Below are 115,343 nucleotides of genomic sequence, written 5' to 3'. Positions count from 1 at the left end.
CCGGTCTCTGCGGGGAGCCTAACGGCATAAAGCCTACCGGCTGGATGTTATGAGCCACAAGATAATCGAATAATTCCTGCTGTTGGAAGCACACGTGAAGTTCCAGTTCGCATGCTGCCGGCATGATCTTCATGAGCGGCAGTACGGCTTCCAGTTTCGGGATCGTCATGTTGGAGATACCGATATGACGAACCAGTCCCTTTTCTACCAGTGACTCGCACTGTCTGTATGTACTCATAAATTCTTCTACGCTGAACGGTCTGGAATCAGGATTTCTGGAATCCACGTCACACCCTGGTGCATGATAGTTCGGGAACGGCCAGTGGATAAAGAACATATCGATATAATCGCACTGCAGGTCAACAATACTTTTTCTGCAGGATTCCTCTACTTTATCGTGCATGTCATTCCATACTTTTGTCATAATATAAAGCTCTTTACGCTCTACTACGCCTTCGTCAAATGCAGCTTTGAAAACCTCCCCGATCTGGTCTTCATTTCCATAGCATGCTGCACAGTCGAACATGCGGTATCCGCACCGGATTGCACCTGCTACCGCATCGGACACCTGCTGTGGTGTAAATCTGTCAGAACCGAATGTTCCCATTCCTACACATGGTACTTCTTCGCCTGTATAAAGTTTCACTTTTGGCACATCTGCCGGGTTAATAAATTCTCCCATTTTTTTGTCTCCTTCTTTCATTTATTATTTTCACCGCATAAGTATACGGGAATTTTTACAAAATGCTTATTGTATATGTAAACTCTTTTGTCTCTCCGGGTTCCGCAAAGCTGACATTGCGCTTATGCTCCAGCACATCGTCCTCGTCACTGCATGTGGAAAGGCCGCTCCATGGCTCCATGGCTACAAACGGGCCGTCATTTGCCGTGGACCAGAGTATGAGATATGGGAACTGTTCAAAGGCCAGTTCGATCCCCTTATCTTTCTCCTTATGGCAGAAACGCACTTTTCTGGACTCCAGTTCATCCAGTATGACAGCATCCTTGTGGAACAGGCTGTGCTCCAGACCGAGACATTTTTCTCTTTTTAATATGCAGGTCCTGTGCTCCATATCGATCAGGCCGGTCTCGGTCACAGGAGTGGGTATCGTACAATATTCTGCCTTTTCAAACACAATCTGATAATCCGAATAGTCTTCTCCCTCGTCCAGAGGACAGCGAAATCCCGGATGGCCGCCGATAAAGAACGGCATACGTGTATCTCCCGTATTTTCAACTGCATAGGTCACACGGACTGTATCTTCCTCCAGTCTGAACTTTGCATACAGCCTGAATGGGTAGGGAAACTGGTTAAGCATCTTTCCGGTATTTTCTATAGAAAAGATAATCTCATCCTGCGTGATACGTTCCATCATGAACTCTTCTTTTCTCACAATTCCGTGTCTTGGCATTGCAAGTTCCTTCCCGTCCAGGGTCTTTGCCCGATCATCCCGGATGCTTCCGCAGATCGGGAACAGCACCGGAGCCTGACCGGACCAGTACTTCGCATCCCCCTGCCAGAGATATTCGGTGCCCTTACAGTCTTTTATAGAAGTAAGGGTTCCGCCCTTCGTCGTAAACCGGACTTCCAGGCATTCATTTTTCAATGTATAATCCATATATTTCACCTATTTCATCTTTATAATCCGGATCTCCGGGAAAATGCGCTCCATATCTTCTTTTACAAAGAAGCCCGTCTCTTCTCTCAGAGCCGCCGCCGCTGAAATTGCACTTGCCTTTCTCAAAACACCTTCCATAGAAAGCCCCTCGCTCAGTCCCAGGGCAAACCCGGCAATCATAGAGTCGCCGCATCCCACAGTATTCACCGCATCAATCTTAGGAACCTCCGCACGGAAAATGCCTTCGCTGCAAACAACGAATGAGCCTTCGCCGCCAAGAGATACGGCTACAATCTCCACGCCATCGTTGTGGATCCGCTTAGCCGCCTCCACCATGTCATTAAAATTCTCACATTCTTTTCCTGTCAGCATCCGGATCTCATCCAGATTTGGCTTTATCATGGTTGGTTTTGCTTCTATCCCCATCTCCAGCAGCTTCCCGCTTGTATCCAGGATCACCTTTTTGCCGGCATCCCTGCAGACTCGAACCAGCTTCTGATATGCAGTTCCGTCCAGTCCTTTCGGAACACTCCCTGACATTGCCACAACATCTGCTTCGGCCGCCAGCCCCTTAAATTTCTCCAGAAATCCACTGAAATCTTCCTCAGACACGGTAAAACCCGGCTCCAGAAATTCTGTCTGCACATGGTTCACCTCATCCCAGATGTTGATACAGGATCTGCTTTCTGCGTCCATGTGGTAAAATGCACTTTCAATTCCGAATGGTTTCAGAGAATCTTCTATATAAGCTCCCGCATGCCCGCCGACAAATCCGGTTGCAATTACCTGTGCTCCCGCAATGGCAGCCGGCTTGGAAACGTTAAGGCCCTTGCCTCCCGGTGTATAGGCGCATTCCCTGACACGGTTTACCTCTCCTGTCTGAAATCCCTCCACTACATATCTCTTGTCAATTGCCGCATTTAATGTGACTGTAAGTATCATGTTTCCAGCCCTCCCAAGCTTTGCCTAATCGTATCTGTTCAAAACCATGAACAGTTATGATTAATCCTCATTCATCAACAGAACTTTTCCTTTTACCCTCCCCGGTGTCTTAAACATCTGGAATGCTTCCTGCGCCTGACTCATAGGCATCTTCTTATAAATAAATCCCGGATCAAATTTCAGCTGCCCTGTTGCAAAATAATGTGCCGTCAATTCCCACTCTTTCCCAGGGAATGGAGAACTGTAGGACATCCAGGAACCTGTCAGCTTGAATTCTTTGCGGTTCATATTCTCCCACATTGCGGGAGTGAAGGTCAGATCCACATGTGGGGTACCGATAAAGCATACGTGCGCCTTATTTGCCGCCAGTTCAAAGGCCATATACATTGTAGGCGCCTGTCCGGCAGTCTCATATACATATGTAAAACCCTTGCCGCCAGTCACTGCCATTGCTTCTTCCATAAAGTTCTCTCTTGTTGTATTGATCACTTCATCTGCGCCGAGACGTTTTGCAAGTTCCAGCCGCTCATCGCTGATATCGAATACAACTACTTTTTTAGAACCGAAGATCTTTGCCCACTGCATTGTGAACATTCCGATCGTTCCCCCACCCAGGATTGCCACATACTGTCCGCCCTGATAATCATTCTGAAGAAGGCCGTGCAGTGCAACTGTGGAAGGCTCAAACATTGCCCCCTGCTCATAGGAGATACTTGGATCGAATACAACCGCATTCTGTTCCGGTACGACAACAAAGTCTGCATTGCTGCCCTGCTGCCTGGATCCGATAAAGCTGTAATGCTTGCAGAGTGAGAAGTTGCCGTTCTGGCAGTCATCGCACTTCATGCACGGAAGAAGCGGCGCTCCGGAAACTCTGTCCCCAACCTTTACCTTTGTGACGCCTTCTCCTACTTCCACCACGTCTCCTGAGAACTCATGGCCCAGTACGATGGGATAGAAATGCACGCCGTTATGAAGTACTCTTGGAATATCAGAGCCGCAGATTCCGGAAGCCTTCACCCTGACCTTGACTTCGCCCGGACCTGCCTGCGGCTCCTCGTGATCCTGATACTGTACATCCTCGTTTGCACATACTACTGCTGCTTTCATTTTTACCTGCCTCCTGTTTTCTTCATTGTTTCTTTTAAATTATGATATAGTTCCAGATAGATCTGATAATTCTTTTCGTATACTTCTGCATTGTCCGGATTCGGTTCGTGGATCCGCTGGTTCTCCACCGTCAGAGCAACCGCCTCCTCAAAACTTTCATACATGCCAACGCCCACACCTGCCAGCATCACGGCGCCGAGTGTTGTCGCCGTATCCGAGGAAGGCACGATAATGGGTTTACCTGTAATATCAGACTTGATCTGTGTCCAGAGCAGTGAATTGGCCGAACCGCCCATCGCTCGAAGTACGCTGACTTTTGCTCCTGCTTCCTCCGCTACATCAAGGTTATGCTTCAGAGCGTATGCCACCCCCTCCATGGCAGACCTGATAAAGTGTGCCTTTGTCTTGCTGAAGTCCAGCCCGTAAAAAACCCCCTTTGCATCCGGATCCCAGATCGGGGAACGCTCACCCGACATGTACGGCAGAAATACCGTCCCGTCGCTTCCCGGGCGAACCTTCTCCGCCATCTCGTTGAATAGTGTAAGGGAGCTTTTCCCCTGTCTTTTTCCTTCTGCCCTCTCGTAGTCCCCAAACTGCTGTTCCAGCCATCTCATAACACCCCCGCCGCCAGTGGTGCCTCCCTGGAGAAGCCATTGTCCCGGAACCACATGATATCCAAGAATCAGCCTCGGGTCTGCCTGATATGTATCCGTACAGATGCTCATACCGCCTGCCTGGCCGCCCTGTTCCTGTGTCTCTCCAGGATGGATAACACCTGCTCCCAGGGTTCCGCATGCCGCATCCAGCCCTCCGGCCACAACCGGTGTCCCTGCAGCCAGTCCGCTTTCTGCCGCTGCCTTTTCTGTGACCTGCCCTATCACCTCATGGCACGGATGGATTTCAGGCAGAAGTTCTGCAGAAATACCAAGCTTTTCACACATGTCTGTATTCCATGTTCCTGTGTGCATATCAAAGCAGTGCAGGCCATATCCCTGGGAAAGATCCTGCGTCATCTCACCTGTCAGTTTATAGGCAATATAGCTGTTGGACTGCAGAATCTTATATGTACGTGCATAGACCTCCGGCAGATTTCTCTGATACCAGATAATCTTAGCTGTTGTGTATGACGGCTGCAGCGAATTTCCGGAAAGTCCGAATATCTTGTCTGCACCGATTTTTTTATTCAATTCCTCACAGATGTCCGCGGCTCTGGTGTCCATCCAGATCGGTGTATTGGTCAGTACATTTCCAGCCCGGTCCACAGCGATTGCCGACCAGCTCTGGCCGTCAATCCCCACACCGGCAATCTGTTCCGGCCGGATACTGCCTTTGGATAACACTTCCTTCACTGCCAGGCACACGGCCGCCCACCACTCTTCCGGATTCTGTTCTGCCCAGCCCGGATGAGGGTAATACACCTGATAATCACCGTTTGCAGCAGCGGTCACCTGTCCTTTTCGGTTAAACACGGCAATCTTACAGGCGCTGGTGCCTATATCAATTCCCAATAAATATTGTTCCATTTCTACCTCCCATACCAGTGCTACTCTTCACAGGCAAGCCGGTAAACCGCAACTTACCATTCGCTTTATCTAAAAGCGTGAATGAAATACCGCTCTTTATTTCGTAACGTTTCGGTTCTTATGTAAAGAAACTCTGTCACACGACAGATTTTCCTTCTACAAAACTCGTCTTTAACTTCACAGTCTCTTTTTCTTCCTCCGCCCCGGCCTTTTCCAGCCTTCTCAGCATCAGCTCAGTCACGCGGCCTGCAATCTCCTCTGTCGGCTGGGTCACAATACTCAGCTTTGGAATACTCGCCTTGGCAAACTCCACGTTGTCAAAACCGATAAAAGAGAGCTGCCCCGGTATCTCGATTCCCAGTTCGTTGACCTCTATAATCGCCCCCATGGTCATTTCATAGTTGGATACGAATACAGCGGACATATCCGGATTTCTCCTGACCAGTTCCTTCATGGCCGCCGCACCGCCCTCAATCGTATAGTCCCCCCGGACTACCAGGTTCTCATCCAGAGGAATCCCGGCATTCTCCATGGCTTTGCAGTAGCCATGGTACCTCTCTTCTGCTGTGTAGATCTCTTCCGGACCGGCTATCATGCCGACCTCCCTGTGCCCTGCCCCGAGCAGCCGCTCTACCGCATCCCTGGCAGCGCCTTCATTGTCCACCAGTACGCAGTCACATTCTATGCCCTTAATCTTTCGGTCAATCAGTACAACAGGTTTCCCCGCCCGGATAAACTTGTTCAGGTATTTCCCCTGTTTTCCGGAGGGCATAATGATCAGGCCGTCCACGCGCCTGTGAAACAGAAACTCCACTGCCTCCTCCTCGCGTCTCTCGTCCGTACGGCAGTCGCAGATCAGGGTTGCATATCCATGGCTTCTGAGCTGATCTTCTACCTCCGTTATAATCTCGGCACAGAAAATATTGTTCAACTCCGGGATAATAATCCCGATCATCTTCGTCTTATTTGTCTTCAGGCCTCTTGCCACTTCGTTGACCTCAAAATGAAGCTCTTCTATTGCTTCCTCTATCTTAATCCGGTTCTGTTCTCTTACATTCCCGCCATTTAAATAAGAAGAAATGGTTGCAAGGCCAAGTCCGGTTTTCTTTGCAATATCCTTGATCGTAGCTGCCATGGTCATCCCCGCCTTATCCGTCCCGATGCTGTACACAAAGGGAACTATTTTGTAACCATTCATGGTTCTGAACTGTTACACACTATCTTACTTTATGATCACATCCGCATACTTTCATGCGTTCCATTACCAGATTCTTCACTGCCTCCATACCTACAGTGCCAAGCTTCTTCGGATCAAATGTATCCGGCTTCTCTGCCAGAAGTTTTTTGCCTGCATCCGTATAAGCAACCCGCAGCTCTGTGGCAAAATTCACTTTGCACATACCGCGCTCCACGCATTCCCTGACATCCTCATCGCTGAGCCCGGATGCCCCGTGAAGAACAAGAGGAACCGAAACAACTTTTTTAATCTCGGAGACTCTTTCCTTATCCAGTACCGGTGTGCCTGCATAGAATCCGTGGGCCGTTCCAATTGCAATTGCAAGGGAAGAAACACCGGTCCTCTCTGCAAATTCTTTTGCTTCTGCAGGGTCTGTATTTGTATCCGCCTCTGCCTCCAGGTCATCTTCTTTGCCGCCGACTTTTCCAAGCTCCGCTTCCACCGGAATGCCACATGCTTTCGCTACATCTACAACTTTTTTGCTGACAGTAATATTGTCCTCAAAATTCTCGTGTGAACCATCGATCATGACAGAAGTATATCCTGCCTTGATTGCCTGAACCGCCAGTTCAAAACTGCTGCCGTGATCCAGGTGAAGGCATACGGGAACCGTGGCCTTTTTTGCCTCTGCTGCGACAATCCCAAAATAGGTATCCAGGGAACCGTACTTCACTGTGGATGGCGTTGTCTGCAGCATAACCGGTGCACACAGCTCCTCTGCAGCGGCAATAACTGCCTTCACCATCTCCATATTCTCCACATTAAAAGCACCTACGGCATAACCGCCCTTCTGAGCGTCCAGTAACATTTGTTCTGATGTAACTAATGGCATATGTATTATCCTCCTTTGGATGAAACCGAAACGTTTCGGCATTCTTTATGTCTTTATAATAAATCCGTTTCATATGAATGTCAATACCCAGTTTCTAAATCTTCGAAATTTAATAAAATAAATAAAATGTTGTTCTGTTTTTAATATGAATCCCAATTAAAATAAGTGTACCTGGATTATAGATAAAAAACAGGCAGCTCCGATTATGCTGCCTGTACTTTGTATCTATATCCACTTTTATCAGTCATTATATTTCTGGCAGCTACAGCAGAATCAGCATGATAATCAGCAGCGCCAGGAGCACAATCATTGGTATATTAAGGGATGACCGCTTATTGGATGGGATCACCAGCTCTGTCAAAAGACAGGGAACCATACCGCAGGCAACTCCAATTGCAATATTGGTTGTCAGCAGCGCCGCACCGGCTGTTACAACTGCCGGCAGCCATTCGCCCGCCTTTTTCCAGTTTATTTCTTTCAGGGTAGAAAGCATAAACAGGCCAGTACACAATAATACGGCATCTGCTACGGCAAAGCCTGCGCCCTGTACCAGATAAATAAAGCCGCCGTTTCCATATGCAAAATAATTCCATTCATTCATACTTGACACCGGATACGTTGTTGTTGCAAATAGTGCCGGGAATACTAAAATAAATAAGGAAATTAAAAATCCAATGCTGGCTACAATCGATGTAATTCCCGATTTCCCATTGTCATCCGCGGCTGCAACCGATGTTTTACTTATGGTTATACCGCCTGCTCCCAGAAAGGAACCGATCAGATTTGTACCTGCATTGCACAGTAACGCTTTCCGAATTCCATCCTGGCTGTCGAACTCTACTTTTCCTTCTTCTGATGCATCACAGTTCAGCCGCTTTTTCATTGCCAGCAGCGTTCCCTCTGCGGCATACAGGCCAGTGAATACATAACATAACACCCCGCCGGCCAGCAGGGAAATTGTGCTGCCGGTATAAGCTGAAAAATCCGTTCCTTCGGTAAATATATTCATCACGTTGGAAAATACGTTCTGCAGGCCAGAGCTGAAATAGGTCAGATAACTGTCTGCAAAAGGTGTCGTATTACTTGCCTGTGACCCCGCAATCATCCAGACACGGCCAAAATTAATAAATGATTCTGAGTTTGACGTATCAATGCCGCTCATCATCAGGCTGGCACATACAAACAGCAGCGTTCCACCTGTCATTGACCAGAATACCGGATGTTTGCGGTGTAATGCTTTTATTGCACAGTACAAAATGACTGCTCCGGCGGCGCCAATAAGACCGCATAATGTGAGTGTACGCATATCTGAAAATCCAAATCCGTCAATCATTGTAATATATTGGCTCCTGCCAGATCCCAGGGAGACTTTTTTCGCAGATACAATACCGCTCAGCTGCAAGGCACCATAAGCTAATATCAGTCCGCCTGCTGCCGGAAGTGCTTTCCTGACAGAAGATGGCAGCGCCCCGTACAGCCAATTACGAATCTTCGGCACGCCCGCCACTATACAGTAGACCAGAGCCGCCGCAAAATTAATAAAAAGCAGGTTATTATATGTAAGCCCTGTTTCCGTACCGACAAGGCAGAGCAGTGAACTTGCCATCCCCATCGCGGAAAGCTGTGTCAGAGGCAGTTTCGTGATAAGTCCAATCAGCAGACTGCCAAGTACGGCAATCAGAATAGACCCCACATAGATCTGTACATAGACCGAAGCCGCCTGTATACTCTTCGGGTCGGCAGGAGAATTGCTTAATTCCAGCGTCCCGTTTATTGTATTGCCAACGATCTGTACATTCATAAAAATTACACAGATCGAAATAAAGAACATGGTAATTCCGGCCAGCACCTCTCCTTTTAATGTGCCTCCGCGGTCAAGGTGATGAAAATACCGGTTTAATTTTTTAGAAAGACGGGTAGGCGCGCCTTTCTCTATGATCATAACTTCGTCCTCTTCAAGGATTTCGTCCTCTGCTGCTTCTTCTTTCATGAGTCCTCCTTCATTGATTTTTCTTGTGCCGCCGGGCCCTGCCCGGCTGTCTGCAGCATTAGAATGGTCCGGGGCCTGAAGACGCTGCTCCTGTAAATTCAAACCCCATCTCATTCAGTGCCAGACCGGTACCTGATAAGTAATAAACATCACCTGCTTCCTGTCCCCAGCCGCCTGCACTCTCGCCTTTTACTACTGTTAGTGTTTTTCCGTCAAGAACAGATGCTTCTGCTTCTGTTTCTGATGCAGTAAATTTAATTTCTGTATTTTCACCATAAACCTGCTTTTCAGACAGTTCCTGTATTTTCCCGTCTGTTGTGTAAGTCCCGTTTTCACGCAGAATTGCAGTACTGTTTACTGAGGCCGCCAGCTCATAAATATTATTTCCGGCCGCATCTGTTCCCAGTGTCAGAGTAATACTGTAGTCACCGCATTCTGCAGATGATGTAAGGTCATACTCGGATGCAAAATCCACTGCACTTAATTTTGACGCCATATACGCTTCAGCGGCCGCGGACTCAATTTCATCCCCATCGCCTTCTGCAGTTACCACCACGGTATATTCGGCAGACGAATCCAACTGTGTTGTCCCTGTTACTGTTTCATTATTAAACGTAAAATTCTTGGTCGGGCCATTTACTGTATTTGTGTAAGAAAAATCATCCATTTCAATTGTCTCTATAACGGATGAACCATCCGAAATCTCAAATATCATTTTCTCAGGCAGCCCGGTTGCCGTCAGACAGCTAAGATAATAACTGTTAGGAGCTGTAATTTCCATATAGCCTTCCTCATTCACCTGTGCCGTGAATCCGGCAGGTGTTTCCAAAGTACCTCCAACAGTAAATTCGTATGTTGCGGCCTCTGGATTTTCCAGTTCGCTGTTAGATGATGCTACCGCCTGGACAATATAATGTCCCACGCCCAATGCGCCGGCTTCCATAACTGCCCCAACCTCTGTTGCCGAAGAAGAATATTCCCTGAATACAACTGTCCCGTCTACAATCCCGTCGCCGTCGCTGTCAGCCAGCCCCGTATTCGATCCTGTCTGTTCCGACCAGATATACCCCTCACTTCCATCCTCCAGCGTAGTTGAAACAGCTCCATTTATGCCTAACAGAGCTTCTCCCGTAGAGTCATTCAATATTTTACTGACTCCCACCGTATAGGTTTCAGCATTCTCAACTGTTTTAAAACTAAAACTTCCATCCTCCGTACTGAAAGTAAAATCTTCCGGAGCCGTACTTTTGCTCCCGCATCCGGATAATCCAAATACAGACATTGCCAGCATACCCACAAGAGGCACTATTACTTTTTTTCTTTTCATGCTTTCCTCCTCAAAATATCCGGTCTGCTGCAGCTTATTTTGCAGCAGACCAGGCAGATTATTTATTTACTACTTTTACCTTTACTTTCTTCTTCCTTGGCAATGCGACTGCAAATAATATAATGAGTATCACTGCCAGCAGAACCACATCGCCTATTATGATAATCAACATGGGCACCTTTGTATTTGGAACCATTGTTGTTGTGGAGTTCAGCTTATCAATATTATGAGAATACTGATACAATGCATTTCGTGCAATTCTGTGCAGCATATGCTGTACATAGTTGGTTGCCCCGGTTCCATCTTCACTAATGGAGGCATAGGCCGTATTCGCAGACAGATCACCGCTTCCAAGGATTCCTCCCACGGCTCCGATCGTCCAGAAGGAATAGTTGTTGTAAACATTATTGGTGGAACCGTCGCCATCGGTAATCAGCATACCATTCCAGCCCCATTCATCGCGTGTTATTGTGGTATATAAACCTGAATGTGACCAGGCCATTCCAATACTGTTCAAAGAGCCCATAATTCCATCTGCATTAAAGTATTTGCATGCAATCTCAAAGGGCTTTGCATAAATTTCGCGGATCGACTGTTCATCTGCCCATGTATTCACACCGCCCCGGTTCGTATCAGAATCATTCAAAACATAGTGCTTAATAAACACATGCATCCCGGTTTCCTGAAGTCCCTGTACCACATTGCCGCCGATCACTCCGGCAATAAATCCATCCTCAGAATAGTATTCAAAGTCACGTCCGCCGAAAGGTGTCCTGTGCGTGTTCATGGCCGGTGCATAGCAGTATGGTGTATTGTTCAGAAGATCCTGATGACCGTATGCCGCGCCCTGTTCCTGTGCCAGTTCCGTGTTCCAGGTAGCTGCAATGATTACCGCGCATGGCCACCATGTGCAGTCCGCATTCTGCGCATTTCCTGCTTCACCCGGTCCGTCTACTGCCAATGCGAACTCTTTTCCAACAGACTCTGCCGCATATGTGTGCCATCCGTTTTCACCCATGAGATCATCTGCTTCTTTGAAGCTTAACATATTCGTCAGTTTGTCCCAGCGTGCATCGTCAGAAGGCACACCATACATATGATCCACCTGCAGTTTTGCTGCGGTTCCCTCTGCGGCTGCCGCTTCTTCTGTATCATAGATCTTTACATAACCGTCTGAATCTTTTACCGTTTCCTCTTCATTGTCAAGCGCAACGTAGTATACGGCACTCCATTCAATTTTCACATCCCGGTCTGAATTCAGATAAGATTCATCTGACTGAAGCAGTCCATCATTTGTATACATCATATTGATGTAGGTATCATTTCCGTAACCGTAAAGAACGGATGAAGTTTCTCCGTCTCCGAAGGATATACCGTCTGCCAGAATACTGCCGTAATCATAAACCATCCCTTCCGATACCCCATCTTTATTCTCCAGACTGGTCGGATCTGTCTCAATCGCTTCCTTTACCGCGTCTGCTGCTGTACGCTGTCCTGCCACATCGCCCGTCACTACTGCTGCCGCTGTACTGCCGTCCAAGGACCATACAGAACCGTTGCCGCTGTATTTTCCGGTCAGGTCATCGGACTGGTAAGACATGATCTCTGCCATACCGGAATAAAAATCACTTCTTGAGAGGTATCCCAGGCTGTACGTACCTGATGCGCCTCCGTTGATAAGCATTGTTCCGTCACCTGCTGTAACATCGTTTAATGCATTCTCTGCTGCTACAGATTCTGTTGATGATACGTCATTCATTTCTCCCGTACGGGCGCCAGCCCCGTCTTCATTGTAAATGATTGTTTCTGCAAGCGCTGCCGACGTACTGTCATAGTCACCGCCGTAAGCTTCCTCGCCTGCCCATCCATGAGCATTCTCGGAAATATGGAATACGTATTCACCCTTTTCTAACACATAGCAGCCCTGGCCGTATTCGTCATAGCCTGCCAGATCGTCTGTAGAAAATTCAATGACTACTTCCTGTGATTCTCCCGGTTCAATCTCCTCTGTTTTTCCAAACCCGGCCAGGACAACCTGTGCCTTTTCAAGGCCAACGCCTTCAAGCCCGAGAGAGGCGTCCTGATTATACGGCGCTTCCATATAAAGCTGGACTACACTCTTCCCCGCAGCATCACCTGTATTTGTGACCTTAACAGTCATCGAGTTCTGTCCATGTTCTTCCAGAGAAATATCTGAGCTGGTAATTTCCTGGCTAAATGTCGTATATGACAGTCCATAACCAAAGGGGAACTGTACCACTTCTTCATAACCCGCATATGTTGCCTGCGGCCCTGCCGCTCTTTGCTCTTCATAAGATCCGTTGACCGAAGCATCCGAGTAGTCTTTGCCTTCTGAAAGATTCCCCTTAAACTTCGTTTTCATAAAGTTCTCACTGTCAAAATAACCTTCTGCATCGGCAGTCTCGTAATATCGGTATCCGGTATAGATCCCTTCGTTGTACTGATAATACTTATTTTTGCTGGCCATCTCAATATTTGAGTAGGTCTGGTCATTTGCAGAATAGTAGGTCGGATTTGTACTCATATCATAGGTCCATGTATCTACAATATGTCCGGATGGATTCGCATCTCCGCTGAGGATGTTAGCCACACCATAAAGTCCTGCTTCTCCCGGATGTCCAATCCACAGAACGGCCTTCACATTGTATGCCGGATTTTCCGTAAATCCGCATTCAATCGGCACTGCTGAATTGACGAGCACAACCGTAGATTCAAAATGTTCATTACAGTATTCCAGCAGTGCTCTTTCATTGTCATCCAGTTCCAGATAGGTACGTCCCGTAGTCGTGTCTTCGTTGCCGTCGTAATCAAGGGAAGGGGACGCCCCTTCTGCTCCTGAACGGCTGAAAGTCACAATTGCAACGTCATCATAATCCCCAATCAGGTCATCTGTTACAAACTCCTCATATGTATCAATTGTAAATTCATGGATTTCCTGATAAGAAGTCCATTCAAATTCTGCCGCCGGGTCCCCCTTTGCTATATAATCCGCGTTGACCGTCCCGTTGTGCGTATCGCTCCCATTGCCCAGGGCATTATCGAGCCACGTCCATGCCTCTGTATTATATGAAATCCCGGCATTCTCAAAAGCTTTATCCATCATGGCTGTATTGGAGTCATCCCTGCCCCCGGCAGATCCTGTACCGCCCTGTACATAATTATGAGAGCCGGCTCCAAGTATTGTCACCTTGGTATCTTCACTCAAAGGAAGGGTGCTCTCTTCGTTATAAAGTAATGTTGCCCCTTCCTCTTCCAGCCTTGTGTTAACGTCCGTGCCCTCTGACAGCGTAGATGCACGGTCTACATTTTTTACTGTTGTTTTTCCGTTTGCTGCTGCAATTGAATCAAAATTAACTGCCATAATCCCGTTAAATGCAACGGCGGCGGCGCAAAGTACAGCAACTGCACTAAAGCCTGCTTTATTTTTCTTCTTCAGCACCAGCTTTGGTTTTTTTTCTTCCATCGTTTTCCCTCCTGGTTTTTTGTTTACTTTCTTACCCTGACTTTTCTGCTGCCCCTCCTCTCCCTGTAGACTATCCTTGAGTCATATGTTTCCTATGATCTCTTGTGTCCCCGCTGCAGCCTGTGCATTAAGAACAATCATTAATATATCATCAGGGGACTTTTTGTTTGTTTTTCTGTCATGATTGGTCGAAATAGTGTCATCATCCGTAAGATTGCACGCCGATGACAACATTTCTTTTTATCTTCGCCCGGTTTCTGTACATGTTTTACAGCTGCAGGCAATATTCTGTATGCCTTGTATTTTGCTCTAGAGCGTGTTTGAAAATTGCTTGTTGTAAGATGTTGTCCCAGTTTGCGGGGTATTTACTGCCAAATTCAGGAGGCGTAGTGGGCTACGTTGACTGGATTTGGCAGTAAATAGACCGTGAAGTGGGGCGGCATATTGCAGCAATGAATTTTCAAACACGCTCTAAAGCAGCTCTCTTTTAATTGTTCTTTAATTTCTTTTCATATTGTCTGTTTAATTTTCTGTTTCTAAAAAAACCTCCGATGACTTTTCTCATTCCCCTGAGGAAATGGCCGTTAACTACAATTAATACCCCCTCAGCCATCTCCATACTAACCATGCCGCCGGTCATTTTAGCGATGGCCCTGAAAGGTATATTGTATTGGAACAGCAGATTTAAATCCGGTTTTCCTTCTGCTTCGTTTTTTATCTTTTTATTTGTCAGAATCTTATAAACCAGCCGTGCAATCTTGCTTTTTGCATAATACATCTGACACACGGCGTCATTCATGCCCAGATTTCCCTTCCACTTTCCAGACGGTATGGGATGCCCCAGTAATTCTTCAAATTCTTCGTCTGATACCTGCTGGATAATCCCGGTATAATAATAGGGGAGCCTTGCCGGGTTGTAGGGATACTCCGTGGTTGTCCCCTTTCTTTCGACTTCGCCCTCTAATCTGATATCGGCCGCGCTTGCCCCCACCATGATGTGATAAATTCCCTTCTCTTCCTCCCATCGGTTTGTTTTTACATTCCAGTACCGGAAGGTCTTATCATCGAAAGGAATGTGAACCTCCCGGCTCTCTCCCGACTTTAGAAATATCTTCGCAAACCCCTTCAATTCCTTCGCCGGGCGGAACACAACAGCATTGGGCAGGCCCACATACATCTGTACCACTTCGGCTCCGTCTCTTCCTCCGGTATTTGTAATTCTTACTTTGATCCCCTGTTTTTCTATCGTTATGTCTGAATATGTAAACTCTGTATAGGACAGTCCATAACCAAATGGATACTGTACCTTAATCCTGCAGGTATCATAGTAGCGGTATCCTATATAAATGCTTTCCCGATACTCTGAATTTCTCTCTATTGACGGAAAATATTTATATGCCGGCGTATCCTCATACCGGACCGGGCAGCTTTCTGCCAGCCGGCCCGACGGGTTTACTGTTCCCGTCAAAATATCCAGCAGGGCGCTTGCGCCTGCCTGCCCGGAAAGATAGCCATGTAAAATTGCCTTGCAGCATGTATGCCATGGCATTTCCACCGCTGCCCCGCCACTTAATATTCCGATGATGTTTTCGTTTACCTGCACAATGGACTGCAGAATTTTAATCTGGTTCTGGGGGATTCTCATATGGCTCCGGTCCATGCCTTCCACTTCGCTGATTTCATCCAGCCCAAAACAATACAGCACTATATCTGCTTTCTTTGCAATGTCCAGCGCCTCCTTTTCCAGCTCCTTATCGTCTCCCCCAGTGCGCTTATATCCTTTGGCGATTCCGGCTGTCTGAACATCATAATTGCTGATACACTTCTCCATTGTCTCGAGGAACGTTGGCTTTACCATTGAGGAACCAGCTCCCTGATATCTTGGATTTACGGCAAAATCTCCGATTAATGCCACTTTCATTCCAGGCGGAATCGGCAGGATATTGTCCTTGTTTTTCAAAAGTACCGTACTTTTCTGTGCCGCTTCTCTTGCCAGATTGTGATGTGCCAATTGACTGAAACTGGATTTTTTCGCTTTCCTGTTTTTGCTCAATGTTAAAACCGCATGGAGCAGATCGTCCACACAGATATCCAATTCTTCCATGGTAAGACTGCCGTTCCCAAGGGCCGACAATATTTGTCTGGCAGAATCTAATCCCGGTGCCGGCATCTCAAGATCAGAGCGTGCCTTTATCCCTTCGATATGGTCATTAGAGCCGCCCCAGTCCGTAATCACAATCCCATCGAACCCCCATTCTTTTCTCAGTATATCCTGCAGTAAATGCCGGTTTTCATTGGCATAGGTACCGTTTACCTGATTGTAACTGGTCATGATGGCCTTTGCTTTTCCCTCTTTTACCGCTATCTCAAATCCCGTTAAGTAAATCTCCCTGAGCGTCCGCTCATCCAGAACCGCATTCATCGCCATGCGCCGAAGTTCCTGGCTGTTTACAGCAAAGTGCTTGGGGCAGGCATAAACGCCCTGACTCTGTATCCCCTTCACATAGGAGGCCGCCATTTTCCCGGCCAGATATGGATCCTCTGAAAAATACTCAAAGTTTCTTCCGCACAGAGGGCTTCTCTTGATATTCAGCCCTGGCCCTAAAAGCACATTTACCCCCTGCACAGCGGCCTCTTCTCCGAGTGCTTCCCCGATTGCCTTCCCCAGCTGTTCATCCCAGCTGTTAGCGACAGACGCTGCCGTCGGAAAACAGGTGGCCGGAAGCGATTCGTTCAATCCCAAATGGTCGCCCGTTCCGGCCTGCCTCCGAATCCCATGGGGGCCATCGGAACAAACGATGGAGGGGATCTCTAAACGCGGAATATCTCTTGTATCCCATTCCCCTTTTCCACTTAAAAAAGCGGCTTTCTCTTCAAGTGTCATTCTATTTACTAAATCAGCATGTCTCATTTCTTAGCCTCTCCTTCCGGGAATATAATCTTGAATACAAAAAAGAAAATAATCATCGAAACCCCGCCTGTAATAAACGTAACCAGTAAATTATAGACAGCCGGCGCCACATATACAGATGCGACCGGCATCCACAGATTATTGACGCCATTACAAATCAGTGAAATCACCACCCATGCAATAAAATACCACATGGCCTGATACCATGGATTTCCATGGCTTTTGAAGGTAATGTTTCTCTGCAGCGGAAAATTGATACACTGGGCAAGAAAGGATCCTGCTTCATAGCTGATAAAATAACCCAGACCGCCTCCAATCACCACAGCTCCCGCTGAATCATAAAGCACGTTATACCCCAGCAGACTCCATGTGAAATCTACGCCTAAAATATGCAGATCCGTCTGAGGCCACATAAATTCGGTTCCTGCCAGCCCGATCCCCAATAAGCCGGGCATAAAAGTAAATACAAGATACTGAAAAACCGTTACCATCATACTGAATACAAAGAAATAGAAGAGCTGATATGCCCATTTCGATAGTTTAGGATGTTTTTCTTCGAATCCATGCCATTTTTCCAGCCACCAATCATAAATTTGTTTCATTTTGTTTCTCCTCCTGCGCTTTCCATGAAATTTTCTTTTCACATTATTGTAAAGATTACCATACAGGTGATATTTTTTTTAATTGTGTCATAATCCGTCACCAGTCTGGCATAATTGGTTGGATTGTAACGACAAAAAACTGGAAGTAATCGGATTGCACATATCGTGTAATCCGATTACTTCCAGTTTTTAATTTTTTCTATGACCGGCTCATATATTTTTAATACTTATCTATGGATCGGGTTTTCTATGGAATCGGAAGAAGAATCTGGAGGACGAAGTAGCCGTCCGCCGCCTGGCAGACCACCCCGCCGCCATATTTTTCCGCGGTGTAGCGGATACTTTTCAGACCAAAGCCATGGTAGCCTCTGTCTTCCTTTCCGCTAACGGGAAACCCGTTTTTGAAAACAGGCTTTTCTTCGCAGTAATTTCTTACTCGAATCATCACTAACTTTTTTTCCTGGAACACAGCGACCTGAACCACCCTCTTTTCCACATCTATCTGATGCATTACGCTTTCTATCGCATTGTCCAGTGCATTGCCAAACATGGTATATAAATCAACTTTTTCTACAAAGTCCAGCTTTTCCCCATCGGCCATACAGGTCATATTAATATGGTTTGCCTCGCAATAAAGGCTTTTTTCGGTCAGGACAGTATCCAGTACGGGGTTTCCCGTCTTGATAACGGAATCATAAATCATAACCGCCTGTTCCATTTCCATCAACTGATCATTGATCTCCCTGCCATCCCCCAGCTTTCTTAAAGCCGCCATCTGATACTTCAGATCATGGCACTTTCTATTGATAAGGTCGATGTTCTCCTGGGAAATATGAAGCTGTTCCTGCTGCCGGTACCAAAGCTGCTGAAGCATATCAAGCTCCCGTTCTGTCATCTGTGATTTTTCAATACTGTTTTGCATATATAGGAAAATCAGACATGCAATATCTACAATAACCCGGAATACAGATATTATATTAGACTGGTTTCCCGGCTCACTTCCAAGCAGCCAGAAGATGAACTGATAATTGGCAAGAATTGTATACACCACCACAACCAATATAACGACAAGTATTTTCTCACGCCCCACTCGGTAATGATTATTAAACCGCAATTTACCGGACAGCCATTTTTTAACGAAGCAATATCCACACGCGGTTATGCATAAATAAACGGCCAGAAAAATGGCGGGACTGCTGATTCTCAGCCCGCTTAAAACGGACATTACGCTCTGTACGGCCAGCTCTGTAAGCAAATAGGCCCAACCGGTACAATACACCGCCGTCTTCCCATTCATCTCCATTCCGTATACTGCATAGGTGAATGCAGTAAGAAAACATAGCGGCGCCTGCAATGCCGTAGAGGCATTTGATGCATCAACTACGAAATAATCCACGGTATTTACCGTAATAAACAAAAATAATGCCAATGCAGTGCAAAACACCCGCCTGCCTTTTGTACTCTGTTTTTCTGTCATAAATGCAACAATTAAGGTGATCTCACAAAGTGACATAAAGAACATGGGACCATCGATTAATATTGTTTTAAGCATTGGTATTACCTCCAACATAGTCTGTAAGTGCCAGCACAAAGCTTTTACTCTTCTGCCTGCTCATCGGCACCCTTTCCTCTGCGACTACCACTGTATCTTTGTCTATCGACGAAACATGAGCCAAATTAACAAGGTAGCTTACATTACAACGCCGGAAGTATGCTGCATCCAGTCTATTTTCCATGTTCTTCATGCTCTCGCGTATCCGGATATTTCCCGTTCTGGTATGTACAATCATATAATGCTGCTGACTCTCCAGATAATAAATGTCATTTACGTTTACTTTTCTCAGAATATCATCGTCCTTCAGAAGCAGGGCATCCTCAACCTTCCGAGAAATGGTCCCAATAGCTTCCTGCAGCTCCAGGGCCAGGCTGTAATAATTCACTGGTTTCAGAATATAAGAACGGGCCCGAACCTGATATCCTTTGAGGGCATACTGTGCCATATTGGTAATAAAGATAATAATCACATCCTTATCATATTCCCTGATTTTTTCCGCCGCTGATATGCCGTCCAGCTTTGGCATCTCAATATCCATCAGTATAATGTCGTAGACCGGCTGATAATCAAAAACAATCTGATTTCCATCCCGGAAAACATCTACGCTGATGCTGTCGCCCTTTTCCTTCATATACCTTACGATATAATTTTTGATTATAGTGATATAATCTTCATCATCCTCTACAACTGCTATCCTGATCATCTGCAATTCCCCCTCCCGTTGCAAATCACTGTAACAGGTCGGGCTTGCCTGACCTGTTACGCATCCAGCCCATAGAAATTCGCCTGCAGCGAAGAGCTGGATGCCTGCAGCCTCCATGTTTTCATACGGTCTGCGCAGTAAATGCGCAGACCTGTCTGAACTGTTACAAATCACTACATTCCAGCAGGCATTCCGATCTTTTTGTTCTTTCCAAAGTTTAACATAGATTTTTCCATAATTCAATAAACTGGAAATGCACGGATTCTCTAAAAAAAGGAAAACCTGCGTGGGAATTGTGACTTGTGGCCGCAATTCTCACACAGATTTTCCTCATAGATCTAATACATATATACTGTATCGTAATCTTCCTCTCTAATCCAAATGAAACACCGGAAGAAGATCGGTAGAAACAGGGCTATTATCCGGATTGGTCTCCATGATATCAGCCATGAAGTCCCACCATTTGCGGCAGATCTCTGTGTCTGCGCTCTTGTCCCATTTTTCTGCATCTTCCAGTTCTATATAGCCATACAGAATACTGGTCTCTTCATCAAGGAAGATAGAATAGTTCGAACCGCCGTATTCGTGGATCATATCCCTCATCTCCGGCCACAGTGCGTTGTGGCGCTTTTCATACTCTTTTTCCATTCCCGGGTATAATTTCATTTTAAAACTTTTTCTGATCATGCTGTCTCCTTTCATGTCTCGGCATTCTTATGTACATGCCTTTTATACTGTTTCCAGAATATCACTTACGCCGGCTTCTGTCCAGTAAGATATCCTGCCTTTATCCTGAATCTTTTATGTAATTTTGTTCTCCTGCATTTCTTATGGAAATCAGGGGATTTGCGGTAGCATAAGTAATAAAAGCGGACCGTTCCAGTCCGCTTTTATTACTTATTTATGGAGTTGTAAAATTTTAGTAAACGTCTTTCCACTCGTCGATGTTTGAAGGATCGAATTTGAATGGTGCACCAAGGATAACTTCTGTTCCTCCGTCGGATGCTTCTACTACTGTGTAGTCTCCCATATCTCCTGCTGTGAATTCGTCTCCTGCTGCTCCTGTGATTGTTCCGTCAACTAAAGCGATTGATGTGTAAGCTCCGAGGCGTCCAACGTCGATCGGATTCCACAGATACATATACGGGCAGGAATGAGCGTCATCATCACCGATGTATTCAGCCATTTCTGAAGGTAATCCAAGTCCTGTCAGTTTTACGGAAGATTTCTCGTCCTGAAGAACCTTAGCAGCTGCGTTGATACCAACTGTTGTAGGTGCGCAGATTACTTTCAGGTCAGGGTATTTGGATAACAGAGCCTGTGTCTGGTCTGTAGATTTCTGCGGTTCGTCATCGCCGTAAGCTACTTCTACAAGTTCCAGTTTGGAGTATTTGTCTTCTTTCATGATCTCTTTCATAGCATCGATCCATGCATTCTGGTTCGTTGCCTGTGATGTAGCTGAAAGAATTGCCCACTGTCCTTCTCCGCCTGTGATGTCCAGAATGGCATCCATCAGAGCCTGGCCGATCTCTGTAGTACCAGCCTGGTTTACGAATGTCTGACGGCTGTCAGCATTTGCTTTGGAGTCAAGGCAGGATACTTTGATTCCTGCGTCCATTGCTTCTTCCAGTGCAGCCTGAAGAGCATTCTCATCGTTTGCAGCGATACAGATAGAATCCACACCCTGGGAAATCAGTGACTGGATAACGGATACCTGTGCGTCGGCTGTAGCAGCCTCAGGATGCTTTACGATACACTCTCCGCCTTCTGCTTCGATTACTTCCTGGAATCCTTCTGCTTCTTTTTCATTGTAAGGATTTCCTGCTGACTTTGTTACGATTGCATAAGTCTTCTTTCCTGAATCACTGCTGTCATCTTTTGCTGTGTCTTCTGTCTTTGTGTCAGAACCGCTGCCTTTGGTGCCCTCATCTTTTGATCCGCATCCTACAGCCAGTGTTGCTGCCATTGCTACACATAACAGTACGCTTAAAACTTTTTTCTTCATGCTTTTTTCCTCCCTATGGAATTTTGTTGTATACAAAGCACCTTTCCCGGTGCCTGGTATCAGGTTAATAAATACAGGTTATTTCACTGATGCAGCTTTTTTCTTTAACTTTAATTCTCCTCCGATATTCGGCAGTAATACGGCCAGAATCAGCAGAGCGCCTAATATAATCAGAATCAGCTGTGGGTTCATGTTGATCTGTCCAAGACCAATTCTCAGGCAGATGATGATGAAAGCGGAAATGATACCGCCCTGTAACTTGCCCTTCCCGCCGGCAGTTGAGATTCCTCCGAATACTGCCATCGCAATGGCATCCAGCTCGAAGCCGTTGCCTGTGGTGGTGTTGGCTCCGTAAAGTACCGAGGTAAGGAACAGAGCTGCGAGCCCTGCCATGAATCCCATGACCATGTAGATGATCAGGCGGATTTTCTGTACATGGATTCCGGAGTAGTAGGCTGCCAGCCTGTTGGAGCCGATTGCATATACGCTTCTTCCGAAGGTCGTCTTGCTCAGTACCACAGTAAAGATCACTGCAAATATAATGACCACGAAAAGAATATAAGGGATCATCCCGACTTTTCCTGCGATCATCCTAAATCCGTCTGCATTGCTTAAGGAAATGGATCCGCCGCTTCCAAGAGCAATTTCTGCAATTCCTCTGAATACGATCTGCGTTCCCAGTGTTACAATCATAGGAGGCAGTTCTGTAAATCTCGTAAGGATCAGACCATTCACCAGTCCGCAGACCGTTCCGACCAGCAGAGCCGTCAGAACAACTACAATAAACGGCATATCTTTGTTGCAGACCATACATGTCACAGTTGCCGACAGGCAGACTGTGGCGCCTACAGAAATATCAATTTCTCCAAGAATCAGTATATATGCCATCGGAAGCATCAAAAACACTTCTGTCAGATACTTTGGCATCTCTCTGAGTACATTGGACACCTGATAGCTCTGGGAGATACTTGCGCAAAAAATGTTGATTAAGATAAATAATACTACCAGCATGCCTTCCCAGCAAAGAAGTGTTTTCTTCCATGATTTTTCAGGCACATTGACAATGGTTCTTCCGGATTTTCCTGCCATGATTACATCTCCCTTCCTTTCAGATTATTTTTATCCATTACACGCTGTGTTACGACATTCAGAATAACAACGACTAATATGATAACACCCTTTACCGTATTCTGTGCAATAGAATCGATTCCTACAAGAGGAAGTGCTTTTGCGATAATCGCCAGGATCAGGGATCCAAGGAAGGCTCCCACAACGCTTCCGCGTCCGCCTGTCATACTTACACCACCTATGACACAAGCTGCAATGACATCCATTTCCTTTCCATACAGCATATTCGGCTGTGCAGAAGAGTAAACTGCAACCGCCAGGGCGCCGCACAGTCCGGCCAGAGTTCCCATTACCGTATAAACCATCAGTTCCACATTGGAAGTATTAATACCGGATATTGCCGCAGCTTCACGGTTACTTCCTACCGCATAGACTTTTCTTCCTACTTTTGTCCATTTCATAACAACGAAGAATATAATATAACATGCAAACATGATTAATACAACATTATTGATTCCGAGAACCTTGCCCAGAGCAAAGTTTTTAAAGTCTCCCAGGTTCTCTGCGCTTGCCCACTGGCTGTTTCCTATCATGTAGGCCATGCCACGGTATATGTACATGAATCCCATCGTTGCAATGATCGGCAGCACCTTTCCTTTTGCAATGACAAGCCCGACAACCAGCCCGCATAATGCCCCGATTCCAATTGCAATCACAAACAGCAGAAATGCGTTTTCTACAACGTTGTACTTCAGCAGCATTCCGACTGACATACCCGAAAATGCAAGTGTTGATGCGATAGATATATCGATGCCGCCCAACAGCAGCACGCCCAGCATTCCCAGTGTCATAATCATGATAACTGCGTTATTCTTAAGCATATCTGAAATAGATTTCAGCGTCATGAAGGACGGGCTTCTAAATGAAATGACCACACAGAGGATAATCAAAACGATCAGAAGGCTTGCTTCACGGGAGCCGGTGATTTTTTTCCAGATAGATTTTTTTTCTTTCATCTTTCCCATTTCCTCCTTATTTTGATTTTTCCATAGCCAGCTCAAGAATGCCCTCCTGAGTTGCTTCACCGCGGTTCAGTTCACCAGTTACTTTTCCGCTGCACATCACAACGATTCTGTCGCTCATACCGAGGATCTCCGGCATTTCAGAAGAGATCAGGATAATCGCATATCCGAGTTTGGCCAGATCGCCCATGATCTGATATATCTCTGCTTTTGCACCGACATCAACACCCTTTGTCGGCTCATCCATGATGACAACCTTCATCTCCTGTCCAAGTGCCTTTGCTACTACGACCTTCTGCTGATTTCCTCCAGAGAGTGATGTCGCGGGATCGAAGATCGTAACCGCTTTTGTATCTACATCTTCCAGAAGTTTCTTCGCGATTTCGCGTTCTTTCTTCTCATCGTTAAAGCCATGCTTTGCATATTTGCTCATGGTCGGGAGTGTTACGTTCCTGCCGAGGCCCCAACTCATAATCAGGCCTTCTTTCTGACGGTCTTCCGGAAGAAGGATGATCCCCTGCCTCATGGCATCTGACGGCTGTTTGATATGTGTTTCCTTACCTTCCAGAAATACTTTTCCGGAATCCGGTTTCGTAATACCGCAGACACTCTCCACGACCTCTGTACGCCCGGCACCAACCAGACCCGTCAGTCCAACAATCTCGCCTGCACGGACGCCAAAGGAGACATTCTTGAAATATCCCAGTCTGGAAAGACCTTCCACACGGAGTACTTCCGGCCCGATCTGCACTTCCGGTTTCGGGAACAGATCTTTGATCTCACGTCCAACCATCGCTTTTATCAGATCTGCGTTCGTGATTCCATCCACATCATAAGTGCCGATATACTGTGAATCACGGAACACGGTAACCGTGCTTGCCAGGCGGTACATATCTTCAAAGCGGTGGGAGATGAAGATAACGGAAACGCCGCTCTCTTTCAGCTTGTCGACGATTCGGTACAGCTCCTCTGATTCGTTCTTGGTCAGCGCTGCAGTAGGCTCATCGAGAATAATAATTCTGGCATTTGTAGAAAGCGCCTTTGCAATCTCCACCATCTGCTGCTGTGCCACGCTCAAAGCTCCCATCTCATCTGTGGGCTTAAAGTCTGCGTTCAGCTGCGCCAGAAGTTTTCCGGCCTCCTCGTTCATCTTCTTCCACTGAATCATTCCTCTGCTGATAATTTCGTGGCCCATGAAGATATTCTCTGCCACAGTCAGATCCGGATAAGATGTCGGATGCTGGTAAACCGCCGCAATGCCGGCCGCCTGTGCATCCCTGGGGCCTTTGAAGTCAACCTTCTTACCGTCCAGGAACATCTCGCCTTCTTCTGCTTTATGTACTCCGGTAATCACTTTGATGAATGTAGATTTGCCGGCCCCGTTCTCGCCCATTAATGCATGGACTTCACCTTTTCTGAGCTGGAAATGCACATTGTCCAAAGCCTTAACGCCAGGAAATATTTTTGTAATACCTTTTAATTCCAAAACATATTCAGACACCATGTTTCCCTCCTTTTCCTTTCTAAAATAAGTGTATCAGTTATAAAGTTTTTCTAAAACAGCAAAATTTTTCGATTATGGGTAAATTATTTTTGTGTTGCCTTGCATGATATTATTTATAGATTTTACGGATGGATTTTGTTAGAATAGAAACATGCAGTATTTATATATGAAACTTCCATATTCACGGAACCTGTTCCCAGGCCCGGTGCCAGCAGGATACATTACCCCGCAGCGCCTTGCAGCAGCAGGGCTGAAGGAACATTCTGAGTACGAAGGAGAACCGATATTATGAGATTATTGATTGTGGATGACGAAGAATTAACCCGTGAAGGACTCATTGCGTCTCTTGACTGGAGTTCCCTGGGGATTGAGCAGATATTCCAGGCTGATGATGGAGTGAATGCGCTGAACATAGCCCGCTCCCAGAAACCGGACATTATTCTGTGCGATGTCCGCATGCCCCGCATGGACGGAATCCAGATGGTTGAGCGTCTGGAGGAATTTCTTCCGGATACCAGCGTCATTTTTATGAGCGGCTATTCTGACAAAGAATACCTGAAAGCTGCCATCAAGCTGAAAGCCATTAATTATGTAGAAAAGCCGCTGAATCCCGAGGAAATCAAAGAGGCTGTACTGGAAGCCATCGAACGGCGGGAGAAAAATCTGCGCACGAGGCAGAATGAGAATCTATATTCCATGGAGACAGCATCCCATCTAGCCCTGCTTCTTACCAGACCTTATAAGGAAAATACAGAGCAAATCAGCCGACTGACCGAAGAACTTTCGCTCCGCCTGATGCCGGGGAGCACCTTTACTACATATATTGTCAGGCTTAAGGCATCCGAACCTGACGGCACACAGCTGCGCAATATAAGAGATGACCTGACCGGCTATCTTACTCATTATCACCTGCATGTATTTTACATCCAGATACATGCTGTATATCATGTGTTTCATGTCTTGGGAAACAGCACGCCTTCCCCGGTGGCCTTGTCCGCCGTGGAGAACTGTCTCAAAGAACAGTTTCTGCCGCTGGGAGATTTTTTTATCGGGCGGGGGGACACGGTAACCGGGATCAGCCGGGTATATCACTCTTATACCACAGCTGTTGTGATGCTCCAGAGCAGCTTCTTTTTCAGCCCGGGAACACTTCTGGCAGCATCAGACATGGAAAGGACGCCCGGAACAGAGCCAGGCGCCCAGGAACAGACGGAAAAGATTGCCGCGGATTTTAAGGAGGCCCTTCTTTCCAGGGACCAGAACGCCTGCACCGGGCTGCTGGATCAGCTGTATCTCTGCTATTCAGAGAACAGGATCTTTCTGCCCAATCAGGTAAAGGATATCTACTATAAACTTTTCATCAGTATCAATGACAGCCGCCGGGCACTGAAGCTAAGTCATGATCCATCGGTGAACAGTTCCAGGGAGAGCATCATCGACCACCTTGAACGCTGCTTTACCTACCAGGAACTCCACGAGATGCTGTGCTCTCGGACGGAGCAGTTTTTTACAGGCATCAGCACCTATGTACCCGAGGATTCTACGATCTTTCTGATCAAGGACTATATCAACAGGCATTATACCGATGATACACTCTCCATCAAGGAAATCAGCGATCATGTGTATCTCTCAGCCTCTTATGTCTGTACTTATTTTAAGAGCCAGACGGGTCAGACCCTGAATCAGTATCTGACGGAATACCGCATGGAAAAGGCGATGCAGCTCTTAAGTGACGCCCGCTATCAGATTACGGATATTTCATCCAGAGTCGGCTATAGCAACGGCAATTATTTTAGTAAAAGTTTTAAAAAATTCACGGGGCTGACACCATCAAAATACAGGGAGAAGATGCTGGGATGAGACTATTCACAAAAAGAAGAGGCAGTTTTTATAAGAAGCTGAAGCTGCAGACCAAGTTTACGCTTACCCATCTGGTGATCGCGACGATCCCCATGATTGTGCTTGCCGTCTTTTTCTACACTAAGCTCTATGACATGATCATCGCCGACAACATCCGCACAGAGCAGAATGCATCTACGCAGACTGCTCCTCTGATCGAGGATGCTGTCTCTGGCATACTCCAGTTCCATGACCAGCTGACGAGCGAAGAATTTTACCACCAGATCGTCAGCTCCGCCCGTACAGAAGCGCTGAATGACCTTGCAGATTCCGAGTCTGCAGATGTGTTTTTGAATACGATTAAAAATGCTGCTGATGATGTTCTTATTACAGATGTTAAACTGTATATGGATATCCCCAGAACAGACAGGATCTTTTCGAATTATCCGATGTGCAAAACGGTTCTGCCTATCAATAACGCATGGGGAACTTACTGGTACGGTATATTCAATGGAACACCCTCACTCCGTTCCCTCTTCTGCCCTTCGTTTTATCTCGGTTCTTATGAGATCAAACATAATGGAGATATGGCATACATAACAAAATCAAGTATCATTTATGAAGGCGAGCGGGTTCCCTGCTATCTTGCGATTTATTTTTCTCAGGATTACTTCGACCGCCTGCTCAAGGACAACCTGTCCTCCAGCAGTAATGTGGCTTACATCATCAATGACAGGGACAGTCTTGTCGCCACATCGGATCAGGCGCTGTCCGGTGCATATCATTTCGGATACGATGAAGTGCAGGAACATTTTATGTCCTCTAATAACTTTATTTTAAAGCGTGTTTTGGGTGAGGATGTATACGCCGGTTTTTACAGTATAAAAAACACGGACTGGTATATGGTGGTCGCCATGCCTTCCCAGCCTATGATCTCGAAAAGTATAAGCATTATGGCCGGCTTTATCCTGGTCTATGTGGCATGTATCCTGATTGCGTTTCTCATTGCCACACTGCTGTCCCACTCCATTACAAACCGACTGTCCGCAGTCATCAATCAGATGACAAAGTCCAGAATCGGTCCTCCTGTGGCGCTGCCCGATGCGGATACCCATGATGAGATTGGAGATCTGATCTCCACCTATAATTATATGACCCGCGTTATCAACCAGCTTATGGATGATCAGGCAAAGGCTGCCGAGGACCTGCGTGTAGCCGAGTTTAATTCTCTGCAGGCGCAGATCAATCCGCATTTTCTGTATAATACTATGGATATGATCAACTGGCTGTCCCAGCAGGGACGATCCCAGGATGTAACCTCAGCGATCCAGAAGCTGTCGCGTTTCTATAAGCTAACGTTGAGCAGAAAACAGAGCCTCAGTACAATAGCTGATGAACTGGAGCACGTATCCATCTATGTTCAGCTGCAGAATATGCGTTTTCATGACACCATTGATTTTCTTATTGACATCCCGGATAACCTGCAGGAATATTCCATACCAAAGCTGACATTCCAGCCTGTAATTGAGAACTGCGTCCTCCACGGCATCCTGGAAAAAGAGTCCAAGCAGGGCACCATCGTGCTTGCCGGATGGCTGGACGGGGAAGATATCGTGATTCTGATCTCCGACGACGGAGTGGGAATTGCAGAAGAAAAGCTGAATGACATACTGACCGGCCGCGGCACCTCCAAAGGAAAAGGCTCCAATATCGCAGTTTATAATACCCACCGCCGGCTGCAGCTGATGTACGGACTGGAATACGGACTGACCTATACCAGCACCTGCGGAAGCGGAACAGAGGTGGAGATTCGGCTGCCGGCCCGCTACCCCCAGGACGGACTAATCGACGTTAATGAAGAAAACAGCCCTGAAGATCTGCTGAAAGAGAGTCATTTTATCCAGGCTATGACTCTGCTGTCCCGCCCTGAGATAAATATTTACGAAATAGCCAGGGAGTGCGGTTACAGCGATCCCCAGCAGTTCTTTGCCGAATTCAAAGAACGGTTCGGCTACTCCCCCGAAGAATACAGGCGCCAGGTGCTCTGACCGCCAATAAGGCGTTTACAGGCAGGCCCCGCGCCTGATTCACTTTCCTGTTTCTTTATCTGTCCAGTACAACTGCCGGAATTTCAAGCAGATCTGCCACTTTCTCATATAGTGATGCATTATGCCCGATGCTCATTGCAAAATGATGGGTCGGCGCCTCTGCAAACCATTCATCCATATAGGAATCCGGATCCTTGCTGAACTTTACAGGGGTCTGAGTATTCCCTATGGTCATGATGTCACCGTCCGTTGATTCTGCCTCCGATATAATAAATTTCAACTTTCCATCTATGGTCTGGGAACACCCCAGGTTAGTAATGTCTCCGGTACGCACCTTGGCTTCTACAGACACCCCTGTTCCCTGTTTTCCGTGATACAGCCCCATCCCTCTCAGGATCGGCTTTCCTTTCGCGATCTCGAGATGGAACGGGCCGTCATGCCCCAGAAGTATTGTACCGTCTTCATAGTCTACAGTGACTATTTCACAGAAACTTCCGCCCTTTCCAAGGATATCGCATATCTTCATTGCAAGACAGGTCTTCAGATCACCCTCACCGGCGCAGGGGATTCCCTTTGCAGTCAGCAGAGAATGACCTACGATAAAGCCTCCCTGCAGTTCTTCGTAATGCCCTCCCGGAGCCCCGTGATAATAATAGGTTAACGCATCCAGGCCGAACTCTTCCACCAGTTTTTCCTGCGCCGCCGCCACTTTAGCCGACCAGTTCATCTGTTCATCCGTCGGCTTCTGCGCAAGTGGATCTGCCGCCGCATCTTCGCTTATGGTAAAGAATTCTTCGATTTCCTTTCTTTTTGCCGCTGTCTCTTCTTCCGTCACCCCCTGCAGGTGCCTGTCCAGGTCACACATCTCCAGTACCTGCAGATGTGCGCCGGTCTGTGCCTGAAACATGGTGAAATCACTGTACATATCCAGCATTCCGCTGTACGTATTTCCCAGGAATCCAAATCTGGCCCCTCTGAGATTGCATTTTACTTTGGCTGCCTGCACCCATTCTTCGATCTGCCGCCATGCCCTCTTCGCTTCAGGGCGCTGTGCGGTGGCTTCGTCAGCAAGAGAGATCCCAGGTGTATAGTCCAGCCCCAGAAGGCCATTCACGACCCGGTATTTGATCCCGGCACGGTTAAATGCATTGGACAGCTCGGGTACAGGGCATGCACCGCAGTGCGCCAGCCATTCGCCGGTCGTTGTCTTCTCATAGTTAATCCTTGCCGCAGGCTGCAGGTTCAGGATCACTGCCGGTGCGCTGCAGATCTGATGCAAAGGCAGAACCGATGCACTTGTCACATAAGTCGCTGAATGAGCCAGAATTAGATCCACATGGTTTTCATTAAAATATTCTCCCGCTTTTTTTCCTTCCTGCTCACAGTCCACTAATCCATAATAACAGGTTTCTGCGCCGAATTCCTGCACCTTTCCTGCGATAAATTCGCCGTATTCTATCAGACGTTCCCTCAGCCCCGGAAACTGCCCCCAGTAATGCTTAAGTCCCATGGAATAAATACCGATTCTTGGTTTTTTCACCTGTTTTCTTGCTTCCATTGTATCTCCTCCTGTTATAAAATAATAATTAAATATCGTGTCTGCTCATGTTTACAAACCTATTATATTCCTGTAATATAGAGATTGCATCCAAGCAAATTGTTTAAAAATAACAGAATGTTGTGGTGATATTATGAAGCAAAACACAAAGATTTTAGAGCGTGGCTCTCATACCTGGAGCGAAGACTCCATCCGGATGATACTCACTCCCAGCAGCACGGCACGATCCACCTATTTCTACACACAGGAGGTTGGCTATTTTAAGACCTTCTGCCCCTATTTTTCAGAGCGCCAGAATCTGGACTCTTTCCTGATCGTCTACACGGTATCAGGCAGAGGGTATCTGGAATATGAAGGGCAGACATATACCATCACAAAGGGACAGTGTTTTTTTATCAACTGTGAGCAGCACCATCTCTATCGCACTGCCCAGGATGAAAACTGGGAATTCCTGTGGATACACTTTAATGGGAACAGCGCACTGGGTTATTACAGGGAATTCACAAGAAATGGGTTTTGGATACTTAATGTGCGGGATGATTTTTTCATGGAGCGCACACTGTGGAGAATCATCGCCCTTTATCAGAAAAAGGATCTGACTACCGAACTGGTTACTTCCAATTTGATTAACGGAATGCTGACTGAACTGCTGCTTCAGACCGCCACAAACAATGCTGACACCTTTCTGATTCCGGGCTATATCAGAGAGATCGTCCGGAAGATAGATAAAGACTTCAAATCGGACCTCACACTCTCTTATTTTGAAGAATTTACTCACCGCAGCCGCTATCATATCTTAAAAGAATTTAAAAAATATATTGGAGTTACCATCCACGAATATATCATTACGGCCCGCATTTCCTATGCAAAGGAACTGTTGAAGTATTCTGATCTGCCCGTCAGTGAGATTGCTTTTGAGACGGGAATGAACAATGTTACACACTTTATTAATCTTTTTAAAGCCAGGGAAGGAACCACGCCGCTGGCATACAGAAAGGCATGGAGGGACTGAGCCTCCATGCCTTATTATTTTCTAAAACTCATACTTCTTATCCGGATATTTTAGGATCTGGGCATACTGTTCCGCCGCCATAGGCCTGGCACAGTAATACCCCTGTATATTATCTATGTGCATCCCTTTCAGGATGTCGTACTGTGCCTTATTCTCCACACCCTCCGCAGTCACACTGAGCTTCAGAGACTGGGCCAGTTTGATAATACTTTCTAATATCAGCCTTACTTTCTCATTATCTTCCACAGAATCGACCATACTTTTGTCAATCTTCAACGTATCTATGGGCATAGATTTCAGCATTGTAACCGAAGAATAACCGGAGCCGAAATCATCCATTAATATCCGGATTCCTTTGCTGCGTAGTTTTTCCAAGGTTTCTGAAAGAATATCTTCATTGGAAAACAACGCCGTCTCCGTCATTTCCAGCTGGATCAGCTCATGGGGGATCTGATACCGGTCTATAATTGTCAGATACTGTTCCACAAAATTCAGCCTGTATAAATGCAGCCGGGATACATTGACGGAAACAGGCAGGACCCCCAACCCTTCCCCAAGCCACTGCCTCATCTGTCTGCAGACCATCTCAAGCACATACTCGTCCAGCTCCACGATACCGCCGCTGTGTTCCAGAACCGGAATAAACTCTGCAGGGCTTACCACTCCGCTTTTAGGGTTATTCCATCTTACCAGAGCCTCAGCGCCGCACCAGCGCTTTTCTGCCACGCGGAATTTGGGCTGATAGCAAAGATAGAACTCCTGATTCTTAAGCGCTTCCGCAAAGCAATCTTCTATCTCTCTGTTTTTCAACATACGGCTGCGGATTGTCTCGTTATAAAAATTGCAGTGCTTAATTTCAGTATTATATTCCGACCGCACTGCCATAGATGCCCGATCCAGCATGGATTCCAGCATTTCCCCCGGCTGCTGTACCATATAGACGCCCGCTTTTACTTTTAATACATAGGGGGTATCTCCTATACGGTTATCAGCTTCGGACTCTATCTTCTCCAATATGGTGTCAAGGCGCTTTTCCAGTTTTTCCTGTTCCTGGTAAACCAGCAGTACAGCAAAATGATCGGACTGCATTCTTGCCGCACATTCATATGCACCAATCTCCACTCTCAGAGCCTTCATAAAGCGTCTCAGAGCCCGGTCTCCTTCTTCATAGCCATACAGGTCATTAATATACTGAAAACGTTTTATATTCAGCACAGCCAGTGCATACTTCTTGTCCGCATATGTATCCAGCATTCTCTGTGCATCCAGCATAAATTTTGCATAGGAGGCATCGCCGGTTACCTCATCTACATAGGCCGCCCGCTCCAGCATTTTCCTGCTGCCCTTCTGAACCTGATATACCCTGCAGACCAGATACAGGATTCCAAGTATACATACAAGCAGCATTGCATAAGCCAGTTGCATCGGCCCGTTAATATGAGTCTCCACCACCGTCGCCGGTATCACACTCAGCAGATACCAGTCATTTACATTCAACGGCTGATAGTATACATAGCGGCTGCCTTTTGCGGTATTAAAACTGACAAACCCGTCCCTGCTTTTCTCTATATCGCCCTGAAACTGCTGCAGCTTATTTTTGTTATTACCAGTTTCCTCCATAACATAATCATAAAAGTTTTCAAACGAGCTCCCGTTTTTATTCTCAGAATCAATAACACAGTCCCCGTTTCTCTTTATAATATAGCTGTAGCCTTCTCCCTGAAATGTAGATACAGAAAGAATCTCTTTATAATACTCAATAGCATATGTACCGAACAGCACATACCTTGTACCATCCGCCCAATTGATGGGAGTGCTGTAAAGCGTTACATCCTTACCGTCATCCAGATCCTGCAGGCGATCCGATACAACAGTATTCCCATTCATCGCAGCCTGAAACCGTTCCTGTATGCTCACCTTATCCGGAATAAATCCTTTCCCATCCGTAGACTTCCCCCAAAAATCATCCCGTATAATCCCCATCCGCTTAAAACCGTTCATCTTATCCACATTCACAAGCCGCTCTATCAGCATATCAATATCTTTCGTCTCCCCCTCACTGATATAAATTGCCAGGTTGGTCAAAAGCGTCTTATTCTTTTCAACCTCATCCTGAATCACATTCACACTCTGATTCGAAATCTCAGAAAGCGTATTCAAAACCTTAATTTCCGAAGACTGCTGAAACTTCCACGTAAAAAAGATTGCCAGCAAAACAGTCACGGCAATTACTACGATAATATCAATATACAATTTCCTTTGTCTTTTGTGTTCATTTTTCATAACCCAATTATACACACTCCCCCACCCACCGTCAATCGGAATTAAGGAGCAGATTTTGTGAGTGGATGGGGGGACGCCTGAGTGGAGCGGAAGAGGACGGAGACGGCGGGGAGGATGAGGCTGATTTTGGAAACCGGCCGCTTAGCTTAGAAGTGCTAACTGCGAAAAAGGCGCATCTTATGGAACCGAGCGTATTCACTTAGAAAGCCGATGCTTTCTAAGCTCAGACGCTCTGGAAAACTGATTCGGAGATCAGTTTTCCTCCATAAGATGCGCCTTTTTCGCAGTAAGCACTTCTACAGCACGCTAAAGGCTTCCAAAATCAGCCTCATCCTCCCCGCCGTCTCCGTCCCCTTCCGCTCCACTCAGGCTGCGTGCATCAAATCGGTAGAAAAGCTGCCCGGGGGAGAATTCCGTCGGGAGCAGTGGATCTCCCCGCCTACGCATTAATATACCTTCCCCAGCCCACAGCTTCACACCAGTACGATTTGATCCACCGCTCCCGTTCGAGGTCCCATCCGGGGACGAGGGTTTCTGCCGCCTGGATGCGCGTAGCTGAGTAAGAGGGGCGTCTGGTGCCTGCTGTGGCTTTACATGCCGTTGCTGCGGACTCAGAGTGCGGCTTAGAATATCTTACAGAAAAAATAAGGAAAAGTCAGGGCAGCATTTGATTCACAAAATCAAATGCTGTTGCCGCCGGCGGTGCGAATGCATCGGCATTCGCGCCAACTGCGGCATGTCCCTGACTTTTCCTTATTTTTTCTGTTAGATATTCTTGCTAAACGGCCGTCTGCAGCAACGGCATGTAAAGCCACAGCAGGCACCAGACGTCCCTCTTACTCAGCGCCCCTCCTGCCAACTCCCCATCCCCAGCCTCTACCAGAGGTTTTTATAGAGTTGTACTACATCTGCCTTCCTCGGCACGCGAGGATTCGTATCCGTACACCCATCCGCCATTGCAGCGTCTGCCATATGGTCTATTGCATTCATGTACTCTTCTTCGGAAATTGTTCCCATCTGTGATATGGAGAGTGGAATATCCATCTCTTTCAGCATGAACTGTACCCAGTTCACGAGTGATCTTACTGTCATGATTTTGTTGTAGCTGCTCAGACCCAGCAGCTGTGCTACTGTAGCGTATCTCTTAACAGCCGGCAGGTATTCTGTGCGGCTCTTGCTGTGCTTGTTGATATCACTGTTGAATTCAATGATATGCGGAAGCAGCATAGCATTGGCACGTCCGTGCGGGATGTGGAATATAGCACCAAGCTGGTGTGCCATTCCGTGGTTCAGTCCCAGCGATGCGGAATTGAATGCCAGGCCTGCCAGACAGGATGCAGAATGCATCTTCTGACGCGCATGGGTATCATTTCCATCCAGATATGCACGGAGCAGGAATACTCCGCAGATCTCAATTGCTTTTTCTGCAAGCGCCGTTGAAAAATCATTTTTGTTTGTACTAACACAGGCCTCAAGGGCATGTGTAAATACGTCCATACCAGTGTCCGCTGTGATCGCAGGCGGAACACTCTTTACAAGCTCTGCATCCAGAATCGCCTCGTCCGGCGTCAGATCTCTGGAAACCAGAGGATATTTCATCTGTTCTTTCGGATCGGAAACAACCGCAAAGGATGTAACCTCTGAACCAGTTCCACTCGTTGTCGGTATTGCGATCAGTCCGACTTTTCCGTAATTGTCTACACGAAGTGCGAACTCACGAATTGATTTGGAGGAGTCAATCGCTGATCCTCCGCCGACTGCGACAATCGCGTCCGGCTTATATTCCAGCATCTTTTTGACACCTTCGCTGATTTTTTCAATCGGAGGATCCGGCACAACATCCTTGAATATGTCAAATTCTATTTTCCCTTTTTTAAGAGGATCTGTAATCAGATTTATCATACTGCTCTGAGCCATAAATGGGTCAGTGATTACCAGTACTTTCCTGTAAGGGATTTCTGCCAGACGATCGAGTGCCTGATCGCCAAAATATACTTTCGTCTTAATCTCAAAGCTTTTCATAGTGTTTTTCCTTTATTCCGGGTAGATGCACTCTATCCCTAACTCTTCAAATGCCTGAAGCCATCTGGCCTCCGGTTTTTCATCAGTAACAACAGTCGTTATATCTTCCAGCGCTCCGATAGTCGTAAATGCTATTTTGTCAAATTTACTGCTGTCGATCGCAAGAATCTTCTGTTTTGCTGAATCCAGCATGGTTTTCTTGTTATTCGCGTGAAGCTCATCCGAATCTGTAAGGCCTGAAGCAAGATCAACTCCTTTACAGGAAATGATTGATTTCTCTACATGATAAGCACGAAGCATCTTGTCAGTCTGCGGTCCCACGAGTGCAAACGAACCTTCTCTGGATACACCTCCGGTTGACAGTACGCTCCAGTCCGGCACATCAAACAGTTCAATGATAATCTCAATGGAATTTGTGATCAGCGTCAGATTCTTTTTCTCTTTCAACGCCTTTGCGATATAAACCGCTGTAGAGCTGCCGTCCAGCATGAGGCTGTCTCCATCATGCACCATTTTGTTCACCAGATCCGCGATCCGCTGTTTTCCGACAACGTTGCGGTTTTTCCGAATATTAAATGGCAGATCAATATTTACATTCTCATTGATGACGGCACCTCCATAACTTTTAATGGCATAACCGTCATTTACCAGTTTTTCCAGGTCCCTTCGAATTGTCTCTTCAGACACATCATATATCTGGCTCAGCTCACTTACTACTACACGCCGTTCAGCCTGAAGCTTTTCTAATATTTCATTCCGTCTTTCTATTGCAAGCATCGCATTGCCTCCCGGTCATATTCCCCGGCAGCATTCTAAAAAGTACACTGCACCGGGCTATACAGCAAATCTTTGTTTCGAATCCTTATAATATTGCTTCGCGAATCTGAGCATCCGGGTGTGCGATAACGGAAGAATCCAGGTACATTCCCTGGTCTGCCACTGCAGCCTTCGCCCTTTCGATTGCGGCTTCCACAGCCGCCACATCACCTGTCAGCATCAGATAAGATTTTCCACACATACCTCTGGCAATTCTGAGTTCAATCAGATCAACAATTGCTGTCTTCGCAGCCTCATCCGCCGCTACAATGATAGAGGTTGCATCATAAGTCTCCATAATTCCGAGAGCAGATACATCTTCGATCTTGGTAGCTCCGTAGATTGCCGGGAAAATAGATTTGTGCGGGTTACCGAGTACAAAACTGTTGATCAGATGTCTCCCATGCAGAGTCTTGGATGTCTCGACCGCAGCATTCACTGCGCTCAAATCTCCTGAAATAATTACAATATATTTACCAGGACATACTGTCTGGGCTTCAATTATACTAACTTCAGAAGTCTTTACCATAGCATCTGCTGCTACAACACCTGCTGAAACAGTCTTATATTCTACCATTCCAATTGCCTTACTCATTGCCTGCACGTCCTTCCTGCGTTTCTATGATTACGTATTTCTCATTTACTTCACTTACCGTACCGTCAATACTTGCATGTATTCCTACACTCAATCCTTTGCCCGGTTCAGCAATCATCTGTCCCTGCGTTACTTTATCACCACGTTTTACAATCGCAGATGCAGGTGCGCCTATGTGCTGGCTTAACAGTATCTTCACTTTTCTGACAGGGACTGCCGACTCATCAAGCGGCGCTTCCTTATCATATTTTGTGAGGTCCAGCCTTGCCATAAGGCGTTCCATAGGTACCTTCCGGTACTCTCTCTCTTCTCCCACCGGTTTGGGCACTACACCCTGCGGCGGTTTGAGCCCGTTGGCACGTAAGCCCGCTTTATATTCTGCCATTAATGATCTCGGTGACAATCCCTGCATGCAGGAATACATTTCGCACAGACCACAGGAAGAACAAAACATGGTATTCACAAATATGTTTGGTTCCTGTAAATCTTTACAGGTTGCCGCACGCATAAACAAATGCGGCTCTATTGGATGTCCCAGTCTGTTTCTCGGACATAAATCTGTACACATTGTACACTGGCAGCAGCAAGCCGCTGCACGTTTTAAATCTATAGATGATTTTCTTCTTTTCTTCTGGATAATCAGGTGTTCCTCGGGCAGTACCAGTACGGCATTTGTCGTCTTGGTAACGGGCTGAGAGCCGCTGCCGATAAATCCCATCATCGGTCCCCCGATAAAATATACCGGATCTTTTGCTGTGACATTGCCGGCCAGCCTTACGGTCTCTTCAATCGTAGTTCCGATCGGCACCCGCACTGTGACTGGATGCTCCACTTCCGCTACGATAGATACCAGCTTATCCGTCACCGGTGCCTGCTGGTTAACCGCTCTGTATACATTGTATACCGTCTCGACATTGAACACGGCTACGCCGCTCTCAATCGGAATTCCGCCCGGTCTTACTACTTTGCCGGTCACTTCATAAATCAGCACGACTTCGTCTCCCGCCGGATATACTTCATCTAACAGTCCAAGCCGGACCTCCGGATACTCACCGATTACTTCTTCCAGTGCTTCGATCGTCTTTTTATAAGCTTTTTTAATCCCGATGACTACATCTTTCGCACCTACAGCCTGCCCCATCATATGGAAGGTCTCAACGATTTCCTGTGCATACTTCTCAAGCAGCTGCCGATGCAGCCTCAGAAGCGGTTCACACTCTGCACAATTCAGGATGATTGTTTCAGCACGTTCATCTAGTTTTGCATATGTTGGAAAACCTGCACCACCTGCACCAACTATACCGTTTAGCTGCAATATGCTGCTTAATTCTTTCATTTCCATCATCTCACTACTCCAGTCCTGTTCCATCGTCAATAATTCCAACAATTGCTGCATCAATAGGTGCATCAGGCATTCCGGAACCGATTCTCGCCGCACTGCCCTGTGCCACTAACACATACTCACCTATACCTGCACCAATCTTATCAATCGCAATGAGTTGTTTCGCGCCGTTCTGCATGTGCTCCAAAACATCGATGATCATAAACTTATTGCCGACCAGATTATCACATTTGCGTGTTGAGACAACACTTCCTTTAACTTTCCCTATCAGCATAACTTCCTCCTCTTGCGACTATAATCTTAAGTGTTCACTACCAGTGAAATACATTTACCCCGCACAGACGGCGCACCAGTGTCAGACTTGTCCGGCCCTGGAAGGCGCCTGCGGGGTATTCTACTTAATAATTCTTACTGTATCGCCCGTCGCAATTTTCGCTGCGTTCGCTTCATCTGTGTCGATATGCATCTCAAGAGTAAAGCTGTCATCTACACGGATCTGTACATGATTGAATACGGTTCCTCTTTCGTTGTCTGCTTTCACAGATACAATGTCTCCGTCATGGACACCGGCTGCCATTGCATCCTTTGGTGACATATGAATATGTCTTTTTGCAATGATACATCCTTCATCCAGATAAATCGCGCCTTTCGGCCCAACGACTGCAATCGGTGCTGAACCCGCGATGTTACCGGATTCTCTGATCGGTGCTTTTACCCCGAGACGGATGGAATCTGTTGCAGATACCTCCACCTGAGATTTACTTCTTACAGGACCTAAGATCCTGACATTTTCTATAGCTCTAAGCTTCAGGCCGACTATTGTAACCAGCTCGTTTGATGCGAACTGTCCGCCCATAAGCTCTTTTTTCTTCGTTAACTGATATCCTGGGCCAAACAGAGCCTCAACGTGCTCCTGTGTAAGATGGATATGTCTTGCGGACACTCCAATCGGCACCAAATATCCGGTATCATCGGAAGTTTTCTGTTTTTCAACAGCTTCCAGTACCATCTTGGTAATCAATGCTACGTTGTTATTATCCATATCAATTCTCCTCATTAAGTATTCACAGGCCTTACGCATCTTCCTGAGGAAGACACGTAAGGCCGCAAATCTCTAGCTGAAACTAATTATTTCACTGCCGGAAGAATTTTCTCTACATCGCTGTGTGGTCTTGGGATTACGTGTGTTGCTACTAATTCGCCAAGTCTTCCTGCTGCCTCTGCACCTGATTCAACTGCAGATTTAACAGCTCCAACATCTCCACGAACCATTACTGTTACAAGTCCGGAACCGATCTTCTCTGTTCCTACTAATACTACATTAGCAGCTTTGAGCATTGTATCTGCTGCTTCGATTGATGCTACTAAACCTCTTGTTTCAACCATTCCTAATGCTTCCTGTGACATTCTTTTTTCCTCCTTTAATTGAATCTTTTCTTCTGCCTGTTCTGCCTGCTGCGCCGTCTGTTTCACCCTCTGGATGGTCTTGGCCGGTGCTTTGGCAGTGGTCGTTTTTCTGGTGGATGCAGCTTTTGCAGTGCCGGTAGTCTTCTTCGCCGGGCTTTTTGCTGTGCCGGCTGACCTGGCTGTACTCTTTCTGGCTGCACCTGCCGGTTTGGAAGTATCTGGTGCCTTTTCCTCGCCGCTTGGTTTATTATCTTCTGCCATCTAACTGCCTCCTAACTTATCCGGTTCGCGCTGTTATTGATCAGCTTGAGTATCTCCTGGTGAGGATTTGCAATCACCACATGCGATACAGGTTTTTTAATTCCGTTTGCTGCAGCAGTTTCAATGGCCTGTGATACAGCTGCTACGTCTCCGCGGATAATAATTGTTACAAGTCTTCCACCTAACTTTTTCTCCCAGGTGACAAGCTGCACTTCTGCTGTCTTGCACATAATATCAATGGCAACTACCGCTGCCGTCACACTAGGGATTTCAAAAAATCCATACGCCTGTCCCATGAGACTGCTCCTTTACTATTCTTCTGACTACTCCCTGTTACAGTAACAGGGAGAATCGCAGTCGTCTGCAATTCCTATACAGTAGGAAGGATCTTCTCTACGTCGTTGTGTGGTCTTGGGATTACGTGTGTTGCTACTAATTCGCCAAGTCTTCCTGCTGCGTCAGCACCAGTCTCAACTGCAGCCTTAACAGCTCCAACATCTCCGCGAACCATAACTGTTACAAGTCCGGAACCGATCTTCTCTGTTCCTACCAGTGTTACCTCTGCTGCTTTTGTCATTGCATCTGCAGCCTCGATTGCTGCTGTAAGTCCTCTTGTTTCTACCATTCCTAATGCCAGTTGTGCCATTTTAATTTCCTCCTAGACTTCTTCTACATAAATTTTATTTGGTTTGCCTTTATCTAAACCGCTCAGCTTCAGCATCTTTTCTGTATCCTGTGTTGGTCTTGCAATCTCGTATTCAGCTACAACTCCTGCAAGTTCTTCTGCTTTCATTTTCGCTGCGTCTAATGCTGCCTGAACATCGGATACGCTTCCGCGAAACTTGATCATAACAATCAGCGGTACAGGTAATTCATCTGCGTTTGCCGGTTTATTCTTGTCAAAAGTCTCCAGACTTACATCGCCTGCTTTACACCCGGCATCCGCCGCTGCAAACGCTGTTGCCAGTCCGAATACTTCCAACATGCCTACTGCTTCTCCCATATCAATTCTCCTTCTTGGGATTGCTGCTATTTATTAACAATAGCGATCTTCAGACCTTCCATCTTCAGGTTTGTCTGATGAGCTTCGTTGATCTGATCCAGCGGGAATTCGTGAGTGATCAGGTCATCCATTGGAAGTCCGATTCCTTTTGCTCTCTTCAGGAAATCGAATGTTGTAGCGTAATCTCTTAATGTATATACCCAGGAACCAACTAATGTGATTTCCTTTGAGCACAGATCAAAGTGCGGATTGATTGTAGCGTCTCCGCCGTTGATGAAGAATCCCAGCTCGCAAAGTCCGCCGCCGTTGCGGATGAACTTGTAAATGTTGGCATGTGCAACAGGTGATCCTGTACACTGGAACGCAAAGTCTGCCGGATGTCCGTCAAATGCTGCCTTTACGCCGTCTGCCAGAGCTTCAATTCCCTTGAAATCCTTAAAGTTTACAGAGCGCTCGGCTCCCATCTTCTTGGCAAAGTCAAGTCTCTTCTGCTCTCCGTCTACAGCTACAATGTTCTCGATACCCATGGTACGGAGCACTGCGATACAGATCAGACCGATCGGTCCGCATCCCTGTACAACAACTCTGCTGTTGAATCTCAGGATTCCTGTTGTCTTAGCTCTCTCTACTGCATGGATAAGTACTGCACATGGTTCGATCAGTATTCTGGACTTCAGATCCAGGTCGCTTACATTGAATATTGTAGAGCCTTCGCGAACCACGATGTAATCTGAGAACCATCCGTTCAGATGAATGTCATCATCCGGAAGAAGTCCGTATACATCAGCTCCGCCTACATTCTGCTTATTCAGATCGTACATTGTGATGTCCGGATCGTCCTTGAAGATCATACAGGTAACAACCTTATCTCCGACCTTCAGATCTTTTCCTGCACTGTCGATCTTTACGTTCTTGCCCATCTTTACGATCTCTCCGGTTCCTTCATGTCCGAGAACAACCGGGATCAGGCTGAATGGGTCTCTCTTGAATTCATGAGCGTCAGTACCGCATACGCCGCATCCTTCAACCTTTACAAGAATATCTCCGTCTCCCAGTTCCGGGATCGGGAATTCTTTGATGTCATAGTGTTCCAGTTCTGTCAGCATAGCCACACGTGCAGTTTTCGGAACTGCCTGGCTTCCTGCTGCTGTATTTGCTGCAGGAGCAGTTTTTTTGTCCAGCATACTTTCCAGTACCTGTTTTACGACTGCTTCTACATTAGCAGAATTCATTTCCATTTTATTTCCTCCTGTCTTAACGTATGCATAAACTGTCTGACATTACACAGCGTCTTCTCTTTGTAAATGTGCTTGCGCTTGTAAGGCCTTCCCCTGTCCTGCTGGCAATTGTAAATGTGCAGAAGCCTTCGCCCCCGAATCCAATTGCAGCATATGACGGGCCGTTCTTTACAAGAATTGCAGTGTCAATCGCTTTTGCATATTTGGTGATGTTGTCTACGTTCTTGGAATGTATATGTGCGGAATGTCTGTTGCCGTGTTCCAGCCATACAGACTGCTCAACCGCATCATCAAAATCTTTTGCTCTGACTACGCCCAGGATCGGCATCATCAGCTCTGTTGCGATCAATGGATGTTCCTTCGGTCCCTCAAATGTGATACATCTGATATTGTCCGGAACACTCACGCCGATCATTCCCAGAAGTGTCTTAGCATCCCTTCCCACACAGTTTCTGTTCAGCCTGCCGTCTTTGAGAACAACTGCTGTCAGGGCCTCCTGCTCTTCTTTGGAAGCCAGGTAGCATCCCTGTTCGCTGACCATGTAGTGCATTAATTCGTCTGCGACAGAATCCACGGCTACGATTTCCTTCTCAGCGATACATGGCAGGTTATTGTCGAATGTACATCCGTTTACAATATCCTCTGCCGCTTTGCGGATATCTGCTGTCTCGTCTACAAGTGCCGGCGGGTTGCCTGCCCCTGCTCCGATTCCCCTCTTGCCTGAAGAAAGGACGGCTGTTACAACTCCAGGTCCGCCTGTTGCTGCAATCAGATGAATTGCTTTGTGCTTCATCATAATGTTGCTTGATTCCAGGGTCGGCTTCTCTACCGTACATGCGATGTTGTCCGGTCCGCCTGCTTCAAGTGAAGCTTCGTTGATCATGTTGATCGCAAAGATGGATGTCTTGATCGCTCCCGGATGCGGGTTAAATACGACTGTATTGCCGCCCGCCAGCATACCGATTGTATTGCAGAGTACTGTCTCACTCGGGTTTGTACATGGTGTAATCGCACCGATCACGCCGAATGGTCCCATCTCTATCAGTGTCAGTCCTCTGTCTCCTGACCATGCAGTCGTTGTGATGTCTTCCGTTCCCGGTGTCTTCTCTGCAACTAACTGATGTTTTAAAATCTTATGTCCGACATTGCCCATGCCTGTCTCCTGTACGCCCATGCGTGCAAGTATCTCTGCATTCTCAACTGTCTTTTTTCTGATATTGGATATTATCTTTTCTCTTTGATCCATGGACATTCTGCCCACGATCTTCTGCGCTTTTTTCGCAGCTTCAATTGCTTCATTCATATCAGCAAATATGCCGTGGTTGTCTGATACTTCGGAAGCAATCTGCATTTTTGCCATGACTTCTGATACGATGTCCTGGATCATCTGTTCATTTACAGACACGCTAATACCTCCTCGAAAACTTCTCTGCCATAAGCGGCTATTGCGGTGTCTTCTTCAGCAGTGCCGCCGCTCACCCCCAAGGCCCCGATTATTTTTCCATCTGCTTCCAGCGGCTCTCCGCCGCCAAATATTACGATTTTCCCTTCATTCGTGAACTGAATTCCGTACAAAGGCTGTCCCGGCTGGCTTAGATGGCTAAGCGCTTCCGTGGACATCTTGAGGCTCGCTGAAGTAAATGTTTTATTTAACGCAATATCAAAACTTGCTATGTAGGCACCATCCATACTCTGGACTGCAACAGGCCTTCCCGCCTGATCTGACACGGCAGCCACCACATTGACGCCCATCTCAGCAGCTTTTGCAGTTACTTTCTCAATCAGTGCATTGGCAGCCTTCAATGTCATCTTATGCTTATGACACCTGCATACATGTCCTTTTTCGTGATGGGAACCACTTTCCTTCATCTGGCCCAACACTGCTTTCACAGCATTGGTAATATCCTGTTCATTCATAGCAGTCTCCTAAACATGATTTAACTCTGCCCGCCGGGTATGCATTGTGCAAAACCCTTTGGACATATATTCCTACAGTCCCAGCTGATCCATAACTTTCTTTGTAATAGATGCAACTAAATCAGCATCTGCGCCTGCAGCTTCCGGTGCAGCAGAGCTGCATGAACCACCGCAGCTGTGACAGCTTGGCTTGCCAGCTTTTGCGTTCGGGCATACGTTTGCAGGATGTTTTCCTGGAAGTCCCATTTTTCTTCTGATTTCATACAGCTTGTCCATCTGCTCTTTGTTGAATTCCTGTGGCTCGCCGAGCATCTTTGACTGATACAGAAGCTGTGCGTAGAATTCCAGAGATTCCATCTTGTGGTATGCGCTCAGAAGGCTGTCTGAGTATGCAAGAGCTCCGTGGTTCTCAAGCAGAACTGCATCAAAGTACTGTAAGTGCTCAGAAACAGCATCCGGAATCTCCATTGTAGAAGGTGTGCCGTATTTTGCGATCGGTACGCATCCCAGAGCGATAACAGCTTCAGGCATGATCGGCTGTGTAAGAGGAATTCCGCAGATAGCAAATGTTGTAGCGTACAGAGGGTGAGCATGTACAACTGAGTTTACGTCTGGTCTTTCTTTATATACACGCATGTGCATCTTTATCTCTGAAGAAGGTCTGAACCCTTTGTTTGCCTGCAGTACATTACCTTCAGCGTCTACTTTACAGATATATTCCGGTGTCATGAATCCTTTGCTGACACCTGTAGGTGTACATAAAAATTCATTGTCATTCAGTTTTACAGAGAAGTTACCGTCATTTGCAGCAACCATCCCGCGATTGTACACTCTTTTACCGATTTCACACATTTCTTTTTTGATTTCGTATTCGTTTTGCATCCTTATTTTCCTCCTTGGACTCTTAAAACAAAACTAAACATTTGTTTTTTGTTGTTTCTAACTCGATATTACCACACAATCCCACATTAGTCAACTTATTATTGTGTTGGATTTGTTGTTTTCTCAGTCTTTTTTTCGGCCTCCTCAGTCTCCCACGGAAGCACATCGCCTTCTTCTTTTAAGTACTCCAGAATTTCCGGAATTCCCTCGTAATTTTTCGAGTCAACAAAGAAGATCTTTTTGCACCCCGCAAGCCTGAGCCACCTCTCTGCACGTTCCGCATTGGCATTCCTGTCGTGTATCTTGGTCACGATGCCGATGACCTCCCGGTTGCACATTGCTGTGCAGCACGGCGGGTAGAGAGAATAGGGTTCTGTTGCCGAAACCAGGAGTCCTACAACATCCGCCTCATAGGAATATAAGGCAAGGGCATAACCCAGATGTTTCGTCTGGGCGTATTCGCCCGGGGTATCTATGATAACATCGAAGTTATTCACGTATTGGGTCTTGTGATACTGGATTTTTTCACCTTTTAATGCCTGGGTCAGTGTGGTTTTTCCACATTCGCTTCTGCCCATCAGTACGATTTTCTTCATATCTATTAAGTCCTTGTAATCTCACACACAGAGAAGCCCATCTTATTCCTCACATAATCCAGCACTGCGCGGATCGCTGCCTCTGTCTCTGAAATCGTACCAGTTACAATCAAAGTACCGCTGAAACGGTCTACAAATCCCAGTTCAATACCTGCTGCTTTAATTGCAATGTCTGCCGCAATGATAGCGGTTTCCGCCGGGCTGATGGTCAGCACGCCGATTGCAGACTTGCTGTATTCCACCCTTGGATCCAGTCCCAGCTTTTCATATAATGTAATATCCGGACTTGCAATCAAATGGGCGATTGTTATCTCTTTGCCGGGAACCAGTTCCTGTACGATTCTCTCCGGCATCTGTTCATAACTCATGTTTCCTAGCCTCCTATCTGACATTCAATTCCGGATGCCAGTTCCGCAGTTTTGAGCAGCATCTCCATCTTTTCATTTGACGGCGGCTCAACATTTCCCATCAGGTACTCTCTTCCCAAGCCTTCATACTTGTCCTGTCCAAGTCTGTGGTAGGGAAGCAGGTGGAGCCTTTTCACACTGCCCAGTGCCTTCGTATACTCTGCGATATCCCGGATCTCTTCATTTGTATCATTGAATCCCGGAATAACAGGTACCCGGACGCTCAGCTCCGTCATGCCTGACTTTGCAATCTTCATTGCATTCTCCAGCATCAGTTCATTGGAACGTCCTGTGAATTCTTTGTGTTTCGCCGGATTCATATGCTTGATGTCCAGCAGGTACTGGTCCAGATACGGGAGCAGGCCCTCGATCACTTTGTAATCCGCGCATCCCATGCTTTCCATGGCCGTGCTGATGCCAACTTCAGATGCCGCCCTCAAAAGTGCAGCGGCAAATTCAGGCTGGCACAGGCTCTCGCCTCCGGAAAGCGTCAGTCCGCCTCCGGTCCGCCGGTAATACGTGCGGTCCTTTTCGACCGTTTCCATCACTTCTTTCACTGTGACATCCTCACCGATTGCCTTCGGCTCTCCCTGAACCATCATGGTCTCAATCTCATACCGCTGTGATTCCGGATTACAGCACCACCGGCATCTCAGAACACAGCCCTTCAAAAATACAATCGTCCGTATTCCATTACCGTCATGGATAGAATATCTCTGTATATCGAAAATGCGGCCTTTTGTATTTAAATAATCCTCCATGCTGCGATTCCTCTCTTCCATTAGAATCCCTGCTCCGTTCTCCGGATAATGTCATCCTGTAGAGACTTGGAAAGCGTCGTAAACAAAGCGCTGTATCCGGCAACCCGGACAACCAGATGCTTGTACTGCTCCGGATTCTTCTGTGCATCCAGCAGCGTCTCACGGCTGACAACATTGAACTGCATATGGCTTCCCTTCTGATCAAAGAAAGAACGGACAAGCCCCACAAAGTTTTCAAGGCCTCTCCTGCCGCTCAGTGCAGATGGATGGAACTTCTGATTAAACAGTGTGCCATTGGATGCAATATAATGATCCAGCCTGGAAACCGAGTTTGCCGCAGCCGTAGGTCCGCTTACATCTTTTCCAGCTGACGGTGAAACGCCGTCTGCAACCGGTGTATGTGCAAGTCGTCCGTCCGGTGTAGCCCCTGTCTGCGCTCCCAGCGGAACATTTGCAGATACCGGATATAACCCGGCCTGGAAAATACCGCCTCTTGGGTTCTTATAATTCTGCAGAGGCTTCGTATATGTATAGGCTACGTCTCTTGCAAATGCATCCACTTCAGGAATGTCGTTTCCGAACTTCGGAACCGTTTCAATTAATTTGAGAATACGCTCTCCATTTGCTTTTACTTCCGGAGCTTCTGAGGCGGCAACTACTGTCTTCAGAATAGCTGCGACCTCCCGCTCTGTGACAGCCTGTCCGGCCGCCTTCATGCTGCCTGCAATCTCTGCAGTCATGGAAGCCACATCCTCGTCGCTCAGTCCCTTGCCATAGTTTGTAGCCAGGGCCTCTTTGAGTTCCTTCATGGTTACTTTCTTTTCATCGTAAACCAGCTTTTTCACCGCATACAGTGAATCCGCCATGTTCGCAACTCCGAACCCCTGCGGGCCGGTAAAGTTATATACTGCTCCGCCTTCCTGAACCGTCTTCCCTTTCTTCATACAGTCGTCGACCATTGAGGAAAGGAACGGAAGCGGGCATCTCTGTGCATGTGCTACATCAATCGCATTGTCCGCATTGACCAGAAGCTTGATTGTATAATCCATCTGGATCTTATAGGCATGATAGAATTCCTCAAAAGTCTTCATGTCCTCTACGCGGCCAGTCTGCGGTCCAACCTGCACACCCTTGTCCATGCCGTTGCCGAAAACCAGCTCCAGCGGGCGGCACATATTGAAAAATGCCGCATCATGCCAGCCTTCTGTCTTACCAGACTTCTGCGGCTCAACACAGCCGATAATATTGTAGTCTCTCGCGTCCTCCAGTGTCAGTCCTCTGCTCACCAGGGATGGAATAATCACTTCGTCATTATAATAAGCCGGCAGTCCGATTCCTGTACGGGTCAGCTCCGCCGCTTTGATCAGGAACTCATGAGGGGATCCGTTCCACACTCTGACGGACAGAGAAGGCTGCGGAAGGAACACATGCATGGATGCTTCAATGCTCATAAATGATAAATCATTCGTCACATCAATTCCTTCTTCATTCTGACCGCCTGCGATCAGGTTCTGGAAAAGGCTGTATCCTGCAAATCCTTCTGCAGAAACGGCATCGCGGCACTTGTTCAGGTCATTTAACTTCACCCAGATGCAGTCCATTAATTCCTGTGCAAATTCTCTCGTTATCTTCCCACTATCTAAGTCCTTCTTATAATAAGGATACATATACTGGTCAAATCTACCCGGAGAAATCGAATGTCCGGAGGATTCTATCTGAAGCAGCTGCTGTACAAACCAGAATGACTGACATGCCTCATAAAATCCCACAGCCCCCTTTTCGGGAACGTTCGCGCAATTCTGTGCGATCTGAAGCAGCTCTTTTTTACGTGTCATGTCTGAACACTTCTCCGCCTCTTCGAGAGCCAGCTTAGCATAACGTCTCGCATATGTAACGGCAGCATCACAGCTGATCATGACTGCTTCCAGAAATCTTGACTTTTGCTGATAATCACCGTCGGTCAGGCTCAGCCTTGCCATCTCTGCTTCTGCTTTCGCCTTGATTCCTGAGAATCCGATATCCAGAACTTCTCCATACTTCACCGTAACATGGCCTACACCATTATAAAAATAGTTACCGGGGGTAAAAATGTTATGTTCCATAGCAAGCAGTGTCTCCGGCTCCATATAGGAGGTAGCCAGTTCGCTTGTTGTCTTTCCCTTCCAGTATGCGTTAGCCTGTTTCAGTTCCGCTTTGGTCTGATCTGATATGTGAAATGGATCTGCACTTCTGGTCTCTACTGTTTCAAATTCACCTTCCAGCCATTCATACGAAAATTCCGGATAAGTCTGACATCCTCTTGGAGCGAGCGTTGTACTGCCCACAATCAGTTCGAGGTCGCGGATAATAATCGGAATATTTTCCAAAATATGCTGAAATGCTTTTGCACGGCGGATAATTACCGGCTCGCTCTCTGTCTGCTTATAAGACTCCGTCAGAAGAACTGCTCTCGCAGATTCAATCTCGGGCATCCTGGCATACAGGTTCTCAACAAGCTTTGGAATACGCTCCGACTTCGGTATGTCCGTACTGTCATAGGTATATAGTCCCATTTGCTTTGTTACTCCTTTCCTTATATATAGATAGCTCACCACATCTATACATAGAATATTAACCTTCTGAAGAAAAAATGAATCTCCACCCAGTTGTCACCATTATACTTTAATAGTATCTATAAGTCAACATGAAGCAACATGGTTTTAGCGATTTCTATATGTGAATCCAAGGAATCCCAATATTTATTTTGTTGTTTTTATTGGTATTTTATTTCACTTTCTTATTGACAAACAAAAACCCATCACGCATACTATATATTAGGATTTTGTAAATGAGAATATTCATTTATTTTATATAGAAAGGTTCCATCATTATGTCTTCTTTTCAATTTGATATACATACGCACACAATAGCAAGCGGACATGCCTCTACTGCAACCATTACGGACATGGCAAAGGCCGCCGCTTCAAAGAATCTGAAAATGCTTGGAATATCCGATCACGGCCCTGCCACCTGCGGCGGAGGAAAGCCGTCTTATTTCCGCAGCCTGTCTTACGCCCAGAAGGAACGCCTGGGGGTAGAGATGCTCTATGGAGCGGAGGCAAATATTTTAAATAATGAAGGAAAACTGGATCTGGAGGATTCCATACTGGCAAAGCTGGATTATGTGATTGCCAGTATTCATAAACCGGTCAAAAAGCCGGGGACCCCGGAAGAAAACACAGCCGCTTATATTGCAGCCATGAAGAATCCCTATGTCCGTATTATCGGACACTGTGATGATGTAAAATATCCCGTCGATTATCTGGCAATTGTAAAAGCAGCTATGAAATACGATGTAATTCTGGAGATCAATAACAGTTCTCTAAGCCCTGATGGATATAGAGGCGACACCCGGTTCAATGACATGATGATTTTGAATTTGTGCAGGCATTTTCATTATCCGGTTGTATTTGCAAGCGACAGCCATGGAACAAGGCATGTGGGGGACTTTGCTTTTGCCCTGGAACTGGCAAAGCTGGCCGGGATGCCGGATGCTCTGATTATGAATTATTCCCTGAAGGCCTTTAAATGCTTTCTGGAGAGATCGCGCATGGAGTAAGGGGTGCCTTTGAAGGAAGGGCTATTGCTGCGGCGGGGATGCAGGGGGACGCTGTACGGAAGCGCGGCAGGGAGATTCGGGATACGGCATTGTGGTGTAACAGCCGCTAATCAAAAGAAAAGCCAACATGATGAACACCGCCGACAAACGTGGGAATGCCGGATGCATTCCCACTTGAGTCGGCTTTTTTGCAGGGCTTGTGGCCCTGCAAAAAGTTCATATGCTGGCTTTTCTTTTGATGAAGCGGCTGTAACACCGCAATGACGCATCCCGAATCTCCCTGCCGCGCTTCCGTACAGCTGGTGCATCCGGGCGGGAGTAAGGGCTTTTCCTTCGGTGGGAGGCTTAACCGGCTTTGAGGCTGAGTTTGGTTGGCTTTATTGATATGATTCGTGACTCGGAGTATTGATGATTTATGTGATCGGCTGAAGGTTCCAGTCTGAAGTTAAGATGATGACTATGTATGGAACATTCAGCCGGTCACTTGAGTTATCGGGTGGCTTATACTAGTTTCAGGCGGTATGACAGGATTCTTATGTTGGCTTTTCCTGCTCTTTTGCAGAAGCCTCCGGGCAGTTGCTCGTCCCAGTTTATGATTAGTTCGTGAAGGGGTACGTTCAGCAGCTGGCTGAGTGTGTAGAAGTTGTCCAGGGATGGCAGTGTTCTTCCGCCAAACCAGCCATATACCGACTGGGGACAGCCGAGGCCGAGGCACTCGCAGATTTCTTTAACAGGTATGTTTTGTATTTTGCATAGGAAGCGCAGCCATTTGCCTGTCCTTACCATTTGAATTCCGGGATAACGTCTGGTTTCAGCGGGATTTTCTTTTTTGGGAACCGTGTTTTCTATGCCGCCCGCTGCTCTGCCTGCTTTTTTCTGCTTTTCTTTCATCGTTCTTTACCTCCTTCTCCAAAATCCAACAGCTCTGGAGCATGTAGTTTTTTGTGTGCCGGAATAATACACTGGATTCGAAAAATGTATCTCCGGTCTTCCGGCTATTTTTCTTATTTACATCATAACATAGGCGAAACGCTTTTATCCACAAAATAGTTTGTCAAGCAGTTTGTACCTGCATGACTCTTCCTTTCTTTACGTGTAAAATGGAACTATGTCAGAAGTAACGGAGGTTCTTTATGAGCAATTGTAATAATTTTATACTGAAAAATGGGATTGACGATGAACTCTTAGAGTATTCTGACCAAATTGTGCAGTCTGATGATATTTTGCCGACATGGAATGCTCAGAAACAGGGGCAGTGTACGTGTCAGGATTATGAACAGCTGTCCCCTCATCTTCATGCAGAGCTGATGAATGGATATATTGTAGCCCGTGCTCCGGTTTCTTTCATGCATCAGGCTGTCATAACCGAACTTCTCTGCCAGATTGTCACATATGGCAAAAAAACTAATTCTCCATGCAAAGCCGTTACTTTTCCCATTCATTTTTACCTCAATGGCGGTAATACCATTCTTATTCCAGACATCGCTCTGCTTCTGCATCCGGGCAGAATAACAGGGAACGAGATCAGAAGTGTTCCGTTTTTCACTGCCGAGGTTCTTTCTTCAGACAGCAGATATACAGACTGTACCGTTAAATTTCATTTATATAGAACACTGGGGATCAGAGAGTACTGGATGATTGATCCAAAGATAGAGGCCGTAACAGTTTGTCTGTTTAACATGAAGGAAATTAACGAAATAAAGGAGTATTCCTTTACTGAAAGAATCCCGGTCCGCACATTGGAGGGGTTCTGGCTGGACTTTAAAAATCTCAGAAGGTAAGTTTAAAGAAAGAAGCCATATGTCTGCGCCAACACAGGATACCCAAAGGACCTCTCTTCACTCATGCCCTTCGGGCGGATCCGCAGTAAACTGCGGAACATAGTGTATTTAACTAGTACATCGAAAAATAAGTAACTGGCTGTTAAACTGAGATAAATTTTCGAGAGTGCTGCTTCACAAACGCAGGCGTAGTGGGCTACGCCGAGGCTTGTGGAGTAGTGCTATCGGGAATTTAGGTCAGTTTAACAGCCAGTTAATTATTATTCGATGTACTAGGCAACTGGAAGGGCGAATCCATCCGTTTCGGAGTCTTGCGAAAGGGGTGGTGCTTATGTACGTTACATATGATAACTTATTTACATTTGTACTGATGATTGCTGCAATCATCACTCTTGTGAAAAGTTTCTACGATAAACGCAAAAAGTAATCGCCCGTTCTTGGAAGGATAGCGATTACTCTTTGTAGTAACATCTTGTCCGGAACGGATAGACTTCATCTATCAGTCCCGGTTGTCTTGTTAAGTATATTATAACAAATTAATCTGTTTTGTCAATTTATGATTTCCTGTTTATTATTTTCTCTGCTTCTCCGCCACGCCAGGTAATTGAATATCCAGCGTGAAATGGCTCTAACCTATGCTCTTTTTGAGAGTTCTTCTGCTTCATAGCGCTTTACTTCTTTCAGCCAGTCTTCTCTCTCCGGAACGTTGTTAACTTCACAGAAGTAATTCCATACATCGCCGAACGGATAGCATTTCAGTTCTTCCTGCATTGCCATCAGTTCTGTAAACTGCTGTGTATCCTGCAGTTCTTTCAGTCTTGCATTCGGGCTTAACATCGCACACATCAGAGCCTTCTGCATATTTCTCATACCAACTACCCATGCAGAAATTCTGTTGATACTTGCATCAAAGAAGTCAAGGCCGATAATTACTCTATTCAGAGCATCATTTCTTACAATCTCTTTTGCAATTTCTTTTGTCTCGTCATCAAGCAGTACAACGTGATCACTGTCCCAGCGGATCGGTCTTGTTACATGAAGAGCAATCTTATCATTGAACAGCAGCATAGAAGAGATCTTATCTGATACTACCTCAGTCGGATGATAGTGACCATTATCCATCAGAGGCACGATTCCTTTGTTCATCACGTAATTCATTGTGAATTCTGCAGAACCTGCTGTGTATGCTTCGAGGCCGATACCGAATACTTTGGATTCAAGGCATACCAGTACTTTCTCTTTATCATAGTCAATTCCGAGGATCTGATCCAGAGAATCTTTGTATCTCGCTCTCGGTCCAAGTCTGTCTGCCGGAATATCTTTGAAACCGTCCGGAATCCAGATATTCATCAGACAAGGTGTTCCCAGTTCCTCAGCAAAATACTGAGAGATACGAACGCATGCTTTTCCGTGATCAATCCAGAATTTGCGGATCTCTTCGTCCGGGCTGGTCAGAGTATATTCATCAGCCTTCGGATGTGAGAAGAATGTCGGGTTAAAGTCCAGTCCAAGCCTTCTTTCTTTTGCAAATTCCACCCATTTAACAAAATGCTTTGGCTCCAGCTTATCACGGTCTGCCCATTCGCCCTCTTCGAAAATAGCATAACTTGCATGAACATTAATTCTGTGAGTTCCCGGAATCAGGCTCAGTGCCTCATCAATATCAGCCATCAGTTCTTCCGGAGTTCTAGCCTTTCCAGGATAATTCCCTGTAGCCTGGATTCCGCCTGTAAGAGCACCGTCACTGTCAAATCCGCCTACATCATCGCCCTGCCAGCAGTGCATTGAAATCGGAACAGACTTTAATGTCTCCAGAACCTGATCAGTATCCACACCAACTTTTCCATAAATCTCTTTCGCTGATTCGTATCTTTCCTTAGTTGTCATCTTAAATCCTCCTTATTTTCTCAAAGGGGTCAGACCCCTCCGACGTCGGGGTCTGACCCCTTTGCGTCTCATTGTCAGAATTGTTTTCCTTTTTCATCATACTTCTTTATATCAAATGACTGATCAATACATGTCCGTGCCTCTGGAAGGCTTGCGAACACGCCATCGTGCATCATCTGAACGGTTACATTGCCGATTGCCGTTGCCTCTGTAGGACCTGCTGAGACTTTCTTTCCGGTATATTTTGCAGTCAATTCGTTCAAATATCCTGCGTTGGCGCCTCCGCCCACTACGTAGATCGTGTCATATGTATTGCCCGTGATTGCTTCGATCTCTTTTACTGTATCTCCATAGCATTTTGCGAGGCTGTTGTATATGACCGCTGCGATCTCTCCGACTGTAAGTGGAACCTGCTGGTTTGTTCTGCTGCAGAAATCCTGTACCGCCTTTATCATGCTCTCGGGAGCCAGGAAGCAGTCGTCGTTGCAGTCTACTATTGATGGAATAGTCTCTTTGGATGCTCTGTCACAGATTTCCCCAAAGGACAAATCCTCGGTAAATTCTTTTTTCACTGACTGGATCATCCATAATCCCATGATGTTCTTCAGGAAACGGAATCTGTGGTCATAGCCGCCCTCGTTTGTAAAGTTGGCTTTCATGCTTTCCATAGAGCAGTCTGCTTCTTTTCTTTCAATTCCCATCAGGGACCATGTACCGGAACTTATGTATATCGCATTGTCATCGTTGGTCGGCACTGCCAATACGGCGGAACCTGTGTCATGAGTGGCCGGGAGTACAACTTTACAGTCGAATCCGACCTCTTCCCGGATCTCTTTTGTAAAATTGCCGACTACAGTACCCGGCATGGATACCGGCCGGAACATTTTTGAATTGTATCCCAGCATATCGATCATCTCGTAATCCCAGTCGTTTGTCTTTGAATTAATGAGCTGTCCGGTTGTGGCATTGGTATATTCGTTCTTCTTGACACCGGTCAGCAGAAAATGAAAATAATCCGGTATCATGAGTATTGCTTCTGCATGTTCCAGATATTCCGGATGCGTCTCCTTAACTGCCATAAGCTGGTAGATGGTATTGAATACCTGCTTTTGGATTCCGGTCCTCGCATACAGATCCTCCGGTGAGAGTTTTTCATATACTTTTTTATCCATTCCGGTTGTACGGCTGTCACGATAACCAACGGAGTCTCCCAGAATCTTATCCTCTTTATCAAGCAGCACATAATCCACGCCCCAGGTGTCAATTGCCATTGAAACTGGAATTTTGCCAAGCTCTTTACATTTCTTCAGTCCGTTTTTGATCTCATTGAATAAACGTTCTACATCCCAGCACAATGTACCGTCCTTATTATCCATTCCATTTGGAAATCGGTAAACTTCCTCCAGACGCATCTTTCCATCTGCCATACATGCCAGCATGTGACGTCCGCTGGATGCACCGATATCAACGGCCAAATAACATTTTTCCATGTTGTGCCTCCTTCATGCTTTTTCGATTCTATGCTTATTATAATTGCTGAAACCGCACAAAAAAAGGACGCTATTTATTAATAATCACGACCTTATTTGCATATATTCTTCTGCTATTAACATAAAAAGACAGCCCGGAGGTGGACTGTCAATTGATTATACCCAAAGGGCAAGAGTTACGGGATGCATTAAGAATCATCATTCCTCCATGCCCAGTACCTCGTCCACGGGAACCGAAATGGTCATCCCACATGCTTCTGTCCTGAGGCCACAGGATTCTCCAATGCTTTCCATGATCGCCCTCTTTTTCGTTTTCGGTACGATTATCATAACAAAATCCTGCTCTTCCTGCATTGAGATACCAAGAAAGTGCACCATGGCCTCTGTTCCGCATCTTCTTCCCCGGATCACAGAGCCTCCTTTTGCCCCCGCTTTCTCTGCCGCTTCGATCACTTCGTCACTATATCCGGATCTGACAGAGACCAGAATCATGGAATATAATGATTCCTCTTTCATCTTCTTCGCCTCCTCTTCCAATGAATTTTTAATCTTTTCGGATACTTCCTCATTCAACAGCGCTAAAATTCTTTCCTGAATTCCTGTCACCGGAACCGTTACAGCCACGCATTTGCCTTTCATTTTTATGCGAAGAGTCTCCTTCAGGTTATCATACACTTTTTCAATCGCCGCTTTCGGCAGTACGGATACTGTGATCAGTCTGGTACTACCTGCGAATCTGAAGATATCCGGCACCCCGCTCTTTGCCGTCTTCTTTCCTATGAATTGGTAATATACCGGCAGATGCATATCCGAAAACAGTCGTTCGATCTTCTTTTCCATTCTGATATCCGTTATCACAAATAACAGTCTCAGAGAAAGTAAATTCATATTCATCCCTCTTCCTCCAGTTCAATGATCTTCTCTTCTATCATCTGTGGTTCTGCTTTCGATTCCTTCTCTAGCTTGTACTTATAAGCAGCTCCCATGATCTGTATCGCAATCAGTGGGGCCAGCGCCACCAGCGCCACGACACCGAAAGCATCCGTAACAACATTACCGCCGGCTGCCATACACGCTCCCATCGTAAGAGGCAACAGAAATGTGGACGTCATAGGACCGCTGGCTACCCCTCCGGAATCGAACGCGATTCCCACAAATACAGGCGGAACCTTGCAGCTTAACAGCAGTGCCAGCATGTATCCCGGAATCAGTATCCAGTATATCGGGATTCCGGTAAGTACCCTGAACATTGCCAGTCCTACTGCACAGGCGACTCCGACCGACAGGCACAGATTCATTTTATGGCGTGGGATCATCCCCCCTGTAATTTCTTCTACCTGAACATTCAGGATCTGCACAGCAGGCTCTGCTTTTACAATATAGTAGCCTATGATCACTCCGATCGGAACAAGTAGCCACGCAAAGGATCCTGATACCATCTCTTTACCGAGAAGAGATCCCACCGGTGCAAAACCGACATTTACCCCAACGAGGAACAGGATCAGGCCAATGACTGTGTAAACAAATCCCACACCTATCTTTATGATCTGTCGTTTACGATAGTTCTTTGTAGCAATTTGAAAAACGGCAAAAACTGCAATGATCGGCAGCATGCAGGTTATAACTTCTTCCGCATATTGCGGCATCGCCTGCACAAACTCCCGGACTACATCCTGTGTCGTGGTAAGTTTCGGGATTGAGACCGGCGTATACACAGCGTCTGTGGGGTGATAGAATATCCCCAGAAAGAGAACCATCAGGATCGGACCGATACTGCTCAAAGCAATCAGCCCGAAACTGTCTGCCACACTGTCTTTGTCACCTCTCGAAGCAGACAGGCCTACTCCCAGCGCCATGATGAATGGCACTGTCATCGGTCCTGTCGTGACTCCCCCGGAGTCAAATGCTACCGCAAGAAATTCCGTGGGCGCAGCCAGCGTCACAAAGAACAGGCAGATATATAACACTGTCAGCATCTTCGACAAAGGGATTTTGAATAAAATTCTCAACACAGCAAACACCAGAAATATCCCAACCCCCACTGCCACAGTTATAATCAGAACCCGATTCGGAATCGACGCCACCTGATTCGCCAACACCTGCAGATCCGGTTCAGAAATCGTGATCAGCACGCCCATAATGAAACATCCTGCAATGATAAGCAGCAGATTCCTCTTTTTCATCAGACGCCCGCCGATTCCTTCTCCCAATGGTGTCATAGACATTTCTGCTCCAAGCTGAAATAAACTCATCCCCGCGATTACTAAAAATGCACCGGCCAGAAACAGTGCCACAGCTCCTATTTCCAAAGGAAACAGCCCAACACTTAAAATCAGGACGATTGCCGTAATCGGAAGGACGCTTCGTAGTGATTCCTTACTTTTCTCTTTTAACTTACCACTAATAAGCATGCACCTCCCGCTTCTTTTTCTTCATAGTTTCCACAGCCATTTATTATAATTATAAATATTTTATTTTTAAAACATTTGTTTAAAATATAATATAGAAACATTCCCTCTCTATTTATAAGACCTTATTGATATTCTGGTTTACCTTCTTTGCTACTGTTGCCAGCACTTTCTGCTCTTCGTCTGTTACCCCCTCCATTACAATATCCTGTATAGTTGTATATATTTCTTTTAAGGATTCGATAATTGCCTCCGCATCTTCTGTCAGGCCGTTATGCGTACACCTCCGGTCGGTCTGATCATGCTCTATTCTGATGTATCCCTTTTTCTGCAGGCGGGTAAGCGACTGTGAAATGTGTCCTCTGGTAAACATCTTCAGATTCGAGATATCTTTTGATGTATTATGTTCGCCGGCCTTATATAAAAAAAACAGAATATGCATATCTATCTTCTGCAGATCATACTGCTGTTCAATCGGCTCCAGCTCTTTTTCCATGAGTCTCCGAAACAGCATTCCATATAAAAGTGTTTCAAGTGAATCGTTCATTTTCCTCTCCTTTTTAACTCTAAAACTTTTATGAATAAATCATCCCCGATATTTGATTTTTCCAGGAGGTATGACTTAATTAAATGATAGGTTTATCCAGTCTTTTGATTTTTTCTATCAAAACAGCATTGTCTGCTTCAGCTTCTCCGGTGCCTTCTATATGCCTTCGTATATCTAGCATACTAATATCCGTCTCTGCAATCGTATCTGCACATTGTTTCAGACGGGCAATGACCTCCTGCTGATCCGATATGTCTTTTTTATATTTTATCTGGTGTTCCAGACTGGCCCAAAAGTCCATAGCAATCGTACGGATCTGAACTTCCACTTTCAGTTCTTTCTTATGATCTGCAAAAAAGACTGGAACGCTGACGATCAAATGGAGACTTCTGTATCCATTTGGTTTTGGATTTCTTATATAGTCCTTCTCTTTTAACAGACATATATCATCCTGTTCGGTCAGCGCTGCTGCAAGCCGGTATATATCATCAATATAGGAGCATATCACACGGACGCCTGCAATATCGCTCAGATTTTCTTCCACATCTTTTAACGTAAACCTGGGGCTGATCCGATTCATTTTCTCAAAAATACCGTGCGTACTCTTCACTCTCGTGGTTATAAAATTGATAGGATTTCTCTGATAGCGGATACTGAATTCTGTATCTAAAACATCAAACTTTGTCCGGATCTCTTTTATTGCACATGCATACATCATACGCATTTCCTTGTATTCGACCATAGTTTCCATAATCTGCTCCGCCTGTTTAAAATTCCTCCTTTCGATTGGAATTGTCTGCTCTGTTTTTCCGAGAAACAGCTGCTTCTTGTATTCATCACCTTTTTTTTCAATCTCAAGCAATTGTTTCATTCTCCTTTTATTATAATTTTAAAATATTTAATTTTATAATATATGTTTTTTATCTTCGGGTCAATGAATTTTATAAACTTTTCATCATCTATTCATAAACTTTATAATGTTCAATAACATGGTAATTACTAATTCGAGCGCTCTCGGAAACCAGCCTAAAAGATGGGTGCAGAAAAGTTTCCGTAAGTGCTCTAACACATAAAAAGAGGGGCTGCCCATAGATTCTCATCTGTGCTGCTCCTCTTCCACCTGATATCTCCCTAAGTACTGCTTTTGCAGCAATACTGGATATTATTTATGTGCTTCCTTTAATTTTACTGATGCATTATCTTTTCCCCATAAGCAGCTGCATTTTTGTCTTTCATCGTAAGGAAATTATGGATCAATTCTTTTATCAACCAGTTAGCACTTTCACCGCTCTCTGTCAGATATTCTTTTAACTTTTCATAATCTTCCATATCCACAGGAGTATATTTAACTGACAGCATTTTAGTTTTTTCCTGATCATATCGCTTTTGAGCTGCTTTCTGTGCCTCTGATACTTTTTTTTCTGATTTCATCATTCTGCACCTCTTGCCGGGTATGAATTTAGAGTACGGACTACTAGAATTACCAGAATACCTGTTTTATCCTCTGCATTCTTCAATACATCTGCGCACCAGTTTTACCCACTGACCAAATTTAGCCGGATCATTGAAACAGGTATGAGTGTCTTTTAAAATAATTTCTGCACAATTATTTTTAGTTGCATTTAACATTTTCTTCAAATAGTCTTCCATAAATTTTTCATCAGCTGCAGAATAGCTGTTCAGGAAGTAGGCCGGATTAGGTTTCCAGGAATAGATCGCCTTCTTGCCAATCCGCTCAGCACACAAATCGATATCGGCCCATGGGGATACCGAAATTCTTCGTATCGTTTTAAAATCTAACACATACTTTAACTTGTCTTCGATTGCATCACAACAACCATATGATGCCAGACCAAAGCGCTCAGATATACGCTGTTCATACTGCATAACAAATTCAGCGTGCATCTCGGGACCCACCATGGCAAATTCCTGCGATGCAGTAGAACCCCAGACATTTTTCAGACTTTTTCCTCCGCCCGGCTCTTTTGGCAAATCATGAGTATAACACATTCCGCCCGTTCCATTATAGCCCTGCGTATTGCTGCTTTCCAAAAGTCCCATATCAATATATTGATCCAGCAGGTCATGGTATCCTTTTTCAAGGATTGCCATTGCTTCATGAAGCATCTCCGGTTCATCATAAATGTCATACATTACCTGTTCCAGGCCACGATAATATGAATATGTCTGCATCATCGTAATGAACACACCTTTCATACCGCAAAACTCAACCGGAAGGATATCCCCCAGAATGTCCTGCTGCAGTTTTAGTTTCTCCAGGGACTCTTTTTCATGATAAGTAACCTGGGGGCTCCTCAACCGTTTCAAATCTTTCGGCTCATTAATTACAGGTTCAAAAGGTATTGCTTTATCCTCAAACGAAAAATCATGTTTCCAAACAAAAGGAACATTTGCCAGGTTATTATCCAGATAAGATTCATTGGCAAAAACCCCGTCCTTGTGAGTAGGATTCAGAGCATCCCACCCTGTATCGGTAATAATTTTATGTACTTCCCACACTTTTTCCGTAGGAACATCATCCTGCATCACATCAGCGCGAAACAGGCGCGCTTTTAAAAGCCATTCCATCTCACGTGCATCTTCATTTTCGCACTGCAGCATAGCCGGCGTAATAATCTCACGCCAGGCACCTTCAGGAAATATGGCCACAACAGGCTCTGTAGATTTCAGATCATTATGTGCATACCACTTTTCTCTGCGTTCCTGCATGATTGGCATTTCCGCTCTGTCCCGAACCTGTCTGGCCAGCTCCCTGATGATTTTCTTTTCATTCACATTAATCATTTTCTTGTCCCTTTCTGAATATGTAGCAAAATATTAGGCTTCGTTATATTTTTTCATGGCATAACGGAATATAATGGATTTCTCCTGTGTAACCTCTTCCAGTACAGAAGACAGGCATTCACGGCTGTTACCACTCATCTTTTTTCCGCCTCCGAAAGGAAGTTCCTGAGCACGGAATCCGCCGGATCCGTTTACAGCTACCATACCGGTACGAAGGCTTGCCGCTACTTTCATAGCGTCTTTCAGATTCTCTGTGATGACACCGGCGCTTAATCCATAGTCAGAAGCCTCTGCAATCTCAATTGCCTCATCCAGTGTCTGAAAAGTAAAAATAGGAAATAATGGTCCAAAAATTTCCATATCATTACAAATATCCATTTCTTTTGTACAATTATCCAAAACAGTCGGCATATAATAAGCGCCTTTACGCACTCCTCCATATACCAGTTTTGCGCCCTGGTCTATGGTATACTGTACCTGGCGTTCTACCTCCATAGCTGCTTTTTCACTGATCAGAACACCAAAGTCGGTTTCAATATCCATCAAATCGCCCTCTTTGACTGTCTTCAGACGTTCTTCGATAAGTCTTGTGACGAACTCCTCCTTAACAGACTCGTGTACGATAAATCTTTTGGCACCAGAGCAGCACTGTCCGGCATTACGCGTCTTATCTCCGGCCTCATTGACAGCCAGATCCATATCACAATCCGCACAGATAATCAGCGGATCGTTTCCGCCCAGTTCAAATTTATAAGTAGTAAGATTCTCTGCTGCGTGTCTTGCAATCTCTTTTCCTGCCGCTACACCGCCGGTGAGATTCACCATAGCAATAGAAGGATTGTCGGTAATCCAGTTTCCTACGCTGGAGCCTCTTCCGGTGATACACTGTACTGCCCCGGGAGTTACTCCTGCTTCCACCAATAATCCCATGAGCTTCATGACTGTCAGTGGATTTGACGTTGCCGGTTTCACTACAATGGCATTGCCGGACATCAGGGCCGGACCAGCTTTAAATGCCCAGAGTGCTGCCGGGAAATTAAAAGGAACAATACATGCAATCACCCCAAGAGGCTCATGTACCGTGACCTGAAGGTCATCATCATAACCTGCCTCGATCCCCATAGGCATGGTCTTGCCGTATTGATGTTTCACCACTTCAATAGAACTTTCGAAAGTCATATACACAGAATCAATTTCTCCGTAAGAATCAAAAATAGGCTTCCCCGTCTCCAGAGTCAGAGTCTTTGCCAAATCTTCTCTGTTTTTTTTCAAAAGTCCAAGATACCTGCGAAGAATGATTGCACGCTCCCGGATAATCACCCGGTTCCATACTTTCTGTGCCTCTGCAGCATCTGCGATCGCACGGTCTACGTCTTCCTTAGTGGCACTTGGAACACATTCCAACAATGTGCCATTATATGGATTTGTTACATCTAATGTTGCTTTGTCTGATGAATCTGTCCATTTACCGCTGATTAACATTTTCATAGTAATTTTCCTCGTTTCTTTTAATATAGTTTTGCTTTTCCGATGGTACTAAATAATTGCAGCTTATGCTCTACTACCTCCTGCATCGCTTCGATACAAGCCGGCTGAATCATATTCGGCTCCCTCATATCCTGGTTTTTTAACACCTCACGCATCTTGTCATAGTAGGCCCGCTTAATATCGCTGGCGATATTAATCTTATTAATACCAAGTTTTACAGCCTGCCCGACCTCATCATCCGAGTTATTGGAACCACCATGAAGAACAAGCGGAATACTCACTTTTTTCTTAATCTCCTCCAGAATATCCAGGCGGAGTTTGGGAACCATGCCTGCCGGATACAGTCCATGTGACGTTCCGATTGCTATGGCCAGGGTGTCAATCCCCGTCTCCCGGATGAATTGCACTGCATCTTCCGGGTCGGTATAGATAATCTGGTCTGCGCCTGCTTCTCCCTGATTGTCTGTAGAACCGATGGTTCCAAGCTCAGCTTCTACGGAAACATTAACCGGATGAGCTAACGCTGCCGTCCTCTTTGCCCCTGCGATATTCTCCTCAAATGGGAGGCCGGAACCATCAAACATAACCGAAGTGAACCCGGCCTGAATCGCATAGATAAACGTATCAAAATTTTCACAGTGATCCAGATGCAGACATACCGGAACAGAAGATCTGTATGCCCGCTTAATAATAGCGTCCACCAGATCCGTTCCAGTGAACTCCAGTTCCAGCGGATGAATCTCTATAATGACTGGAGACTGTGTTTTTTCGCAGCTTTCCATAATCCCCATAAACATAGAGTAATCACTTACATTAAATGCAGGTATTGCAAAATTGTTTTCATTTGCAACCTTTAACAAGTCTTTCATGTTCATTAACATATTCTATTTCCTCCTCAAGACTATCTGGTCAGTTTTCTTTCCATCTGAAGAATCCACTTTCCATTCATAATCTTTTTCATATTATGTTCTCTTACGATTCAGGCATGTGTATCAAGGTACTGCAGGACTTGTTCTTTGCTCTTTACTCCACCATTGGCACCGTACTGACTGATCGCTATGGCCGCCGCAGCTGAACCGAAATATAAAGCTTCCTCCATACTCTTCTGGTCCAGGATACCAGTCAGGAATCCGGCCACAAAATTGTCTCCGCCTCCCAGTGTATCGATCACTTCATCTGCAATTGTCGGCACGTACCAGCTATTTCCATTTCCGCTGGCAAATACCCCTTTTTCTCCAAGTTTTAATACAACATTCTTAACGCCCCGTCTGTGGAATTCCTCCGCAATTTCTTCCGGTGTATCTTTTCCAGTAAAATAGGATGCTTCATGAAAGCTTGGCACCAGGTAATCTATGTAGGGCAGGGACTCGGAAATATCCTCCAGCGTCATCTGCGACTGATCCAATACCATATCAGCCGCTGTCAACAGCCCGTTTTCCTTGGCCGCCGCAAGAAGTCTGCAAAGTTCCTCATCCTTCTGTCCTTTGCTCCAAAAGAGACTGGCTACAGAAAGAAGTTTTGCATCCTGAAAATCAATATCAAAAGCATCCAGACTGTACCGCATATTGCCTGTAGCACCATCCTTCAGGGTCATACAGCCATGCTCACCGTTGTTTTCTATCGTTACTATGGTGGCAGTTGTTCCATGCTCTGTGTCCTTTACAATACCGTCTGTTTCCAGACCTTTGGTCTTAATCATGGCGAGGAATGCTTCTCCCAGTGCATCGTCTCCGATGGCAGTATACAGCTTCACATCATTGCCCATAGCTGACATACTGACCGCTTCATTTACTGCATCTCCTCCCAGATACATATCAATGTTTTCTGAGAACTGAGTCATGCCATCCGGGGTGCGGTCCGCCCCATTCTTTACAATAATATCTACTACTGCATTTCCAACACATATTACTTTATTCATAATCGTCCTCTGCGAAAGCCTATTCTTCGCTTACTTTCAATACCGCTTTTACCATAGTCTGCCTGTTATTAATGCAATCCTCAAATGCCTGCATGGTATCTTCAAATGGATAGACTTTTGATACAATATCTTTCACATGAATACGCCCTGCTGAGATGGCTTCCAGACATACCGGGTACATATTGAGATAACGGAAGTTCGTCAAAAGCGTAAGTTCTTTGTCACACATTCTCTGGAGATTTAAGGAAGTCTCTCCCACAACGTTTCCCACCTGCATAATGCTTCCGCCTTTTTTGCAGATATAGACTGCGGACTCTGCCGTAAACCTGTTTCCCGCTGTCTCAAATACGAAGTCAGGCCCGATGCCGTCATAATATTTTAAAATCTCTGTTACCGAATCCTTGTCTTTTGTATTGATGGTTCTGGCGGCGCCTAATTCTTTTGCTTTTTCCAGGCGGATGTCAAAAAGGTCAACTGCGGTAATGTCCGTGATACCTGCTGCTTTCAGGGCCATAATCGTAACGAGCCCGATACAGCCGGTTCCCAGTACTACGGCACTTTCACCAACATGGATACCAGAACGTACAACACTGTTCATACCAACAGCCAGCGGCTCTACCAGTGCACCCTCCATGGTGTTTACATTATCCGGAAGTTTGAAGCAAAGTTCCGCCGGGTGTGTGATATATTCCCGCATGCCTCCTAATGTTCTTGGGGCAGAAAGAAATTCCATATTTTCACATAAATTGTATTTACCTTTTTTACACCATTCACATTTTCCACAGAAAGTACCTGGTTCCACGCATACGCGGTCACCGACTTTCAGGCCGGTCACCGTTTTGTCAACTTCCACAACCGTTCCTGCAAACTCATGGCCCAGGATAAAAGGATATACATCTGGAAACTCTGGTTCTCCGAAGGAATAGAAGTGCACATCAGATCCGCAGATACCACAATACTCTACTTTTACTTTTACATATCCGGGATTCATCTCTGGCATATCGGAATCACCAATCTCAATTTTTCTATTTTCTAATAATAATGCTGCTCTGTTTATCATGTTCTTTTCCCTCTTTCTGGAGCCTGTCTCACATACATCACCAGTAAACTCACAGCCCATAACGACAGGATATGGTACGTTCTTTCCTGATGACTGCTTTCATGTCATGATTCTCTCCACGTGATGCCGCTCATTTAGAATTTTTCATCATACTCATTGATAAAGTCCATATTTAATTGCAGTCCCAATCCCGGCATATCCTCCGGAATCGTCATGAATCCATCCACAGGTTTTGGTGCATCCAGATACACCTTTGCAGTAATATCTTCAAATAATACTAATCTCTCCAGGAATGGTGCATTGTGGAAAGCACTGATAAGATGAATATGGATATTTTCCATGGCATGCGGTGCAAACTTCACGTTAAAAGCCTGGGTAAGCGCTCCAATTTTCAGCATTTCCGTAAAACCGCCTGCTCTTGTTCCGTCGCACTGTATATAGTCTGTACCGGAATGAAGCAGCAGATCTCTTGCCCCCCATTTCGTGTATTCATGCTCACCGGTTGCCAGCGGCAGGTCTGTGGTATTTTTATATTTTCTAAGACCCGGCATATCGTCTGCAAATACTGGCTCTTCCAGGAACATGATGTCCAGATCTTTTACTCTGTTGGCAAATCTTGCACCTGTACCTGCATCCCAGCAGTTGTTTGCATCCAGCATAATTCCGATGTCCGGTCCAACTGCCTCACGCACTTTCTGCACGCGGATCAGATCCCGGTTAGGGTTTTCTCCTCCCTCTACGCCAACTTTGAATTTGATATTTTTATAGCCATCCGTTTTTACCAGATTCACCATTTCTTCTACCAGCTCATCATCCGTATAGGAGGTCCAGCCACCACTTCCATATACCGGAATCTTCGTCTCAGTACCACCAAACATCTGATACAACGGTACACTTAGGATTTTTCCTTTCAGATCCCAGAGGGCGATATCTACCGCTGAATATGCACAGAACATAAGTCCTTTGCGCCCAACACCACGAAGGTATCCGAACATTTCCTGCCAGAGTTTTTCGGTCTCAAAAGGGCTTCTTCCAGTCAGCTTTGGAGCGATATTTTTCTCAATCATTATTTTAGTTGCTTCGCCGCCAACTTCATGGTATGTAACACCAAATCCTTCTATCCCATCCTCTGTTGTAACCCGTACAATCGTAAAACCTATACTTTCCACTTTTCTTGTGGCATCTGCAAATCCCCCTGTAATAGGTTGAGAAACCAGATGAACCTTAATATCCTTAATCTTATAATCTTTCATTTTCTTCTCCGTTCCTGCCGAATATGTCATACCCAAGAGCACCCCGTAACTCATGCCCTTCGGGCGGGTCCGCAGCAAAGCTGCGGAAAAATGTATATTTTTAATTCACTCAAAACTAACATCAGGCTGTCTGTACTGTTTTGGCCTTTCTGTTGTTTGCGTAAGAATCCATTGCAATTGCAAAGAGAAGCACGCCGCCTCGTACGATATACTGAAGTGCCGGATTCAGGTTCATGATACTCATACCATTATCAAGACCCGCCATAATCATAGTACCAACAACGGCGCCTATAACACCGCCTCTGCCGCCAGTGATTGCAGTCCCGCCAACTACACAGCCCGTGATAGCTGTAAATTCATATCCCATGCCGGCTGCTGTAGTAGCGGAATCCATACGTCCAAGGTATACCATAGCCGCTGTAGCAACAATGACTGCATGTAACACATAAAGTTTTACAGTTTCTTTCGCGACGTTAATACCAGAAAGAGCGGCTGCATCTGCATTCCCGCCGATCGCAAAGATATATCGTCCGAATTTGGTATTGTTACTAATATAAGCTACGATAAAGGTGAGCGCCGCCAGGATAATAATTGCATAAGAATACCCTTTATATTTGCTGAGCATCCATGTGATTACACCTATGAAAACAGTGACAGCGACCATTTTAGGAACAATTTTTTTCCAGTTTCCTGCAGAAAGTCCCTGTTTGACTGCCTTACGCTCTCTCATGATAACAGTGACTACGTAGAATGCGATGACAACAGCGCCAATAATAATACTGGAAACATTAAGTCCGTTTTTTGAAGTACCGATATATCCTGAACCCATCTTGGAGATAATTCCGCTGACCGGACCATAGATACGTCCATTACTGAGCAGCTGGTTGATCCCCTGGAATACCAGCTGTGTTGCCAAAGTGATAATAAAAGCCGGCAGTTTCATATATCCAACCCAGACGCCGTGCCACAAACCTACGACAATAGAAATTATGTAGATAATAATCAGGACGGCCCATGCAGGAATCTGCGGCATATTAACCTGAAGCATAGCAGCAATCATAGCTAACATACCAAGAAACCGGCCGGCTGACAGGTCAGCATTACAGGTAATAATGACCAGACACATGGTGATTGCTATGATAGAACAGGTTGCCCCCTGCATCAGCAGATTCGATATATTACCAAAAGATAAGAACGCACCTTTTGTTGCAATCTGAAAAATCAGGAAAATAACAATTCCTTCTACCAACAAACTGTTTTTATAAAACAAGCCAAATAAGTCTGTCTTTTTTCTTTTATTTTTCATTTTTTAGTTCCTCCTGTTGCAGCCATGGCCACATCTTCCTGTGTTAATTTTCTTTCCATGTTGTCAAATTCTCCAGACAGAATTCCCTCTCTCATAACGTATACACGATCACTCATTCCAAGAATCTCCGGCAGTTCAGATGAAATCATAATGACCGCCACACCCTGAGATGCAATATCATTTATCAGCTGATAGATCTCTGCCTTCGCACCAATATCGATCCCTCTGGTTGCTTCATCCAGAATCAATACCTTTGGTTCACACAGCAGTGCTTTTGCCAGACATACCTTCTGCTGATTACCACCAGAGAGATTGCTGACTTTCTGAAGGATAGACGGCGTCTTGACACGAAGCTTTGTTACCATCTCTTTTACTTTTTCGTATTCTTTATCCCGGTTGATAAACATCTTGCCGTTAATATATTTATCCAGGCTGGACAAAGAAGCATTGTATGCAATATCAGAGGTAAGGATAAGCCCCAGCCCTTTTCTGTCTTCAGAAGAATAAAAGACTCCTTCTTTTATAGCATCATTGGCATTTTTAAAATGTGTGCGCTCCTGTCCCATATACTCCAGCTTGCCGGAAACAGCGCATTCCAAAGCGCCAAATATGCTCATAGCCAATTCCGTTCGTCCTGCACCGATCATGCCTGCCAGACCAATTACTTCCCCCTGATGTACCTCCATATTAATGTTTTTCACAATCCATCTATTATTGATTCCGTCATAAGCGGACCAGTCGCTGATTTTAAGAGCTACATCTCCAATATTGCAATTACGCTTTTCAAATCGTGTATTCAATTCCCGGCCCACCATGCCGCTTACCAGCGAATCCTCGGTGTACTCTTCCACTGGTTTGGACTCGATAGTCTGACCATCCCGCAGAATTGTAATAGTGTCGGCAATACTGAGAACCTCACCTAATTTGTGGGAGATAAAAACGATGCTCATACCTTTTTCCTTCAGCTCTCTGACAAGTTGAAGGAGATTTTCCGAATCTTCTTCTGGTAATGAGGCGGTGGGTTCGTCCAGAATGAGGATCGTACAGTTTTTGCTCAATGCCTTTGCAATCTCAATAAGCTGCTGCTGTCCGATACCAAGATTGCCCACCCGGGTAACCGGGTCTATATTCAAATTCAATTCACCCAGAATTTCTCTTGTTTTCTTATATTCCAAATCCCAGTTGATGCGGCCATGTTCACAGATCTCGTCTCCAAGGAAAATATTTTCACATACATTCATGGTCTGTATCAGTCCAAGTTCCTGATGTATAATTGCGATGCCAGCGGCCTCACTTTCTTTGATATCTTTAAAGTTTACCGTTTTTCCGTCCAATAATAATTCGCCCGTGTAATCTGTATGTTCGCCGCTTAAGACCTTCATCAATGTTGACTTTCCAGCTCCGTTTTCTCCGCACAGGGCATGAATTTCTCCTCTGCGGATATCGAACGTAACATCATCAAGTGCCTTTACACCGGGAAATTCTTTTGTTATATGATTCATCTCTAAGATGTAATCTGCCATGCTATACTCACATCCTTTCTTAATAATGAAGGAGGCATATACAGCCCCCTTCATCCTGTTACTTCCCCCTATTCTGCCACGGTATTGTATACTTCATCTTTTGTGTAAACACCTTCATCAATCACAATGTCAACATTGTCTTTTGTAATAATAGTACCCGGGTAGTTCAGGAATGGTACTATTTCACCATCAGAATTATCTATTGTTGATCCAAAGTCTGCTGCGGTTGCCTCACCGACCCTGTAATCAATTACCAACTGTGTTAATTCTCTTGGGTATGCCACGCCGCTCTTCAGAACAGTAGATTCCTGCGTACCGGCGATAACTCTCTGTATTGCTACAAGCTCAGCGTCCTGACCGCAGATCTTAATTTTTCCTGTAAGGCCAGCCTGATCAATCGCTTTTGCAACACCTGTTGCCATACCATCATTCATACAGAAGATTGCCTTCAGGTCTTTCCCGTAAATGGAAATCCAGTTTTCAGCATAACTCATAGCTTTTGCCGGATCCCAGTTCTCAACCCACTGCTCACCAACTACTTCCAGATCATTGTTTTCCAGAGATTTCAACATACCATCATGAAAATCATAAACACCTGTACCGCCTGCAGGATCGCCATACAGATAAGCAACTTTACCGCTGATACCTCCATCTGCTAATGTCTTTGTAATTAGAGCTCCGATATCGAACGCATCATTCCCGCCGGAAACATCACAGTATGCTTCACCGTTCGCATTCTCATAATAACAGACTAATACGCCCGCTTCAGAAGCAGCCTGCAGGGCGCCGGATACAGCTTCTTTCTCATTTGAATGACAGATAAGAATGTCTACACCCTGCTCAACCATGTTTTCAATCTGTCCAACCTGTTTCTGTGCATCATTTTCACTGATTTGATAAATACATTCAGCCCCGTTTTCCTCACACACATCCTCAATAACGCTCAGCTCGAGCACCCATCTTTCTTCCTGAAGTGTCTTGAAAGAAACACCAACTTTCAGATCTTCTTTCTTTTGATCTGTTCTTACATTGCGGCCTTCTACTAACTCACCCTTGGTTTTCTCATCATCTGAAGAATCAGTTTCCTTCGTATCCTTCTTTGTGGCAGCCTCATCTTTGGAAGTTACTTCTGTTTTCTTCTCTGTTGTTGCACCGGTGTCTGTTGATGCACTGTTTCCGCATCCAGTGAACAGTACGCTTGCAGTTAACAAAGTAAATGCCATAACACTTGCTAAAATTCTTTTTTTCATCTTTTTCCATTCCTTTCGCGCTGCTCAAAGTCCAAAACATTATGAAAAACGTTGGCTTTTGACAGCTCTCTTCTTATAATAGTTTCTATAGGGGATCCTTATTATGTTCATTCTCGTTCGGGTTGTCATCGTCCATTTCCTTTGACTTCCTGGCATGGTATGGATTCTCATGTACAGGTTTCATTCCGTTGTCCTGCAGGAATTTCCCCAATGTAAACCAATAGTGACCTGTCGGCTCCATATCAGGGATTACAACGTCTTTCCCATACTTTGCGTTTTGTGTGTTACAAATCATTTTGGACACCTCACTCTGCTTTAATAAGATTTTTAACTAACCGGCAAAGTCAGTAATCTTATTTTTACTGAGGTATTTTTCTCTCAACCTTCTTTCTTGGAATTATATTAGGAAGCTCCTTATTGGAATTGGTGATGTAATAAATATATCACCGAGGCCCTCTTATTGGAATGGAATAGAATTACTAAAAAATAGAACATAATTACCTATAATATTTCCGCAAATAATTTGCTTTTCTTATTCCTTTCCTTTACTATATTTTTCAATTGATTTTTTTTACCTTTTGGTATAAATTTCTTACTCACCAGCGTCCGGGGAAGAAAAGAGTTTCGCTTGCGAAACTCGCGCCTGCGGCGTGTGCATCCTCCGGAAGGTTTTTATGATATAGGGAATTCCAAAGGAATTTCCTATATCATAAAAAACAAGTCCAACAAACGGCGTAATATACACGTTTGCTGGACTTTTCTTCTTTTCAGCCTGTCACCGACAGCAAGATACCGCCTCATCCCTCTTATCGGAATAGAATAAAATTACTAAACAAATCCCTATTGATATCATACCGGGCAGCTCACTGACTCATTGTTTTCTTATACTCAGCCACTGACATTCCTGTATACTTCTTGAAACATGAGCTGAAGTAATGAGGATCCGAGATTCCTACACGTGCTGCGATCTCATAGGCTTTCATATCCGTGTGTAAAACCAGATCCTGCGCTGCTTTCATGCGGATATCCAAAAGATAACCTGTAAAGGTACACCCTGTCTTTTCTTTAAAGACCCGGCTCAAATAACTGGGATTAGTAAAGTATTTCTGTGCCAGTGTATTCAGGGACATATCTTCCCAGTCATACTCCTCTTCTATAGCGTCTTTCACTTTATGTACCAGACTTTTTTCCTGATCTGCCACCTTGACGCTGGTAGAAAGACAGGCTTCTTTAATGACATCTTTCAAGTAATATTCGATTTCATCAAAGGATTCCTTTTTGAAAATCTCTCCTACCAGAACCGAATAATTCATTGTATCAGAATAAACCGGCAATTTTAATTCTGAAAATACTTTCATAATTTCTGCAAAAATCTCCAATGCCTGAATCACCGCCTGCTCTCTTTTTCCTCCGGCTTTCCTGAAGTCATCCAGAATCATCTGAAGTTTTTCTTCTGCAGCATCTTCCTTTCCAATGCGTACCGCATTACCCAGTTCATGGATCAGACTCTCTCTGTTTCCCGCATTGACCCCCGCATCATAATAGGGGTATACATCCCGGAAACAGATTACATTCTCCCCAGAAGAAAATCTGTATTTTGCCGCATCCTTTGCCTCCCGGTATGACTCCCTGGCCTGATCCATCTCTTGGTATACATTCCCGATATACAGACACACCGGCGTCTCTATATTATCTTCCAGATATCTTTCCAGATTATCTCCTGTGTCATAAACCACCTCTTCAGATTCGTTATTTAATATGATAATCCATTCAGCTCCACTGTCTGCAGTATAGATTCCGGGGATATCCCCGTAATAATCCTCTACCAGCTTTCGTACCAGCATCTTCGTAAGCATCTTATCTTCCTCTGTAGCGTCTTTGTCATGTTTCGGTTCTACAAGAGCCACCTGATAGAGATCCTTAGTGATCTGTATATCAAAATAGGACAAGGATTCCATATACTGCTTTGGATTGCTGCTGGAAAGAAATCCAAATAACTGCCGGTCTTTAATGTAAGTGGCGTGTTTTTTCAATTCTTCCTTGTAGCGGTTGAATTCTTCCTGGTGATTTCGCTCGGAAAGAATCTGATCTCTTGCATTGGATACGGCACTTCTTAATTCCTTTGCATTGACAGGCTTTAATAAATATTCAGTGACACCAATATGAATCCCCTCGCTGGCATACTCGAAATCGTCATGTCCGGAAAGAATAATAATCTTCATACGCGGATTTTTTTCCAATATCTGTTGGCTGCAGACCAGCCCATTCATGCCTGGCATCTTGATATCCATTACGATAATATCCACATGGAGTTCTTTCATAATCTCCATTCCTATGCGCGCAGAACTTGCTTCTCCCACGACCTGTAATCCGATTTCTTCCCAGTCAATACACTGCCGAACCATAGCTCTGACCAGTTTCTCATCATCAATTATCAATACGTTCAGCATCTTCTTTTTCCCCTTCCTTAGGAATCCAAATGGTAATCGTAGTTCCGCTGCCATAGGTACTCTCTATCTCTACCAGATTCTTTTCCTGGCAATTATAATACAGATTGATACGCTGTATGGTCCCAGGAAGACCAAATCGTCTGCCCCGCTGTTCCTGAATCGGATGAAGCATCTGCTCTATCTGATCTGGCTCAATACCTATTCCGTTATCCTCCACTTGCATTTTCACATATTTCTCTGCATCCTTTGCCCGTATCACTATAGTTCCTGTCAGATCATTTTCACGGAATCCATGATAAATGGCATTTTCTACCAGAGGCTGCAGAATCAGTTTAATCGTCTTGCAACGCTTGACGCTCTCGTCCACATCATAGACTACATCAAATACATCATCATATCGAAAAGACTGGATCACCAGATAATTCTCAACAATACTCAATTCCTCCTGCACTGTGATTACTGTCTGCCCTCTATGAAGACTGCTCCGGTAATACTGTCCAAGAGCCTGCATCATAATATATACATCCTCTGTTCTCCCTAGCTTTGCAAGAGCACATACGGAGTCAAACGTATTATACAGGAAATGCGGCTTAATCTGCTCCTGAAGCAAAGACAGCTCATACTTCTTACGCATCCGCTGTTCTTCTACCTTCTGAGACATCAGATTTTCGAGTTCATCAAGCATATGATTATATTTTTCCTGGAGATTATCCATCTCATAATTTGTCTTTATGAGGACAACCCGCTGCAAATGATTATCCCCAACACTTTCCATGGACATCAAAATATTAGACAATGGCTTGGTAATCTTGGCCGTAATATAAGAGGCCCCTATAATACCCAGCAAAATCCCCAGAACAAACACAATGCAGATAATGATAATAGCCGGTTGAAGGACCGTCAGCATGAGGTTTCTCTGAATCATACCTGCAATTACCCAGGATTCATTTTTATTTCCATAGATCCCGATGCGATAACGCTTCGATCCATGGGTAATGTCTTTATAAATTTCTTCATCCGGGCTGACCAGACTGTTTTTTATTTCCGATGCTACCCATTCAGGTCCTTGAGCCGCTATGATTTCATTGCTGTCCGAGTCATAGAGCATTAGATCAATTCCAGTCTGTTTACTGACTGTATTGATGATATCTGCAACGTTAGACCCTGGAATATTAACCACCAATACACCTACACTCTCCATGCTGTTCAGTTCCCGGACCTGTCTCACAAAAGACAGTACCTGTCTCTGGGTTCCTGTATCGCTGTCTTCGTATGAAAATGTCATAATAGAAGTTACTTTATCTGAATCTGCCTCTCCAAAAGACGAATCAAAGTAAGAATGGTCCATTAACTGTTTGCGAATGACCTCGACATCGTCAATCTCCCCGGACACATACGCATTGCCATCCGTATCAAAAAGGAAGATCGACGAGATTCCGTCAAAGCAGGCGGCACTATGTACGATTTCTTTCTGTAGGGACAGCCTGTGTTCATAGTCCAGATTGCTGCCGGACTGAAGTATTTCCTGAACAGTATCACTGTAAGCAATCGACTTGGAGCAGTTCGTAGCATTGTCAAACCAGACCCGCATATTGCTTTCTGCAATCTTCATTCCATATTCCAGGCTGCTGTTTTCGCTGTTCTTGGTGTACTGATTTGAAGTAATCACATAAAGTCCCACACACACAATAAATATCACTACAAAAAGAATCAGATAATAAGCGCGAATCTGCCCTAAAAGCTTCTTTTGGCTAAACCACTTGCTCAATTAATGTTCCTCCATTCAATCCGGCTTTTCAAAAGTTTCGTAAATCCGGTCCCGTTAACTCTCAAATCATAAAGCTTCCCGCACAAATCCAGCCAGCTGTCCGAGCTTTCGAGTGTCATTATTGTATCCCAGGCACATCCACTTTCCTGTTTGTCAGCATACATTTGCAGAATTTCCTCTTCGACAGCATCAATACTCCTTTTCTGGTCCCCCTCTGCAAGTTGAAAGGTGCTGCTCTGCGGCTGATAACAACTAAGCCGATAAGCAAGCCATTCCACAATCTCTGTGGCAAGTTCCGGATATTCTGTATCTGCTGAAACCATCAATCCGTGGGTCCCCCCTCCATGGTAGTCATCCAGATACTGCGCTCCGGGCACAACCGGCATCTTAACCACCCTAAGATTATCTCCCAGCCGTTCTTCTGCGGTGGTCGTATACCAATTGCCAATATAGATCATAGCCGTTTCTCCGTTTAAAAACATTTCTTCTGCTTCCGAGGAAATTAAATTAGACATATCATCACAGAACACTTCCTTCCGTACCAGATTTTGTACCAGGTCTGCTGCTGTTGCCAACGTCTCATTATCCAGAGTCTCTTCCTCTTTTGCCAGCCTGTTGTAGAGCTCTGCTCCGCCCAACTGTAACGTAAAATTATTAATCCACTGTTGTCCATGCCACTGATCCAGCATACCACATGCCACCGGCTGAATATTATGCTCCCGCAATTTTTTACTGGCCAGGAGCAATTCTTCATAGGTCTGAGGAATCTCGGCTCCTGCCTGGCTGAACAGGCTCTGATTACAATATAGGACGCCCATCCAATAAGTGTAGCAGATACCATACTGTTTTCCATCATAGATAAAATTTTCCTGCATAGTCATCTTGTCTTTGTAGTCCTCATCCAGATAGGGATCCAGGGCAAGCACCTTTCCCGAATTAACAAAAGCCTCTGAAAATCCCCCGCCATGTCCAAGCATAATATCCGGCATCTCGTTAGATGCCATCATAATTTTAATTCTCCTTTTGTATGTTTCGGTGTCATATACATCTTCCACTAATTCCACGTTAGGAAATGCTTCCTCAAATTCATTATCTATGATCTCCCGGAAGCATTTGGCTGATTCATCTGCATTGTTCTCTCCCCAGTAGTGCATAATATGTATGGTTGTCTTCTCTTTTGTATTTTCTGTTTCTTTTGTCTGCATATTATCAGAACATCCGATCAGAAGTACAGCTATGAAGACAAGAAGTAAACACCATTTTCTCACGTTAAATCCCCCTGTCAAATTTATTTTTTATGACTCTTTTGTACTAAATTTACTATAAAATACTCTTTCATACAAGTTTTTTATATAATTTACCCTGAATACAGTTAATTCAGGCACTGAAATAAGCCCATTATCAATCACTCTAATGTAACTGATAATGGACTTATTCTGATGTCTGGATTCCTCTATCCCAAAAGACCGTCCACAATTTAGACTGTACATGGTCTATCATAGCTTTTAAGATTAGTAACATTTTTTACAACGGCCATATCCACTTGCTTCGGCCTCTGCCTGCGTCATTTGATAAGCATTGTCTGGATTCATATTACCGCAGCTTGAATAGCTATGGTATTTACTTCCGGTAGCGGATATCCAAACCATTTGTTCTTGAGGCTGTTGTGCCTGGGCAGCGGCTTGCTCTGACGCAATTCTTTCTTGTTCTGCCTGTTGAGCAGCGGCTTCCGCAGCAATACGTTCCTCTTCTGCTTTTTTAGCGGCAGCTTCCGCAGCAATACGCTCTTCCTCTTTTTTAGCGGCGGCTTCTTCCTCAGCCTTTTTCTTTGCCTCAGCTTCTGCAGCAAGTCTTTCCTCTTCAGCTTTTTTAGCTGCTGCTTCTTCCTTAGCCTTTTTCTTAGCTGCGGCTGCTTCTTTTTTAGCTTTTTCTTTTAAAATAGCAGTTTTATCTTCTATCTTGAAGGTTAATATATTGCTCTTTATCCCAGAAGCTTCTGCATAAACTTCGTAAGTGCCAGGCTCATCATTAGTAAAAAACATTTTATTATCAGAAGATTTAACTTTACCACCAGTCGTTTTATAAGCCGTGGCAGTAATCGTTTGATTATCTGGCTGGACTACTTGTTTAATCTGTATTTGTTCATTAATATTGTAAACAGTTTCTGTGTCAGCCTGTATATTAATACTCTCTAATTTTGAGGCTGTGAAACCGCTATATATTAAGAATGCAAACACAGCACTTATGACTATTTTTACAGGTTTTTTCCAATTAGCATACCTCCACATCAGGAATATGCCTACAGGAAAAAATAGGATCAACCATAAGATAATCCAACCCGTTTTTTGATACCATTTTTTATGTCTGTTGCCACTGTTTTGATTTTCAGTACCTCCATTATAATCCATTTCTGAATCCCCCTCCTCTTTGGTTACTCTTAGATAGATATTTCATTCTGAATTACTTAAGGCATTTCAAAAGTTTTTTGAAAAATCTCATCCTGTTCCGGCAAATGAGTTACAAAGCCGACCGGAATCTTATTCTCAGTAATATCAATAATTGATTTGGCTCCATCTGCTCCAAATGCACCGCAAAGTTCTATACAATCTATCCCTTCTTCATATAGCCTTTTAGATACTTCACACGCTTCTTCCAAACTGGATACACCAATTGTCTGCACGGCTCCATTATGTATGCCCACGCAATCTTTTTGGGGATCAAAATTCTCTCCCATAATTATAAATGCAAATCTCATGTTAATCCTCCTTTCATCACTGACTTCAATTTACTAATTTATTTAATTATATCAGAATAGAGTGTTATTTTCTCTGATTTTCACGAAAAAGATTACTCCTCTGCCTTCGATACCAGACCGGCCAGCAGACGGTTCCCATAAAAATATGCCTCCGTCACCCCGCATTCTCCGATCTCCCGCGGATTTGCCACGCCCTTCTTCTGATCCGCATGGTAATCTGATCCGCCCGACATAATCTCCACTCTGCCCTCATAGTTCTCACGGATAAAGCCTTCAATCTCACGCTTACTAAGAGGGCCTTCATAACTGGTCTTATCATAAGTATAGCAGGCCTCAATTCCATCCAGCCCTGCCTCCACAAGCAGATCTATATACTCTTTCCGCGTCATTGTTTCCCCATTTTTTTCAGCGTGCCTGGCAATCAGGAAAGGATGTGCCAGAATCGCAATTCCGCCTGTACGGTGCACCTCCCGGATTACCGCTGCAGGATCTGGTTTTTCACGCTTTATCTGATATCTGGGTGTATTTTTTATCATCAGTTTTGCCTGTTTCCAGTTCTGGGCATACCCCTTCCACGCCATCTGTTCAAAAATCATTTTCTTCATGACGTGTTCCTCTTTTATCGGGTGCCCGTCATTGTCCAGAACTTCGTCCCACGTGATGTTGATTCCATCCTCTCCCAGCCGTTTCAGAAGGATCTGGTAGCTCTCACGTCTGGATACCGACACAGCCCGCTCCATCTCTGAAAACCATGCATCCTCCCAGCTGCATCCAAGACAAATAATATGTACGTCTTCCACCTCTGTCTCACAGGAAATCTCTGTTCCCAGCAGCAGTTTCACGCCTGCTGCTTTAGCAAGCGCGGGGAGGTCAGTTTCACTGCCTGCCTCACTGTATACTCTCCTGGGAACTGTATCATGATCCGTCAGCGCCAGCACACGTACACCCAGGGCTGCCGCCCGTTGAATCACCTCCATAGGAGTGTCCGCTCCGTCAGACCGTGTTGTATGCGTATGAAGATCACAGGTAAAATTACTTTTTTCCATCGTTCTTTTTTATTCCTTTCTTTAAAATAGAGTTTTGTTTGCAACCCCCGTTTCAGCGACGGCCGCATCGTGGCATCTGCCTTTTGCGTCACAATGCGCATCCCGCCAGGAGGTCTTTTTATTTCATAGGAAGCATTTTCCTGTGAAACAAGAAAAGCAGGGATCTTCATCCCCGCCTACAGTCTTTCCCGGTATTCCTTTGGGCTCATACCATACTTCTCCTTGAACTTCCGGTAAAAATAGCTGGTATTATCATAGCCCACAGATTCTATAATATCAGAAACCGGCAGCGTACTGCTGGTGAGAAGATAAGCGGCCTGGTTCATGCGCCGCGCCTGAAGGAGTTGTTTATATGTTCTGCCCGTGCGCTTCTTAATCTCTCTGCTCAGCCAGTATACATCATAACCCAGCATCTCAGCCAGCTCAGACAGCGTCCCGCTGCGGTAATGCTCTTCCACATAATTCAGCACCACTCCGGTCAGTTCCTTGTCAAACTGCCTGCTGCCAGTCTCCATCTTGTCCATATAATTTAGAAGCTGAAGAAACAAAAGCCCCATCGTGATCTGGTTGCAGCTGCGTTTATTCGATAAACCATAGAAGATAGTCCACACCATGTTCTCTACCAGGTTCTGAATGGGAAGAACATCCGCCACATGAAAATAAAGATAGGACGTTTTCTCGTTCTTGCCGCAAAGTGTTCCCACGAGAAATTCTTTCAGCATATTTTCCTCTTCCCCCATCATGGAGAAAGCCATATTAAAGAACTCCGGAAGGACAATAAAATTCACTGCAATATCATCTTTTCCCGCCGGAAGGATCTCCTGCACCGCATTCTGATTCAGAAACAGCAGGTCCCCCTGCTCCAGCACCACCTCGTTGCCGTCTACAAAATGCGTGGTTGTCCCCTGGCACATATAGATCACTTCCACATAGTTGTGCCGGTGTTTCGGAAAGTTCACAAAACGAGTATGAGGCCGGACCTGAATCAGCTTTCCCTTTTTCAGAAGCTTCTCGCAGTCTACAATCAGCTCTTTTTTTTCTGTATACAGGTGCGGGTCGATTCCCTTTCTGCCGTCCAATATCATCTGTTCTTCCTCTGTGATCACAGATAATTCCCTGATCAATTCCGGATGCATGCACTCACCTTTTCCATTCTGTATTCCTATTGCTGCTTCGCAATCTCTTTTGACAGTTCCATGTACTCTGCAGCGCTCCGGCTGCTTTTCTTATATGCCATAATCGGGGCATTGTTGTCCTGGGACCATTCAATTCCGCTGTCCACGCGGATATATGTATCATAAACCTTTACATTTTCCAGTTCTTTCAGGGTCTCCAGGGTCTGTTTGAAATAATTTTTCCTCGTATCTACTTTTGTAATCACAATTCCGCCCAGTTTCAGATCCGGGGCAATCTGTTTTACCTCTTCCAGAAATTCAAACATATTGCCTAACCCGAAAAGCCCCCATGGCGTCGACTCCACGGGGATGATCACTTCATCTGAAGCGCAGAGGATGTTCATAACCCAGCCGCCCAGTGTCGGCGGCGCATCGATCAGAATATAGTCGTATATTTGGGAATCCCTGACGGGGGTCAGGCATTTTCTCAGGATATACTCTCTCTGCCATTTGGTAAAAAGCTCATATTCGATGGAACTCATCAATGTGGAGGATGGGATCAGATCCAGTCCTTCATAAGGAGAATGCACGATATAGCCGCTCAGGTCATCCTGCTGTTTGATTCCCTCGTACAGATTCTTCTCGCTCTGGGCATATGCCAGAACCTGCTCCTCATCAAAGAGGGACAGGGAAAGATTCAGCTGCATATCACCATCTATCATCAGCACATTCTTTCCCAGCTGTGTGAGTCCATATCCCACATTGGAACAGGTTGTGGATTTTCCGCTGCCGCCTTTGTTATTTGCAAAACATATGACTTTTGTCTTTCCCATCTTTCCGCCTCCGTATCATTGGTCAGAAACCAAATCCCGTCTCTTTTTGTATCCCAGTATATCACAATTCACTGTCCTGTAAAACTCCGTTTTCATATCTTCATAACTCAGATCAGACCTTGCCATAAGCCACATGGCCTTTGTTATTGTGGCCTCCAGCGTCATATCATAAGTTTCCAGCAGGTCGAAGTCCTGTTTTACTTTTTTCCCGACTTCATATACCATCATATCACTGCCCTCTTTCACAACCTGAGTTGCTATAATGGCAAGCTTGCCCTGCGACCTGCAGTTCTTCATCACTTCATAAAATTTATCCACCAGATATTCCGGTATGCCGCCCACACCAAAACTTTCAATTACGATACACCGGTATCTTCCAAACAGGCAGTCCAAAATCCCGGGGGCCATGCCGGGAATCAGCTTCAATACATAGATGCTGTCATTCATCTCATGATAGAACTTTACCTCTCCTTCATAAACCTGCGGCGGTATATAACGTATTACTTCCTGTTCCCGGATCACTGCGGGGTATGGAAAATTGATGCTGGAAAAAGCATTATAGCTCTTTGCCCGCTCCTTTTTCGCCCTTGTGCCTGTAATCACTTTTCCGTCAAACACGATATTCACATCTCTTGAGCCATCATCTGCCGCATAGATAAAGCTGTCGAGCAGATTGGTCCGCGCGTCCGTATTTTCCTCATCGATCGGCTTCTGCGCACCGGTGATTACAATCGGCTTTCTGGAATTCTGAATCATATAGGACAGCGCAGCAGCAGTATATGCAAGCGTGTCCGTCCCATGGCACAACACAAATCCGTCATAATCCTTATAATTTTCTTCGACTGCCCGGCTCATCATTTCCCAGTGCACCGGCGTCACATTCGTACTGTCCACGTTGCATACCTGAAGGGTATGCACTTCACATACTCTTTTTACATCAGGTATGAACCCGATCAGTTCTTCCGGCGTGATCGCGGGTGTCAGTCCGCTCTCCGTGTGTTTGCACGCAATCGTCCCACCCGTCCCCAACATTAAAATCCGTTTCATTACAAATCCCCCAGATTTATTTACCACTCCAGCGAAGCCGGCTCGCTGCCGAAATTCTTCTCCACCAGAGTGCAGTATTCTTCGAAAGCTGCCGCGCCTTCAAACTCGGGTCTCAGGACATCCCTGATCCCCTTGTAATACCAGCCCATTGCCGCTTTGCTCTGCATGCGGAACCTTTTCCAAAGTTCATCCCCCAGAACTGGATAATCCCTGTCAATATCCCTCATGTTTGAGAGCTTGTCTGCCAGTCCAATCAGCTTTACCGGGAAAGGTGCCATCCCCAGATGCCGTATAGTGGCTCCTTTCCTCTCCTCCCAGCTCAGGGACTTATCCTCGCTCTCCTGAGCCACTATGGAAGCTACCCGCTCCCCGAATTCTTTTTTCAGGATCTCCTCTGTTACACCTGCACAATCCTCAATCGTATCATGCAGAATTGCCGCACAGATGATCTCATCATCTGCCGTCATTGTGCCTACAATTTCGGCCACTTCTACAGGGTGCACGATATATGGCCTTTTTGTTCCTTTCCGGAATTGTCCCTCGTGCGCCCTGGACGCAAATGCTATGGCTTCATCAATCATTTAACCGGCTCCTCCTCAATGCCTTCCCGCAATCTGGCTTTCTCCTTCTTATGAAACAAAGCATAGATACACGGTACCACAAATAATGTTAATGCAGTTCCATATATAAGACCGCCGATCGTCACCACCGCCATCGGCTGTACCATATCTGCACCAGAACCAATACCGATTGCCATTGTTGACAATCCCAGAATCGTTGTAAGAGCCGTCATGATAATCGGACGGAGTCTTGTCCGCCCCGCTTCCACAAGCGCTTCCTTTTGTTCCATCCCCTGGGATATCAGCTGGTTCGCATAATCAATGAACACTATACCATTATTGACAATAATTCCGGATAACATAACAAATCCGACCATAGCAATTACACTTACCGGGCTTCCTGTGATCCAGAGCCCGAAAAGTCCGCCTGTAAAAGCCAGCGGGATTGTAAACATAACGATAAACGGCGAGCGCAGAGACTGGAACTGCGCTACCATGATCAAATACATAAACACAACCGCCAAAGCAAGCATCTTGAGCAGCTCTACCATGGTCTCCCTGATCGTCTCATCCTCACCCTGCATTTCCGCAGTATATCCGTCCGGCAGCTCATAAGATTTCATAGCCTTTTCCACACGGCTGCTGACCAGGCCGATATTATCGTCCTCATCCACTTCCGCTGTCACATTGATATATCTGCTCTGTGAACTTCTGGAAATCGACTGAAGCCCATATCCTGTCTCAAAGGATGCAATATCTTTTAAGGCAACCTGTTCTGTCGAGCCGTCCTGTTTTTTTACATCCAGTTTCATGTCCTTTATTTGATCCCGGGTCAGCTCCTGATTCTTCTGATCTGCCACGACTATCCCGATCGAGGAGGTATCCATATCCAGCTTCGTAGAAGAAGTCGGTTCTTTCAGTTTCTTAGCCAGCTCCTGATAAACCTGGGCAACAGTCAGATTATGAGAAACCGCTTTTTGCTTATCTACGATTACACGCAGTTCTTCTGTTGTCTCATCCATTCCGTCGGACACATTCTTTGTGCCTTTGACTCCCTCAAGGATTCCTGCAATATCCTTTGCGATTTCCTGCAATTTGTCCAGCTCCCGGCCTTTAATCTGTACGGAGATTCCCGATGCTCCGAGTGAACTCATATCCATATTGGACATACTCAGGGAAAGCTCCACATCTTCTTCCATTGCCAGCTTTTCTATTGCTTTCTGTATTTCGCCGTCTGACATGGAGCGTTCTTCTTTCAACAGTGCATAGAACTCAACCTGGTTTGTGGCCGTGCCTCCGCTGCCCATCATACCGCCGCTCATAGCCATGCCGCCTACATCGCCAATGTCTTTAATTTTTTGAAGCTTTTCTGTGAACTGATCCGCCACTTCAGCAGTATCCTGCAGTGAAGTCCCGTCCGGAGTCTCAATGGACATGCTGATTTCCGTACTCTGCATTTCCGGCATAAATGCGGTTCCTCTTGATAGTGACAATACGCCGCTTACGACGAACAAGACAAGTGCTCCAACCAGTACAAGAGGTTTCACGCGGAGTGCGCCACGCAGTAATTTCTCATAAATATTTTTCAGGTGTATAAAGAACCTGGATTCCTTCTGATCCGTTTTTCTCAGCAGCCCTGCAGACATCATAGGTACAAGCGTCAGCGCTACGATCAGGCTGGCAAGCAGTGAATAAGCAATGGTCAGTCCCATATCCACAAAGAGCTGTCTTGCAATTCCCTCGGTAAACACAATCGGAAGGAATACGCATACCGTAGTGAGCGTAGAAGCCATGATGGCCCCGGCCACCTGCTGGGCGCCCTTAATCGCTGCCTCTCTGGCAGATGCATGTTCCTCATTGCGCATGCGATAAATATTTTCAATCACGACAATCGAATTGTCTACCAGCATTCCAACACCGAGCGCCAGACCCGACAGAGAAATTACGTTCATCGTCACTCCGCTGAAATACATCAGCACAATGGCCGTCAGGATACTGATCGGGATGGAGCAGGCAATTACGAATGTGGGCCGGATGTCCTTTAGGAACAGCAGCAGAATCAGTATCGCCAGTATTGCACCAAACAGCAAATTCTGAAGTACAGAGCCAATTACCATATCAATATAGACGCCCTGATTCATAAGAACAACAACCTGAATATCCTTATTCTCTTTTTGTATCTGTTTAAAACGTTCCAGGATCCTGTCTGTCACTTCCCCGGTGGAATACCCCGTCTGCTTCTGTACCTGCAGTAAGATGCCGTTCTCTCCGTTCAGTTTTGCATAAGTATCCGCTGCATTGTCTACCCGCTCTACCTCTGCTATGTCAGAAAGCTTAATCGGGTTGATCCCTTCCATGTCTACCAGTACCAGATCTTTCAGATCCTCCAGAGACTGGAACTTGTCCCCCACACGGATTAAATAATCGATTCCATCTTCATTTACATATCCTGCCGGCATATTGAAATTCTGAGCTGCCAGCACAGTCTGTATCGTCTCGGCCGTCAGCATGGATTTGACATTAGCGGCTGACTTTGCCTCTTCCTTGGCAGTCTTGATCTCTGCCTCTTTACTCTTCAGTTCCGCCTCACCCACCGCCAGCTGGGCGGAGGCCTGGCTCATCTGCATTGCGGCCTCCAGCTGGGCTGTAGAAAGCTGGGCTCTGGCCTGGGCCAGTGTGATCGTCCCGGCATTCAGCTGCTCCTGCACCTGGATCAGCATTGCTTTGCCCTCCGCAAGCTCTGCCTGCTTCTGGGTAATGGTCTCCCTACTCTGCACCGCCTGTGCAAGCCCCTGCTCAATTGCAGCCATGGATTCGTCATAACGCTCCAGAACAGCCAACTGGGCTGTCAGTGTTCCCTTGGCTATGAGCAGTTCTGGTGTCTCTCCACTCTCTGCAATTGCCTGCATCACCTGCTGGTATTGGGCCTCAATCTGTTCCCGCTGATTATTCAGCTCTTCCAGCTCCTGTTTCTGCTGCATCAGTGCCTGCTCGCTGGCGTCAATCTGAGCCATGGCCTGTTCCAGTGCAGCCTCTGCCACCTGGATCTCACTGAGCTTCTCATTGACTTCCATCTGCCCCTGGGTCAATTCCGCATCGCTCTGGGCAAGCTGGGCCTCTGCATCCGCCATCTGTCCTGCTGCCTGGCTCTTGCCGGATTCCAGCTGGGCCTTTCCATTTTCCACCTGGGCTTTTGCCTGATTCAGTGCATCCGTAGCTTCATTAAACTTATGATCCAGCTGATTCTGGACAGAAGCATCTACACTGCTTACTTTATCTTCTTTTACCGTAATCCGGATTGTCTCCTCGATATCTCCGAATGTATTAACAGATGCCACGCCTTCCAGACTCTCAATCTCGGGAAGCACGTCCTCTTCTATGATCTTTGTGCTCTCTGCCGGTTCTTTTCCGTCCACGCTGATCGCAGGGATCATGACGGGCATCATGGTCGGGTTGAGCTTCATGATGATTGGATTTCCCACCGTATCCGGCCAGTACGAACTGATCTGATCCAGACTCTCCCGCATCTCAATGGTCGCAGAGTCCATATTGGCCGTTTGTTCAAATTCCAGGATAACTGTGGATGCATTTTCTCTGGAAGAAGAGCTGACAGTTTTAATATTGCTGATGGTTGCCATTGCCTGTTCTACCGGCTTCGTGACGGTAGTCTCTACTTCCTCCGGACTTGCTCCCGCATATGTAGTCATAACAACCGCATAGGGAAGATTCATATCCGGCAGCAGGTCTACTGTCATTTTATCAAATGATACAAATCCCAAAATTAATATCAGCACGACGGCTACTACGACGGTGTACGGTTTCTTCACACTGAACTTGGATAACATGTGTCTACCTCTTTCACTTTTTCACTTTTATGCATCACCTGGTTCGGCTGAGAATCAAGGTGACAGTAGGGGGTTTGCAAAATCCCATTTATAAGGAAATCATATCATAAGCACATCTCAATCACAACCACAAAATGCGGGAAGTAGACTAAAGTACGCTGTACAAAATTCCAAAACGGCAGGGACCGCTGGAAACGGACACAGGGGGCTGGAAACGGGTTACGGGTGTAAGCTGGAGTAAAGGAAAAAGACAGGAGAACCTGGGCAAGCTGCAGAATATGGTATACCCAAAGGGCATCCCGTAATTCATGCCCTTCGGGCGGATCTGCAGCAAGCTGCAGAATATGGTATACTTTTTTTAATGTATAGAGTATAATATCAGAAGAATTATTGAAGTGAGGTTTTACTATGGAGCGTAAATGTGTCCTGGTTACAGGGGCGTCGAGAGGAATTGGAAGAGCCTGTGCTGTTGCTTTTGGGCGGCTCGGGTATTATGTTTTTATTAACAGCAGGCATTCTGCTGATCTGGATGCGGTCTGTGAGGAGATTGTTTCGGCAGGAGGATTATGCCGGGCTGTACCGGGAGATGTAGGTTCCGCTTTGGACGTTGGAAGTATCTTCGGAGAGATTAAGAATGAAGTACCGGGGCTGGATGTGCTGGTGAATAATGCGGGGACTGCTTTTATCGGACTGCTGACGGATATGACGGACGCAGACTGGGACAGGATTCTGCATACGAATCTTTCATCTGTGTTTTATTGTTCCCGGGCTGCGGTTCCATATATGGTTGCGCAGAAGGCCGGGAAGATTATTAATATTTCCTCTATGTGGGGGACTTCCGGGGCTTCCTGTGAGGCGGCCTATTCTGCCTCCAAAGCGGGGGTTAACGGACTGACTAAGGCTCTGGCTAAGGAGCTGGCTCCGAGTAATATTCAGGTCAATGCGATTGCCTGCGGAGTGATTGATACTGTGATGAATGCACAGCTTTCTGAAGAGGAACGACTGATGCTGATGGAGGAGGTTCCGGCGGGACGTTTTGGGACTCCTGAGGAAGTGGCTGACCTGGTTCTGGATCTGGCTCAGGGGCATGCTTATCTGACCGGACAGGTGATTGGACTGGATGGAGGTTTCCTGTAGAAAGTATCATTCCAATGGACACACCGTAACTCGTGCCCTGCGGAATAAGGTAATGATTAAGAAGTGTTACATTTAAAATAGATAAAAGGAGTTTTTATATGCTTAACGTAAAAGGAATTGAAAATATACCAATGGACTGTTCTATGACAGAGTTTGTGGGCACGACCGTTTTGGATACAATAGGGCTTGTGATCCCCGGGGTCACTCCTGCTTTGCTGGAGCAGATGCATCTGCCCAGGTCTTACCGAAGTCTTGGTCTGCTCAGTTCACGGACCGGCGCTGCCGGACAGATCAATGCTGTGGATGAAGCGGTCAAGTCAACCAACACGGAAGTCGTTTCTATTGAGCTGCCACGGGATACCAAGGGCTGGGGCGGCCACGGCAACTATATCATCCTCGGCGGAGACAATGTTTCTGATGTCCGCCGGGCTATTGAGATTGCTGTCGAGTATACGAAAAAATATGCAGGTGAGCTCTACATCAGTGATGCAGGCCATCTGGAGTTTACATATTCCGCAAATGCAGACCAGGCACTGAATATGGCATTTGATGCTCCCATTGGAAAGCCATTTGGTTTCTTCTGCGGGTCTCCGGCTGCAATTGGACTTGTGATGGCGGACCTGGCTGTCAAGTCTTCCCCCGTTGAGATTATCAAATACATGACTCCGGACCGGGGAACCAGTCATTCGAATGAAGTAATCGTGGCCGTGACCGGTGATGCAAGCGCCGTAAAGAATTCTGTATTGACAGCCCGTGAAATCGGACTGCAGCTGCTGGTATCTATGGGGAGCTATCCGGAGACACCTTCGGCCCCCTATCTTTTTTAGTTCATATCCTGCCTATTTGGCAGCTCCATTCTCCGGCATTTCTGACAGAATCGCCGGAGATTTCATTTTTTTCAATTGTCTGTAGGCAAATACGATGGCAATGACCGCTGCGGCGGCATCCGCGATTGGTCCTGCATACATGACGCCGTCTATTCCCATGAACAAAGGGAATATCAAGATCAGCGGCAGCAAAAAGAGCACCTGTCTCGTCAGGGACATCACAATTCCCAGCTTAGCCTTGCCAATTGATGTAAAGAATCCCGATGACATGGGCTGTATTCCATTTGCAAAGGTCATGAACATAAAAATTTCCAGATACCTGTCCGCAAAATGAAAATACTGCTCACTTCCGCTTCCGAAGATGCTGACTATCTGACGCGGGAATATCTGAAAGCTTAAAAAGAACAAGGTTGCGATTGCTGTACACAAAACCGCCGCTCTTTTATATGTACTTCTGACTCTCTCATAGTTCTTTGCGCCGTAATTAAATCCCCAGATCGGCTGGCAGCCCTGAGATATTCCAATGCAGATAGCCAGAAACACACTGTTCACTTTCGAAATAACACCAACACAGGCCAGCGGTATATCGCTTCCATATGCGGAAGCCGCCCCATAATGGCGGAGGGTATTATTCATAGCGATCTGCACGACGGTCATAGCAAGCTGATTGATACAGGATGCCATTCCCAGTGACGCGATTGACTTCAGATACATGGCTCTTGGACGCAGTGAAGCTGCTTTGAGATCCATTTTTTTATATTTTATAAAATACAGTATTACCAGAAGGCCTGAAACTACCTGTCCTATTACTGTAGCGGCCGCAGCCCCTTTTATCCCCCAGTGGAACACAAAAATGAAAATGGGATCCAGAATCGTATTCAGCACTGCCCCTGTCAGCATGCACACCATAGAATAAGTAGGACTCCTGTCCGCCCTGATCAGATGATTTCCTCCGGTTGTCAGAATGAAAAAGGGAAGTCCCAGCGCGGTTATCCCGGTATAATCCATTGCATAGGGCAGCACTTCACTGGTTGTACCGAAAACATGCAGCAGCGGTTCTAGAAATACCAGAACAATGACGGCGATCGCAATACCGCTGATGACAAGTGATGCCAGGCCCGTACCTGCGATTTCACTGGCCCTTTTCTCTTTTCCGGCACCCATTTCCAGATTATAGTTAGAGGCACTTCCGATTCCCAGAAGCAGCGCTGTCGCTGTCGCGATTGTTGTGACAGGAAATGCTATATTTGTAGCAGCATTTCCCAGCATGCCGACTCCCTGTCCGATAAAGATCTGATCTACTATATTATATAATGCGCTTACCAGCATACTGATAACGGCCGGTACGGCAAACTTTCCAATCAATCTCCCCAGCGGCTCTGTGGCCAGCGGATTTTTATTTTCTTCTATATTATCAGTCTCATATTTTTCCATATATCTCCTTTGTAACGTAGGCCTTTACCGAAATCCCCTCTGGCACATATTCCTCCTCCAGAAGCTGTCCGTGCTTTCGTATTAACTGTATCTTCCCGGCTTCCTCAAAGGGATACATTTTCTCGATATAAATCTGGCCGCTGCGTATGATTTCCAAAAGTGCCGTTTTCAGCTCCTCCAGCCCCTGCCCGGTCTTTGCCGACGTCAGGATCGAATATTCTGCCTGAAAATCCCGGAAACTGCCGGGTTCCTCCAGCTTATCCTGCTTATTGAACAGTGTGATCACCGGTTTGCCTTCCACGCCCAGCTGACGCAGAGTCTCGTAAACGACATACATCTGACTGTCCATCTGGGGATTAGATGCATCTACGACATGAATGATTATGTCCGCATATTTGGCCTCCTCAAGTGTACTTTTGAATGCCTCAATCAAATGGTGAGGCAATTTTCGGATAAATCCAACCGTATCTGTCAGCAGAATCTCCTGCTTTTTGTCAAGTTCCAGAACCCTGGTTGTCGTGTCCAGTGTCGAGAACAGCATTGCATCCGCCAGAATCCCAGCACCGGTCAGCGCATTTTCAATACTGCTTTTGCCGGCAGAGGTATATCCCACCAGCGCCGCAATTTTCTTATGTGACGCTTTCCGCTGTGTACGTATCAATTCCCGGTGCTGTTCGACTTCCCGGAGTTCCTTCTTTAATTTGCTGATCCGTTCCCGGATCAGACGCCTGTCCATCTCCAGCTTCTTTTCCCCGGGTCCGCGTGTTCCGATTCCGCCGCCAAGCCTCGATAAGGAATCCCGCAGGCCCACCAGACGCGAAGCACGATATTTCAGTTGAGCCAGTTCCACCTGAATTTTACCTTCACTGCTGACGGCTCTGGCAGCAAAAATATCCAGTATAAGCAGCGTCCGGTCGATCACCTTACATTGCAGTTCCCGTTCCAGATTGTGCAGCTGCACCGATGTCAGTTCGTCATCGCATACAATTCCCGTTGCCTCCGTCTCCCAGAGGACTTCCTTTAGCTCCAGAAGCTTTCCTTTTCCTACATACGTAGTTGGATGAATGGCCTCACGTTTTTGAATCACCCGCCCCGCCACTTCTGCCCGGGCAGTCTTCACCAACTCAGCCAGTTCATCCAGCGACTCCTCGGTCTGCTCATTCTCATTGAGCTGTATTCCCACAAGAATTACCGCTTCCCTTTGTTCCTCAATTTCAAATAATGTCATATTGTAAACCTGTCAAGGGGGGCAGTCCATATTGCAAAGGGGTCAGACCCCTCTGCAAAGGGGACTGACCCCTTTGCCTTTCATTTTCAGAATATTCTCAAATTTTGAAGATCTGCTTGTCCAGATCTGCTACTGTTATCTCGCGCAAACGCCTGCGGCACTGCTGATCCAAGTCATTATACACATCTTCCATGACTCCGGCCATTCCGGAAGCTATCAGACATTTCAACTCTGAACTGCCGCTTTTCCATCCGGATGATACAAAGGAAAATTCCAGCGCATCTGCAATTGTGCAGAGGTCTGTCTCCTCACTGTTCTTTACAAAAAGATATCCGCCTTCTATTCCCTCTTTTGTCTCCACCAGTCCGGCTTTTTTTAGTTTTACCATAATCTTGCGTATCCTTGCAGCATTTGTGCAAATATTCTCTGCCAGCCCTTCGCTGGAATATACGGTTCCTTTATGGTTTAAAAAGACAAGTGCATGCACTGCAATTGTAAATTCACTGGTCATGTTATTCTCTCCCTATCTCGCTATAAATTTCTTCTGATTTTCCTATTATAAATCTTTTTTCTGGATATTTCACCTGTTTTTATGCATAATTACGCGGTTTCTTAATTCAGCCTGACCAGAAAGACGGGAATCGGCGGGTCATTCTGACGATTGTAAAACTGATTTACTATGACGAGCCACTTCCTGGGATCCACAGCTTTCAAATAGGATAGAACTGCTTCTTTCTCTTCATATCCCGAGTCCCGTCCGCTGTAAATACACAGACTTATCACTCCATCCGGCTTCAGAAGTTTCATTCCTTCCTCGATCGCAAGGATACTGGTCTCTGCTTTTGTGGATATGTTGTGGTCTCCGCCCGGCAGATATCCAAAATTAAAAACGATGGCAGATACGTCTTCTTTCACGTATTCTCCCATCTTCTCATGACCGTCCTGTATCAGGCGGGCCCTGGATCCAAATCCCAGTTTCTCTATTCTCTCCGCCGTATGCGCTAATGCCTCCTGCTGGATGTCAAACGCATACACCTTTCCTGTGCTGCCTGCCAGCCGGCACAGAAACTCTGTATCGTTTCCATTACCGGCCGTAGCATCCACACAGACATCTCCCGGCTCAATATACATCTCCAGAAACCGGTGACAGTATTCTGTTATCTGATAACTATATTTCATACATTTCTCCTGTTGCCAAAAGGCTTATCTTGTGCTGAGAAAAGCAGCCTCCTTCTGTGCCTCTTCATCATCGGGATACTGGCTGACATATTCCTGTATCTTCGCCTTCGCACTCTCCCAGTCAAGAAGCTTTTCATAGCACACCACTTCGTTAAACTTCATCTCCTGCAGCACCTCAGTATAATCTGGATCATCCGAGCTGGCTGTTCCCTCTGCCAGTGCAATGCCCTCTTTAAATGCATCCAGTGCCCCCTGCACATCATCCAGATGCATGGAACAAATTCCTAATAGATTGTAAAGAACCGGCGTCGCTTTTCCTTCATTATCCAGCACCTGCAGAAATGCATCCCTGGCCTTCTCATAATCCCGCTGTTCATAGTAAACCATCCCGAGCCCTCTGTAGGCTTCAGCTGTATCTGTCTTTTCCTCTACTGCCTTTTCAAAAGAGCTGACAGCCTCTTCATACTTTTGCTCTTCTAAAAGCGCAGTACCTTCTGCCACATAATTTTTGCCGCAGCCCGTCAGCAGGATAACCGCCATCACGGCACATACAAAAACTTTTCTCATATCTGCTCCTTTTATTCCGGATACTTCAATACCCAGAAAGAATTCAATATATTAATTAACATTACTGCCATATCTGCAATAATAGCATTCTGCATCGTCACATAGCCAAGGGCTGCCAAGAATAAAAGAATCACCTTCATGCCTATGGCAAACACCAGATTCTGTTTTACCGCACGGATTGTTCCCCTGGAAATCTTAATCGCATTCACAATCCTGGATGGTTCATCTTCCATCAGTATAATGTCCGCGGCTTCCAGTGCGGCATCTGCTCCCAGACCGCCCATGGCAATCCCTATGTCTGCCAGTGCCAGTCCCGGCGCATCGTTAATCCCATCGCCGACAAATGCAAGCTTCTCCGATTCCATCTGGCTCTCCATGAACTCTTTCACCTGCTCCACCTTGTCCTCGGGCATCAGATTCGCATAGACATATTCAATGCCCAACTGTTTCGCAGCATCATCCGCCACTCTCTCATTATCTCCGGTAAGCATAACAGACTCGATCTGGTGCTTCTGCAGCCAGTGCACAGTCCACTTCGCATCCGGCCGGATCACATCCGCAATCAGAATATAACCTTCGTATTCTCCATCCACGGCCACATGGACAGCCGTACCAATCTCCTGTACCGGCTGGTAGAAAAATCCCTGCTGGTTCATATACTTGGAATTCCCGATATACACCTGTCTGCCGTCAATCTGAGCACAAACCCCAAACCCTGAGGACTCCTGAATAGACTCAACCCGGCTGCTGTCTATCGTCTTCCCGTAAGCAGCCCGCAGAGACACGGCGATCGGATGGTTGGAATAAGATTCCCCGTAGGCAGTAATCTCCAACAGTTCAGCCTCATCCATATGCTTCGGACAGATCTCCTTCACATGGAAAATACCTTCCGTTAGCGTACCCGTCTTATCAAAAACAAAAGTCTCAGTTTTAGAAAGCGCCTCCAGGTAATTGCTGCCCTTAATCAGCACGCCCTGACGTGATGCCGCGCCAATCCCTCCAAGAAATGCAAGAGGCACCGAAACAAGCAGACCGCAGGGACAGGCCGCAACCAGAAAAATGAGTCCCCGGTATAGCCAGGTCTCCTGGTCTGTTCCCTGCAGCATCATTGGCGGAAGAATCATAACAAGTATGCCGATCAGCGTAACCACCGGTGTATAAAAGCGGGTAAATTTGTCTGCAAAGCTCTCACTCCGCGCCTTATTATTGTTGGCATTCTCCACCAGTTCCAGAATCCTCGAAGCAGTGGAGTCCGCATAGACCTTAGATACCCTCGCTTCCAGCACTCCGCTGATATTAATACTGCCGCTGTAAAGCCTGTCACCAATCTTAACTTCCCTTGGTTCCGATTCGCCCGTCAAAGCCTTCGTATCCACCATACTCATGCCCTGAGTAATCACTGCATCCACCGGGATCCGTTCTCCCGGCCTGATCACTATAATATGTCTTAGCTGCAGTTCCCTGGGATGTACCTTTTCCTCACGCCCCCGTATCTTACGGTTTGCATATTCCGGCCGGATATCCATAAACTTGGCGATCGACTTCTTTGTCGTGGACAGTGAAATCACTTCCACCGTCTTGCCGAACTGAAAAAAAAGGATCGCACCGACAGCTTCCGTATATCTGCCGATTGCCAACGCACCCACTGTAGCAAGTATCATCAGCAGATTCTCATCAAAAATATGTAATTTTCTCACGTTCTTCAGAATGTTCCAGAATATTCCTAAAGACATTACCAGATATGGCAGTAAATACAAAAGCAATTTTGTCCTTTCTGTCATATCCCAGTGCCTGACTGAAAATAATGCATTGATATATAATAGCAGGCCGATTCCGATTTCAATGCATTTCTGCTTAACTTCCCTTGGCATTTTGGCCCCCTCGTTTTCCTTTCACCGTTATTTTATTCTCTGATATGTTCTAACCCCTGGTTCATAATAGTTTTAATATGACTGTCCGCAAGAGAATAGAACACTGTCTTTCCCTCTCTGCGGTTCGTAACCAGTTTCATCTGCTTCAGCACCCTGAGCTGATGTGATATCGCCGACTGTGTCATACCGAGTGACTGTGCAATATCACATACACACATCTCGGACTGCCACAGAACACATAAAATTTTAATTCTGGTGGAATCACCGCATACTTTGAAAAAGTCCGCCAGATCCTGAAGTTCCTCTGGTTCAGGCATATTCTCCCGAACCGTCTTTACAATATCTTCGTGTACATGCATGAAATCACAATGTTCTATTTCCATATACCGAATCTCCCTTCATGTGAACAACCGTTCAGGTATTATTATACGAAAAATATGCTTCGGGGTCAAGTAATCCATCTCGTCTGCCCCTCTATATCCTTCCCAGCTTTACTCTTTATTATAAAAAAGGAACGCCTTCGTAACAATCCGCGTCCCTTTTCTTATTTTTTATAATTAATCCTTACAACTGCTCCTGTTACACCTTTTTATAGAGTACCCTTACGGAATTCAGAATACACAGCATCGCCACTCCGGTATCCGCTAAAACTGCCATCCACATATTTGCAAGGCCGGCAAGCCCCAGAACCATAACCAGCATCTTTATCGCAAGTGCAAGAAATACATTCTGCCGGGCAATCACCGCTGTTGTCCTGGCAATTAGGAGAGACTGCGGGATTGCCTCCATAGAAGAAGTCATAAATACCACATCCGCCGCCTCAATCGCTGCATCCGCGCCGCTTCCCATAGCGGCACCCACATCGGCGCCTGCCAGAACCGGTGCATCATTGATTCCGTCCCCTACAAACATTACACTACCATGCTCTTCACGAATACGCTTTAACTCCTCCACCTTATTCTCCGGAAGCAGTTTTGCGTGGACTTCGTCTATACCAGTCTCTTTTCCTACAGTCTCGGCGCTTTTTCTTGCATCTCCTGTCAGCATCGCTGTGAGAATTCCCTGTCGTTTCAGGGCCGCCACTGCCGGCTTTGCATCACTCTTAATTGTATCTGCAATCACAAGCTGTCCGGCAAATTCCCCATTCAAAGCCAGCAGTACTTCTGTACCATAGGCGGCATCCACATAATTGCTCAGATCTACCTGATATGCTTCCAGAAGTTTTCTGTTACCGCACAGTACAATACCTTCCGTCACCCGAGCACGCACTCCTTTGCCAGAAATCTCTTCCACACTTGACGGACGCTGCAGTCTTAATTCCTTCTCTTTTGCAGCTGTTACAATACTCACAGCAATTGGGTGTGTTGATGTCATCTCACAGCTTCCCGCAAGAGAAAGGAGTTTTTCCGCGTCAAATCCGGCCGCCGGCACCACACTCTGAAGAACAAAATTACCTTCTGTAATCGTTCCCGTTTTATCCATAACAATGGCCTTCACGCCCTTCAGAGCCTCAATAGCAACTCCGCCCTTAAAAAGAATGCCCTTTTGGGAACCCGCACCGATTCCTGAAAAGAATGCCAGCGGAACACTGAGGACCAGAGCACAGGGACAGCTAATAACAAGAAATGTCAGGGCTGTATATACCCAGTAATTCCAGTCCCCCGTTATCAGAGAAGGAATCACTGCCGTAGCCGCCGCCAGGATTACTACAATCGGTGTATATACCCTGGAAAATCTGGTAATAAACCGGTCAATTTTCGGTTTGCTTGCCGCCGCATTTTCTACCGAATTCAGAATCCTGGTTACCATGGAGTCCCCTAAAACCTTATCCACTCGTATTTTCAAAAGCCCTGACGTATTCACGCAGCCGGATGTCACCGGATCTCCGGTTTTGACCGCTGCCGGTACGGGCTCTCCGGTTACCGGTGATGTGTCAATCCGGCTCTCGCCCTCTACAATGGTACCATCCAGCGGAATCCGGTCCCCGGGACGTACAAGAAGTATATCTCCTGTAATTGCATCCTCCGCAGGAATTACCAAAATCTCTTTTCCTTCAACTTTGTTGACAACTTCGGGCCTCATGTCTACTGCGTCCATGATCTGGCTTCGGCTTCTTGCAACAGCAATCTCTTCAAACAGTTCTCCCACGCGGTAGAAAAGCATGACGCCGACCGCTTCCGGATACTCGCTTATTACAAACGCTCCCAATGTTGCAATACTCATAAGAAAATTTTCATCAAATACATGCCCCTTACCCAGATTTCTTGCCGCTGTAAGAAGCACTCTCCTTCCAAGAGCGAGGTATCCGATTAAAAATAGAATCAATGAAAGGTTCCCGTTCACCTTTTCTGTTAGTATACCCCCTGCCAAAAGCACTGCCCCGATACCAATTTCCCAGAAATCCATCTTGTTTTCACTGAACTTTCCTTTAGATTCTGTTTGCCTACGGGCTGTTTTTCTCTCATCCTTAGAGACAGTAACTTCACTCTCTATGGATGAACATATTTTTTGAAGTAACGGCAGCAATTCTTCCTCCGTGTTAGCCACTACCTGAAGCTTCTTTGTAGCAAAAATAATATTTGCATAGTCGACCTGCGGAAGTTCCTGGATTTTTCGCTCCATCTTGGCAGCACAATTTGCACAGCCCAGGTTCTCCAGAATATAGACCTGCTTCTGAACATTGTCAAATGCATGATTTTCTTCCCGGTGCTCTACCGCCTCATGGCTGTGTCCGCTGCTGCTATGTTCCTGACCGCACCCGCAGTTCTCTCCGTGTTTATGATGGGGCTCCTCATGTCCATGATCGTCATGATGGCACCCGCAGTTTTCTTCATGTGCATGGTGATGTTCCCCATGGCCGTGTTCCCCATGGCCGTGTTCGCCATCGTGATCATGCCCGCAACCGCATGTCATCTCCTCTGGATAAATCTTTTTATTCAAAGCTTTTTGTGCCATACCCGTACCTCCAATAATTATAAAACATATGAATAGCTGTTCATATGTTCATCTAATCATATTGTGCACGATTTGTCAATAGTTATTTATTAAAAATCAGTTCCAATATCAGACTAAGCTATAGTTACAGCCTTAACTATAGTAAAAGCCAACATATGAACTCCCCTCAAAACGTCCTTCCCTGAGGGGTAACCGAACTGAATCGGTGATGTTCATTATGTTGGCTTTAAATCTTATTTAGAAGCTGCTGCGCTGCAATTCCATATACTGTTTCTATATCAGCGCTCTTAAGCCTCCTTATTACTTCCCTATAATTTCATTACTCTTATCACTTCGTCTGCCGCCAATGACATTTGCCGTAATATCATCGAGCCTCTCTTTTTCATCTGTAATACTCTCATCTACCAGGCATGCCTGTATCGCATCATTCAGAGAAAGCATCTTATCATCCAGCTCTGCAACCATCTGGGCACACTCCCTGAGTTCCCGGCTGATATAATCCGGCGCATTCCCTTCGAATTTATAATAAATCTTATGCTCCAGACTTGCCCAGAAATCCATGGCAATCGTCCGGATCTGAATCTCCACCTTAGTGTCCACTACACTGTCGGAAAGGAATATCGGAACCGAAACCAGCATATGATAGCTCTTATATCCGCTTTCCTTTGGATTTTTGATATAGTCTTTAATAGAAAGAACTTTCAGGTCGCTCTGATTTCCTATCATCTCACCAAGACGGTAAATATCTGATGTAAACGAACAGATCAGCCGAACACCCGCAATATCATTGATATACTTTACCATATTCTCAATGGATGTCTCATAGCCGTATCTCTTCAGCTTCTTTACAATACTTTCCGGCGTCTTAATACGTGTCTTTATATGCTCAATCGGATTATACTGGTGTACATGCTGAAATTCATCGTTCAGAATTTCCAGCTTTGTCCCAACTTCTTTCAGCGCAGCATTATATAAAAAAATAACCGTTTTCCAGCTATCTACATCTTCATAATTTTTGATAGCATCGTGCATCTGCAGTTCTCCTCTCAATTTGGAAAATCCCCCTTTCCCAATCTTTTTTATTATAGCATAAAACCTACTTTATGTCAGCCAGTTCATTATTTTTTAACAAATCTGGGAGGATTTGGAGGGGGACTCCAAGCGGGTGTGTAACAGCACGGGAGTCTTACTTGTTCCTACATTTGGAGTTTCATATCGCCGAACTTTATCCATTTTCTTTTCCGCATGAACTCTGATATTCCCAGTGTTACAAGGGCCGGGAGAAGAATCTGGATTACCAGAATTTTTATTAGTACCATCATTGGAGGCTCTGTCTGTGTCATGACCTGCCAGGTCATTATCTGTCCTACGAGACCGGCTGTGCCCATTCCGGAGCCGGTTGCATTGTTGGTCATATGAAGTACCATAGTACCCAGTGGTCCAAGCAGAGCACTGGACAGGATGGCGGGCAGCCAGATGATTGGCTTCCGGACAATATTAGGTACCTGCAGCATAGAGGTGCCGATCCCCTGTGCCAGCAGGCCGCCTATTTTATTTTCACGATAGCTTGCCACAGCAAAACCAACCATGTTGCAACAGCATCCTATGGTGGCAGCCCCGGCTGCAAGCCCAGAGAGATTCAGTATGATTCCCAGCGCCGCAGAACTGATCGGCAGGGTCAATATCATTCCCATCAGCACAGACACCACGATTCCCATTAAAAATGGCTGCTGCTCTGTTCCCCAGTTAATCAGGGAGCCAAGCCAGTTCATAAATCTTGATATTGGTGGGCCCAAAAGCAGTCCCACTGCCGAGCCTGTACCAATACAGATCAGTGGAGTCAGAATAATATCCAGTTTCGTCTTCCCGGAAATCAGAATTCCAAATTCAATCGCTATGTACGCCGCAACAAAAGCTCCTAAAGGTTCTCCCGGTCCTGCAAATACCATAGCCCCATCCTGAATCACCTGGCCCGCCAGTAATTTACCGGCAAAAGCGCCCACCATACCGGCCGTAGCCGCCGAAACCGTCACCAGCTGGCTGGCTTCCAGTTTCCGGGCCACGCCAACGCCAATCCCGGCCCCCGTCAAAGCTGCCGCTACTTTCCCGACTGCATAGACCAGACTACCGGCAGACCCGCCCATAAATGTCCCGACCTGCTGAATAATAGTACCAATAATTAACGTAGCAAAAAGCCCCTGCGCCATCCCGCTGAGCCCATCTATAAAGATCCTGTCAAGCAGCTTCTTCATACTAAAATCCCTCCTGCACATACACTTGTCTTGTCACTCCCCGCTATTCTATCATAAATCACCTCTCCCGTCCAGAACCTCTGCATAATACTCTCCGCACATAAAACTCCCTGACTTGTAGAATAATCCTGCCAGGTAAATGTTCCATCCGCCACATCACGTTAAGCCCAAAATAGGGCGGCCTATTTCTAAGCCCCCCTGTTAAACCGTACACCCCCTGTTAAGGTATGCCGCTTACCAATTACAATTTATTAATTACTGATGTTATTTATCACTCTCCAATAAACTGAAGGAATTTAGCGATCCGCCCATTTTCTTTCCTTACTACGGAAAAAAAGTTTTCTGCGGTTTCATCCGCAGCAGCAATTCCCTTATCCATGAAGATGATTCGGCTTGCTACATGTTTTGCGAACTGCATTTCGTGGGTTACACATAACATGCAGACGCCTTCCTCTGCAAGTGTCTCGAGTATTTTGAGGACTTCGCTCGTCATCTCCGGGTCCAGTGCGGATGTCACCTCATCCAGGAGAAGTGCCTTCGGGTTCATCATCAGCGCCCTTGCTATGGCAATCCTTTGCTGTTCTCCCCCGGAAAGTTCGTTGTGCATGGCATGTGCTTTTGATTCCAGGCCAACCTTTTTCAGATAAAGGTTCGCTTTCTCCTCTGCATCTTTTTTATTCATCTTCAGGAGCTTCACCGGGCTCATGGTCAGGTTCTGCATGACATTTAAGTGTGGAAACAGTACGGTTCTCTGAAAGACCATGCCGCAGTCCAGACGTATCTGACGCAAATTCTTTTTTTCTTTTACTGACAGCCCGTTTACTATGATATCCCCGCCATCAATCGTCTCTAAGCCGTTAATACATCTCAAAAGCGTGCTTTTTCCGGTGCCACTAGGACCGAGCAGAACGGTCACCCCCTCCTGGTTAAAATCCACGCTAAAATCCTTTAAGACGGTCAGGTCACCAAAACTTTTGGTAACGCTCTTTACTTCAATCATCGACATCTTTTCTGTCACCTCTCTTATCCTGTTCGCAATACTGCTCTAATAGTGGAACGATAGTTTCTTCTCCAGACTCTTTGCCAGTCTGGACAGCGGACTGGATATCACATAATAAATCAGAAATACAATCCCATAGATCAGGAACGGCTTTAATGTACGAAGAGCCAGATTCTGTCCCAATTTTGTCAGATCCATGATTCCTATCAGTGCAACCAGCGAGGAACACTGCAATTGTGATATATAAAGTGTAATGGCCTGAGGTACAAGAAGTCTCAGTGCCTGTCTGGATATTACATTTATAAAAGTCGATATTCTGCTGTGCCCCAAAGCCAGTCCTGCTTCCCACTGTCCTTCCGGAATGGCAGACACGCTGTTTTGTACTAAAACAGCCATAAAGGCCGCTGTATTCAAAGACAACGCCAGTATAGCGGCAGGAAACGGATCAAGCATGATTCCCCCGATCATCGGCAGACCATAAAAAATCAAAAACAGCTGTGTAACCAGAGGGGAATTCCGCAGGGGCTCAATCACGACCAGAGGCAGTACGTTTATTATTTTATTCTTGGAGCACCGGATTAGTCCAAGGATCACTCCCACGATGGTTCCGATCAGCAGGGACATTAATGTGATATATAGGGTAACTCCCGCAGCCCGAAGGAACTGCATGGCATCATTGCCGGTCAGATTTGCATAATCATAAAATGACATCTCAGTCCCTCCTTATAATATAATATGGATTTTTCTGTCGATGAACTTCGCAATAAACGAGATGATATATGTAAAAATGCAATAACAGAGTAATATCATCAGATAAATCTCGAAGGGTCTCGATGTCCTGCCAACAATGATTTTGGCCGCTCCCATAGTCTCCACTACCGTAATGGAGAAACAGACCGAAGAGGTCAGGACCAGGTTAATAAAGTTATTTACAAGTGACTTAAAGGCAAGCCGGAAAGATATCGGAAGCACAAAATACCACAGTGTCTGTATTTTTGTATACCCAAGTGCCTCGGAGCATTCATAATAATCTTTCTTAACAGCCAAAAGGCCCGCTCTGATAATTTCACAATTTTGGGCACTTGTGTTGATCCCCAGAGCAATAATGGCCGTAGCCATCGCATCCGTCTGGATTCCAAGAGCCGGAAGTCCATAGAAAAAGAAGAAGAGCTGAACCAGAAACGGAGTATTCCTGAGAATATCCACATAAACCGTTGCAGCCATGCGCAAAATACGGCTCTTTGATTGTTTGAGCAGTGCCATTACTGTTCCCAGCACGAGTCCGATCACTAGACACCAGGCCACAATTATTACGGTCATCTTCATCCCGTCCAGCAGCATATCCCCATATACATTGAGAAAATTAAAGTTTAATCGATACATTTTAAGCGCCCCCACCTCCTCATTCTATTGATACAGGGAAGCCCGCCACATACAGGTGGGCTTCTGCCTATATATCCTGTTTATTACCACAGATAATTTAACTCTGCCGGTTTGGTTCCCCACCACTTCTGATAAGTCTCAGACTGCCATCCGGAACTGATCTGCCATGATACGAACATATCCAGATAGCGGGCAAATTCAATATCCCCTTTCCTGCATGCCGCGCAGATAGGATCTGAAGTATACATCTTCTCCTGCGCTTCCAGCTTATCGTTCTGAGATGCTGCATATTCTACTACCGTATTATCTTCGAAAGCCGCATCCGCTTTCCCCTGTTCAACCTGCAGTACAGAATCCGTAAAGTTATCTACATAAAGTATGTTTGCATCCGGAGCGCTCTCCGTCACCAACGCCTCACCGGTAGACCCTCTGTTGACCGATACAGTCACATCCGGGCTGTTCAGATCTTCCAGTGTATGCAGGTCTGATCCTGCCGCTGTCAGCATCTTTATTCCTGCACGGAGATACGGGATTGAGAAATCGACAGACTGCGCACGTTCCAGATTGCCTGTCACATTTGCAAAGAGGACATCTACACGCCCGGATGTTAACGCCGGAAGCCGCGTTTCTGCATCCACATTTACAATTTCCACTTCAACCCCCAGAACCTCTCCAAGGCGGTTGGCCCAATCAACGTCATAACCCATTTCTTTTCCGCTGTCATCAGTAAAACCGATTGGCGCTCCATTTAAAGAACAGCCTACAACAATCTTCCCTTTTTCTAGGATAGAATCTAGGGTTGCGCTTCCGCTTCCTCCCTCTTCCCCGGCGCCCGCTGCATCACTGGATTTACTGGAATCTTTCTTAGGTGAGCTGCATCCGGCAGCCATACCTGCGATTAATCCAGTCGTTAACATCATTGCTATAACCTTTTTCATTCCCTTTCCCATAACTTCTCCTCCATTCTTTTACATCTCTGGTTTCACTGAATGATCTACTTTTTAATCCATTGAGGACTGTCAGTCAGCTTCCTGGCTCCCGTTTCCGTGATCAAATATCCATCTTCCATCCTCATTCCTGATATATCAGCCTCGAACAGCGGAATGTCAACCGAGATTACCATATCTTTCTCAATAACAGTACTGCTGGATGGTCCGAATATAGGTGGTTCAAACTCAATCACACCGACACTATGAAGCCCGGAGTACATAAAGTTTTTTTCATATCCCGCCTCCTTCATCACCTTTCTTCCCAACTCCTCCACACTGCTGCCAACATTTCCCGGAACCAGATTCTCTGCGCACAGATTTTGTGCTCTAATCATTGCCTTTACTGCTTCCTCAGCCTTTTCCCCCGGATTACCCACCAGAATCGTTCTCCCGCAGGCTCCATGATATCCTTCATACCTTGGGGCAAGCGTAATCACTACAATATCATTTTCTTCGATCATCCTTGTCGTCGTACGTGCAAGAACATGGACTGCATTGGGCCCTGATGAGACTATCGGGTCAATTCCATAACCCTCACAGCCTTTTTTCCGCATAACATACTCTGCTTCTGCTGCGATCTCCCTTTCTGTAATTCCCGGCCTCACTGCCGCAATCGCAGCGTGCATTCCTGCGTTAGCTATTTCGTAAGCCCTGCATAAGACAGCAATTTCACCCGGGGATTTTATGCCTCTTAAAGGTGCCAGAAACTGATCCGTATCCACCAGCTCTGCATACGGGTATGCCCGCAATAAAGCTTCATACAATTCAGCCCCCATATGTACCCTAGCTGACAATCCGATTCTTTTCGGCTCTCCTCCTGCATACTGCCGGATAATCTCTTTAAGAGATTCTACCTCTGAAAACGGGTAATCTTCATCTTCCGCCGCCAGTTCAGCTAACACCTTCACCTCCCTGACAACAGCTCTCTCCTTAGCATACCCGTCAGTCTCCGGCCCGGTTAAGATCACGGGCTCCCGGTCTGTCACAAACATGACCAGCACCGGCTCAAAATGTGTCTGAAGATCTGTATAATATCTTGCATATGCATTGCCATAGGTCGCTCTATCATCGCTGTATGCCAGAATGATATCCAGTTTCTGGTCCCGCATAACGGCCTGTACTTTTTCCCATCTCTGCGGGTACTCTGTCCTCGGAATCCTGATTAACTCGTCCTGCATGTTACATCTCCTTTTCATTTTTAATTCGTACTTATTTTACTGTATTTACTATTCAAATAACTTAAAAACCGCTTTTCGGTGCCCCACCATTTCCTTATTATCATTTACGATCGCTGCCGGGTATAGTTCTTTAAGCTTTCCCGCCACCTCCAGATTGTCATAACCAAGATCTTCAAACACCCTGATGACCGCGGCTGCAAATTCATCATGGCTGCCATCCATGATCTTTACAACGACTCCCACGCCAAGTGAACGGATCCCTATTGCATACACCCCCAGCGCACCGCTTTTTCCAAGCAGGTCACCACTGGATGCCAGGACCGAACATACAATGTCTTTTCCCGCAATCATATGCGGATATTTATGAATCATAGTTACGTTTTTGATCACAGCTGTCCGCAGTGCCGGATCCTGAATTAGTTCCGGACACACAAGCCGCAGATAGGATGTTGCTATAGAATGGAACGGCACGGCATATACAGGAACGCCGCAGCCATCGACGCCTGTCTTTACATCATCCGCCGCCACATCCGTCATCATGGCGATAATCCCCAGAATTTCCTGCTGCGTACGGCTGTCCCGCTTCCAATATCCGGATACCTCTTCTCCAAGCTCTCTCGCCAGCAGCATCATACCCAAATGTTTTCCGGAGCAGTTGTGATATACTTTCCGAGGCGGCATATGATTCTTAATCAGACGGTTCCGCTCTGAAATCCGGTTTGGATATGTTGGCAGCATAATCATCTGCTCTTCTTTCAGCCCGGTCTTCCGCATGATTGATTCCAATACTCTTACATGCTCTTCATCGCCCCAGTGGGATCCTGAGAACAGGGCCGTCTCTTCCTCCGTAAGGCCATACTTCAGATCCAGGCCATGAATCAATACCGGCAGAGACTGAATCGGCTTTGAAGCGCTCCTGTAATAACAGATCCAGCCCGGATCTCCCACTGCTGCCGCAATTCCGTCTTTGTTTACCACGCAGACAGTTCCGTGATGAACACATTCTAAAATATCCTCCCTGTATTCTTCAAAAAGTACTTTCGTATTCACTTTTCCCTCCTTTCGATATGTTTGATATTTCTTTTTTTATTTTTTAATATGATATCAAATAAAATTATGATACAATGGATAACACCAATAAATCCAATAAAAACTGTTAATTGTGCACAATATTCATCCTTATTTTCGGAATTCTCTATCCATTTCCTTTAATTATACTCGTATTGCCCGGGATGTCATTATTTTATCTTGTGCAAAAATGTCACTATCTTGGCTTGGAGGAGGAATTTCAAATGGTAAACAAGACAAATCAAAAGGCGCAGAATCTCGTAGACTTTCCGCAGTATCAGGATACTTTGGCTGAAACGCAGACCGGATCTGCCTTTATTCAGTACAATCTTGATGTCACACCCGATTCACAATGGTTCATCGCACACACAAACCCAAAGGTCAGGGCACGTCTGCCATACGTGCAGGAGGTAGGGGAATTCATAACGGGAAAAAATTACATGACAACCCGCCAGGGTTTACAGTCTTATCTCCTGAAAATCACGATGGATGGAAAAGGCTACATTAACTTTGACGGAAAACATTATACACTCTCCCCCGGGCAGTTTTTCTGGATTGACTGCCGCAAGCTGAACTATTACGCCATTGATCCGGACACCCCACACTGGAATGTGATCTGGATGCATTTCTGGGGAAACTCGACTCATGACTATTACGATAGTTTCATGGAACTGAATAACAACAGCCCCATTGGAACTATGAGAAACAACGATGCCATCCAGCATCTTCGGAAATTAATCGGATACTACAGCACAAATATTTACAATGATTACCGGATCGACATTAAAGCCGCCTCCATCATCACCACGTTGATGACCTGCTGCATGGAATCTGCCATACACGACAAAACGATGTTACTTAAGAAGCAGCCTCCCAAATTTGTTCCGCAGGCCCAGGAGTATATTACAGAACATTTTAACGACCGGATTACCTTGGACTCCCTTGCAGAAGAATTCTTCGTCAACAAATTTTATCTGCAGAAACAGTTCCGTCTCTATGTCGGAAGCACCCCTGGAGAATTCCAGCGCAGTATCCGGATCGATAAGGCCAAAGAGCTGCTGCGTGTCACCACAATGTCCATCAACGACATCTCGGAACACTTAGGCTTTGAAAGCGTCGGATATTTTATCCGCTGCTTTAAGAAAGAAGACGGTAAGACGCCTCTGCAATACCGGCGGGAGTGGGGTGTATAAAAAGAATCCACTATGAGCCTCCTGACATTTAAGTCGTAAACCAGTGGCTGCGCCCGCTGCCGCCAGCTGATAATCCGCTTTTGTTTCTGTCATCTGAAACGCCGCTCTCAAAAAAAGAGGCTGCCGCACTAAACAGTGCTTCAGCCTCTTTTCGATCTACAGGGTGGATAAGCCCACTTCAACTTCTCATTCCCCATGATATATATTTCCGCCTCGATGCCGCTTAACAGCTATATGCCCTGCCTAACGCAGGAACACACCTTTTTTCATTATTAGTTCATCATCCAGGTACAGATCCGGCTCCAATATAATCCCATCCATATGGCAGTCTGCCTTATTGGTTCCGCCAAATGAAGTATTACTGCCGAAAGCAATATGGACAGTTCCATACACTTTTTCATCCTCCAGAATATTTCCGCAGAGGATGGCCGCATGGTTTGTTCCAATCCCAAGTTCTGCTGTGATACCATTTTCAGGCTTTGCAAACAGAATCTGCAATTTACCGCCGTCCCCTTCCAGTGCCTTCAGCTGGCCATCTTCAATCGTTACAATCAGCGGTTTTTCAAGCACGCCCATCGCCTCCATAGAACCATCGATCACCATACTTCCATTTACACCGTTTTCAACCGGCGCAATATATGCCTCCCCGGAAGGAAGATTGCCCGCCTCCCCCTTATTTCGGTAAACCCCGGTACTGGGGACTCCATTCCTGCCCTTCAGGTTGAGTGTCAGAGCATGTCCTTCTTTTTCAATTCTGGCTGTGGATGCTTCGGTCAGCATTTGAGTGTACCGCAGGGTATCCGACTCTACTTTATGAAAATCCGCAGTCATAGCGCCTTTAGAAAACATCTCCCCGGTGATCCCGGGCATGGTGCCGATTCTGGCCCCTGTTTTGGCTGCATTGATTCTGGCATTCGTATGGGTCATCGAATGTTCTGTAATACAGATCACAACATCGGAGGCGCACATCGCTGCAGCTACGGCCGCAGGAGGCTCTTCCCCTGAAACAGTCCGGTTTTTCATACACATAAAAAGTGCTTCACAGTTCATATGCAGAGCAGTCTCATATACCTGAAATCCCAGTTCATATTTATCCTGATCCGCGATAACCAGCACCTGCTCTCCTTGTTTTACATCCATGCAGGCCCTCAGGAGATTTTCTGCACTTTCTCTTATATCAGTCTCCATTCTTGTTTCCTTCTTTCTTTATAGTCTCCGGGGCTTTGCCGTCTATTCCTGCTCTTCTCCCAGAGTCTGCAGTTTTTTCATGGAACCATATAATTTTTGAATCCTTGCAAATTCCTCTTCATCATAAAATCTGCACTGCCCTCTTCCAAAAACCTTGGCTGCTTCAATCACAAAGCGTGTTGTCATCTCTACATCTGCGCCATGTGTTGCGCCTGTACCGCACCCCGGTACCGCCGTCTCTGTTGTAATTGCAACTCCGACAACCGGAACATCGGTCGCCACAGCCGGCTGAAGCACACTGTTGAGATGATACAGATCATTTCCATAAGGAGTAATATCCTGCGTGGTAATTGGAAATACATAAGGAGCCTTCCCCGTAGTAATTTCCACAATATCCAGCAAATCCTCGCTGATTCTGAGGATATATCCCTCTTTAACAGTCGGCGATATTGCGAATCCCTTGTGGTTAATGACACGGTTTCCCTTTGTCGTATCGACCGTCAGAATCGCGTCCATATCTGCTGTAATCTCTTCCTCATTGCACTGCTGCATACTGACAGGGGAATCCATGAAATCCACCGGTTCGTGGGGCTCTGTCGGTGCATCCGCGCATACATGTGTCACAAGGACAACATCCCCCTCCAGAGTATCGCCTTTTTTCTGCATATCCAGAAGCTTCGCCGCCGCGGTAAGTACCGTCAGCGCCCCATCGCCGTCGGACACAAAACCGATCCGCTCGGGACGTGCACCAAGTCCGCCCAGCCTGCCGATGATTCCCAGCGTAGGTGCATCACCGCCGCTTCTTTTTCCATTACTTCCGTGCACACATACCTTTACTACATCTGTTTTTCCTTTATCCCCGTAAATCGGGTAAGCTTCCACATCCGCATCCTTCTGGATACTTCTCAGATATTCCTCCACTCTTTTGCCGTTGGCATTGATATCATCCAGGATATCATAGAGTTCCAGCATTTGTTTAAAAACCATTTTTTCATCCTCCCAATTTTTTATATCGTTTCTTCGCATTGATTTGTGAAATCTTCTGTTATATAATTTGTTAAAACACACCCGGAGGTCTTTCATTATGAGCGTTATTACTGTATCTGACGTTCTGCATCTGCCCTCCCTGTCCAGTGCCAGGGTCAAAGCCGGCATGGACGGGCTGGACAGACAGGTAGAATATGTCAGTGTTTTCGATAATTATATCAGCGAACTGGATTTCGAATCGCTTGACACCAAATCCAGAAATTCTTTTTTTCTGACTGCTTTCTATCATGGCAAAGACAATCCTCAGTATATCCTCTATGCCCTGAAGTATTTTCATTCGATCCATACCGCAGCACTCTGCATTATTGACGAAAATATGGACGAACTGCCTGAGGAAGCATATGCCTATGCTAATCAGTGCGGACTGCCCATACTTTTTATCGACAAGAATGTCCCGTATTCCATTATTATTTCCGAGATTACGGAACAGCTGCTCTTTTACAAAAATCTGAACAGCCAGGAGGAGATCCTTGCCCAACTGGCTGACAGGGAGCTTTCTGACAACAGAAAGGCTCTTCTAATCCAGCGGCTGAATCCCTATTTTGCAAAAAATGTGCTCTGTTTTTACTGCCGTGTAGAAGCAGGTACACCGCTTCCCCGCCCGGCACTGGCCGAAAAATTCAGCCGGGATGTCTTATTCTTTGCCGCTGGCTACCGCGGAGGCATTTTAATTATCCGTTCTTTTAAGGATAATTCAGCCCAAGCCATAGATAAATATATCTCCCAGACAGCGTCCGCCATTTTCGAGAGTTTTCCCGAATGTATGGCAGGCATCAGCTGCTGCTGCCCGCTTTACAGCCTCGGAGATGCTATTTCACAGGCATACCATGCAGCAGCATCCTGCCCGTATCAGCCAGGAAAAGTCGTGTACTTCCGGGCTCTAGGCGTTTTGCGCCTCTTTTTAAAACTTGAGGGCCACCCTGCCATAGACGAATTTTATCTGGAGACAGCGCAGCCCATTTTAGATTATGATGAAAAATACCACTCCCATCTGATGCATACCATCAACGATTTTATCGAGAACGATATGGACTATACTAAAACGAGCAAGGCGCTCTTTGTCCATGAGAACACCATACGCTATCGGATCAACAAAGTAAAAAATATGATTCCCTACGGGCAGAGCGATACCGACTTTCTCCAGACACTTTACATACTGTATATCATCCGCAAATTAAAGGATTACTGATGTATGCTCCCGTTTGGTTACTTGGATTTAAATGCCCCCAGCATGGAGTTGGCAAAATCATGCAGCGCACATCCGACCAGCGAACCTGCACCAAGGATCATCAGAATATCATCATTCTTAGGATTCTTCTTAATAACAATAACACGGATAATCGTAGCAATGATAACGGTAAGTCCATATATCGTTCCGCCTACCAGTATACCGGTAGCAAACAGGATTCCAACCTGGTGATTTCCGCCGGCGATCTGGATGACGGCACCCGGAATCGCCCAGATAGCAAGCCATTTCAGTACCTCTACAGAAGAACCTGCTTCAATTGTAGAAGCATATGTAGCATTAATCGGCGGGAACAGCCCCTGTGAGAAGTAGGTTTTTGCAAATATCGCTACAATGACAAATGCAACCGCAAAACCCAGCAGCTCGGAAAAATACTGCTGTTTCCTGCCTTCCTTCTCCAGCTCAGGATTCTTTCCGCTTCCTCTCAGTATATAGCCGGCCTTCAGGTCATTTCCCATATCAGAGAAACACGGTCCGGTGGCAGCCGTAAATCCGGCCAGTACAGCCAGCGGAAGCTTTGGAAATCCGATCAGCATACCCAGAATCAAAAAGATGAGTGCCGTGGCAAATCCGGGGAACCACCCGGAATACATTGCAGATACCCCGACGATCAGCTCGGATACGAGAGCCGCTACTGCTGCGAATATGATCCATAAGATAAACATACCGGGCTTCATCTCATACCACAGTCCCGATACAATTGCCAGTCCCAGGGCAATCACCAGGTATGCAATAAATCCTTTTCCAAGAGCACTGCGCATATCTTTGATAGAGGTTCCAAACTGTGATGCCGCCGAATTATCTTTATCTGCTTTCTTAAACAGCATTCTGCCGCACTGAATCAAAGATATGATTCCGGCACCGATCATAATACCATGTCCCATATAATTCAGAGCCACATGATCGGCTGAGACAAATCCCTTGCCAAAAATGTCCTGGGCAATGATAAATTCATGTCCAAATACAGTAAATGCAAACGCATTGCTTTCTATGATTCCCACAATCAGGGCGCCTACCCCAAACGCTCCGATCGCCAGTACGCTTCCCACCCATGCAACACCAAACAAATCCATGGGAATCCCGGCCATGGCTCCTGCCCATCCGGCAACAGCGCCGACCACAAGCAGTCCGGCACGTTTCCCTTTTTTGACAGTTGCAAGAATTGTCTCCGCAGTAGCAATTCCGGGCGGCCACGGTGCGTCAGCCGGAAACATCGGGGATCCGAATGATTTATACAAAATTGTAGCATCTACAATTGTAGCAAGCGTTACTCCGATCAGCATAGGATACATAAATTCAGTATATCCCATGATATAAGGAACACCGATGGTCAGCAGCATACAGTTTGCCGCTGAAAATGTTGCACCCGATGTAGAAGTCTGCACCAGGTTCTGGCAGTGGATATTTTTAAACCTCTTCAAAAACCGGATCGGGATCTGGCTGATTAAAACTGCAAGCAGCGCTCCCACCACCGATGTATCCGGAGCCACCCCCGTATGTGTCAGAACCTGCATTCCTACAATAGCACCCAGCACACTGGCTATTACGGCTATAATAAAAATGCCTGGATCCATTAATTTTGGCATTTCTTTGGAATACTCTTCCAGCAGCTCTTCGGAACTTCCATTTTCTCTGTTGTCACTCATTGTTCTCTCCTTTCCCTTTTGCACGAATTACACAGTTTCCTGCATAAACATAGTAATAATTATACATATTTTTTAATTTTTATGCTTTGTTGATTTCTACAATAATTTTATATCTATTTTTGTAGGATTCAGGAATTGACGATTTTTTTATACCGCTTATGATGTACTTATACCCAAAGGGCACCCCGTAACTCATGCCCTTCGGGCGGGTCTGCAGCAAAGCTGCAGATTAAGGTATACCCAAAGGGCACCCCGTAACTCATGCCCTTCGGGCGGGTCTGCAGCAAAGCTGCAGATTAAGGTATACCCAAAGGACACCCCGTAATACATGCCCTGGATATAGCTTTAATACTAACAGAATAAAGGAGAAAACCTATGATATTTGACAAAGAATCTATAAAAGATCTGCTGATCGGCAGCCTTCTGCTCGGAGGCGGCGGAGGCGGCTGTCCCAAAGAGGGCGAGGAACGTGCGCTTTCCGCTCTGAAGCTCGGAAATGTAGAACTGATAACCATTGAAGAATTAAAAAAGCGAAACAATGAGGGCTGTATAGTAACCATTTCCGGCGTAGGCTCCCCCGCTTCTGACACTGCATATTATTCAGACGATGTATATCCCAGAATTCTGGAGCTCCTCGGCAGCCGGTCAGACACGCCAATTGCAGGGTTTATCTCCTGTGAGCTGGGAGCTTCCTCCTCCTTCGAACCCTTTATCCCCGCCGCACTTTCGGGTCTTCCCATCATTGACGCCCCCTGTGACGGCCGCGCACATCCACTTGGAATCATGGGTTCCCTGGGTCTGGAAAGTTCCGGCCTGCCCGTCATCCAGGCCGCTGCCGGAGGAAGACCAGAAGATCAGACCTACACAGAATTAACCGTAAAAGGTTCTGTAGAAATTACAGCCGCCCTGGTCCGAAATGCCGCCCATCTGGCAGGAGGCGCTGTCGCTGTAGCGCGCAATCCTGTTTCCGTCCCCTACCTGGAAACCCACGCCGCAGCCGGTGCGTATGCCCAGGCACTGCAGCTCGGCCACGCCTACCGCACCGCAGCCACCCCCGCCCAGTCCATAGAGGCTGCCCTGGAGCAATTAAACGGCAGAATCCTCTGTACCGGAACCGTAGAAAACTGTACCCTGGAAACCCGCAACGCCCTGGATTACGGAACCTTTCAGATTTCTACTCCCGCGTCCCCATGCAGAATCGGTTTCTGTAACGAATACATGTACGCTGCCATCGGTGAAGAACGCCTTGCCACTTTCCCCGATCTAATCACAACAATCGAAACCAAAACCAGCAGAATCATCGCGTCCGCAGATATAAAAAGCGGTATGGAAATCACCGTAATCAGCGCCCCCAAAAGCCAAATAAAACTAGGTGCCGGCCTCCTCAACCCAGAAAACTACAGGATTTTAGAAGAGGAATCTTGCATATAGAAAAGTTCATTATACATAATTGAATTATTCCTCCCCTTTTTGCCCCCTCCCAAGAAGCATCCCTCTGCCGCCGGCCGCAGCGCAGCCTGAGAGAAGCGGGATGTTTTGATGCTGTCCGGGGAGGCTTATGCTGATTTTGGAAGCCTCTAGCGTGCTGTAGAAGCACTAACTGCGAAAAAGCCGCATCTTATGGGGGAAAATTGATTCCGAATCAATTTTCCAGGGCGTCTGAGCTTAGAAAGCATCGGCTTTCTAAGTGAATACGCCCGGTCCCATAAGATGCGGCTTTTTCGCAGTTAGTGCTTCTAAGCTAAGCGGCCGGTTTCCAAAATCAGCATAAGCCTCCCCGGACAGCATCAAAACATCCCGCTTCTCTCAGGCGACCCTTTTCTAAGCCTCTTCCACAAAGACATCTTTGCCGAGTCCGCACACAGGGCACACCCAGTCATCGGGCAGATCTTCAAAAGCTGTTCCGGCCTCAATCCCGCTATCGGGATCTCCCTCCTCCGGATCATAAACATAGCCGCATGGTTCACATACATATCTTTTCATCTGAAATTCCTCCTGTCTTTAACATTACAGTATATTGATACCTATATAAGTATTTTCTTCCAGCACCACTTTTATACCCAAATTCATCCCGGTTTCCAAAAACCCCCGCAAAATAATTTAAAATCTCAACATTTACATCCCCACTCTCAAATGCTATACTAATAATTATCCAAAAAAGAAAGAGGTCATACTATGTTCCGTCTATGGGGAAAAGAAATTAAAAACAACAAACTACTCCGCGACACTGTCATCTGCGACGAGACAGAAGACACCCGCACCCACAAAATCTTCAACGCACTCGATGCCATCTGCTACGAATTCGACCTTAGCAAACCCATCTGGCTGGACACCACAATAGCCGAATTCAAACGCCACGCCAAAGCCCGTTTCTACCAGGACAACTTCGTAGATTCCATAGATTTCGACTACCTCGAAATCCAGATCCTCGAAGAAGACTAACAGCTCTGATCATTTCCGTGCCCGTCAAACCCACCACCCCCTCGCTACTCCACACTAATCTCCGCCTCTCTAATATCATCTAAAGCGGACATCCCTACAAAAAACACCCCTTCCAAATCCGCTCACCTAAAAAGAATCCCATCCGCCTCCCCCCGTTCTCCCGCCAGGAAGCACCCAGCTGTATTGCCCCGCCAGGCGGCAGACGCCGCGGGAAACGGACATAAGAGGTTCTGGAAACAGGAGCGGCTGTAAGCAGGAGTAAAGGAAAAAAGAAGGAAAACCGGGGTAAAACTTGTAATTCCGAATTACAAGTTTTCCTGGCCCCAGCGCGTGAAGCCATCAAGGCTTCACGTGATGTG

At 45.9% G+C, this 115,343-nt stretch carries 100 protein-coding genes (1 of these 100 cut by a window edge); 11 read left to right on the top strand and 89 right to left on the bottom strand.

Annotation, left to right across the window (positions count from 1 at the left end):
• The 19 genes from HMPREF0240_RS13145 to HMPREF0240_RS13055 all read right to left on the bottom strand — a co-directional run.
• Nucleotides 1-682, bottom strand: the 5' portion of a protein-coding gene (locus HMPREF0240_RS13145; RefSeq protein ID WP_009003906.1) for an aldo/keto reductase. 329 nt of this gene lie to the left of the window's left edge; only the first 682 of its 1,011 coding nucleotides appear in the window; the start codon lies at nucleotides 680-682; its stop codon lies off the left edge, out of view.
• Nucleotides 683-737: 55 nt separating this feature from the next.
• A complete protein-coding gene (locus tag HMPREF0240_RS13140; RefSeq protein ID WP_035313383.1) occupies nucleotides 738-1,619 on the bottom strand; it encodes an aldose 1-epimerase family protein in 882 nt (293 codons plus the stop codon).
• Nucleotides 1,620-1,628: 9 nt separating this feature from the next.
• Nucleotides 1,629-2,561, bottom strand: coding sequence for a 1-phosphofructokinase (gene pfkB, locus HMPREF0240_RS13135; RefSeq protein ID WP_009003904.1), 933 nt, complete (start codon nucleotides 2,559-2,561; stop codon nucleotides 1,629-1,631).
• Between the two features lie 60 nt (nucleotides 2,562-2,621).
• Nucleotides 2,622-3,671: an alcohol dehydrogenase catalytic domain-containing protein gene (locus HMPREF0240_RS13130; RefSeq protein WP_009003903.1), complete on the bottom strand. Its 1,050-nt coding sequence runs from the start codon at nucleotides 3,669-3,671 to the stop codon at nucleotides 2,622-2,624.
• Between the two features lie 2 nt (nucleotides 3,672-3,673).
• Complete coding sequence (gene xylB, locus HMPREF0240_RS13125; protein ID WP_035313381.1) at nucleotides 3,674-5,194, bottom strand: xylulokinase; 1,521 nt, start codon at nucleotides 5,192-5,194, stop codon at nucleotides 3,674-3,676.
• A 136-nt stretch (nucleotides 5,195-5,330) separates the two neighbouring features.
• Entirely contained in the window at nucleotides 5,331-6,392 is a 1,062-nt protein-coding gene (locus HMPREF0240_RS13120) for a LacI family DNA-binding transcriptional regulator (protein WP_347462601.1), read from the bottom strand.
• Nucleotides 6,393-6,411: 19 nt separating this feature from the next.
• On the bottom strand, nucleotides 6,412-7,263 hold the full coding sequence (locus HMPREF0240_RS13115; protein ID WP_035313379.1) for a class II fructose-bisphosphate aldolase: 852 nt from the start codon (nucleotides 7,261-7,263) through the stop codon (nucleotides 6,412-6,414).
• A gap of 262 nt (nucleotides 7,264-7,525) precedes the next feature.
• Entirely contained in the window at nucleotides 7,526-9,253 is a 1,728-nt protein-coding gene (locus HMPREF0240_RS13110; protein ID WP_148486340.1) for a hypothetical protein, read from the bottom strand.
• Between the two features lie 58 nt (nucleotides 9,254-9,311).
• On the bottom strand, nucleotides 9,312-10,580 hold the full coding sequence (locus HMPREF0240_RS13105; RefSeq protein WP_009003898.1) for a hypothetical protein: 1,269 nt from the start codon (nucleotides 10,578-10,580) through the stop codon (nucleotides 9,312-9,314).
• Between the two features lie 58 nt (nucleotides 10,581-10,638).
• The gene (locus tag HMPREF0240_RS13100) at nucleotides 10,639-14,064 is read right to left on the bottom strand and encodes a glycoside hydrolase family 3 C-terminal domain-containing protein (RefSeq protein WP_009003897.1); all 3,426 of its coding nucleotides are present in this window, start codon (nucleotides 14,062-14,064) and stop codon (nucleotides 10,639-10,641) included.
• Between the two features lie 487 nt (nucleotides 14,065-14,551).
• Nucleotides 14,552-16,975 (bottom strand): glycoside hydrolase family 3 C-terminal domain-containing protein, encoded by a 2,424-nt coding sequence (locus HMPREF0240_RS13095; RefSeq protein WP_009003895.1) that lies wholly within the window; start codon nucleotides 16,973-16,975, stop codon nucleotides 14,552-14,554.
• The gene (locus HMPREF0240_RS13090) at nucleotides 16,972-17,577 is read right to left on the bottom strand and encodes a hypothetical protein (RefSeq protein ID WP_009003894.1); all 606 of its coding nucleotides are present in this window, start codon (nucleotides 17,575-17,577) and stop codon (nucleotides 16,972-16,974) included. The genes HMPREF0240_RS13095 and HMPREF0240_RS13090 overlap by 4 nt, the downstream gene beginning before the upstream one ends.
• A gap of 247 nt (nucleotides 17,578-17,824) precedes the next feature.
• Nucleotides 17,825-19,129: an ATP-binding protein gene (locus HMPREF0240_RS13085; protein ID WP_157134247.1), complete on the bottom strand. Its 1,305-nt coding sequence runs from the start codon at nucleotides 19,127-19,129 to the stop codon at nucleotides 17,825-17,827.
• Entirely contained in the window at nucleotides 19,122-19,835 is a 714-nt protein-coding gene (locus tag HMPREF0240_RS13080; RefSeq protein WP_035313471.1) for a LytTR family DNA-binding domain-containing protein, read from the bottom strand. The genes HMPREF0240_RS13085 and HMPREF0240_RS13080 overlap by 8 nt, the downstream gene beginning before the upstream one ends.
• Before the next feature lie 372 nt (nucleotides 19,836-20,207).
• Nucleotides 20,208-20,522: an L-rhamnose mutarotase gene (gene rhaM / locus HMPREF0240_RS13075; protein ID WP_009003891.1), complete on the bottom strand. Its 315-nt coding sequence runs from the start codon at nucleotides 20,520-20,522 to the stop codon at nucleotides 20,208-20,210.
• Nucleotides 20,523-20,754: 232 nt separating this feature from the next.
• The gene (locus tag HMPREF0240_RS13070; RefSeq protein WP_009003890.1) at nucleotides 20,755-21,840 is read right to left on the bottom strand and encodes a rhamnose ABC transporter substrate-binding protein; all 1,086 of its coding nucleotides are present in this window, start codon (nucleotides 21,838-21,840) and stop codon (nucleotides 20,755-20,757) included.
• Between the two features lie 78 nt (nucleotides 21,841-21,918).
• Nucleotides 21,919-22,929, bottom strand: a complete 1,011-nt coding sequence (locus HMPREF0240_RS13065; protein WP_009003889.1) for an ABC transporter permease — start codon at nucleotides 22,927-22,929, stop codon at nucleotides 21,919-21,921.
• Nucleotides 22,930-22,931: 2 nt separating this feature from the next.
• Nucleotides 22,932-23,924, bottom strand: coding sequence for an ABC transporter permease (locus HMPREF0240_RS13060; RefSeq protein WP_009003888.1), 993 nt, complete (start codon nucleotides 23,922-23,924; stop codon nucleotides 22,932-22,934).
• Between the two features lie 16 nt (nucleotides 23,925-23,940).
• Nucleotides 23,941-25,434 (bottom strand): sugar ABC transporter ATP-binding protein, encoded by a 1,494-nt coding sequence (locus HMPREF0240_RS13055; protein WP_009003887.1) that lies wholly within the window; start codon nucleotides 25,432-25,434, stop codon nucleotides 23,941-23,943.
• 288 nt (nucleotides 25,435-25,722) lie between these two features.
• Between HMPREF0240_RS13055 and HMPREF0240_RS13050 the strand changes: the two genes are divergently transcribed.
• On the top strand, nucleotides 25,723-27,294 hold the full coding sequence (locus HMPREF0240_RS13050) for a response regulator (RefSeq protein ID WP_009003886.1): 1,572 nt from the start codon (nucleotides 25,723-25,725) through the stop codon (nucleotides 27,292-27,294).
• Nucleotides 27,291-29,321, top strand: coding sequence for a histidine kinase (locus HMPREF0240_RS13045; RefSeq protein WP_009003885.1), 2,031 nt, complete (start codon nucleotides 27,291-27,293; stop codon nucleotides 29,319-29,321). The genes HMPREF0240_RS13050 and HMPREF0240_RS13045 overlap by 4 nt, the downstream gene beginning before the upstream one ends.
• 55 nt (nucleotides 29,322-29,376) lie before the next feature.
• On the opposite strand, the gene HMPREF0240_RS13040 is transcribed toward HMPREF0240_RS13045, so the two are convergent.
• Entirely contained in the window at nucleotides 29,377-30,879 is a 1,503-nt protein-coding gene (locus HMPREF0240_RS13040; protein WP_035313375.1) for an L-fucose/L-arabinose isomerase family protein, read from the bottom strand.
• 133 nt (nucleotides 30,880-31,012) lie between these two features.
• Here HMPREF0240_RS13040 and HMPREF0240_RS13035 point away from each other — a divergent pair, with 133 nt between their 5' ends.
• Nucleotides 31,013-31,891 carry an AraC family transcriptional regulator gene (locus tag HMPREF0240_RS13035; RefSeq protein ID WP_009003883.1) on the top strand — a complete coding sequence of 293 codons (879 nt, stop codon included), beginning with the start codon at nucleotides 31,013-31,015 and terminating at the stop codon, nucleotides 31,889-31,891.
• A 21-nt stretch (nucleotides 31,892-31,912) separates the two neighbouring features.
• On the opposite strand, the gene HMPREF0240_RS13030 is transcribed toward HMPREF0240_RS13035, so the two are convergent.
• From HMPREF0240_RS13030 to HMPREF0240_RS12940, 20 genes are all read right to left on the bottom strand, one after another.
• Nucleotides 31,913-34,189 carry an EAL domain-containing protein gene (locus HMPREF0240_RS13030; protein ID WP_207636762.1) on the bottom strand — a complete coding sequence of 759 codons (2,277 nt, stop codon included), beginning with the start codon at nucleotides 34,187-34,189 and terminating at the stop codon, nucleotides 31,913-31,915.
• A 291-nt stretch (nucleotides 34,190-34,480) separates the two neighbouring features.
• Entirely contained in the window at nucleotides 34,481-34,621 is a 141-nt protein-coding gene (locus HMPREF0240_RS24390; protein WP_157134246.1) for a hypothetical protein, read from the bottom strand.
• A 429-nt stretch (nucleotides 34,622-35,050) separates the two neighbouring features.
• A complete protein-coding gene (locus HMPREF0240_RS13025; RefSeq protein WP_009003880.1) occupies nucleotides 35,051-36,196 on the bottom strand; it encodes a 1-propanol dehydrogenase PduQ in 1,146 nt (381 codons plus the stop codon).
• 12 nt (nucleotides 36,197-36,208) lie between these two features.
• Complete coding sequence (locus HMPREF0240_RS13020) at nucleotides 36,209-36,973, bottom strand: DeoR/GlpR family DNA-binding transcription regulator (protein ID WP_009003879.1); 765 nt, start codon at nucleotides 36,971-36,973, stop codon at nucleotides 36,209-36,211.
• 85 nt (nucleotides 36,974-37,058) lie between these two features.
• The gene (locus HMPREF0240_RS13015; RefSeq protein WP_009003878.1) at nucleotides 37,059-37,607 is read right to left on the bottom strand and encodes a BMC domain-containing protein; all 549 of its coding nucleotides are present in this window, start codon (nucleotides 37,605-37,607) and stop codon (nucleotides 37,059-37,061) included.
• A complete protein-coding gene (locus HMPREF0240_RS13010; protein WP_009003877.1) occupies nucleotides 37,600-38,952 on the bottom strand; it encodes a 4Fe-4S dicluster domain-containing protein in 1,353 nt (450 codons plus the stop codon). The genes HMPREF0240_RS13015 and HMPREF0240_RS13010 overlap by 8 nt, the downstream gene beginning before the upstream one ends.
• Nucleotides 38,953-38,956: 4 nt before the next feature.
• Nucleotides 38,957-39,223 (bottom strand): EutN/CcmL family microcompartment protein, encoded by a 267-nt coding sequence (locus HMPREF0240_RS13005; protein WP_009003876.1) that lies wholly within the window; start codon nucleotides 39,221-39,223, stop codon nucleotides 38,957-38,959.
• A 120-nt stretch (nucleotides 39,224-39,343) separates the two neighbouring features.
• Complete coding sequence (locus HMPREF0240_RS13000) at nucleotides 39,344-39,991, bottom strand: phosphate propanoyltransferase (protein WP_009003875.1); 648 nt, start codon at nucleotides 39,989-39,991, stop codon at nucleotides 39,344-39,346.
• 86 nt (nucleotides 39,992-40,077) lie between these two features.
• Nucleotides 40,078-40,356: a BMC domain-containing protein gene (locus HMPREF0240_RS24385; protein ID WP_025656504.1), complete on the bottom strand. Its 279-nt coding sequence runs from the start codon at nucleotides 40,354-40,356 to the stop codon at nucleotides 40,078-40,080.
• Between the two features lie 272 nt (nucleotides 40,357-40,628).
• Nucleotides 40,629-40,913, bottom strand: coding sequence for a BMC domain-containing protein (locus HMPREF0240_RS12990; RefSeq protein WP_009003873.1), 285 nt, complete (start codon nucleotides 40,911-40,913; stop codon nucleotides 40,629-40,631).
• A gap of 74 nt (nucleotides 40,914-40,987) precedes the next feature.
• On the bottom strand, nucleotides 40,988-41,263 hold the full coding sequence (locus tag HMPREF0240_RS12985) for a BMC domain-containing protein (protein ID WP_009003872.1): 276 nt from the start codon (nucleotides 41,261-41,263) through the stop codon (nucleotides 40,988-40,990).
• Nucleotides 41,264-41,275: 12 nt separating this feature from the next.
• Nucleotides 41,276-41,620: a BMC domain-containing protein gene (locus HMPREF0240_RS12980; protein ID WP_009003871.1), complete on the bottom strand. Its 345-nt coding sequence runs from the start codon at nucleotides 41,618-41,620 to the stop codon at nucleotides 41,276-41,278.
• A gap of 26 nt (nucleotides 41,621-41,646) precedes the next feature.
• Nucleotides 41,647-42,858, bottom strand: coding sequence for a zinc-binding dehydrogenase (locus HMPREF0240_RS12975; RefSeq protein WP_009003870.1), 1,212 nt, complete (start codon nucleotides 42,856-42,858; stop codon nucleotides 41,647-41,649).
• A gap of 16 nt (nucleotides 42,859-42,874) precedes the next feature.
• Nucleotides 42,875-44,263, bottom strand: coding sequence for an aldehyde dehydrogenase family protein (locus tag HMPREF0240_RS12970; protein ID WP_009003869.1), 1,389 nt, complete (start codon nucleotides 44,261-44,263; stop codon nucleotides 42,875-42,877).
• Nucleotides 44,254-44,775 (bottom strand): heme-binding protein, encoded by a 522-nt coding sequence (locus HMPREF0240_RS12965; RefSeq protein ID WP_009003868.1) that lies wholly within the window; start codon nucleotides 44,773-44,775, stop codon nucleotides 44,254-44,256. The genes HMPREF0240_RS12970 and HMPREF0240_RS12965 overlap by 10 nt, the downstream gene beginning before the upstream one ends.
• Nucleotides 44,776-44,847: 72 nt before the next feature.
• Nucleotides 44,848-45,657, bottom strand: a complete 810-nt coding sequence (locus tag HMPREF0240_RS12960) for a class II aldolase/adducin family protein (RefSeq protein ID WP_009003867.1) — start codon at nucleotides 45,655-45,657, stop codon at nucleotides 44,848-44,850.
• Nucleotides 45,658-45,755: 98 nt separating this feature from the next.
• Nucleotides 45,756-46,253, bottom strand: a complete 498-nt coding sequence (gene eutP, locus HMPREF0240_RS12955) for a EutP/PduV family microcompartment system protein (protein ID WP_035313372.1) — start codon at nucleotides 46,251-46,253, stop codon at nucleotides 45,756-45,758.
• A 5-nt stretch (nucleotides 46,254-46,258) separates the two neighbouring features.
• The gene (locus tag HMPREF0240_RS12950; protein WP_009003865.1) at nucleotides 46,259-46,621 is read right to left on the bottom strand and encodes a BMC domain-containing protein; all 363 of its coding nucleotides are present in this window, start codon (nucleotides 46,619-46,621) and stop codon (nucleotides 46,259-46,261) included.
• Nucleotides 46,622-46,626: 5 nt separating this feature from the next.
• On the bottom strand, nucleotides 46,627-47,421 hold the full coding sequence (locus HMPREF0240_RS12945) for a glycyl-radical enzyme activating protein (protein ID WP_009003864.1): 795 nt from the start codon (nucleotides 47,419-47,421) through the stop codon (nucleotides 46,627-46,629).
• Nucleotides 47,422-47,441: 20 nt separating this feature from the next.
• Complete coding sequence (locus HMPREF0240_RS12940) at nucleotides 47,442-49,973, bottom strand: glycyl radical protein (protein ID WP_009003863.1); 2,532 nt, start codon at nucleotides 49,971-49,973, stop codon at nucleotides 47,442-47,444.
• A 317-nt stretch (nucleotides 49,974-50,290) separates the two neighbouring features.
• Between HMPREF0240_RS12940 and HMPREF0240_RS12935 the strand changes: the two genes are divergently transcribed.
• The gene (locus HMPREF0240_RS12935) at nucleotides 50,291-51,019 is read left to right on the top strand and encodes a phosphatase (protein WP_009003862.1); all 729 of its coding nucleotides are present in this window, start codon (nucleotides 50,291-50,293) and stop codon (nucleotides 51,017-51,019) included.
• A gap of 501 nt (nucleotides 51,020-51,520) precedes the next feature.
• On the opposite strand, the gene HMPREF0240_RS23485 is transcribed toward HMPREF0240_RS12935, so the two are convergent.
• The gene (locus HMPREF0240_RS23485; RefSeq protein WP_009003861.1) at nucleotides 51,521-51,910 is read right to left on the bottom strand and encodes a helix-turn-helix transcriptional regulator; all 390 of its coding nucleotides are present in this window, start codon (nucleotides 51,908-51,910) and stop codon (nucleotides 51,521-51,523) included.
• A 242-nt stretch (nucleotides 51,911-52,152) separates the two neighbouring features.
• Between HMPREF0240_RS23485 and HMPREF0240_RS12925 the strand changes: the two genes are divergently transcribed.
• Nucleotides 52,153-52,800, top strand: coding sequence for a Uma2 family endonuclease (locus tag HMPREF0240_RS12925; protein ID WP_009003860.1), 648 nt, complete (start codon nucleotides 52,153-52,155; stop codon nucleotides 52,798-52,800).
• Nucleotides 52,801-53,433: 633 nt separating this feature from the next.
• Here HMPREF0240_RS12925 and HMPREF0240_RS12920 read toward each other — a convergent pair.
• The 28 genes from HMPREF0240_RS12920 to HMPREF0240_RS12785 all read right to left on the bottom strand — a co-directional run bounded on the left by HMPREF0240_RS12920 (nucleotide 53,434) and on the right by HMPREF0240_RS12785 (nucleotide 87,154).
• Nucleotides 53,434-54,687: an L-rhamnose isomerase gene (locus HMPREF0240_RS12920; RefSeq protein ID WP_035313370.1), complete on the bottom strand. Its 1,254-nt coding sequence runs from the start codon at nucleotides 54,685-54,687 to the stop codon at nucleotides 53,434-53,436.
• A gap of 74 nt (nucleotides 54,688-54,761) precedes the next feature.
• On the bottom strand, nucleotides 54,762-56,177 hold the full coding sequence (gene rhaB, locus HMPREF0240_RS12915) for a rhamnulokinase (RefSeq protein WP_035313368.1): 1,416 nt from the start codon (nucleotides 56,175-56,177) through the stop codon (nucleotides 54,762-54,764).
• A 198-nt stretch (nucleotides 56,178-56,375) separates the two neighbouring features.
• On the bottom strand, nucleotides 56,376-57,071 hold the full coding sequence (locus HMPREF0240_RS12910) for a hypothetical protein (protein ID WP_035313366.1): 696 nt from the start codon (nucleotides 57,069-57,071) through the stop codon (nucleotides 56,376-56,378).
• Nucleotides 57,068-58,588, bottom strand: a complete 1,521-nt coding sequence (locus HMPREF0240_RS12905; RefSeq protein ID WP_009003858.1) for a DUF1538 domain-containing protein — start codon at nucleotides 58,586-58,588, stop codon at nucleotides 57,068-57,070. Before HMPREF0240_RS12905 ends, HMPREF0240_RS12910 begins: the two co-directional genes overlap by 4 nt.
• 112 nt (nucleotides 58,589-58,700) lie before the next feature.
• A complete protein-coding gene (locus HMPREF0240_RS12900) occupies nucleotides 58,701-59,132 on the bottom strand; it encodes a winged helix DNA-binding protein (protein ID WP_009003857.1) in 432 nt (143 codons plus the stop codon).
• Nucleotides 59,133-59,211: 79 nt separating this feature from the next.
• Nucleotides 59,212-59,994: a GTP pyrophosphokinase family protein gene (locus HMPREF0240_RS12895; protein ID WP_242833341.1), complete on the bottom strand. Its 783-nt coding sequence runs from the start codon at nucleotides 59,992-59,994 to the stop codon at nucleotides 59,212-59,214.
• A 323-nt stretch (nucleotides 59,995-60,317) separates the two neighbouring features.
• On the bottom strand, nucleotides 60,318-60,566 hold the full coding sequence (locus HMPREF0240_RS12890) for a hypothetical protein (RefSeq protein ID WP_009003855.1): 249 nt from the start codon (nucleotides 60,564-60,566) through the stop codon (nucleotides 60,318-60,320).
• Between the two features lie 63 nt (nucleotides 60,567-60,629).
• Nucleotides 60,630-61,937 carry a hypothetical protein gene (locus HMPREF0240_RS12885; protein WP_009003854.1) on the bottom strand — a complete coding sequence of 436 codons (1,308 nt, stop codon included), beginning with the start codon at nucleotides 61,935-61,937 and terminating at the stop codon, nucleotides 60,630-60,632.
• Between the two features lie 33 nt (nucleotides 61,938-61,970).
• A complete protein-coding gene (locus HMPREF0240_RS12880; protein WP_009003853.1) occupies nucleotides 61,971-63,425 on the bottom strand; it encodes an aldehyde dehydrogenase family protein in 1,455 nt (484 codons plus the stop codon).
• 20 nt (nucleotides 63,426-63,445) lie between these two features.
• On the bottom strand, nucleotides 63,446-64,306 hold the full coding sequence (locus HMPREF0240_RS12875) for a ketose-bisphosphate aldolase (protein ID WP_009003852.1): 861 nt from the start codon (nucleotides 64,304-64,306) through the stop codon (nucleotides 63,446-63,448).
• 98 nt (nucleotides 64,307-64,404) lie between these two features.
• Nucleotides 64,405-65,343, bottom strand: a complete 939-nt coding sequence (locus HMPREF0240_RS12870) for a carbohydrate kinase family protein (RefSeq protein ID WP_009003851.1) — start codon at nucleotides 65,341-65,343, stop codon at nucleotides 64,405-64,407.
• A gap of 19 nt (nucleotides 65,344-65,362) precedes the next feature.
• The gene (locus HMPREF0240_RS12865) at nucleotides 65,363-66,403 is read right to left on the bottom strand and encodes an NAD(P)-dependent alcohol dehydrogenase (protein WP_009003850.1); all 1,041 of its coding nucleotides are present in this window, start codon (nucleotides 66,401-66,403) and stop codon (nucleotides 65,363-65,365) included.
• 134 nt (nucleotides 66,404-66,537) lie between these two features.
• Nucleotides 66,538-67,656 carry a mandelate racemase/muconate lactonizing enzyme family protein gene (locus tag HMPREF0240_RS12860; protein WP_035313458.1) on the bottom strand — a complete coding sequence of 373 codons (1,119 nt, stop codon included), beginning with the start codon at nucleotides 67,654-67,656 and terminating at the stop codon, nucleotides 66,538-66,540.
• A 121-nt stretch (nucleotides 67,657-67,777) separates the two neighbouring features.
• Nucleotides 67,778-68,962 (bottom strand): xylose ABC transporter permease, encoded by a 1,185-nt coding sequence (locus HMPREF0240_RS12855; protein ID WP_009003848.1) that lies wholly within the window; start codon nucleotides 68,960-68,962, stop codon nucleotides 67,778-67,780.
• The gene (locus tag HMPREF0240_RS12850; protein WP_009003847.1) at nucleotides 68,959-70,485 is read right to left on the bottom strand and encodes a sugar ABC transporter ATP-binding protein; all 1,527 of its coding nucleotides are present in this window, start codon (nucleotides 70,483-70,485) and stop codon (nucleotides 68,959-68,961) included. The genes HMPREF0240_RS12855 and HMPREF0240_RS12850 overlap by 4 nt, the downstream gene beginning before the upstream one ends.
• A gap of 68 nt (nucleotides 70,486-70,553) precedes the next feature.
• Complete coding sequence (locus HMPREF0240_RS12845) at nucleotides 70,554-71,735, bottom strand: substrate-binding domain-containing protein (protein WP_035313363.1); 1,182 nt, start codon at nucleotides 71,733-71,735, stop codon at nucleotides 70,554-70,556.
• 85 nt (nucleotides 71,736-71,820) lie between these two features.
• The gene (locus HMPREF0240_RS12840; RefSeq protein WP_035313361.1) at nucleotides 71,821-72,030 is read right to left on the bottom strand and encodes a transposase; all 210 of its coding nucleotides are present in this window, start codon (nucleotides 72,028-72,030) and stop codon (nucleotides 71,821-71,823) included.
• A 568-nt stretch (nucleotides 72,031-72,598) separates the two neighbouring features.
• The gene (locus tag HMPREF0240_RS12835; RefSeq protein WP_009003844.1) at nucleotides 72,599-74,185 is read right to left on the bottom strand and encodes a response regulator; all 1,587 of its coding nucleotides are present in this window, start codon (nucleotides 74,183-74,185) and stop codon (nucleotides 72,599-72,601) included.
• Nucleotides 74,163-75,953 (bottom strand): sensor histidine kinase, encoded by a 1,791-nt coding sequence (locus HMPREF0240_RS12830; RefSeq protein ID WP_009003843.1) that lies wholly within the window; start codon nucleotides 75,951-75,953, stop codon nucleotides 74,163-74,165. Before HMPREF0240_RS12830 ends, HMPREF0240_RS12835 begins: the two co-directional genes overlap by 23 nt.
• The gene (locus HMPREF0240_RS12825) at nucleotides 75,950-77,221 is read right to left on the bottom strand and encodes an extracellular solute-binding protein (protein WP_035313359.1); all 1,272 of its coding nucleotides are present in this window, start codon (nucleotides 77,219-77,221) and stop codon (nucleotides 75,950-75,952) included. Before HMPREF0240_RS12825 ends, HMPREF0240_RS12830 begins: the two co-directional genes overlap by 4 nt.
• A gap of 243 nt (nucleotides 77,222-77,464) precedes the next feature.
• Nucleotides 77,465-78,361: a hypothetical protein gene (locus HMPREF0240_RS23480; protein WP_009003841.1), complete on the bottom strand. Its 897-nt coding sequence runs from the start codon at nucleotides 78,359-78,361 to the stop codon at nucleotides 77,465-77,467.
• 56 nt (nucleotides 78,362-78,417) lie between these two features.
• Nucleotides 78,418-78,708, bottom strand: coding sequence for a DUF6506 family protein (locus tag HMPREF0240_RS12815; RefSeq protein WP_009003840.1), 291 nt, complete (start codon nucleotides 78,706-78,708; stop codon nucleotides 78,418-78,420).
• A 92-nt stretch (nucleotides 78,709-78,800) separates the two neighbouring features.
• On the bottom strand, nucleotides 78,801-79,754 hold the full coding sequence (locus HMPREF0240_RS12810; RefSeq protein WP_009003839.1) for a PHP domain-containing protein: 954 nt from the start codon (nucleotides 79,752-79,754) through the stop codon (nucleotides 78,801-78,803).
• Nucleotides 79,755-79,930: 176 nt separating this feature from the next.
• The gene (locus HMPREF0240_RS12805) at nucleotides 79,931-80,890 is read right to left on the bottom strand and encodes an AraC family transcriptional regulator (RefSeq protein ID WP_009003837.1); all 960 of its coding nucleotides are present in this window, start codon (nucleotides 80,888-80,890) and stop codon (nucleotides 79,931-79,933) included.
• Nucleotides 80,891-80,916: 26 nt separating this feature from the next.
• Nucleotides 80,917-81,702 carry an AAA family ATPase gene (locus HMPREF0240_RS12800; RefSeq protein ID WP_009003836.1) on the bottom strand — a complete coding sequence of 262 codons (786 nt, stop codon included), beginning with the start codon at nucleotides 81,700-81,702 and terminating at the stop codon, nucleotides 80,917-80,919.
• Nucleotides 81,703-81,717: 15 nt separating this feature from the next.
• A complete protein-coding gene (locus tag HMPREF0240_RS12795; RefSeq protein ID WP_035313356.1) occupies nucleotides 81,718-82,749 on the bottom strand; it encodes an asparaginase in 1,032 nt (343 codons plus the stop codon).
• 20 nt (nucleotides 82,750-82,769) lie between these two features.
• Entirely contained in the window at nucleotides 82,770-83,330 is a 561-nt protein-coding gene (locus HMPREF0240_RS12790; RefSeq protein ID WP_009003834.1) for an HD domain-containing protein, read from the bottom strand.
• Complete coding sequence (locus HMPREF0240_RS12785) at nucleotides 83,327-87,154, bottom strand: efflux RND transporter permease subunit (protein WP_009003833.1); 3,828 nt, start codon at nucleotides 87,152-87,154, stop codon at nucleotides 83,327-83,329. The genes HMPREF0240_RS12790 and HMPREF0240_RS12785 overlap by 4 nt, the downstream gene beginning before the upstream one ends.
• A 408-nt stretch (nucleotides 87,155-87,562) precedes the next feature.
• On the opposite strand from HMPREF0240_RS12785, the gene fabG reads away from it, so the two are divergent.
• On the top strand, nucleotides 87,563-88,291 hold the full coding sequence (gene fabG / locus HMPREF0240_RS12780) for a 3-oxoacyl-ACP reductase FabG (RefSeq protein ID WP_009003832.1): 729 nt from the start codon (nucleotides 87,563-87,565) through the stop codon (nucleotides 88,289-88,291).
• Between the two features lie 98 nt (nucleotides 88,292-88,389).
• On the top strand, nucleotides 88,390-89,118 hold the full coding sequence (pduB, locus tag HMPREF0240_RS12775; protein ID WP_009003831.1) for a microcompartment protein PduB: 729 nt from the start codon (nucleotides 88,390-88,392) through the stop codon (nucleotides 89,116-89,118).
• 12 nt (nucleotides 89,119-89,130) lie between these two features.
• Here pduB and HMPREF0240_RS12770 read toward each other — a convergent pair whose 3' ends face one another.
• From HMPREF0240_RS12770 to HMPREF0240_RS12695, 16 genes are all read right to left on the bottom strand, one after another.
• Nucleotides 89,131-90,552, bottom strand: coding sequence for an MATE family efflux transporter (locus tag HMPREF0240_RS12770; RefSeq protein ID WP_009003830.1), 1,422 nt, complete (start codon nucleotides 90,550-90,552; stop codon nucleotides 89,131-89,133).
• On the bottom strand, nucleotides 90,539-91,780 hold the full coding sequence (gene hflX / locus HMPREF0240_RS12765; RefSeq protein WP_009003829.1) for a GTPase HflX: 1,242 nt from the start codon (nucleotides 91,778-91,780) through the stop codon (nucleotides 90,539-90,541). The genes HMPREF0240_RS12770 and hflX overlap by 14 nt, the downstream gene beginning before the upstream one ends.
• Nucleotides 91,781-91,877: 97 nt before the next feature.
• The gene (locus HMPREF0240_RS12760; RefSeq protein ID WP_009003828.1) at nucleotides 91,878-92,291 is read right to left on the bottom strand and encodes an Rrf2 family transcriptional regulator; all 414 of its coding nucleotides are present in this window, start codon (nucleotides 92,289-92,291) and stop codon (nucleotides 91,878-91,880) included.
• Nucleotides 92,292-92,392: 101 nt separating this feature from the next.
• On the bottom strand, nucleotides 92,393-92,959 hold the full coding sequence (locus tag HMPREF0240_RS12755) for a class I SAM-dependent methyltransferase (protein ID WP_009003827.1): 567 nt from the start codon (nucleotides 92,957-92,959) through the stop codon (nucleotides 92,393-92,395).
• Between the two features lie 24 nt (nucleotides 92,960-92,983).
• Nucleotides 92,984-93,526 carry a tetratricopeptide repeat protein gene (locus tag HMPREF0240_RS12750; protein ID WP_009003826.1) on the bottom strand — a complete coding sequence of 181 codons (543 nt, stop codon included), beginning with the start codon at nucleotides 93,524-93,526 and terminating at the stop codon, nucleotides 92,984-92,986.
• A gap of 11 nt (nucleotides 93,527-93,537) precedes the next feature.
• Entirely contained in the window at nucleotides 93,538-95,397 is a 1,860-nt protein-coding gene (locus HMPREF0240_RS12745; RefSeq protein ID WP_009003825.1) for a heavy metal translocating P-type ATPase, read from the bottom strand.
• Between the two features lie 32 nt (nucleotides 95,398-95,429).
• The gene (locus tag HMPREF0240_RS12740; RefSeq protein ID WP_009003824.1) at nucleotides 95,430-95,780 is read right to left on the bottom strand and encodes a metalloregulator ArsR/SmtB family transcription factor; all 351 of its coding nucleotides are present in this window, start codon (nucleotides 95,778-95,780) and stop codon (nucleotides 95,430-95,432) included.
• Between the two features lie 196 nt (nucleotides 95,781-95,976).
• The gene (locus HMPREF0240_RS12735; protein ID WP_242833340.1) at nucleotides 95,977-98,352 is read right to left on the bottom strand and encodes a heavy metal translocating P-type ATPase; all 2,376 of its coding nucleotides are present in this window, start codon (nucleotides 98,350-98,352) and stop codon (nucleotides 95,977-95,979) included.
• Nucleotides 98,353-98,652: 300 nt separating this feature from the next.
• The gene (locus HMPREF0240_RS12730; RefSeq protein WP_035313353.1) at nucleotides 98,653-99,384 is read right to left on the bottom strand and encodes a GTP pyrophosphokinase family protein; all 732 of its coding nucleotides are present in this window, start codon (nucleotides 99,382-99,384) and stop codon (nucleotides 98,653-98,655) included.
• Between the two features lie 164 nt (nucleotides 99,385-99,548).
• On the bottom strand, nucleotides 99,549-100,604 hold the full coding sequence (locus HMPREF0240_RS12725; RefSeq protein ID WP_035313351.1) for a PTS sugar transporter subunit IIC: 1,056 nt from the start codon (nucleotides 100,602-100,604) through the stop codon (nucleotides 99,549-99,551).
• A gap of 271 nt (nucleotides 100,605-100,875) precedes the next feature.
• Nucleotides 100,876-101,610 carry an amino acid ABC transporter ATP-binding protein gene (locus HMPREF0240_RS12720; RefSeq protein WP_242833339.1) on the bottom strand — a complete coding sequence of 245 codons (735 nt, stop codon included), beginning with the start codon at nucleotides 101,608-101,610 and terminating at the stop codon, nucleotides 100,876-100,878.
• Nucleotides 101,611-101,649: 39 nt separating this feature from the next.
• Nucleotides 101,650-102,315 (bottom strand): amino acid ABC transporter permease, encoded by a 666-nt coding sequence (locus HMPREF0240_RS12715; RefSeq protein ID WP_035313347.1) that lies wholly within the window; start codon nucleotides 102,313-102,315, stop codon nucleotides 101,650-101,652.
• 12 nt (nucleotides 102,316-102,327) lie between these two features.
• Entirely contained in the window at nucleotides 102,328-102,987 is a 660-nt protein-coding gene (locus HMPREF0240_RS12710) for an amino acid ABC transporter permease (RefSeq protein WP_050794540.1), read from the bottom strand.
• An 83-nt stretch (nucleotides 102,988-103,070) separates the two neighbouring features.
• On the bottom strand, nucleotides 103,071-103,937 hold the full coding sequence (locus tag HMPREF0240_RS12705; protein ID WP_009003819.1) for a transporter substrate-binding domain-containing protein: 867 nt from the start codon (nucleotides 103,935-103,937) through the stop codon (nucleotides 103,071-103,073).
• A 44-nt stretch (nucleotides 103,938-103,981) separates the two neighbouring features.
• Nucleotides 103,982-105,154, bottom strand: coding sequence for a Xaa-Pro peptidase family protein (locus HMPREF0240_RS12700; RefSeq protein WP_035313345.1), 1,173 nt, complete (start codon nucleotides 105,152-105,154; stop codon nucleotides 103,982-103,984).
• A gap of 48 nt (nucleotides 105,155-105,202) precedes the next feature.
• On the bottom strand, nucleotides 105,203-106,204 hold the full coding sequence (locus HMPREF0240_RS12695; RefSeq protein ID WP_009003817.1) for an asparaginase: 1,002 nt from the start codon (nucleotides 106,202-106,204) through the stop codon (nucleotides 105,203-105,205).
• A 242-nt stretch (nucleotides 106,205-106,446) separates the two neighbouring features.
• Between HMPREF0240_RS12695 and HMPREF0240_RS12690 the strand changes: the two genes are divergently transcribed.
• On the top strand, nucleotides 106,447-107,415 hold the full coding sequence (locus HMPREF0240_RS12690) for an AraC family transcriptional regulator (protein ID WP_035313343.1): 969 nt from the start codon (nucleotides 106,447-106,449) through the stop codon (nucleotides 107,413-107,415).
• A 243-nt stretch (nucleotides 107,416-107,658) separates the two neighbouring features.
• On the opposite strand, the gene HMPREF0240_RS12685 is transcribed toward HMPREF0240_RS12690, so the two are convergent.
• Nucleotides 107,659-108,603, bottom strand: coding sequence for an aminopeptidase (locus HMPREF0240_RS12685; protein ID WP_009003815.1), 945 nt, complete (start codon nucleotides 108,601-108,603; stop codon nucleotides 107,659-107,661).
• Nucleotides 108,604-108,645: 42 nt separating this feature from the next.
• Nucleotides 108,646-109,590 carry a DUF1177 domain-containing protein gene (locus HMPREF0240_RS12680; protein WP_009003814.1) on the bottom strand — a complete coding sequence of 315 codons (945 nt, stop codon included), beginning with the start codon at nucleotides 109,588-109,590 and terminating at the stop codon, nucleotides 108,646-108,648.
• A 97-nt stretch (nucleotides 109,591-109,687) separates the two neighbouring features.
• Here HMPREF0240_RS12680 and HMPREF0240_RS12675 point away from each other — a divergent pair, with 97 nt between their 5' ends.
• The gene (locus HMPREF0240_RS12675; RefSeq protein WP_009003813.1) at nucleotides 109,688-110,839 is read left to right on the top strand and encodes a PucR family transcriptional regulator; all 1,152 of its coding nucleotides are present in this window, start codon (nucleotides 109,688-109,690) and stop codon (nucleotides 110,837-110,839) included.
• A gap of 17 nt (nucleotides 110,840-110,856) precedes the next feature.
• Here HMPREF0240_RS12675 and HMPREF0240_RS12670 read toward each other — a convergent pair whose 3' ends face one another.
• The gene (locus HMPREF0240_RS12670; RefSeq protein WP_035313341.1) at nucleotides 110,857-112,542 is read right to left on the bottom strand and encodes an OPT/YSL family transporter; all 1,686 of its coding nucleotides are present in this window, start codon (nucleotides 112,540-112,542) and stop codon (nucleotides 110,857-110,859) included.
• A 375-nt stretch (nucleotides 112,543-112,917) separates the two neighbouring features.
• On the opposite strand from HMPREF0240_RS12670, the gene HMPREF0240_RS12665 reads away from it, so the two are divergent.
• The gene (locus tag HMPREF0240_RS12665) at nucleotides 112,918-113,973 is read left to right on the top strand and encodes a DUF917 family protein (RefSeq protein WP_009003811.1); all 1,056 of its coding nucleotides are present in this window, start codon (nucleotides 112,918-112,920) and stop codon (nucleotides 113,971-113,973) included.
• Nucleotides 113,974-114,363: 390 nt separating this feature from the next.
• Here HMPREF0240_RS12665 and rd read toward each other — a convergent pair whose 3' ends face one another.
• Nucleotides 114,364-114,525: a rubredoxin gene (gene rd / locus HMPREF0240_RS12660; RefSeq protein ID WP_009003810.1), complete on the bottom strand. Its 162-nt coding sequence runs from the start codon at nucleotides 114,523-114,525 to the stop codon at nucleotides 114,364-114,366.
• A gap of 192 nt (nucleotides 114,526-114,717) precedes the next feature.
• Between rd and HMPREF0240_RS12655 the strand changes: the two genes are divergently transcribed.
• Nucleotides 114,718-114,984, top strand: a complete 267-nt coding sequence (locus tag HMPREF0240_RS12655) for a hypothetical protein (protein WP_009003809.1) — start codon at nucleotides 114,718-114,720, stop codon at nucleotides 114,982-114,984.
• Nucleotides 114,985-115,343: the final 359 nt, after the last annotated feature.

Origin of the sequence: Clostridium sp. D5 (assembly GCF_000190355.1) — a bacterium.
Lineage (GTDB): Bacteria > Bacillota > Clostridia > Lachnospirales > Lachnospiraceae > Faecalicatena > Faecalicatena fissicatena_A.
Note: the sequence above shows the minus strand (reverse complement) of the source record. Positions and strands in the feature narration are given on the sequence as shown.

Coding starts and splice junctions, on each gene's coding strand:
- HMPREF0240_RS13140 (WP_035313383.1), bottom strand. CDS start 1,619: ATGGATTATACATTGAAAAATGAATGCCTGGAAGTCCGGTTTACGACG.
- pfkB (WP_009003904.1), bottom strand. CDS start 2,561: ATGATACTTACAGTCACATTAAATGCGGCAATTGACAAGAGATATGTA.
- HMPREF0240_RS13130 (WP_009003903.1), bottom strand. CDS start 3,671: ATGAAAGCAGCAGTAGTATGTGCAAACGAGGATGTACAGTATCAGGAT.
- xylB (WP_035313381.1), bottom strand. CDS start 5,194: ATGGAACAATATTTATTGGGAATTGATATAGGCACCAGCGCCTGTAAG.
- HMPREF0240_RS13120 (WP_347462601.1), bottom strand. CDS start 6,392: ATGAATGGTTACAAAATAGTTCCCTTTGTGTACAGCATCGGGACGGAT.
- HMPREF0240_RS13115 (WP_035313379.1), bottom strand. CDS start 7,263: ATGCCATTAGTTACATCAGAACAAATGTTACTGGACGCTCAGAAGGGC.
- HMPREF0240_RS13110 (WP_148486340.1), bottom strand. CDS start 9,253: ATGAAAGAAGAAGCAGCAGAGGACGAAATCCTTGAAGAGGACGAAGTT.
- HMPREF0240_RS13105 (WP_009003898.1), bottom strand. CDS start 10,580: ATGAAAAGAAAAAAAGTAATAGTGCCTCTTGTGGGTATGCTGGCAATG.
- HMPREF0240_RS13100 (WP_009003897.1), bottom strand. CDS start 14,064: ATGGAAGAAAAAAAACCAAAGCTGGTGCTGAAGAAGAAAAATAAAGCA.
- HMPREF0240_RS13095 (WP_009003895.1), bottom strand. CDS start 16,975: ATGAGACATGCTGATTTAGTAAATAGAATGACACTTGAAGAGAAAGCC.
- HMPREF0240_RS13090 (WP_009003894.1), bottom strand. CDS start 17,577: ATGAAACAAATTTATGATTGGTGGCTGGAAAAATGGCATGGATTCGAA.
- HMPREF0240_RS13085 (WP_157134247.1), bottom strand. CDS start 19,129: ATGCTTAAAACAATATTAATCGATGGTCCCATGTTCTTTATGTCACTT.
- HMPREF0240_RS13080 (WP_035313471.1), bottom strand. CDS start 19,835: ATGATCAGGATAGCAGTTGTAGAGGATGATGAAGATTATATCACTATA.
- rhaM (WP_009003891.1), bottom strand. CDS start 20,522: ATGATCAGAAAAAGTTTTAAAATGAAATTATACCCGGGAATGGAAAAA.
- HMPREF0240_RS13070 (WP_009003890.1), bottom strand. CDS start 21,840: ATGAAGAAAAAAGTTTTAAGCGTACTGTTATGTGTAGCAATGGCAGCA.
- HMPREF0240_RS13065 (WP_009003889.1), bottom strand. CDS start 22,929: ATGGCAGGAAAATCCGGAAGAACCATTGTCAATGTGCCTGAAAAATCA.
- HMPREF0240_RS13060 (WP_009003888.1), bottom strand. CDS start 23,924: ATGAAAGAAAAAAAATCTATCTGGAAAAAAATCACCGGCTCCCGTGAA.
- HMPREF0240_RS13055 (WP_009003887.1), bottom strand. CDS start 25,434: ATGGTGTCTGAATATGTTTTGGAATTAAAAGGTATTACAAAAATATTT.
- HMPREF0240_RS13050 (WP_009003886.1), top strand. CDS start 25,723: ATGAGATTATTGATTGTGGATGACGAAGAATTAACCCGTGAAGGACTC.
- HMPREF0240_RS13045 (WP_009003885.1), top strand. CDS start 27,291: ATGAGACTATTCACAAAAAGAAGAGGCAGTTTTTATAAGAAGCTGAAG.
- HMPREF0240_RS13040 (WP_035313375.1), bottom strand. CDS start 30,879: ATGGAAGCAAGAAAACAGGTGAAAAAACCAAGAATCGGTATTTATTCC.
- HMPREF0240_RS13035 (WP_009003883.1), top strand. CDS start 31,013: ATGAAGCAAAACACAAAGATTTTAGAGCGTGGCTCTCATACCTGGAGC.
- HMPREF0240_RS24390 (WP_157134246.1), bottom strand. CDS start 34,621: ATGCGTAGGCGGGGAGATCCACTGCTCCCGACGGAATTCTCCCCCGGG.
- HMPREF0240_RS13025 (WP_009003880.1), bottom strand. CDS start 36,196: ATGAAAAGCTTTGAGATTAAGACGAAAGTATATTTTGGCGATCAGGCA.
- HMPREF0240_RS13020 (WP_009003879.1), bottom strand. CDS start 36,973: ATGCTTGCAATAGAAAGACGGAATGAAATATTAGAAAAGCTTCAGGCT.
- HMPREF0240_RS13015 (WP_009003878.1), bottom strand. CDS start 37,607: ATGAGTAAGGCAATTGGAATGGTAGAATATAAGACTGTTTCAGCAGGT.
- HMPREF0240_RS13010 (WP_009003877.1), bottom strand. CDS start 38,952: ATGATGGAAATGAAAGAATTAAGCAGCATATTGCAGCTAAACGGTATA.
- HMPREF0240_RS13005 (WP_009003876.1), bottom strand. CDS start 39,223: ATGCTGATAGGGAAAGTTAAAGGAAGTGTTGTCTCAACACGCAAATGT.
- HMPREF0240_RS13000 (WP_009003875.1), bottom strand. CDS start 39,991: ATGGATAATAACAACGTAGCATTGATTACCAAGATGGTACTGGAAGCT.
- HMPREF0240_RS24385 (WP_025656504.1), bottom strand. CDS start 40,356: ATGTCACAGGAAGCATTAGGAATGGTTGAAACAAGAGGTTTAGTAGCA.
- HMPREF0240_RS12990 (WP_009003873.1), bottom strand. CDS start 40,913: ATGGGACAGGCGTATGGATTTTTTGAAATCCCTAGTGTGACGGCAGCG.
- HMPREF0240_RS12985 (WP_009003872.1), bottom strand. CDS start 41,263: ATGGCACAACTGGCATTAGGAATGGTAGAAACAAGAGGACTTACAGCA.
- HMPREF0240_RS12980 (WP_009003871.1), bottom strand. CDS start 41,620: ATGGGAGAAGCAGTAGGCATGTTGGAAGTATTCGGACTGGCAACAGCG.
- HMPREF0240_RS12975 (WP_009003870.1), bottom strand. CDS start 42,858: ATGGAAATGAATTCTGCTAATGTAGAAGCAGTCGTAAAACAGGTACTG.
- HMPREF0240_RS12965 (WP_009003868.1), bottom strand. CDS start 44,775: ATGAATGAACAGGATATTACCAATGCTGTGAAAGCAGTGTTGGGCCAG.
- HMPREF0240_RS12960 (WP_009003867.1), bottom strand. CDS start 45,657: ATGCAAAACGAATACGAAATCAAAAAAGAAATGTGTGAAATCGGTAAA.
- eutP (WP_035313372.1), bottom strand. CDS start 46,253: ATGAAGAAAATCGTACTGATGGGCAGAAGCGAATGTGGAAAAACCACA.
- HMPREF0240_RS12950 (WP_009003865.1), bottom strand. CDS start 46,621: ATGAGTTATGAACAGATGCCGGAGAGAATCGTACAGGAACTGGTTCCC.
- HMPREF0240_RS12945 (WP_009003864.1), bottom strand. CDS start 47,421: ATGGAGGATTATTTAAATACAAAAGGCCGCATTTTCGATATACAGAGA.
- HMPREF0240_RS12940 (WP_009003863.1), bottom strand. CDS start 49,973: ATGGGACTATATACCTATGACAGTACGGACATACCGAAGTCGGAGCGT.
- HMPREF0240_RS12935 (WP_009003862.1), top strand. CDS start 50,291: ATGTCTTCTTTTCAATTTGATATACATACGCACACAATAGCAAGCGGA.
- HMPREF0240_RS23485 (WP_009003861.1), bottom strand. CDS start 51,910: ATGAAAGAAAAGCAGAAAAAAGCAGGCAGAGCAGCGGGCGGCATAGAA.
- HMPREF0240_RS12925 (WP_009003860.1), top strand. CDS start 52,153: ATGAGCAATTGTAATAATTTTATACTGAAAAATGGGATTGACGATGAA.
- HMPREF0240_RS12920 (WP_035313370.1), bottom strand. CDS start 54,687: ATGACAACTAAGGAAAGATACGAATCAGCGAAAGAGATTTATGGAAAA.
- rhaB (WP_035313368.1), bottom strand. CDS start 56,177: ATGGAAAAATGTTATTTGGCCGTTGATATCGGTGCATCCAGCGGACGT.
- HMPREF0240_RS12910 (WP_035313366.1), bottom strand. CDS start 57,071: ATGAATATGAATTTACTTTCTCTGAGACTGTTATTTGTGATAACGGAT.
- HMPREF0240_RS12905 (WP_009003858.1), bottom strand. CDS start 58,588: ATGCTTATTAGTGGTAAGTTAAAAGAGAAAAGTAAGGAATCACTACGA.
- HMPREF0240_RS12900 (WP_009003857.1), bottom strand. CDS start 59,132: ATGAACGATTCACTTGAAACACTTTTATATGGAATGCTGTTTCGGAGA.
- HMPREF0240_RS12890 (WP_009003855.1), bottom strand. CDS start 60,566: ATGATGAAATCAGAAAAAAAAGTATCAGAGGCACAGAAAGCAGCTCAA.
- HMPREF0240_RS12885 (WP_009003854.1), bottom strand. CDS start 61,937: ATGATTAATGTGAATGAAAAGAAAATCATCAGGGAGCTGGCCAGACAG.
- HMPREF0240_RS12880 (WP_009003853.1), bottom strand. CDS start 63,425: ATGAAAATGTTAATCAGCGGTAAATGGACAGATTCATCAGACAAAGCA.
- HMPREF0240_RS12875 (WP_009003852.1), bottom strand. CDS start 64,306: ATGTTAATGAACATGAAAGACTTGTTAAAGGTTGCAAATGAAAACAAT.
- HMPREF0240_RS12870 (WP_009003851.1), bottom strand. CDS start 65,343: ATGAATAAAGTAATATGTGTTGGAAATGCAGTAGTAGATATTATTGTA.
- HMPREF0240_RS12865 (WP_009003850.1), bottom strand. CDS start 66,403: ATGATAAACAGAGCAGCATTATTATTAGAAAATAGAAAAATTGAGATT.
- HMPREF0240_RS12860 (WP_035313458.1), bottom strand. CDS start 67,656: ATGAAAGATTATAAGATTAAGGATATTAAGGTTCATCTGGTTTCTCAA.
- HMPREF0240_RS12855 (WP_009003848.1), bottom strand. CDS start 68,962: ATGAAAAATAAAAGAAAAAAGACAGACTTATTTGGCTTGTTTTATAAA.
- HMPREF0240_RS12850 (WP_009003847.1), bottom strand. CDS start 70,485: ATGGCAGATTACATCTTAGAGATGAATCATATAACAAAAGAATTTCCC.
- HMPREF0240_RS12845 (WP_035313363.1), bottom strand. CDS start 71,735: ATGAAAAAAAGAATTTTAGCAAGTGTTATGGCATTTACTTTGTTAACT.
- HMPREF0240_RS12840 (WP_035313361.1), bottom strand. CDS start 72,030: ATGATTTGTAACACACAAAACGCAAAGTATGGGAAAGACGTTGTAATC.
- HMPREF0240_RS12835 (WP_009003844.1), bottom strand. CDS start 74,185: ATGCTGAACGTATTGATAATTGATGATGAGAAACTGGTCAGAGCTATG.
- HMPREF0240_RS23480 (WP_009003841.1), bottom strand. CDS start 78,361: ATGGATTATAATGGAGGTACTGAAAATCAAAACAGTGGCAACAGACAT.
- HMPREF0240_RS12815 (WP_009003840.1), bottom strand. CDS start 78,708: ATGAGATTTGCATTTATAATTATGGGAGAGAATTTTGATCCCCAAAAA.
- HMPREF0240_RS12810 (WP_009003839.1), bottom strand. CDS start 79,754: ATGGAAAAAAGTAATTTTACCTGTGATCTTCATACGCATACAACACGG.
- HMPREF0240_RS12805 (WP_009003837.1), bottom strand. CDS start 80,890: ATGCATCCGGAATTGATCAGGGAATTATCTGTGATCACAGAGGAAGAA.
- HMPREF0240_RS12800 (WP_009003836.1), bottom strand. CDS start 81,702: ATGGGAAAGACAAAAGTCATATGTTTTGCAAATAACAAAGGCGGCAGC.
- HMPREF0240_RS12795 (WP_035313356.1), bottom strand. CDS start 82,749: ATGAAACGGATTTTAATGTTGGGGACGGGTGGGACGATTGCGTGCAAA.
- HMPREF0240_RS12790 (WP_009003834.1), bottom strand. CDS start 83,330: ATGATTGATGAAGCCATAGCATTTGCGTCCAGGGCGCACGAGGGACAA.
- HMPREF0240_RS12785 (WP_009003833.1), bottom strand. CDS start 87,154: ATGTTATCCAAGTTCAGTGTGAAGAAACCGTACACCGTCGTAGTAGCC.
- fabG (WP_009003832.1), top strand. CDS start 87,563: ATGGAGCGTAAATGTGTCCTGGTTACAGGGGCGTCGAGAGGAATTGGA.
- pduB (WP_009003831.1), top strand. CDS start 88,390: ATGCTTAACGTAAAAGGAATTGAAAATATACCAATGGACTGTTCTATG.
- HMPREF0240_RS12770 (WP_009003830.1), bottom strand. CDS start 90,552: ATGGAAAAATATGAGACTGATAATATAGAAGAAAATAAAAATCCGCTG.
- hflX (WP_009003829.1), bottom strand. CDS start 91,780: ATGACATTATTTGAAATTGAGGAACAAAGGGAAGCGGTAATTCTTGTG.
- HMPREF0240_RS12760 (WP_009003828.1), bottom strand. CDS start 92,291: ATGACCAGTGAATTTACAATTGCAGTGCATGCACTTGTCTTTTTAAAC.
- HMPREF0240_RS12755 (WP_009003827.1), bottom strand. CDS start 92,959: ATGAAATATAGTTATCAGATAACAGAATACTGTCACCGGTTTCTGGAG.
- HMPREF0240_RS12750 (WP_009003826.1), bottom strand. CDS start 93,526: ATGAGAAAAGTTTTTGTATGTGCCGTGATGGCGGTTATCCTGCTGACG.
- HMPREF0240_RS12745 (WP_009003825.1), bottom strand. CDS start 95,397: ATGCCAAGGGAAGTTAAGCAGAAATGCATTGAAATCGGAATCGGCCTG.
- HMPREF0240_RS12740 (WP_009003824.1), bottom strand. CDS start 95,780: ATGGAAATAGAACATTGTGATTTCATGCATGTACACGAAGATATTGTA.
- HMPREF0240_RS12735 (WP_242833340.1), bottom strand. CDS start 98,352: ATGGCACAAAAAGCTTTGAATAAAAAGATTTATCCAGAGGAGATGACA.
- HMPREF0240_RS12730 (WP_035313353.1), bottom strand. CDS start 99,384: ATGCACGATGCTATCAAAAATTATGAAGATGTAGATAGCTGGAAAACG.
- HMPREF0240_RS12725 (WP_035313351.1), bottom strand. CDS start 100,604: ATGAAGAAGCTGCTTGACAGGATCTTTATAGATGGGCTCAGCGGGATG.
- HMPREF0240_RS12720 (WP_242833339.1), bottom strand. CDS start 101,610: ATGTCGATGATTGAAGTAAAGAGCGTTACCAAAAGTTTTGGTGACCTG.
- HMPREF0240_RS12715 (WP_035313347.1), bottom strand. CDS start 102,315: ATGTCATTTTATGATTATGCAAATCTGACCGGCAATGATGCCATGCAG.
- HMPREF0240_RS12710 (WP_050794540.1), bottom strand. CDS start 102,987: ATGTATCGATTAAACTTTAATTTTCTCAATGTATATGGGGATATGCTG.
- HMPREF0240_RS12705 (WP_009003819.1), bottom strand. CDS start 103,937: ATGGGAAAGGGAATGAAAAAGGTTATAGCAATGATGTTAACGACTGGA.
- HMPREF0240_RS12700 (WP_035313345.1), bottom strand. CDS start 105,154: ATGCAGGACGAGTTAATCAGGATTCCGAGGACAGAGTACCCGCAGAGA.
- HMPREF0240_RS12690 (WP_035313343.1), top strand. CDS start 106,447: ATGGTAAACAAGACAAATCAAAAGGCGCAGAATCTCGTAGACTTTCCG.
- HMPREF0240_RS12685 (WP_009003815.1), bottom strand. CDS start 108,603: ATGGAGACTGATATAAGAGAAAGTGCAGAAAATCTCCTGAGGGCCTGC.
- HMPREF0240_RS12680 (WP_009003814.1), bottom strand. CDS start 109,590: ATGGTTTTTAAACAAATGCTGGAACTCTATGATATCCTGGATGATATC.
- HMPREF0240_RS12675 (WP_009003813.1), top strand. CDS start 109,688: ATGAGCGTTATTACTGTATCTGACGTTCTGCATCTGCCCTCCCTGTCC.
- HMPREF0240_RS12670 (WP_035313341.1), bottom strand. CDS start 112,542: ATGAGTGACAACAGAGAAAATGGAAGTTCCGAAGAGCTGCTGGAAGAG.
- HMPREF0240_RS12665 (WP_009003811.1), top strand. CDS start 112,918: ATGATATTTGACAAAGAATCTATAAAAGATCTGCTGATCGGCAGCCTT.
- rd (WP_009003810.1), bottom strand. CDS start 114,525: ATGAAAAGATATGTATGTGAACCATGCGGCTATGTTTATGATCCGGAG.
- HMPREF0240_RS12655 (WP_009003809.1), top strand. CDS start 114,718: ATGTTCCGTCTATGGGGAAAAGAAATTAAAAACAACAAACTACTCCGC.